The sequence below is a fragment of the Rheinheimera sp. genome (assembly GCF_030690345.1).
GTDB lineage: Bacteria > Pseudomonadota > Gammaproteobacteria > Enterobacterales > Alteromonadaceae > Alishewanella.
In genome coordinates this window covers 288,033-403,375 of sequence record NZ_JAUYGV010000001.1, presented here as the reverse complement: position 1 = coordinate 403,375, position 115,343 = coordinate 288,033, and the positions used below count along the sequence as shown (strand labels likewise).

106 protein-coding genes, 1 pseudogene and 1 riboswitch (2 of these 108 cut by a window edge) are annotated in these 115,343 nt (G+C 50.2%); of the genes and pseudogenes, 67 read left to right on the top strand and 40 right to left on the bottom strand.

Annotated features, from left to right (window positions below; genetic code table 11):
• From Q8O77_RS01850 to Q8O77_RS01820, 7 genes are all read left to right on the top strand, one after another.
• A protein-coding gene (locus Q8O77_RS01850; RefSeq protein ID WP_305551086.1) for a fumarate hydratase crosses the window boundary here: on the top strand, positions 1–722 show its 3' portion. It extends 799 nt beyond the left edge of the window; only the last 722 of its 1,521 coding nucleotides appear in the window; its start codon lies off the left edge, out of view; its stop codon occupies positions 720–722.
• A 77-nt stretch (positions 723–799) separates the two neighbouring features.
• Positions 800–2,821, top strand: coding sequence for a S9 family peptidase (locus Q8O77_RS01845; protein ID WP_305551085.1), 2,022 nt, complete (start codon positions 800–802; stop codon positions 2,819–2,821).
• A 164-nt stretch (positions 2,822–2,985) separates the two neighbouring features.
• Complete coding sequence (locus Q8O77_RS01840) at positions 2,986–3,345, top strand: MmcQ/YjbR family DNA-binding protein (protein WP_305551084.1); 360 nt, start codon at positions 2,986–2,988, stop codon at positions 3,343–3,345.
• Between the two features lie 90 nt (positions 3,346–3,435).
• Complete coding sequence (locus tag Q8O77_RS01835) at positions 3,436–3,687, top strand: antitoxin (RefSeq protein WP_068235604.1); 252 nt, start codon at positions 3,436–3,438, stop codon at positions 3,685–3,687.
• Complete coding sequence (locus Q8O77_RS01830) at positions 3,684–4,088, top strand: type II toxin-antitoxin system VapC family toxin (protein WP_305551079.1); 405 nt, start codon at positions 3,684–3,686, stop codon at positions 4,086–4,088. The genes Q8O77_RS01835 and Q8O77_RS01830 overlap by 4 nt, the downstream gene beginning before the upstream one ends.
• Positions 4,085–5,278 (top strand): beta-ketothiolase BktB, encoded by a 1,194-nt coding sequence (bktB, locus tag Q8O77_RS01825; RefSeq protein ID WP_305551077.1) that lies wholly within the window; start codon positions 4,085–4,087, stop codon positions 5,276–5,278. Before Q8O77_RS01830 ends, bktB begins: the two co-directional genes overlap by 4 nt.
• A 62-nt stretch (positions 5,279–5,340) precedes the next feature.
• Positions 5,341–5,964 carry a DUF1287 domain-containing protein gene (locus Q8O77_RS01820; protein ID WP_305551075.1) on the top strand — a complete coding sequence of 208 codons (624 nt, stop codon included), beginning with the start codon at positions 5,341–5,343 and terminating at the stop codon, positions 5,962–5,964.
• Between the two features lie 4 nt (positions 5,965–5,968).
• On the opposite strand, the gene Q8O77_RS01815 is transcribed toward Q8O77_RS01820, so the two are convergent.
• The 3 genes from Q8O77_RS01815 to Q8O77_RS01805 all read right to left on the bottom strand — a co-directional run bounded on the left by Q8O77_RS01815 (position 5,969) and on the right by Q8O77_RS01805 (position 8,182).
• The gene (locus Q8O77_RS01815; protein ID WP_305551073.1) at positions 5,969–6,613 is read right to left on the bottom strand and encodes a DsbA family oxidoreductase; all 645 of its coding nucleotides are present in this window, start codon (positions 6,611–6,613) and stop codon (positions 5,969–5,971) included.
• Complete coding sequence (locus Q8O77_RS01810; RefSeq protein ID WP_305551071.1) at positions 6,610–7,230, bottom strand: thiol:disulfide interchange protein DsbA/DsbL; 621 nt, start codon at positions 7,228–7,230, stop codon at positions 6,610–6,612. Before Q8O77_RS01810 ends, Q8O77_RS01815 begins: the two co-directional genes overlap by 4 nt.
• 82 nt (positions 7,231–7,312) lie before the next feature.
• A complete protein-coding gene (locus Q8O77_RS01805; RefSeq protein ID WP_305551069.1) occupies positions 7,313–8,182 on the bottom strand; it encodes a LysR family transcriptional regulator in 870 nt (289 codons plus the stop codon).
• Positions 8,183–8,482: 300 nt separating this feature from the next.
• Between Q8O77_RS01805 and Q8O77_RS01800 the strand changes: the two genes are divergently transcribed.
• From Q8O77_RS01800 to Q8O77_RS01790, 3 genes are all read left to right on the top strand, one after another.
• On the top strand, positions 8,483–9,595 hold the full coding sequence (locus Q8O77_RS01800; protein WP_305551692.1) for an S-(hydroxymethyl)glutathione dehydrogenase/class III alcohol dehydrogenase: 1,113 nt from the start codon (positions 8,483–8,485) through the stop codon (positions 9,593–9,595).
• 151 nt (positions 9,596–9,746) lie between these two features.
• Entirely contained in the window at positions 9,747–10,598 is an 852-nt protein-coding gene (gene fghA, locus Q8O77_RS01795) for an S-formylglutathione hydrolase (RefSeq protein WP_305551067.1), read from the top strand.
• 261 nt (positions 10,599–10,859) lie between these two features.
• Positions 10,860–11,273: an HIT family protein gene (locus Q8O77_RS01790; RefSeq protein WP_305551065.1), complete on the top strand. Its 414-nt coding sequence runs from the start codon at positions 10,860–10,862 to the stop codon at positions 11,271–11,273.
• A gap of 36 nt (positions 11,274–11,309) precedes the next feature.
• Here the strand turns inward: Q8O77_RS01790 and Q8O77_RS01785 are convergent, their stop codons facing one another.
• Positions 11,310–11,702: a VOC family protein gene (locus tag Q8O77_RS01785; RefSeq protein WP_371133430.1), complete on the bottom strand. Its 393-nt coding sequence runs from the start codon at positions 11,700–11,702 to the stop codon at positions 11,310–11,312.
• Between the two features lie 154 nt (positions 11,703–11,856).
• Here Q8O77_RS01785 and Q8O77_RS01780 point away from each other — a divergent pair, with 154 nt between their 5' ends.
• Positions 11,857–13,830: a bifunctional UDP-sugar hydrolase/5'-nucleotidase gene (locus Q8O77_RS01780; protein WP_305551063.1), complete on the top strand. Its 1,974-nt coding sequence runs from the start codon at positions 11,857–11,859 to the stop codon at positions 13,828–13,830.
• Between the two features lie 32 nt (positions 13,831–13,862).
• On the opposite strand, the gene Q8O77_RS01775 is transcribed toward Q8O77_RS01780, so the two are convergent.
• Positions 13,863–14,291, bottom strand: a complete 429-nt coding sequence (locus tag Q8O77_RS01775; RefSeq protein ID WP_305551062.1) for an Lrp/AsnC family transcriptional regulator — start codon at positions 14,289–14,291, stop codon at positions 13,863–13,865.
• A gap of 167 nt (positions 14,292–14,458) precedes the next feature.
• On the opposite strand from Q8O77_RS01775, the gene Q8O77_RS01770 reads away from it, so the two are divergent.
• The 5 genes from Q8O77_RS01770 (at position 14,459) to Q8O77_RS01750 (ending at position 19,978) form a co-directional block, all read left to right on the top strand.
• Positions 14,459–15,664 carry an aspartate aminotransferase family protein gene (locus Q8O77_RS01770; RefSeq protein ID WP_305551061.1) on the top strand — a complete coding sequence of 402 codons (1,206 nt, stop codon included), beginning with the start codon at positions 14,459–14,461 and terminating at the stop codon, positions 15,662–15,664.
• A 3-nt stretch (positions 15,665–15,667) separates the two neighbouring features.
• Positions 15,668–16,696: an arginine N-succinyltransferase gene (astA, locus tag Q8O77_RS01765; RefSeq protein WP_305551060.1), complete on the top strand. Its 1,029-nt coding sequence runs from the start codon at positions 15,668–15,670 to the stop codon at positions 16,694–16,696.
• A gap of 44 nt (positions 16,697–16,740) precedes the next feature.
• The gene (locus Q8O77_RS01760; RefSeq protein ID WP_305551058.1) at positions 16,741–17,544 is read left to right on the top strand and encodes a DUF1338 domain-containing protein; all 804 of its coding nucleotides are present in this window, start codon (positions 16,741–16,743) and stop codon (positions 17,542–17,544) included.
• Positions 17,545–17,681: 137 nt separating this feature from the next.
• Positions 17,682–18,455, top strand: coding sequence for a transporter substrate-binding domain-containing protein (locus tag Q8O77_RS01755; protein WP_305551057.1), 774 nt, complete (start codon positions 17,682–17,684; stop codon positions 18,453–18,455).
• Between the two features lie 29 nt (positions 18,456–18,484).
• On the top strand, positions 18,485–19,978 hold the full coding sequence (locus Q8O77_RS01750; RefSeq protein ID WP_305551056.1) for a VCBS repeat-containing protein: 1,494 nt from the start codon (positions 18,485–18,487) through the stop codon (positions 19,976–19,978).
• Here Q8O77_RS01750 and Q8O77_RS01745 read toward each other — a convergent pair.
• The 4 genes from Q8O77_RS01745 to Q8O77_RS01730 all read right to left on the bottom strand — a co-directional run bounded on the left by Q8O77_RS01745 (position 19,968) and on the right by Q8O77_RS01730 (position 25,500).
• Entirely contained in the window at positions 19,968–20,324 is a 357-nt protein-coding gene (locus Q8O77_RS01745; protein ID WP_305551055.1) for a P-II family nitrogen regulator, read from the bottom strand. The genes Q8O77_RS01750 and Q8O77_RS01745 overlap by 11 nt on opposite strands.
• The gene (locus Q8O77_RS01740) at positions 20,321–21,802 is read right to left on the bottom strand and encodes a DUF1538 domain-containing protein (protein WP_305551054.1); all 1,482 of its coding nucleotides are present in this window, start codon (positions 21,800–21,802) and stop codon (positions 20,321–20,323) included. Before Q8O77_RS01740 ends, Q8O77_RS01745 begins: the two co-directional genes overlap by 4 nt.
• Positions 21,803–21,939: 137 nt before the next feature.
• Entirely contained in the window at positions 21,940–22,173 is a 234-nt protein-coding gene (locus Q8O77_RS01735; RefSeq protein WP_305551053.1) for a hypothetical protein, read from the bottom strand.
• Between the two features lie 147 nt (positions 22,174–22,320).
• Complete coding sequence (locus tag Q8O77_RS01730) at positions 22,321–25,500, bottom strand: amidohydrolase family protein (protein WP_305551051.1); 3,180 nt, start codon at positions 25,498–25,500, stop codon at positions 22,321–22,323.
• Between the two features lie 137 nt (positions 25,501–25,637).
• On the opposite strand from Q8O77_RS01730, the gene Q8O77_RS01725 reads away from it, so the two are divergent.
• From Q8O77_RS01725 to Q8O77_RS01715, 3 genes are all read left to right on the top strand, one after another.
• Positions 25,638–25,877: a DUF1289 domain-containing protein gene (locus tag Q8O77_RS01725; protein WP_371133429.1), complete on the top strand. Its 240-nt coding sequence runs from the start codon at positions 25,638–25,640 to the stop codon at positions 25,875–25,877.
• A gap of 10 nt (positions 25,878–25,887) precedes the next feature.
• The gene (locus Q8O77_RS01720; protein ID WP_305551049.1) at positions 25,888–26,430 is read left to right on the top strand and encodes an MgtC/SapB family protein; all 543 of its coding nucleotides are present in this window, start codon (positions 25,888–25,890) and stop codon (positions 26,428–26,430) included.
• Positions 26,431–26,503: 73 nt separating this feature from the next.
• Positions 26,504–28,054 (top strand): cation:proton antiporter family protein, encoded by a 1,551-nt coding sequence (locus Q8O77_RS01715; protein ID WP_305551047.1) that lies wholly within the window; start codon positions 26,504–26,506, stop codon positions 28,052–28,054.
• A gap of 76 nt (positions 28,055–28,130) precedes the next feature.
• Here Q8O77_RS01715 and Q8O77_RS01710 read toward each other — a convergent pair whose 3' ends face one another.
• Together Q8O77_RS01710 and glpK are read right to left on the bottom strand one after the other, a co-directional pair.
• Positions 28,131–28,502: a DUF3718 domain-containing protein gene (locus Q8O77_RS01710; RefSeq protein ID WP_305551045.1), complete on the bottom strand. Its 372-nt coding sequence runs from the start codon at positions 28,500–28,502 to the stop codon at positions 28,131–28,133.
• A 120-nt stretch (positions 28,503–28,622) separates the two neighbouring features.
• Positions 28,623–28,715: riboswitch (cyclic di-GMP riboswitch) on the bottom strand.
• Positions 28,716–28,799: 84 nt separating this feature from the next.
• Positions 28,800–30,305, bottom strand: coding sequence for a glycerol kinase GlpK (glpK, locus tag Q8O77_RS01705; RefSeq protein ID WP_305551043.1), 1,506 nt, complete (start codon positions 30,303–30,305; stop codon positions 28,800–28,802).
• 86 nt (positions 30,306–30,391) lie between these two features.
• Here glpK and Q8O77_RS01700 point away from each other — a divergent pair, with 86 nt between their 5' ends.
• Entirely contained in the window at positions 30,392–30,718 is a 327-nt protein-coding gene (locus Q8O77_RS01700) for a DUF1840 domain-containing protein (RefSeq protein WP_305551042.1), read from the top strand.
• 4 nt (positions 30,719–30,722) lie between these two features.
• Here the strand turns inward: Q8O77_RS01700 and Q8O77_RS01695 are convergent, their stop codons facing one another.
• From Q8O77_RS01695 to Q8O77_RS01670, 6 genes are read right to left on the bottom strand one after another with little or no spacing between them, the layout of a single operon-like run.
• On the bottom strand, positions 30,723–32,006 hold the full coding sequence (locus tag Q8O77_RS01695; protein WP_305551041.1) for a PAS domain-containing sensor histidine kinase: 1,284 nt from the start codon (positions 32,004–32,006) through the stop codon (positions 30,723–30,725).
• A 22-nt stretch (positions 32,007–32,028) separates the two neighbouring features.
• Positions 32,029–33,354 (bottom strand): sigma-54 dependent transcriptional regulator, encoded by a 1,326-nt coding sequence (locus Q8O77_RS01690; protein ID WP_305551040.1) that lies wholly within the window; start codon positions 33,352–33,354, stop codon positions 32,029–32,031.
• Between the two features lie 3 nt (positions 33,355–33,357).
• On the bottom strand, positions 33,358–34,551 hold the full coding sequence (locus tag Q8O77_RS01685) for an ABC transporter permease (protein ID WP_305551039.1): 1,194 nt from the start codon (positions 34,549–34,551) through the stop codon (positions 33,358–33,360).
• A 4-nt stretch (positions 34,552–34,555) separates the two neighbouring features.
• Positions 34,556–35,854: an ABC transporter permease gene (locus Q8O77_RS01680; RefSeq protein WP_305551038.1), complete on the bottom strand. Its 1,299-nt coding sequence runs from the start codon at positions 35,852–35,854 to the stop codon at positions 34,556–34,558.
• Positions 35,855–35,863: 9 nt separating this feature from the next.
• Positions 35,864–36,562, bottom strand: a complete 699-nt coding sequence (locus Q8O77_RS01675; protein WP_305551037.1) for an ABC transporter ATP-binding protein — start codon at positions 36,560–36,562, stop codon at positions 35,864–35,866.
• Between the two features lie 17 nt (positions 36,563–36,579).
• Positions 36,580–37,848: an efflux RND transporter periplasmic adaptor subunit gene (locus Q8O77_RS01670; RefSeq protein ID WP_305551035.1), complete on the bottom strand. Its 1,269-nt coding sequence runs from the start codon at positions 37,846–37,848 to the stop codon at positions 36,580–36,582.
• A 219-nt stretch (positions 37,849–38,067) separates the two neighbouring features.
• On the opposite strand from Q8O77_RS01670, the gene Q8O77_RS01665 reads away from it, so the two are divergent.
• From Q8O77_RS01665 to Q8O77_RS01640, 6 genes are all read left to right on the top strand, one after another.
• Positions 38,068–39,006 (top strand): DUF3667 domain-containing protein, encoded by a 939-nt coding sequence (locus tag Q8O77_RS01665; protein WP_305551033.1) that lies wholly within the window; start codon positions 38,068–38,070, stop codon positions 39,004–39,006.
• 160 nt (positions 39,007–39,166) lie between these two features.
• A complete protein-coding gene (locus tag Q8O77_RS01660; protein WP_305551032.1) occupies positions 39,167–39,559 on the top strand; it encodes a hypothetical protein in 393 nt (130 codons plus the stop codon).
• A 135-nt stretch (positions 39,560–39,694) separates the two neighbouring features.
• Positions 39,695–40,465, top strand: coding sequence for an ABC transporter ATP-binding protein (locus Q8O77_RS01655; RefSeq protein ID WP_305551031.1), 771 nt, complete (start codon positions 39,695–39,697; stop codon positions 40,463–40,465).
• Positions 40,459–41,451 (top strand): iron ABC transporter permease, encoded by a 993-nt coding sequence (locus Q8O77_RS01650; RefSeq protein WP_305551030.1) that lies wholly within the window; start codon positions 40,459–40,461, stop codon positions 41,449–41,451. Before Q8O77_RS01655 ends, Q8O77_RS01650 begins: the two co-directional genes overlap by 7 nt.
• An 8-nt stretch (positions 41,452–41,459) precedes the next feature.
• Positions 41,460–42,065: a cob(I)yrinic acid a,c-diamide adenosyltransferase gene (gene cobO / locus Q8O77_RS01645; RefSeq protein ID WP_305551029.1), complete on the top strand. Its 606-nt coding sequence runs from the start codon at positions 41,460–41,462 to the stop codon at positions 42,063–42,065.
• Positions 42,066–42,070: 5 nt separating this feature from the next.
• Positions 42,071–42,886 carry a cobalamin-binding protein gene (locus tag Q8O77_RS01640; RefSeq protein ID WP_305551027.1) on the top strand — a complete coding sequence of 272 codons (816 nt, stop codon included), beginning with the start codon at positions 42,071–42,073 and terminating at the stop codon, positions 42,884–42,886.
• A 1-nt stretch (position 42,887) separates the two neighbouring features.
• On the opposite strand, the gene Q8O77_RS01635 is transcribed toward Q8O77_RS01640, so the two are convergent.
• Positions 42,888–44,900 carry a serine/threonine-protein kinase gene (locus tag Q8O77_RS01635; protein WP_305551026.1) on the bottom strand — a complete coding sequence of 671 codons (2,013 nt, stop codon included), beginning with the start codon at positions 44,898–44,900 and terminating at the stop codon, positions 42,888–42,890.
• A 246-nt stretch (positions 44,901–45,146) separates the two neighbouring features.
• Between Q8O77_RS01635 and tagH the strand changes: the two genes are divergently transcribed.
• The 24 genes and pseudogenes from tagH (at position 45,147) to Q8O77_RS01515 (ending at position 77,409) form a co-directional block, all read left to right on the top strand.
• Positions 45,147–46,442: a type VI secretion system-associated FHA domain protein TagH gene (gene tagH, locus Q8O77_RS01630; RefSeq protein WP_305551025.1), complete on the top strand. Its 1,296-nt coding sequence runs from the start codon at positions 45,147–45,149 to the stop codon at positions 46,440–46,442.
• A 46-nt stretch (positions 46,443–46,488) separates the two neighbouring features.
• Positions 46,489–46,971 carry a type VI secretion system lipoprotein TssJ gene (gene tssJ, locus Q8O77_RS01625; protein WP_305551024.1) on the top strand — a complete coding sequence of 161 codons (483 nt, stop codon included), beginning with the start codon at positions 46,489–46,491 and terminating at the stop codon, positions 46,969–46,971.
• A gap of 26 nt (positions 46,972–46,997) precedes the next feature.
• Positions 46,998–48,326, top strand: coding sequence for a type VI secretion system baseplate subunit TssK (gene tssK, locus Q8O77_RS01620; protein ID WP_305551023.1), 1,329 nt, complete (start codon positions 46,998–47,000; stop codon positions 48,324–48,326).
• A gap of 37 nt (positions 48,327–48,363) precedes the next feature.
• Complete coding sequence (gene tssL, locus Q8O77_RS01615; protein ID WP_305551022.1) at positions 48,364–49,674, top strand: type VI secretion system protein TssL, long form; 1,311 nt, start codon at positions 48,364–48,366, stop codon at positions 49,672–49,674.
• A 22-nt stretch (positions 49,675–49,696) separates the two neighbouring features.
• Positions 49,697–53,245, top strand: a complete 3,549-nt coding sequence (tssM, locus tag Q8O77_RS01610) for a type VI secretion system membrane subunit TssM (RefSeq protein WP_305551021.1) — start codon at positions 49,697–49,699, stop codon at positions 53,243–53,245.
• Between the two features lie 11 nt (positions 53,246–53,256).
• A complete protein-coding gene (gene tagF / locus Q8O77_RS01605) occupies positions 53,257–53,952 on the top strand; it encodes a type VI secretion system-associated protein TagF (protein WP_305551020.1) in 696 nt (231 codons plus the stop codon).
• Between the two features lie 2 nt (positions 53,953–53,954).
• Positions 53,955–54,725, top strand: a complete 771-nt coding sequence (locus Q8O77_RS01600; protein ID WP_305551019.1) for a PP2C family serine/threonine-protein phosphatase — start codon at positions 53,955–53,957, stop codon at positions 54,723–54,725.
• Between the two features lie 81 nt (positions 54,726–54,806).
• Positions 54,807–55,901: a type VI secretion system protein TssA gene (tssA, locus tag Q8O77_RS01595; protein ID WP_305551017.1), complete on the top strand. Its 1,095-nt coding sequence runs from the start codon at positions 54,807–54,809 to the stop codon at positions 55,899–55,901.
• Positions 55,902–55,959: 58 nt separating this feature from the next.
• A complete protein-coding gene (gene tssB / locus Q8O77_RS01590; protein ID WP_305551015.1) occupies positions 55,960–56,460 on the top strand; it encodes a type VI secretion system contractile sheath small subunit in 501 nt (166 codons plus the stop codon).
• A gap of 1 nt (position 56,461) precedes the next feature.
• On the top strand, positions 56,462–57,955 hold the full coding sequence (gene tssC / locus Q8O77_RS01585; protein ID WP_173500704.1) for a type VI secretion system contractile sheath large subunit: 1,494 nt from the start codon (positions 56,462–56,464) through the stop codon (positions 57,953–57,955).
• An 84-nt stretch (positions 57,956–58,039) separates the two neighbouring features.
• Positions 58,040–59,599 carry a type VI secretion system contractile sheath large subunit gene (tssC, locus tag Q8O77_RS01580; RefSeq protein WP_305551012.1) on the top strand — a complete coding sequence of 520 codons (1,560 nt, stop codon included), beginning with the start codon at positions 58,040–58,042 and terminating at the stop codon, positions 59,597–59,599.
• 2 nt (positions 59,600–59,601) lie between these two features.
• The gene (locus Q8O77_RS01575; protein ID WP_305551010.1) at positions 59,602–60,402 is read left to right on the top strand and encodes a type VI secretion system accessory protein TagJ; all 801 of its coding nucleotides are present in this window, start codon (positions 59,602–59,604) and stop codon (positions 60,400–60,402) included.
• 18 nt (positions 60,403–60,420) lie between these two features.
• The gene (gene tssE, locus Q8O77_RS01570) at positions 60,421–60,912 is read left to right on the top strand and encodes a type VI secretion system baseplate subunit TssE (RefSeq protein WP_305551009.1); all 492 of its coding nucleotides are present in this window, start codon (positions 60,421–60,423) and stop codon (positions 60,910–60,912) included.
• A complete protein-coding gene (tssF, locus tag Q8O77_RS01565; protein ID WP_305551007.1) occupies positions 60,909–62,741 on the top strand; it encodes a type VI secretion system baseplate subunit TssF in 1,833 nt (610 codons plus the stop codon). Before tssE ends, tssF begins: the two co-directional genes overlap by 4 nt.
• Positions 62,738–63,742 carry a type VI secretion system baseplate subunit TssG gene (gene tssG, locus Q8O77_RS01560; RefSeq protein ID WP_305551005.1) on the top strand — a complete coding sequence of 335 codons (1,005 nt, stop codon included), beginning with the start codon at positions 62,738–62,740 and terminating at the stop codon, positions 63,740–63,742. Before tssF ends, tssG begins: the two co-directional genes overlap by 4 nt.
• A gap of 20 nt (positions 63,743–63,762) precedes the next feature.
• The gene (gene tssH, locus Q8O77_RS01555) at positions 63,763–66,360 is read left to right on the top strand and encodes a type VI secretion system ATPase TssH (protein WP_305551003.1); all 2,598 of its coding nucleotides are present in this window, start codon (positions 63,763–63,765) and stop codon (positions 66,358–66,360) included.
• 290 nt (positions 66,361–66,650) lie between these two features.
• Positions 66,651–67,130, top strand: a complete 480-nt coding sequence (locus tag Q8O77_RS01550; RefSeq protein ID WP_305551001.1) for a type VI secretion system tube protein Hcp — start codon at positions 66,651–66,653, stop codon at positions 67,128–67,130.
• Positions 67,131–67,225: 95 nt separating this feature from the next.
• Positions 67,226–69,040 carry a type VI secretion system tip protein TssI/VgrG gene (tssI, locus tag Q8O77_RS01545; protein ID WP_305551000.1) on the top strand — a complete coding sequence of 605 codons (1,815 nt, stop codon included), beginning with the start codon at positions 67,226–67,228 and terminating at the stop codon, positions 69,038–69,040.
• A gap of 39 nt (positions 69,041–69,079) precedes the next feature.
• Positions 69,080–69,373 (top strand): PAAR domain-containing protein, encoded by a 294-nt coding sequence (locus Q8O77_RS01540; protein WP_173500713.1) that lies wholly within the window; start codon positions 69,080–69,082, stop codon positions 69,371–69,373.
• 5 nt (positions 69,374–69,378) lie between these two features.
• Positions 69,379–70,428, top strand: coding sequence for a hypothetical protein (locus Q8O77_RS01535; RefSeq protein ID WP_305550999.1), 1,050 nt, complete (start codon positions 69,379–69,381; stop codon positions 70,426–70,428).
• Positions 70,425–71,402 carry a hypothetical protein gene (locus tag Q8O77_RS01530; protein ID WP_305550997.1) on the top strand — a complete coding sequence of 326 codons (978 nt, stop codon included), beginning with the start codon at positions 70,425–70,427 and terminating at the stop codon, positions 71,400–71,402. The genes Q8O77_RS01535 and Q8O77_RS01530 overlap by 4 nt, the downstream gene beginning before the upstream one ends.
• Before the next feature lie 5 nt (positions 71,403–71,407).
• Positions 71,408–75,823: an RHS repeat-associated core domain-containing protein gene (locus Q8O77_RS01525; protein WP_305550996.1), complete on the top strand. Its 4,416-nt coding sequence runs from the start codon at positions 71,408–71,410 to the stop codon at positions 75,821–75,823.
• Positions 75,824–75,829: 6 nt separating this feature from the next.
• Positions 75,830–76,276, top strand: a complete 447-nt coding sequence (locus Q8O77_RS01520) for a DUF6386 family protein (RefSeq protein ID WP_305550995.1) — start codon at positions 75,830–75,832, stop codon at positions 76,274–76,276.
• Positions 76,277–76,573: 297 nt separating this feature from the next.
• Positions 76,574–77,409: pseudogene (locus Q8O77_RS01515) on the top strand (transposase).
• A gap of 57 nt (positions 77,410–77,466) precedes the next feature.
• Here the strand turns inward: Q8O77_RS01515 and Q8O77_RS01510 are convergent.
• From Q8O77_RS01510 to Q8O77_RS01480, 7 genes are all read right to left on the bottom strand, one after another.
• Complete coding sequence (locus tag Q8O77_RS01510) at positions 77,467–78,072, bottom strand: hypothetical protein (protein WP_305550994.1); 606 nt, start codon at positions 78,070–78,072, stop codon at positions 77,467–77,469.
• A gap of 126 nt (positions 78,073–78,198) precedes the next feature.
• Positions 78,199–79,503 carry an MFS transporter gene (locus Q8O77_RS01505; protein ID WP_305550993.1) on the bottom strand — a complete coding sequence of 435 codons (1,305 nt, stop codon included), beginning with the start codon at positions 79,501–79,503 and terminating at the stop codon, positions 78,199–78,201.
• 164 nt (positions 79,504–79,667) lie between these two features.
• Complete coding sequence (locus Q8O77_RS01500; RefSeq protein ID WP_305550992.1) at positions 79,668–80,063, bottom strand: MAPEG family protein; 396 nt, start codon at positions 80,061–80,063, stop codon at positions 79,668–79,670.
• Positions 80,064–80,098: 35 nt separating this feature from the next.
• Complete coding sequence (locus Q8O77_RS01495; protein WP_305550991.1) at positions 80,099–81,196, bottom strand: rhomboid family intramembrane serine protease; 1,098 nt, start codon at positions 81,194–81,196, stop codon at positions 80,099–80,101.
• Between the two features lies 1 nt (position 81,197).
• Positions 81,198–81,809, bottom strand: coding sequence for a hypothetical protein (locus Q8O77_RS01490; protein ID WP_305550989.1), 612 nt, complete (start codon positions 81,807–81,809; stop codon positions 81,198–81,200).
• Between the two features lie 122 nt (positions 81,810–81,931).
• Positions 81,932–82,975, bottom strand: coding sequence for a patatin-like phospholipase family protein (locus Q8O77_RS01485; RefSeq protein WP_305550987.1), 1,044 nt, complete (start codon positions 82,973–82,975; stop codon positions 81,932–81,934).
• Between the two features lie 26 nt (positions 82,976–83,001).
• Positions 83,002–84,303: an anti-phage deoxyguanosine triphosphatase gene (locus Q8O77_RS01480; protein WP_305550985.1), complete on the bottom strand. Its 1,302-nt coding sequence runs from the start codon at positions 84,301–84,303 to the stop codon at positions 83,002–83,004.
• Positions 84,304–84,498: 195 nt separating this feature from the next.
• Between Q8O77_RS01480 and Q8O77_RS01475 the strand changes: the two genes are divergently transcribed.
• Positions 84,499–84,807, top strand: coding sequence for a YebG family protein (locus tag Q8O77_RS01475; RefSeq protein WP_371133428.1), 309 nt, complete (start codon positions 84,499–84,501; stop codon positions 84,805–84,807).
• Here Q8O77_RS01475 and Q8O77_RS01470 read toward each other — a convergent pair.
• Complete coding sequence (locus tag Q8O77_RS01470; protein ID WP_305550983.1) at positions 84,804–86,198, bottom strand: sodium:alanine symporter family protein; 1,395 nt, start codon at positions 86,196–86,198, stop codon at positions 84,804–84,806. The two genes, Q8O77_RS01475 and Q8O77_RS01470, sit on opposite strands and share 4 nt — an antisense overlap.
• Positions 86,199–86,352: 154 nt before the next feature.
• Here Q8O77_RS01470 and Q8O77_RS01465 point away from each other — a divergent pair, with 154 nt between their 5' ends.
• A complete protein-coding gene (locus Q8O77_RS01465; protein ID WP_305550981.1) occupies positions 86,353–87,291 on the top strand; it encodes a cation diffusion facilitator family transporter in 939 nt (312 codons plus the stop codon).
• Positions 87,292–87,324: 33 nt separating this feature from the next.
• On the opposite strand, the gene Q8O77_RS01460 is transcribed toward Q8O77_RS01465, so the two are convergent.
• Positions 87,325–88,539: a pyridoxal phosphate-dependent aminotransferase gene (locus tag Q8O77_RS01460; protein WP_305550979.1), complete on the bottom strand. Its 1,215-nt coding sequence runs from the start codon at positions 88,537–88,539 to the stop codon at positions 87,325–87,327.
• Between the two features lie 246 nt (positions 88,540–88,785).
• Between Q8O77_RS01460 and Q8O77_RS01455 the strand changes: the two genes are divergently transcribed.
• Positions 88,786–89,649: a glucosaminidase domain-containing protein gene (locus tag Q8O77_RS01455; RefSeq protein WP_305550977.1), complete on the top strand. Its 864-nt coding sequence runs from the start codon at positions 88,786–88,788 to the stop codon at positions 89,647–89,649.
• 1 nt (position 89,650) lies between these two features.
• Positions 89,651–90,298, top strand: a complete 648-nt coding sequence (locus Q8O77_RS01450) for a DUF2987 domain-containing protein (protein WP_305550975.1) — start codon at positions 89,651–89,653, stop codon at positions 90,296–90,298.
• Between the two features lie 13 nt (positions 90,299–90,311).
• Here Q8O77_RS01450 and ttcA read toward each other — a convergent pair whose 3' ends face one another.
• The 11 genes from ttcA to ccoN form a co-directional block, all read right to left on the bottom strand.
• Positions 90,312–91,238: a tRNA 2-thiocytidine(32) synthetase TtcA gene (ttcA, locus tag Q8O77_RS01445; RefSeq protein WP_305550973.1), complete on the bottom strand. Its 927-nt coding sequence runs from the start codon at positions 91,236–91,238 to the stop codon at positions 90,312–90,314.
• A gap of 79 nt (positions 91,239–91,317) precedes the next feature.
• Positions 91,318–92,250 (bottom strand): universal stress protein UspE, encoded by a 933-nt coding sequence (gene uspE, locus Q8O77_RS01440; RefSeq protein WP_305550971.1) that lies wholly within the window; start codon positions 92,248–92,250, stop codon positions 91,318–91,320.
• Between the two features lie 92 nt (positions 92,251–92,342).
• A complete protein-coding gene (gene fnr, locus Q8O77_RS01435; RefSeq protein WP_305550969.1) occupies positions 92,343–93,059 on the bottom strand; it encodes a fumarate/nitrate reduction transcriptional regulator Fnr in 717 nt (238 codons plus the stop codon).
• 39 nt (positions 93,060–93,098) lie between these two features.
• Complete coding sequence (locus Q8O77_RS01430; RefSeq protein ID WP_305550967.1) at positions 93,099–93,773, bottom strand: sulfite exporter TauE/SafE family protein; 675 nt, start codon at positions 93,771–93,773, stop codon at positions 93,099–93,101.
• The gene (gene ccoS / locus Q8O77_RS01425; protein WP_305550966.1) at positions 93,770–93,949 is read right to left on the bottom strand and encodes a cbb3-type cytochrome oxidase assembly protein CcoS; all 180 of its coding nucleotides are present in this window, start codon (positions 93,947–93,949) and stop codon (positions 93,770–93,772) included. Before ccoS ends, Q8O77_RS01430 begins: the two co-directional genes overlap by 4 nt.
• Positions 93,946–96,327 (bottom strand): heavy metal translocating P-type ATPase, encoded by a 2,382-nt coding sequence (locus Q8O77_RS01420; RefSeq protein ID WP_305550965.1) that lies wholly within the window; start codon positions 96,325–96,327, stop codon positions 93,946–93,948. The genes ccoS and Q8O77_RS01420 overlap by 4 nt, the downstream gene beginning before the upstream one ends.
• A 12-nt stretch (positions 96,328–96,339) precedes the next feature.
• Positions 96,340–96,825 (bottom strand): FixH family protein, encoded by a 486-nt coding sequence (locus Q8O77_RS01415; RefSeq protein ID WP_305550964.1) that lies wholly within the window; start codon positions 96,823–96,825, stop codon positions 96,340–96,342.
• Positions 96,826–96,911: 86 nt separating this feature from the next.
• Complete coding sequence (gene ccoP, locus Q8O77_RS01410; protein WP_305550963.1) at positions 96,912–97,895, bottom strand: cytochrome-c oxidase, cbb3-type subunit III; 984 nt, start codon at positions 97,893–97,895, stop codon at positions 96,912–96,914.
• Positions 97,888–98,067, bottom strand: coding sequence for a cbb3-type cytochrome c oxidase subunit 3 (locus Q8O77_RS01405; protein WP_173500741.1), 180 nt, complete (start codon positions 98,065–98,067; stop codon positions 97,888–97,890). Before Q8O77_RS01405 ends, ccoP begins: the two co-directional genes overlap by 8 nt.
• Before the next feature lie 5 nt (positions 98,068–98,072).
• Positions 98,073–98,684 (bottom strand): cytochrome-c oxidase, cbb3-type subunit II, encoded by a 612-nt coding sequence (ccoO, locus tag Q8O77_RS01400; protein ID WP_305550961.1) that lies wholly within the window; start codon positions 98,682–98,684, stop codon positions 98,073–98,075.
• A gap of 10 nt (positions 98,685–98,694) precedes the next feature.
• Entirely contained in the window at positions 98,695–100,122 is a 1,428-nt protein-coding gene (gene ccoN / locus Q8O77_RS01395; RefSeq protein WP_305550960.1) for a cytochrome-c oxidase, cbb3-type subunit I, read from the bottom strand.
• A 362-nt stretch (positions 100,123–100,484) separates the two neighbouring features.
• Here ccoN and Q8O77_RS01390 point away from each other — a divergent pair, with 362 nt between their 5' ends.
• On the top strand, positions 100,485–100,790 hold the full coding sequence (locus Q8O77_RS01390; RefSeq protein ID WP_305550959.1) for a hypothetical protein: 306 nt from the start codon (positions 100,485–100,487) through the stop codon (positions 100,788–100,790).
• A 77-nt stretch (positions 100,791–100,867) separates the two neighbouring features.
• On the top strand, positions 100,868–101,062 hold the full coding sequence (locus tag Q8O77_RS01385; protein ID WP_305550958.1) for a hypothetical protein: 195 nt from the start codon (positions 100,868–100,870) through the stop codon (positions 101,060–101,062).
• Here Q8O77_RS01385 and Q8O77_RS01380 read toward each other — a convergent pair.
• Both Q8O77_RS01380 and gap read right to left on the bottom strand, forming a co-directional pair.
• A complete protein-coding gene (locus tag Q8O77_RS01380) occupies positions 101,059–101,901 on the bottom strand; it encodes a D-hexose-6-phosphate mutarotase (protein ID WP_305550957.1) in 843 nt (280 codons plus the stop codon). The two genes, Q8O77_RS01385 and Q8O77_RS01380, sit on opposite strands and share 4 nt — an antisense overlap.
• Before the next feature lie 212 nt (positions 101,902–102,113).
• Positions 102,114–103,124: a type I glyceraldehyde-3-phosphate dehydrogenase gene (gene gap / locus Q8O77_RS01375; RefSeq protein ID WP_305550955.1), complete on the bottom strand. Its 1,011-nt coding sequence runs from the start codon at positions 103,122–103,124 to the stop codon at positions 102,114–102,116.
• Positions 103,125–103,333: 209 nt separating this feature from the next.
• Between gap and malQ the strand changes: the two genes are divergently transcribed.
• The 11 genes from malQ to Q8O77_RS01320 all read left to right on the top strand — a co-directional run.
• A complete protein-coding gene (gene malQ / locus Q8O77_RS01370) occupies positions 103,334–105,541 on the top strand; it encodes a 4-alpha-glucanotransferase (protein ID WP_305550953.1) in 2,208 nt (735 codons plus the stop codon).
• 91 nt (positions 105,542–105,632) lie between these two features.
• Entirely contained in the window at positions 105,633–107,819 is a 2,187-nt protein-coding gene (gene glgB / locus Q8O77_RS01365; protein WP_305550952.1) for a 1,4-alpha-glucan branching protein GlgB, read from the top strand.
• A 95-nt stretch (positions 107,820–107,914) separates the two neighbouring features.
• Positions 107,915–109,975 (top strand): glycogen debranching protein GlgX, encoded by a 2,061-nt coding sequence (gene glgX, locus Q8O77_RS01360; RefSeq protein ID WP_305550950.1) that lies wholly within the window; start codon positions 107,915–107,917, stop codon positions 109,973–109,975.
• A gap of 98 nt (positions 109,976–110,073) precedes the next feature.
• Entirely contained in the window at positions 110,074–111,603 is a 1,530-nt protein-coding gene (gndA, locus tag Q8O77_RS01355) for an NADP-dependent phosphogluconate dehydrogenase (protein ID WP_305550948.1), read from the top strand.
• The gene (gene purT / locus Q8O77_RS01350) at positions 111,600–112,799 is read left to right on the top strand and encodes a formate-dependent phosphoribosylglycinamide formyltransferase (RefSeq protein WP_305550946.1); all 1,200 of its coding nucleotides are present in this window, start codon (positions 111,600–111,602) and stop codon (positions 112,797–112,799) included. Before gndA ends, purT begins: the two co-directional genes overlap by 4 nt.
• An 82-nt stretch (positions 112,800–112,881) precedes the next feature.
• Positions 112,882–113,634 (top strand): hypothetical protein, encoded by a 753-nt coding sequence (locus Q8O77_RS01345; protein ID WP_305550944.1) that lies wholly within the window; start codon positions 112,882–112,884, stop codon positions 113,632–113,634.
• Positions 113,635–113,752: 118 nt separating this feature from the next.
• A complete protein-coding gene (locus tag Q8O77_RS01340) occupies positions 113,753–114,022 on the top strand; it encodes a hypothetical protein (RefSeq protein WP_305550942.1) in 270 nt (89 codons plus the stop codon).
• Between the two features lie 3 nt (positions 114,023–114,025).
• Positions 114,026–114,361 (top strand): DUF2147 domain-containing protein, encoded by a 336-nt coding sequence (locus Q8O77_RS01335; protein ID WP_305550940.1) that lies wholly within the window; start codon positions 114,026–114,028, stop codon positions 114,359–114,361.
• A gap of 30 nt (positions 114,362–114,391) precedes the next feature.
• Positions 114,392–114,817, top strand: a complete 426-nt coding sequence (locus Q8O77_RS01330; protein WP_305550939.1) for a GNAT family N-acetyltransferase — start codon at positions 114,392–114,394, stop codon at positions 114,815–114,817.
• Between the two features lie 9 nt (positions 114,818–114,826).
• On the top strand, positions 114,827–115,231 hold the full coding sequence (gene fos / locus Q8O77_RS01325; protein WP_305550937.1) for a fosfomycin resistance glutathione transferase: 405 nt from the start codon (positions 114,827–114,829) through the stop codon (positions 115,229–115,231).
• Positions 115,232–115,286: 55 nt separating this feature from the next.
• Positions 115,287–115,343: the 5' portion of an alpha/beta fold hydrolase gene (locus Q8O77_RS01320; protein ID WP_305550935.1), read on the top strand. The gene runs 729 nt beyond the window's last position; the window shows 57 of its 786 coding nt (coding positions 1–57); its start codon is at positions 115,287–115,289; the stop codon falls past the right edge of the window.

Genomic DNA, 115,343 nt, shown 5'->3' with positions numbered 1-115,343 from the left:
CCAGTTTGCCGGTAGTGATGATCCCTAACTGTGCCGCTACGCGCCATGTGCATTTTCATTTAGATGGCACAGGCCCGGCCGATATTCAGCCGCCGAAACTGGAAGACTGGCCGCAGGTAACCTGGGAGCTGGGCGCCAATGTGCGCCGGGTAAACCTGGATACCGTGACGCCACAAGACGTATTAGAGTGGAAAGCCGGTGAAACCGTGCTGCTAAGCGGCAAAATGCTCACCGGCCGTGATGCGGCGCATAAACGCATTGCTGATATGCTAAATCGTGGCGAAGCGCTGCCCGATGGCGTCGATTTTAAAAACCGCTTTATTTACTATGTTGGCCCGGTAGATGCGGTGGGTGATGAAGTAGTAGGCCCGGCCGGCCCGACTACTGCCACGCGGATGGACAAATTTACCGATATGATGCTGTCGCAAACCGGTCTGCTTGGCATGATTGGTAAGTCAGAGCGTGGCGATAAAACCGTGGCCAGTATTAAGCAGCACAAAGCGGTGTACTTAATGGCAGTGGGCGGTGCGGCGTATCTGGTATCTAAAGCGATTAAAAAATCCCGTGTGGTGGCCTTTGCCGATTTGGGCATGGAAGCCATTTACGAGTTTGATGTGCAGGATATGCCGGTAACGGTAGCGGTAGATTCCAACGGCAATAACGTGCATCAACAAGGTCCGGCTATCTGGAAAGTAAATATTCAGCAAATGGACAAAGCATAATTGCTTTACCACTTGGGCTGTAGCATTGCTGCAGCCTAATTTTTTCAGCCTATAACAAAAAAATCCAGGGAATACGCATGAAAAAGACCTTACTCACTCTGGCACTGTTAGCAACAGGCAGTGCACTGGCCAAAGCGCCACTGACGGTAGAGCATTTAAACCAGTTTAATAAGCTGCACGATGTGGTGTTATCTAATGATGGCCGTTTTTTAGTTTATGGTCAGACTAACGGCGGTTTTAGCCCGGCTGATAGCGCCAGCGACTTGTACTTGATGGATTTATCTAACTTAAATAAAGTAACCCGCCTGACTCAAAGCGCAGGCCGGGAAAGCCAGCTACAGTGGGCAAATGATGGCCAGAGTATCTATTTTATTGCCAACCGCAGCGGTACTGAACAGGTATGGCAATTGCCGTTATACGGCGGTGAAGCGCTGCAAATCACGGATCTGCCCCTGCCGGTAGAGGGCTTTAAAGTCTCCTCTGATGGCAAACAAATTGCGCTGGCGCTGGCGGTAAAACCGGGCTGCCAGAACCTGCAATGTACGCTGGATGCCAAAGCTGCGGACGCGGCGAAAAAAGATACGGCTATGGCCTATGATCAGCTCATGGTGCGCCACTGGGACCATTGGTTAACGCCGTACCGCAACCATTTGCATATTGCAGAGCTTGGTAAGGGCGCGGTAAAAGATGCCGTTAACCTGATGAGCGAGTGGAATACCGATATCGCCGGTATCAGCCAGGTTGCCTTTACGCCGGACAATGCGCGCTTGGTGTTTAGCGCCAAGATCCCGGCGGCCGATCAGGCCTGGCATACTAATTACGATATCTTTATGGTGCCGGTAGCCGGTGGCGAGAAGCAAAATTTAACCGCGTCGAATCCTGCCTGGGATGCGCAGCCGTCGTTCTCAGCCGATGGCCGTTTTATGGCCTACAAAGCCATGAGTAAACCGCAGGCCGAAGCGGATAAGTTCAGCCTGATGTTACTGGATATGGTGACCGGGCAGCGTAAAGAGCTGGCGCCGGAATTTGATCGCTCAGTCAGCGATTATAAATTCGGCCCGGATAACCGTACTGTGTATGTCACTACTCAGGATGTCGGCCAGTACGCCATCTATGCTATTAACACCAGCTTTGGTGATGTGCGTAAAGTGTATGCTGATGGCACGGCAGGTGCGCTAAATGTGGCGGCAGATAAAATTGTCTTTACCAACCATAAACTGGATATGCCGCCGGAGGTGTTCCAGCTAAGCACCGACGGTGGCAGCTTAACGCAGCTGACTGATATTAACGCTGACTGGCGCGCTGAGGTGCAATTTGGTGACTACGAGCAATTCAGTTTTAAAGGCGCCAACGACGAGACTGTATATGGCTACTTAGTTAAGCCGTGGGATTTTGATGCGAAGAAAAAATACCCGCTGGCGTTTTTAGTACATGGCGGCCCGCAGGGCAGTTTCGGCAATATGTTTAACGAGCGCTGGAATGCGCAAATGTATGCCGCTAAAGGCTATGCGGTGGTGATGGTCGATTTTCATGGTTCTACCGGCTATGGTCAGGCCTTTACCGATTCTATCAGCCGCGACTGGGGCGGTAAGCCGCTGGAAGATTTAAAAAAGGGCTTTGAGTATATCGTTAAAGCCCAGCCATGGATTGACGGCGACCGCGCTTGTGCGCTGGGTGCATCGTACGGTGGTTATATGATGAACTGGATTGCCGGTAACTGGCCAGTCGGTTTTAAATGCCTGGTAAACCATGCCGGTTTGTATGATATGCCGTCATTTTACGGCAGCACTGAAGAGCTGTGGTTTCCGGAGTTTGATTTAGGCGGCCCGGTTTGGCAGGCTGAGTCGGATTATCAGAAATTTAACCCGGCAGCGCTGGCAGACAAATGGCAAACGCCGATGCTGGTTATTCATGGTTTAAAAGACTATCGCGTGCCTTATGCCCAGGGTTTAGGCGCCTTTACCAACCTGCAGCGCAAGGGTATCGATTCGCGTTTAGTCATTTTTCCGGATGAAAATCACTGGATCTTAAATAAAGATAACCGCGTGCGCTGGTACAACGAAGTGTTCCAGTGGCTGGATAAGTATACTAAGCCATAACACAGCGTGATGGTGAAAACCTGATAACGTAAAGAAGGCCGGCTTGTGCTAAACCAACCGTTGAAGGCATGGATGCCTGAATCGAGCCTACAGGGATGTATTCACGGCGTGTTGGTGTGTACAAGCCGGTCTTCTTTTTTACACACCTGAACGAGGAGATATTAATGGCGTTCGACTTTCAACAATGCCGTGATCACTGCCTGATGCAACTGCAAAGCATCGAGGATTTCCCGTTTGGCCCGGATATCTATGTTTATAAAGTAGGCAAAATATTCGCTATTTTAAGCGAGAAAGATGGCGTAGCCCGGGTCAACCTGAAGTGTGACCCGGCTGAAGCTTTGATGCTGCGTGATATATTTCCTGCGATTACTCCCGGTTACCATATGAATAAACAGCACTGGAACACCGTGTTGCTGGATGGCAGCGTGCCGGAGAACGAAATAAAGCGCCAGATTGAAAACTCGTATCAGCTGATTGTAAAAAGCCTGCCGAAAGCAAAAAGGCCAGCGCTACATCCAAACTAAGTCACTTGAATAGTTTGTCTTGCTCTACCTTGACAAGATTGCAGTCCACTACCAAAATACATACACATTTGTGTGTACATCGAGGTGGCTATGTCTGCGGTAAGTCGTGTGTTTATGAATGGTAACAGTCAGGCTGTGAGGATCCCGCAGGAATTTCGCCTGGATACTAACACTGTTGAAATAAGCCGTAATGAGCAGGGTGATTTGGTGATCCACCCGTTACCACCAAAACGCGGTGAGGCTTTAATGGCTGCACTGGATGGGTTCGATGCTGACTTTGTTGCAGAACTAGAAGCAGAATATCGTGCTCAGCCTTTGATGCAAGATAGGGAGGAGTTGTGATCTATTTGCTGGATACCAATATTCTTATCTATTTGCTAAAAAATAATCCGCCTTCAGTTGCTGCCCACATCGACACTTTGCCGGCAGATACACAATTAAGAATGTCATTTTTTACCTATGCCGAGCTACTTAAAGGTGCACAGAACAGTAATAGAACTGCTGAGGTTATGCGAAAGCTGGCAGTACTGATCAGGCAAATTCCGGTTCTATATCAATCTTCTGCTTCACTTTGTCTTCATTACGCTGAGCAATTTAATCGCTTAAAATCAGCTGGCACACCTATAGGGGCTAATGATTTATGGATAGCCAGCCACGCACTGGCTGAAGACGCCATACTGGTGACAAACAATACACGGGAGTTTTATCGCGTGACGGGGTTGAGGGTGGAAAACTGGGTATGAACTTAACGGACATAGTAATTTTAGCCGGCGCCCGTACGGCAATCGGCAGCTTTGGTGGTAGTTTGGCAGCATTAAGCCCTGCACAACTGGGCACTGCGGTGGCAAAAGCAGCGATCAGCCGCTCCGGTGTGGTAGCAACAGATGTCGACCATGCGGTTTTTGGCCATATTATTACCACCGGCGCAGAGGACGCCTATTTAGCCAGGCATATAGCGCTCAGCAGCGGTATGGCAGCCAGTTCTGCCGCCTTTAATGTTAACCGTTTATGTGGCTCAGCTGTGCAGTCGGTGATATCAGCCGCACAGTTAATTCAGCTGGGGCAAAGCACACTTGCCCTGGCCGGCGGCGCTGAGAGCATGAGTAACGGTGCCTATTTACTGCCCAATGTGCGCCGCGGTTTAAAAATGGGCCATGCTGCTATCACGGATTTAACCCTGGGTATTTTGACCGACCCGTTTGGCAGCGGTCATATGGGCCTGACGGCGGAAACCATCGCTGCACAATATGGTTTTAGTCGCGCTGATTTAGATGCCTTTGCTGCACAAAGCCATCAGCGTGCCGCTATGGCACAACAACAGGGGTATTTTGCTGAGCAAATTGTGCCGGTAACGGTAAAAGCCGGTCGCACAGAATACGTATTTGACCGTGATGAACATATCCGTGCTGATACCAGTGTTGAAAGCTTAGCCAAACTTAAACCTGCTTTTAAGGCTGATGGAATCGTCACGGCCGGTAATGCCTCGGGTTTAAATGATGGCGCGGCGGCCATGCTGTTAACCAGCCGGTTTGAGGCGGAAAAACGCGGTCTTAAGCCCAAAGCGCGTATACTGGGTTATGCCTTTGCCGGCGTGGAGCCCGGCGTAATGGGCTTGGGGCCGATACCGGCGGTGCAGCAGGTGTTAGCGCAAACCGGTTTAACTGTAGCCGATATTGATGTGATTGAGTTGAACGAGGCTTTTGCGGCGCAGGCGATGGCGGTAAGCCAAACGCTGGGCTTTGACAACGCTAAAGTTAACCCCAATGGCGGCGCTATCGCACTGGGCCATCCGGTGGGGGCAACCGGTTCGGTATTAATTATTAAATTATTGGCGGAACTGGAGCGTGTCGCCGGGCGTTATGGCCTGGTGACAATGTGCATCGGAGGCGGCCAGGGTATAGCCTTGTTGCTGGAATCTTTAGCGCAGCGCTAAGGAACTTTAACGCGGCTGGCGCGCCTTATGCCAGAGTTTGATGGCGTTGCAAGGAGCAATTTATGCCGGTTTTCCTGTTACCCCGCTTGTTAACATCTACCTTAGCGCTGGTGCTGTGGTTAGTGCCGCAACATAGCATTGCAGACACCTTTAGCGATAGGCTGGTGGCGGCGGCGCTGGAACGCACTCAGCACCAGGTGCGCTACGATGGCCGCTATCTGCGTATTGCTTACCCCGGTGGTGATGTACCGGCGGATATCGGTGTCTGTACTGACGTGGTGATCCGCAGTTACCGCGCGCTGGGCATTGATTTGCAGCAGTTGGTGCATGAGGATATGCAGGCTGATTTTGACTTATATCCGTCAAAACGGATTTGGGGTTTAACCAAGCCTGACAGCAATATCGATCATAGGCGCGTACCTAACCTGCAAACCTTTTTCAGCCGCCATGGCGAACGTTTGCCAATTAGCCGCTTGGGTAGTGATTACCAGCCGGGCGACCTGGTTACCTGGCTGCTACCTGGCAATTTGCCGCATATCGGTATAGTGACAGATAAACGCTCAGCTGACGACCAACGGCCGTTGATAGTGCACAATATCGGCGCTGGGCCGGTACTGGCCGATATGTTGTTTGCCTATAAAATTACCGGCCATTATCGCTTTAATCCCGGCGCTGACGCTCAGTAGCTGTTTAAGCCATTTCGTCGGCAATTTGCTGCAGGCTGGCAGCCAGTTGGGCCGGTTCCTGTGCGCCTGAGATCAGGTAGCGGTTATTAATAATAAAGGCCGGTACCGATGAAATACCGGCTTGCTGATAGTTAGCAATATCTTCTCTGACGATATCGCTGAAATCATCGCTGGCTAAAATACGCTGAGCTTCGGTTTTATCCAGCCCGGCCTGTTCAGCGCAGTTGGCTAACACTTCAGCATTGGACACATCTTTGGCCTCACCAAAATAGGCGTCAAACAACGCCAGCTTCATCGCGCTGGCTTTGTTCTGTGTGGCGGCCCATTTCACCAAGCGGTGGCCGTCAAAAGTATTGCAGGTGAAACGCTGCTGCATCTTAGTAAAATTAAGCCCTAAATCTGCAGCTATTTGCATCATATTGGCTTGTGCTGCGCGCATTTCATCTTCGCTGCGGCCATATTTGCGGCTCAGCGCCGGCAAAATAGGTTCTTGCGCCGCGTTTTTATCCGGGTTCAGCTCAAACGCGTGCCACTCCAGTTCTGTTTTCAATTCCGGTAGGGTGCTAAGTGCTTGCTGCAGCCTGGCGTAACCGATAGCACACCAGGGGCAGGCGATATCTGAAACCAAATCAATTTTCAGTGTTGTCATTCGGCTGCCGCTCCTTGCTCTAAGGTCAGTAAATAATTAACCAGCGCATTAAACTGCTGCTGGGATGATACGGCGCTGATTTTGACCAGGTATTTATCGTTAACAATAAAGCTGGGTACTGAGCGGATACCGGCATCAAGGATGGTCTGGTCGTATTGCGCAACCAGGCTGTTTACCGGCATGCTGTTAAAGTTGGTGTCAAATTGTTCGGCGTTAACCCCCAGCTGGTTAAATAATTGCTTTAACCCATTGCGGTTTTGCGGCGGTTTGCGCTGCTGATGAATTTGCGCGAACAGCGCAGTTGAAAAGTGCTCTGCCACCTTTAATGTCTCGGCCATTGCATGGGCGCGCTGTACGTCCGGCGCTAAATGCCCGCCATGAAAGGCTACCGGCACTTTTTGCAAGGTTACACCCTCGGGCAGAGCTTGCTTTAACTCCGCTACTACCGGCTCAAAGTTATAACAAAACGGGCAGTAGTAAGAAAAATACTCTACAACGCCTGGCGTATCAGATACTGCAGTATTTAATGTTTGGTAATGCTCACCGTCTTTAAAGCTGTCATTGGCGTAGCTAACACTGGCCAGCAGCAGGGTAAAAGCACAAAGCAGGTATTTCATAGTGTGTCCAAAGTTATAGTTAATGTTAAAACGCTATCACAGCATAGATTTTGTACCAAGCCACCTTGCTGTGAAAACCTGATTAATTAAGCTTAGCGGCAAGGTAATCGACCAGTACCCGCACTTTAGCCGACAAATGCCGGTTTTGCGGATAAATGGCCCAAATGCCGTCATCCGGCTGGCGTAGCTTGTTCAGCACGGCTACCAGTTCACCGCTTTGCAGTTTATCGCCGACATAGTAATCCGGCAGCTGTACCAGGCCTAAACCTTTTAGTGCGGCATCCAACAAGGCTACGCCGCTGTTGCAAACAATACGGCCCTGTGGCTTAAACTGGACCACTTTGCCCTGTTGCATAAAACGCCATTGCGCCACGGTGCCGGTTAAACACTGATGCTGCGTAAGATCTGTCAGGTTTAATGGCGTGCCGTGCTTTGCCAAATAAGCGGGGGAGGCTACTACATACTGAGTGCGGCTTGCCAGTTTACGGGCGATCAGGCTGGAGCTTTCCAGCGTGCCTAAGCGGATGGCTAAATCAAAGCCGCCCTGGACTAAATCCAGCTTGTTATTGGTTAGCTGCAAGTCGAGTTCGGTGTCGGGATATAGCTGCATAAAGTCATGCAGCAGCGGTGCAATGCGGGTTTCGCCGTAGAATACCGGCGCGGTAAGCTTAATTTGGCCGCGTGGCGTGGCTTTTAAGTTAGCCAAAGTGCGGTTGGCTTCTTCCAGGCTGGCAACCAAATGCCGGCAGTGCTGTAAATACAGTAGGCCTTCTTCGGTTAAGCTGACACTGCGCGTACTGCGATACAGCAGTTTTATCGCCAAACTGGCCTCAAGTTCGGCAATATTGCGGCTAACCTGAGCTACCGAGATACCTAATTGCTTTGCGGCTTTGGTAAAGCTTTGCAGCTCTGCTACCGCGACAAACTCACTAATGCCAATCCAATGTTTCAATAGAGTCTTCTTCTGCGTAAAAAGGCTGCTTGCGTGATGTTGCAACTCAAGGCAGCGGTTAGAACCCCGTTCTGGTTGCCACAGAGTGTCTGAGCGAGCGCGCCAGCGTGAGTGAGTTGCTGTGGCAAGCCAGGGCGGGTGTTGTAACGCAAGCTGCCGGCACTCATATTTTGCATATACGAAAAACTGATTTGCATTTTAGTGCTATTCATACTGATATGGCAAAAATAAAAATCAGGTTACACTTGCTGGTAACAGATTTTTGCCTGTGCAAACAACAAAAAGGATAAATTGATGCAAATGATCAAAACACGCGCCGCGGTTGCCTGGGGCCCGGGCCAGCCATTATCGATTGAAGAAGTGGATTTAATGCCACCACAAAAAGGCGAAGTGTTGGTAAAGATTATTGCCACCGGCGTGTGTCACACCGATGCTTTTACGCTGTCTGGTGAAGATCCTGAAGGCATTTTCCCGGCTATTTTAGGCCATGAAGGTGGCGGTATTGTTGAAGCTGTAGGCGAGGGTGTAACCTCGGTTGCAGTGGGCGATCATGTTATTCCACTGTATACCCCGGAATGCGGTAAATGTAAGTTCTGTTTATCCGGTAAAACCAACCTGTGCCAGGCTATTCGCGCTACTCAGGGCAAAGGCTTAATGCCGGATGGCACCACGCGTTTCTCCAAAGACGGCAAGCCGATTTATCACTATATGGGCACCTCAACCTTTTCGGAGTACACCGTGCTGCCGGAGATTTCGCTGGCCAAAATTAATAAAGCAGCGCCGCTGGAGAAAGTGTGCTTGCTCGGCTGTGGCGTTACCACCGGTATGGGCGCGGTAATGAATACCGCCAAGGTAAAAGAGGGCGATACGGTTGCGGTATTTGGCTTGGGTGGTATTGGTTTGTCTGCCATTATTGGTGCGGTAATGGCCAAAGCCAGCCGTATTATCGCTATTGATATTAACGAAAGTAAGTTTGATATTGCCACCAAGCTTGGCGCTACCGACGTTATTAACCCGAAAAAATTTGATAAGCCAATTCAGGACGTTATCGTTGAAATGACCGACGGCGGGGTAGACTTCTCGTTTGAGTGTATCGGTAATGTCAACGTGATGCGCTCGGCGCTGGAATGCTGCCATAAAGGCTGGGGTGAATCAGTAATTATCGGTGTAGCCGGTGCCGGCCAGGAAATTTCGACCCGGCCGTTTCAGCTGGTTACCGGTCGTGTTTGGCGCGGTACTGCTTTTGGTGGCGTAAAAGGCCGCACTGAGTTGCCGGATTATGTTGAGCGCTATTTAAACGGTGAGTTTGAGCTGGATACTTTTATTACCCATACCATGCCGCTGGAACGGATCAATGAAGCTTTTGATTTGATGCATGAGGGTAAGTCGATTCGGACGGTGATTCATTTTTAATTTTGTATCTTCCCGGGTCAGGACGGATTACAACACCCGCCCTGGCTCGCCACAGCAACTCGCCCTAATGCCTACGGCAGGGCTCAGACACTCTGTGGCGACCAGAACGGGGTTCTAATCCTCTTTGGTCGTCAGTGGCAGGAACCCAACTATGACAACTTCAGCATTAACCAAAGTTAGTGAACAACGTTGCTTTGGTGGCAAACAAATTCGTTTTACTCATGCATCCACTGTGCTTAGCTGCGATATGCAGTTCTCAGTGTTTTTACCGCCGCAAGCAGACAAACAAGCTGTGCCTGCGCTGTATTGGTTATCGGGCTTAACCTGTACTGATGAAAACTTTTCTGCCAAAGCCGGCGCGCAACGTATTGCTGCAGAGTTGGGCATAGCGCTGATTATGCCGGATACCAGCCCGCGCGGCGATGGCGTGCCGGATGATGCAGATGGCGCTTACGACTTTGGCCTGGGCGCAGGCTTCTATGTTAACGCCACGCGCGAGCCATTCGCTCAGCATTACCGCATGTACGACTATATCGTCAGTGAATTACCGCAGCTGTTGGAAGCTGAGCTGCCGGTGTCGGATAAACGGGCTATCAGCGGTCATTCTATGGGCGGCCATGGCGCTTTAGTGATTGGCCTGCGTAACCCGCAGCGCTATAGCAGTATGTCGGCGTTTTCACCGATTTGTAACCCGGTAAATTGCCCTTGGGGTATTAAAGCTTTTAGTGGTTATTTGGGCGATGATAAAAGCCAGTGGCAGCAATATGATGCATCTGTATTGTTAGCTGCAGCGCAAGATCCGCTGCCGCTATTGGTTGATCAAGGTACGGCCGACAGTTTTTATCCTGAGCAGTTGCGCACCGACAGTTTAATCGCCTCAGCAGCGCAAAGTGCTGCACAAGCTGACATCCGGCTGCAACCGGGCTATGACCACAGCTACTACTTTATCGCCAGCTTTATTGAACAGCATCTGCGTTTTCATGCACGGTATTTGTGCAGTTAAAACGCTTTGCTGCAACACCCGCCTTGGCTCGCCACAGCAACTATGTCGGGCTATCCTGCTCGACACCAGAGGCCAGCTGAAGCTGTTCAAATTCGTTCCAGACGAATTTGTCGCCAGCTGCGGCAGGGCTCAGACACTCTGTGGCGACCAAAACGGGGTTCCAGCCCGCGTTTACCAGTCCATCTGTTATATCAAAAGCTGGTTTTATGTCATCAGATGCTGGCATACTTGGTCGCATAAGCCTGCCTAAAGGAGAACTGCATGAGCTACGATAACAACAATATTTTTGCCAAAATTCTGCGCGACGAAATCCCCAGCTTTAAAGTGTATGAAGATGACTACACCCTGGCCTTTATGGATATTATGCCGCAGGCCGACGGCCATACGCTGGTGATCCCCAAATTTGCTGCTGAAACCCTGCTGGATATTCCGGCGGATGAGCTTACCCACACCATGACCACAGTGCAAAAAGTGATGTCGGCGCTTAAATCTATGCTTGGCGTTGAAGGGGTAGTGCTAATGCAGTTAAACGGCACAGCAGCAGGGCAGACTGTACCGCATTTGCATTTTCATCTGATCCCGGAGCACTTGAGTAAATTATCCGGCCATGGTGCGGCGATGGGCGATATGGAAAAAATAAAAGCCCTGGCAGAGAAAATCAGCGCAGCGCTTTAATGCTGTCAGCCGGCCAATAAACAGTCGCCGGCCTAATTAACTGCGCCGTTGCAGTAAATCCCATTTATTGCCGTATAAGTCTTCAAACACCACGACAGTAGCATAAGCTTCCTGGCGTGGTGCCTCGTGAAATATCACACCGGCCTGTTGCATCGCATTGTAATCCCGCCAAAAATCATCGGTTTGCAAAAACAGCCATACCCGGCCACCGGCCTGATCGCCCACAGCGGATTGCTGTTTTTCATTGCCGGCTTTGGCCAACAGCAAAGCCGTGCCGCTGTTATGTCTTGGCGCAACCTGCACCCAGCGTTTACCGCCACCCATAGCGGTATCTTCCAGTAAATCAAAACCGAGTTTGCCGGTGTAAAAGGCAATAGCCTCGTCGTAGTCTGCTACCAGCAGGGCCACATTAGCGATAGCCGCCATCAATAAACCTCGTCTGTTCTTGTTGCCGGCGATCCTGCCAGCCGCTGCCTAGATAAACAAGCCGCAACAGCGGTTTTCACTTGAGCTTGCTGCAGTTTGTGCTTAAGGTAGCGGCCTGTATCCGTATTTCTTGCTCCGCAACCCGGGTTTGCCGTTTATGCGATTTACCTCTTCAATGCTTGTCTGTGCACTGCTATTGGCTGGCTGCGGTTCAGTGCCGCCGGCACAACCTGGCTTAAGTTTAAGCCTTATTCACATTAACGATACCCACTCGCAGTTTGATGCCAGCCCGGCCAGCGTTAAAGATGCTGCCGGCAAGCCGCTGTACAGCTATATTGGCGGTCATCCGCGCTTGTTAACTCAGGCGCAGCAGCTGCGTGCCCAAGCGGCACAAGCAGGCGTGCCGGCGCTGTTTTTACACGGTGGTGATGCTTTTAAAGGCAGCGCTTATTTTGAGCTGTTTGAGCAGCGCATTAATATTGATGTACTTAACCGGATGAATATCGATGCGATGGCGCTGGGCAACCATGAGTTTGATATAGGTTTAGTCAAGCTGGCCGACTTTGTCGACAAGGTAAATTTCCCTGTTGTAGCCGCCAATGTTGATACGCAAGCCGAGCCGCTGCTGGCCGGCAGCCGCAATTTAAAACCTTATAGCTTATTCGCGGTGCAGGGTAATCAACTGACAGCCATTGCCGATATTAACCAAGCGGCAGGGCGTGAAGTGCTGGCGGTGTTTGGCCTGGCGCTGGAGGATATGCGCGCCATAGCACCCGATACCGGTGCCGTGGTGTTTAACAATGAAATTCAAAGCGCACAGCAAACCGTAGATGCGTTAACAGCACTGGGTGTGCAACATATTATCGCGCTGACGCATTTGGGCCACCAGCGCGATCTGGCGCTGGCCGGCGCGGTGAATGGTATCGATGCCATCGTTGGTGGCCATTCGCACAGCCTGTTGGGCGATTTTCGCCACTGGTACTTAGGCAACCAGCGGCCTTATGCCGAAATGGTGACTAACCCGGATGGCAAAGGCCAAACCTGCGTAGTGCAGGCCGGGCAGTTTGCGCAGGCCGTTGGCCAGGCTAAGCTGCAGTTTAACTCTTCCGGTGAGCTGCTAAGCTGTGCCGGGCAAAATACTTTGCTGGCAAGTACGGATTATTTCAGCTCTGCACTGCGCGATAAATCAAGCCGCATCAGCGCAGATAAGCAAACACAGACTGAGCATTATATAGCCAGCCTGCCGCGTACGGCCATTGTGGCGGAAGATAAAGCGCTGCGCAGCTTGCTGGATACAGCATACTTACCGGCCGTGCAACAGGCCTATGGCAAAGTAATAAGCACCACAGATGCAGAAATACCCCATGTACGGCTACCGGGCTCCGGTGGCAGCAACAGCCATGGCTCAGTGTTGGCAGGGTATATTGCCGACGCTCTATTGCACTACGTTAACCGCGCTGAGGTGCAAAGCCTGATGAAACGCCCGGTGCAACTGGCGCTGATTGGCGCCGGTAATATTCGTGCTGCACTGCCAGCCGGTGAAGTACGCGAGGGCAATATTCGCCTTGAAGTGCTGCCGTTTGATACACCGCTTAGCGTGCTCAGCATTAGCGGGGTAGAGCTACGCGCGCTACTGACAGATATTATCAGCCAGTCTGTAGTAACCGGCGCCCACACCGGCAAGTTTCCTTACGTTAGTGGTATACGTTATGTGGCAAAGCAAACCGGGCCCGGTACCGCAGAACTAACCAGGTTGGATATAAAACAGGAAGGAAGCTGGCAAGCGGTTGAGCCGCAACAGCGTTATAGTTTGGTTACTACCAGCTATTTGGCTGATGGCAACGACGGCTGGCAGCTGTTGCAACAATTACAGGCGGAACATAGCAACAGGTTGGATATTATTTTGCGCCGGCAACAAGTGGCGCTGTATCCGGTAAAGCGGGTAGAGGCCACACAAGACAGTAGCGGAGCCCGATCTTTCCGCGCCCGTTATCACAATGTTGCGGCATTGCCGTGTAAAAGCGACGGCGTAGATTGCAAAGTGGCCGCGCAGGCGTTTATTGAATATCTGCAAGCTACACCCGATCTATGGCAGCAACAGCGTGAGCCTGCTGTGACGCTACAACGGTGAGTTTTTTCCGGCAGCTTTCGCTGCCGTCAGATTCAGCGCTTAAACTTGGTTTCTAAAATAACCGATGAGTTAGTGCGCTCTACGCCGTCTAAATTGCCGATATCATCCAGAATATGGCTAAGTTGCTCGGTGCTTTGTGCCTGCACTATGGCGATAAGATCGTACTCGCCGCTGATGGCGTAGAGTGCGGAAACTTGCGCAATTTGCTTGAGCTCAACGTTAGTTTTGGCAGTGAGCTTTTGCCGTACTTTAATGCTGACATGTGCTGATACCAGCGAGGCCAGGTAATCCTCACCATAATCGACGGAATAGCCTTTAATCACGCCGCTTTGCTCCAGCTTAGCGATACGGGTTTGTACGGTAGAACGGGACAAATCCAGCATCCTTGCCAGGTCGGAAATACTGGCACGGGCATTGTGCTTCAGTACTGCTAACAGCTTTTCTTCTTCCATGCTTATCATTTTGACAACCTTACCCGTTAAATTGCAGCTTTGATTCGATAAATTGATGATAATGATACTGCAATGTGACGAGCCAGAGCAATATAATAAGGTTAAATTTATTCTCAGCCAGCTACCATTTATATTGATAAAGGCAGGCAGTCTCTACAGCAACAGTGAGGTAGTTTATGCAGGTTTCAAGAAGCTTATTTGATGACGTAATGGTGCCAAACTATGCACCGTCCAAAATTATTCCGGTAAAAGGCGAAGGCTCACGGGTGTGGGATCAAAACGGTACCGAGTTTATCGATTTTGCCGGCGGTATCGCGGTAAATTGCCTTGGCCATTGCCACCCGGCTTTGGTTACAGCGTTAAAAGATCAAGCCGACAAATTGTGGCATTTATCTAACGTTATGACCAATGAACCTGCGCTGCTGCTGGCAAAAGCACTGGTGGATGCTACCTTCGCCGAAAAAGTCTACTTTGCTAACTCCGGCGCCGAAGCAAACGAGGCGGCACTGAAGCTGGCGCGCCGCTATGCCAAAGATAAATACGGCGAGCAGAAAAACCAGATTATTGCTTTTAAACAAGGCTTCCATGGCCGTACTTTCTTTACGGTAACCGTAGGTGGTCAGCCGGCGTATTCAGATGGTTTTGGCCCGAAGCCGGAAGCCATAGTACACGGCGAATTTAACAACCTGGACAGCGTAAAAGCGCTGATTAACGCCAATACCTGTGCGGTAATGGTTGAGCCGGTGCAGGGCGAGGGCGGTGTAATGCCTGCCACTGCTGAGTTTATTAAAGGTGTACGCGAGCTGTGTGATGCACACAATGCGCTACTGATTTTTGATGAAGTACAAACCGGCGTAGGCCGCACCGGCGAGCTGTATGCCTATATGGGCTATGGCGTAACGCCGGATATTCTGACTACAGCCAAAGCACTGGGCGGCGGTTTTCCGATTGGCGCCATGTTAACTACCACTGACATTGCCAAACACTTGGTAGTAGGCACGCACGGCTCGACTTACGGCGGGAACCCGCTGGCCTGTGCCGTTGCTTTAGCGGCAGTTAACACAGTAAATACACCGGCAGTGCTAAATGGCGTTAAAGCTAAAGCGCAGCTGTTTAAAGATGGTCTGAACGCCATTAATGAAAAGTATCATGTGTTCAGCGAAGTGCGCGGTGCCGGTTTATTAATTGGTGCTGTGTTAAACAGCGACTATGCCGGTAAAGCGCGTGACTTTATGTTAGCGGCCGCCGATCAGGGCTTAATGGCACTGGTTGCCGGTACCAGCGTAGTGCGCTTTGCACCGTCACTGGTAATCAGTGACGCTGAGATCACCGAAGGCTTAGCGCGTTTTGAGCGTGCTGTAGCCCAAATAGTGCAGGCTTAAGCTATGTTAGTGATCCGGCCGATAACGGCAGCAGATTTCGCGGCGTTAAAACAGATCGCTATAGAATCCGGTGCCGGTTTTACTTCTTTGCCGGTTAATGATGAGCGCTTAAAGCAGAAAATTGCCCATGCCGAGCACAGCTTTGCCGCTGAAGTAGAAGGGCCCGGTGATCAAGGTTACTTATTTGTACTGGAAGATACCCAAACGGGTGAAATTGTCGGTACAACCGGTATTGAAGCTGCCGTGGGCTTAAGCACTCCGCTGTATCACTTTCAGCAAAATACCGTTATTCACCACAGCGCTGAGTTAAATGTATTTAACCAGTTAAAAACCCTGACACTGTGTAACGACTACACCGGCGCGTCGGAAATTTGTACGCTGTTTTTGCGTGAAAGCTACCGGCGTAACCATGCCGGCCGGTTTTTATCCAAAGTGCGGTTTTTGTTTATGGCAGAGTACCCACAACGTTTTAGCGACAGAGTAATAGCTGAAATGCGTGGCGCGGCCGACAGTGATGGCCAGCCGCCCTTTTGGCACTGGCTGCAACAGCTGTTTTTAACTATCGATTTCCCTACCGCCGATCACTTGATTGGTGTGGGTAAAAAAGCCTTTATTGCCGAGCTGATGCCGCGCCATCCTATCTATGTTGGTTTACTGCCACAGGCCGCGCAGGATGTAATAGGCCAGGTGCATCAAAATACCAAGCCGGCACTGAAAATGCTGGAAAGCGAAGGCTTTAATCATCGTGGTTATATTGATTTGTTTGACGCCGGGCCAACGGTAGAGGCACGGTTAAACCAAATTAAATCGGTGGCGGCCAGTAAGAAAGTAAAAATTAAAATTGCACAGGTGCAGGGCGAGCAAACTCTGGCGGTGGCCAATACCGAATTGCAGCAATTTCGCGCCAGCTTCGGTAAAAACGCAAAGTTTGATGCAGATCAGCAGCTGTTGCTGCTAAGCGCGGAATTTGCCGATACACTGCGCCTGCACGATGGCGATATGGCAAGATTTATAGTGTTAGATAAGGCCTGAGTGCCAAACAAGTATTAACCGGTAAATGTTAAGGCGGATTAAATATGCATACTGATGTAAAAGCGTTGTTTGCCAACCTGTGGCAAGACTATGTAGCGGTGACTCCTTCTGCCAAACAAGTACACCAGTTACTCGGCAGTTCGCAACAAGATGATGTAATAAATGATCATATCGCGCTGCGTACCTTTAACCTTGAAAAGGTTGGCCTGGAAAAGCTGGCTGCGCACTTTAAAGCGCTGGGCTATGAAGAGTGCGGTGAGTACCATTTTGAGGCGAAAAAACTGTACGCCAAGCATTATGAGCACCCGGATCGTACTTTACCAAAGGTATTTATCTCTGAGCTGCTGTTAGATAAGTGCTCGGCTTATCTGCGCGACACTATTACCGCGTTGGTTGAACAAATACCCTCTGAAGCGATAACCGCGGATAACTTTCTCTATAGCGGCACGCACTGGCAGGTAAGCCAGGCGACCTACGAGAAGTTGCTGACAGAAAGTGAATACGCAGCCTGGGTTTCTGCCTGGGGTTATCGTGCCAACCACTTCACTGTAAGTGTGAATGACTTGCAAAGCTTTGGCACCCTTGAGCAGGTAAACAGTGCGCTGAAAGACGCCGGCTTTTTACTTAACACCTCAGGTGGCGAAATTAAAGGCACGCCGCAGGTGTACCTGGAGCAGTCTTCTACATTAGCGGACTTGCATCCGGTGCAGTTCAGCGATGCAGTTGCCACCATCCCAAGCTGCTTTTATGAGTTTGCCCGCCGTTACCCTATGACTAACGGCTTGCTGTACACCGGTTTTGTTGCCGCTTCAGCTGACAAAATTTTTGAGAGCACTAATGCCCGGTAACTGTAATTAAGGGGTGTTAAAGCGGTAGCTCAAACCCGGGCCGGCGATTTGCCGGCCTTTTTTATGCGGCTTAGCAGCAGCTTGCTGCATAGCGGCTGCAACGCTATAGTGAAGTTAATTGTTAACAGGAGCGTAAGATGATGCGGTTTTCCGGCACAGTCAGCCTGTTACTGTTAGCTGCGTTGATGTTTAGTGCAGCAGCACATGCGCAGCATAGCCTTTGCCAACTTAGTGTTAGGCTGGAGTCAGAGCAGCAAAGCACGGCTGCAGGCTTACACAACGATACCCGCACGTCACAACAATCTTATGCCTTACTTAATGCACTGCTGGCCAAAGCCGGATGCCAGTTAAGACCCCAGGCATTTCCGGCAGGACGGGCGATCAAAATGCTGGAAGATGGCTCCTTGAGTATTATGGTGGGCATGTCAAAAACGGCAGAGCGGGCTGCGTTCAGCTATTTTGTCGGGCCGCATCATGTAGAGCGCATGGTGGTAGTGGGTCAGCGTGAGATGCAACACAATGTCAGTGATCTGTTTCAATTATTAAGCTGGCCCGGGCTGATTTCTGTAACAGAAGGCGCTTATTACGGGCCGAAATGGCAACAATTGCTGCAGCAGGAACAAGCGTTGCAACAACGCTTGTTCTATGCCTCGGGTAACCAACAGAAATTGGCGATGCTGGCGTCAAACCGGGTGGTGGCAACCTTGGAAGATGAAACTATTGTCGATGAACTACTGTTGCAACAAGAGCTGGCGCTGCGTTATGTAAAGTTGTTTGTGCTGCACGAGAACCCGGTTTATTTTGCTATCAGCCGCAAGGCAGTATCAAAAGAGCAGTATTTGCAGTTGCAACAACACTGGCTGCAAATGCAGCATAGCGGAGAAGCAGACAAGATCCGGCAAAAGTTTTAACCGGCAATGCAGCGCAATGAACCAAAAGTGTGTATGGTTCGTTAACTCTGTTCAGCGAATTTACCGGGGATGTATTTGTCGTGAAGTCAGTTGCCTGTCATTTATTATTGCTGTTAGCCAGCTTTGCCGCAGCAGCTGACAATGAGCTGAAAAAAATCAGCCTGCCGCACCCGCCCAATGGCGACATGCTGTTGCTGGCCGAGCGCAAACAACTGCTTGTGTCCGGTTACAGCCAGTTTTCCCGCTGGCTTAGTCTGATTGACCTAACCGATTACAGTAGCCGGATGTTGCCGGTGCCGGATGATGCACAGTTTTTCAGCTCTGCTATTTTAGCCGGCCAACAAGGACGGCAACTGGTGTTTCTCGGTTTGGGCGGCGTTAGCCGGTTAAGTGAAGATGGCAGCTATGCGCAGCGTATTGTTGCTTCAGATTCGTTGTATCGGGTGTTGGACCAAAACCGGTTACGTAGCGCTGAGTTTGTTATAGAGCTTGGCTCTGGTCTCAGTGATTTTTTAATTGCTGATTTTCAGCACACACATTTATATCGCCAGCAGGCGGACGGCAGTTTCAACCACTATGCGTTGCAAATTCCTGCGCTGATGCAAAGCTGGCGCAGCAGCCCCGATTATACGCCGCGTAAACACTATATTGTTGATGTTAATCTGGATACAAAGCCGGATCTGTTGTTTGTCTGGCAAGGCAAACTTCAGGTGTTTTTGCAGCAAGCTGATGGCAGCTTTGGTACTGAGCCTGTAATCATGGACTGGCCGGTAGTGCTGTCTACCGAGCAAGAGGCTGATCAGCGTAATGATGCCGGGCGCAGTTACAATGGCCAGAATATTGATACCTTGCGCGATATTACCGACATTGACGGCGATGCTGTGCCTGATCTGGTGATAAACCGCGAACAACTGGCCGATGCATTAGAGCGTAATAACAGCTTTCGTATTCATTTTGGCCGCAGCACTGAGCAGGGGATTAGCTTCAGCGCTGAGCCTGATACCTTTATTACCACCGACACTTCGCCAATAGACGTCGTAATAGATGATTTTAACAGTGACGGCCGCAAGGATTTTTACATTCCCAGCACCCATTTTGGCGTGGGTACCATAATCCGTGTGTTGTTGCGTGGCAGTGCTAACCTGGATATTGATTTTTATTTATTAAATGAAAAACGCCAATATCCGCAAAAGGCCGATTTTCGCCAGCAAGCCACTATTGATGTCAGCATAGGTAACTTTCGCTACGATATGCCGCTGTTTCAGTTAGCTGATGTACAAGGCGATGGCCATAAAACACTATTGGTAGGTGAGGGGCGCACTGAGCTCAGAAGCTATGCGCCGGACAGCAAACGTTTATTCAGCCGCCGTAGCAGCCGCACAAAAATGGATCTGCCCCGTGATGCGCGTAAGGCTCGGGTCATGGATTTAACCGGCAATGACAAAGACGACCTGGTGTTGCCATTTGATAGCCAAGAGGCTGAAAACTTACGCAATCAGCTGCATTTATTGCTTAGCTATTAGTGCTGCTGTGCATCAACCGTTGTTCAAATTGTTCCAACTGGCTTAAGTCTATGCCTTTAAGATGCTCTATCGGCAGGCTAAACGCCAAACCACGTGAGTCGCCATCTGTTACCAGCAGGTTATGCATAGCAGCTAAAACTGGTTCAGCCAGACTTTTGGCGACCACCATCAGTAATACAGACTGGCTGCCCTCGAACGTCATACCGAAAAAAGTTTTTTTAGTTTTAGCGCCAATACCGCGGCCATTTAGCAGGGTAATACCAGCGGCTCCTGCTTGTTGCGCTGCGTCTATGGCGTATTGCTCCAGTTCTTCCGGGGTAATAGCTACTACGATAGAAAATTTCATGTTTGTACACTCCTGCGTGGATTTACATATTCAACCACTATGGCATACAGCATAACGGTGATAATGGGAAATATAGAAGCAAAGGCGATAAGACCAAAGCCATCAATTAATACATTACGCCCTTCAATAGACGTTGCCAGGCCAATGCCCAACGCGGTAACCAGCGGCACGGTTACCTCTGAGGTAGTTACACCGCCAAGATCAAAAGCCAGTGCGGTGATATAACGCGGTGAGAATGCTGTCAACAGTACAACTATGGCGTACCCGGCCATAATGTAATAGTGGATAGAATCACCGCTGATAATACGGTATACGCCAACAGTTATACCGACAGCGACACCCACAGCCACAATCAGCCGGATCACCGAACCTTTTAGTTTGCCCGGCGAGGCATGTTCGGCTTGTTCACCAATGGCAATTAATGCCGGTTCGGCCATGGTAGTGGCAAAGCCAATCATAAAGGCAAACAGTAAAATCAGGCTATTGTAGTTTTTGGTAATAAGTTGCTCGGCCATCAGGCTGCCGACCGGAAACAAACCCAGTTTTAGCCCCAACACAAAAGCATAAAGCCCCAACAGCACCATACTAAATCCGACGACGACTTTTATCGGATTAGCCAGTGGCCGGCGTAACACCAAATATTGAAACACCAGCACCACCAAAATCATCGGCAGAATATCTTTAACCATCGTAGCTAAATCGATAATGGCTTTGAGTAACCAGAATATTGGCGCGACGGTGCCGGCGTTGCTGACAACAGCGGCAGCACTACTGAAGTTATATACCCAAATGCCATACAACTGCACGCTGATCATCGGCACCATTACTGCTAATGCAACCAAGCCAAAACCGTCGGTCAGCGCATTACGGCCTTTAATTGAACTGGCAAGGCCCAGTCCCAGTGCTGCAATCAGTGGCACGGTAACGATATTGGTAGTAACGCCGCCGGAGTCATAAGCCAGGCCAACAATTTCTGCAGGAGCAAAAAAAGTAACAGCCAGTACCAGCACATAGCCGCCAATCATCAGCCAGTGAATAGGCCAACCCAGTATAATGCGCAGCACACCCAGCGACATTACGGCACCAACCGAACAGGCTACAATCAGCCGCAGTGTTAAGCCATCAACCCGGCCTTCACTGATCAGTTGTGCTTGCTGCGCTACCGCTATTAATGCCGGCTCAGCCACCACAGCGGCAAAGCCAATAGCAAAACCAAACAGCAGTAACAACGGCAAAGAGCCTTTGCGGGCAAATTGGTTGGCCAGGTTTTTACCCACCGGAAAAATACTCAGTTCAAGTCCAAGCAGAAACAGTGCTATACCAACAGCAACAATCAGCAAGCCAATAACAATAGTGAAAGGCTCAGGTGGCAGGGTTTGAAAAATAGCCAGTTGAAAAAACAGTACCACTGTCACAATGGGCAGCAGATTTTTCAGTGCATGCAGAAACTGATAAAAAAATTGCTGCAGTAACAGCACCGTAACTCCATAACATTTTATCAAACGATATAGTCAGTATACCCAATTTATGTTGTTATGCTTTGATATAACTCATAAAAAAGCCCATCAATAAATGGGCCAGGTAAAGTAGAGCTATCTGTTGCAGTTAAAGCTTATTAAGTGCCTGACACTTTACGACAAGTGCGTACTTTTTTATTAGAACCGACAGCTTTTTCATTGCGACATATCAGTTTCTCGTTTGATGCTTCGCCTTGCTTTACTTCTTGCTCTGCTGTTTGTGTTGTCGAAAGTTTAGCTTCAGATGAAGGGGCAGGATCTGCTGAACTAACTTCTGTTGATGCGCATCCCATCAACATAGAAAATATAAAAATAACACTTAAATAACGCACATTAACTCCTTGTTTTTTTTAATTGCTAAATATGGACGATAAAGTAAAGTGCTTTTTGTTTCAATAGCAGAGAAATTAATTTTTATTGTTCCGAAACTAAATATAAGCCCGCCGATGGGGCGGGCTTAAGTTTTGCTCTGCACCTGCTTACCGGGGTTCAAACTCAAATGGCGCGCGTTTACGTTCACGCAGGCCAATTTCATTCATACTGTCGGCATCAAATAAGCGGCCGTTTACCATTGTATGAGTAACACGATCACTGACACGGATATCCTGCAGCGGGTTGCCGTCTATCACAATCAGGTCGGCCAGTTTACCGGCTTCAAGTGAGCCCAGCTGATGGTCCATACCAAAGGTTTTAGCCGGGTTAATGGTGGCCGTTTTCAGTGCTTCCAGCGGGCTCATGCCGCCCTGAGCAAACATCCACATTTCCCAGTGTGCACCTAAACCTTCACGTTGGCCGTGGGCACCGATATTGGCCACAACGCCGGTATCGCTCAGCTCTTTGGCGGTTTTAACTACATTAAAATGATTGTAATGATTATCCGGTGCGGTAGGGCGGCGCATACTGCGGGGTGCCAACTCATCCATTGGTACATAGGTACGCATTTTCGGGTGTTTCCACACTTCGGTTTTGTCGTACCAATAGTTTTCACCCCAGATACCGCCATAAGCTACCACCAGTGTTGGTGTGTAAGCCGTTTCACTGGCTTGCCACAGTTGCTTTATGTCGTCATACACTTTGGCGGCCGGCAGCGCGTGTTCGATGGTGGTATGGCCATCGACTATCATCGTCAGATTATGCTGCATTAACGAGCCGCCTTCGGGTACTACCATCATATTCAACTCGCGCGCAGCCTGAATCACCTGCTGGCGTTGGTTACGTCGCGGTTGGTTGTAGCTTTTTACGCTAAAGGCGCCGGCTTTTTGTAAGCGTTGCAGATGAAATTTGGCATCCTCCAGGCTGTCGATATGTGAAGTGTAACCCGCACCTTCTGCGCCGTATAAAATGGTACCGGTTGAGAAAATACGCGGCCCGGCGATACGGCCGGCCTGCTGCATTTCGCTGGCGGCAAACACTTCCCGCGTATCATTAGACGGGTCGTGGATGGCCGTTACGCCAAACGCCAGTGACGCATAGTTTTGCCAGTTCTGCTGCGGAATAATCTGGCTACTGCCCTGGCTGCCGTGGGCGTGCGCATCAAACAGGCCAGGCATAATGGTTTTGCCACTGATATCAAACACCTTCGCATTGGCGGGTACTGCAACGTCGCCACGTTTGCCTACAGCTTTAATTTTGTTGTTTTCAACCAAAACCACACCGTCCTGAATCACTTCATCGCCGTTCATGGTAATAACCTGACCGCCAACAAAGGCCACACTGCCGCGCGGTATATCAGCCGGAGTACTAAAGCCGAGGTTAACGCCGTTTTTGGCTGCAAAATCGGTTTTTTCGCTAAAGTCGAACAGGCCATCAATGCCGGCATGATAAAGCTCCGGGCCTAAACTCCAGTACAGATGCCGGCTGTCGCCGCTCCAGCTGATGTATTCACCGGCGCGCACAGATAGCTGCTTCACCGGAAATTGCTTGTCAGTGCCGCTGATATCTATCGCACTGCCGCGCTCGGTAAAAGGTGTCACAAACACTTTAAAGCGATCGGCAAAGGCGAGATATTTGCCATCCGGTGACAATTTAAACTCGGTGCCAAATTTGGCGGTATACAGTGTTTGTTGGGTGTGCTTGGTTAAATCAATACGGATAAGGGTAGGGGCTTTGGCATAATCCATCGCATATACCGCATTGTTGCCGGCGCCAAACATCGGTGCGCGGCCGTTACGGCTGATAAGCTCCGGGTTACCGCCTTTACTGCTGATCTTATACAAGCCGGTGTTAAGCGACCATTGGCGTGGCAGTAAACTGCCTCCCGCGGCTTTGCGGTACACCACCGTTTTGCCATCCGGGCTGAATACCGGCTCAACATATTTTCCCGGCTCACTGGTTAGCTTGTTAATGCGGCCATTACGCAGGTTAAGGATATTTACCGCGCCCTGGCTATTATCATTCCAACTGACATACACCAATTCTTTACCATCACGTGAAAACTGTGGGTAGTATTCAAAATCCGTGCTTTGTTTGGTTAAGCGTCGCGGTTTAGGATTGGCGACATCGGTAATATACAAATGGCCTAAGGCGCTAAATACCGCTTGTTTACCATCAGGTGATACATGGACAAAGCGCAGCATTTTAGTATCAAACTGCTCTTTATCGATATCCTGTTTTACCCGCACTGCCGTTTGAATTTGCTTATTGGTGTCGACACTAAACGGCACTGTAGCAATGGCTTTATCTGCCACAGTGAGTTTTTTAATCTCGCCGCCAGCCCAAAACAGCAGAGCTTTATTATCCGGTGTCCAGGCCAGAGTGGGGTAAACACCGTGAATAGCCCAGGTTTCCTGCATATCGCGGTCTAAGCCGTGATATAGCTTGATATGTTCGCCGCTGTGTAAATCATACAAAAATAATGTGCTTTGAAAGTCGACGCGGCGGATATAGGCCAGATATTTACCGTCCGGTGATGGTGTAGGGCGGATAGCACCACCGGCGCCGTCCAGCACTATGTCCCATTTGCCGGTTTCGCGCTCAAAACGTTTTATTTTATAGATGCCACTTTCAGAGTCTTTGCTGTAGTGAAAGGTCTTACCCGGCGTATCATCCTGGGAGAAATAAATGTATTTACCGTCCGGCGAAAATGCCGGCTCGCCTAAATCTTTCTGATCATTTGGCCTTTCGGTCAGCATAATGCCGTTGCCGCCGGTTTTATGATATTGCCAGATTTCACCGGCACCCAATGAGCGACTGGCGGTAAAATGCTTACGGGCGACGATAAACTCGCCATCCGGGCTCCAGGCCGGGCTGTTCAGCAGGCGAAAAGTCTCGTTGGTTACTGCGCGCGGCTCAGTGCCGTCGGCATGCATAATCCAGATATTATCGCCACCGCCTTCATCGCTGGTGTAGGCAATGTATTTGCCATCCGGGCTGAAAGTGGGCTGCATTTGCCAGCCAATGTCCGTTGTCAGTTGAGTGGCTGTGCCGCCGTTCACGGGCATAGTATAAATATCGCCGAGTAAATCAAAGGCAAGGGTTTTGCCGTCCGGGCTTAGCGCCACGTTCATCCAGCTGCCTTGTGATACCTTGATATTCACCGTTTCAAACTGGCCTTGTGGTGCGTTAACGTCCCAGTCGGGGGCTTTTTCAGTAGTGTTGTCCGCCTGCAGGCTAAAACTACCGATGGCCAGTGCAATAAGGCTTGGTTTTAGTAACTTCATCTGATGTTTCCTGTATTTTCTTATGATAGTTGTTATTAGTCAGTGTCAGATTGGCATAAACTGACCGCAGAGTTAAGCTGTTCGCCGCCGGATTGCGTTAAAATTGCGACTTAAACCGATAAAATCAGGAGTTACAGGTGATTGAATCGCCCTGTGTGGCAGCGTGCCGTTTAAATACCGATAAGGTATGCGTGGGCTGTTATCGTCATATAACTGAAATAGTTGACTGGAATCTGCGAAATGATGCAGAAAATGCCGCTATATTACAGAAGGTCGCTCTGCGAAAACAAAATGCAGCAACTGAGCAGGAAGGGCCGACCAGTCCGATAACACAAGCGGAATGGCAAGCGGCAAAAATAGCAGCGCGTTTAGGTTGAAGGATCATTTATGTTGGATTGGCAGTTACTACTGAATATTGAGCCTTTTGCCTGGGCCGAGCTTGGCACTGCGGTGCTGTGTGGTTTTATTATCGGCCTGGAGCGGCAACTGCGTGGCAAGCCGGCTGGCATTCGGACCTCCATTTTAATTGTAATGGGTACTTATGTGTTTATTGCGGCATCTATGTCGGTAAACAGCAGTATGACGGACCCATCGCGTATTATCGGCCAGGTGATAACCGGCGTGGGTTTTCTCGGTGCCGGGGTAATGTTAGCGCGCGATGGTATGGTGCTGGGAGTAACCTCAGCCGCAACTATTTGGGTGCTGGCAGCCGTCGGCGTATGCATCGGTATTGGTGAAGACCTGGTAGCGATCAAACTCTCGGTGCTGGTGGTGTTTGTGCTGGTAGGCATAGATATACTGGAAAACTCATCCTCTGCTATGCGCCGTGGTGTGCACCGTACCTATAATGAATGGCTTACCCGTAGCAACGGCAGTTTGTTTAGCAGGCGTAAAGAAGATAAAGTACAGGATATTGATGATCCACATTAATTACAGTGCGCAAAATAGTGAATAAACTCATAACTCAACACTAACAACTAAACACTAACATTGGGATTTGTGGATGCTTGAAGCTGTCTGGATTGGTTTTGCATTTTCTTTAGGTTTACTGGTTCGTGCCATAGGCTTACCGCCGTTAGTAGGGTATTTGTTGGCGGGCTTTGTTATTTCGGCTACTGCTTCAGACCTTAACTTGCCGGCAGAAGGGCCATCGATAATTCATCATGTTGCCCATTTGGGCGTGTTACTGCTGTTGTTTACAGTTGGCTTGAAGTTAAATGTACGTAGTCTGGCCAAGCCTGAAGTATTGGGCGGCAGTACTTTGCATTTTGCCTTGTCGATTATTCTTACCTTACCTGCGTTATTGTTTATTTTTGACGTTAGTTGGTATCAGGCATTGATGCTGGCAGTGGCGCTGGCGTTTTCCAGCACGGTGTTGGCGGCTAAAGTACTTGAAGGCAAACGCGAGATCCGCGCCTTTCATGGCCGGGTCGCCATAGGTATTCTGATTGTGCAGGACTTATTAGCACTGCTGGTAATGAGCCTGGCCAATGGCACTACGCCATCACCCTGGGCACTGCTGGTGTTTGGTTTGCCATTGTTACGGCCCTTGTTATACAAATTGCTTGATGCCAGCGGCCATGAAGACTTACTGATTTTGTTTGGTTTAATGCTGGCATTGGTAATAGGCGGCCAGGGCTTTGAGCTGGTGGGGCTAAGTTCTGAGTTAGGTGCATTGGTGTTTGGTGCCTTATTAGCTAAACATGCCAGGGCCGGCGAGCTGTCTAAATCGTTGTGGAGTATTAAAGAGTTTTTTCTGGTTGGTTTTTTTCTGCAAATTGGTATAGATGGCCTGCCAGATGCTAATGCCTGGTTGTTTGCCGGTGTAATGTCGTTGTTGTTACCGGTAAAAGCAATATTGTTTTTCTTGTTATTAATCCTGTTTAAACTGCGGGCGCGCAGTGCTTTCTTAACCAGTATCAGCCTGACTAACTACAGCGAATTTGGTCTGATTGTTGCCAGTGTAGTATTGCCTGAGTGGCTTATTCCGTTGGCATTAACGGTGGCAATTTCCTTTGTTATTTCTGCACCGCTGAACCGGCTGGCACATCCGCTGTATGACAAACTGTGTAACAGGTTGCTTAAATTTGAGCGCAATATCCATCACCCGGATGAACAGCCGGTATCATTGGGTGAAGCAGAAGTGTTGATTATGGGTATGGGCCGCACCGGCAGCGCCGCTTACAATTATCTGAAAAACAGCCGTAATATCATTGCCATGGATTCAGATCCGGCTAAAGTGGCAGAGCATCAGAAAAAAGGTATTAATATTTTCTATGCTGATGCCGAAGATCAGGTGTTTTGGCAAGGCCTGGACTTTGGCAAGGTTGAAGCGGTGATCCTCAGTATGAATGACGTGGAAGCCAAGATGATAGCGGCGAAAAAGCTGCGCAATGCCGGTTTTAGCGGCTTTATTGTGTCGCACAGTATGCATGATGATGAAGCGCGCGACATTATTGCGGCCGGTGCCGATCAAACCTACTTAACCATGTCTGAGGCCGGTGTGGGTATTGCCGAGCACGTTAAACAACATTGCTTTGCGATAAAAGTATAAAACCGGCGGTAAGCTGTAGCGGGCGACAGCATCAAAAAAGGCGCCACAAAGGCGCCTTTTTCACAGAATAAGGTAATTAGCTGGCGCTACGCTCTTTGATTGCAGCGATGATTGGCGAAGCAGCAAAACCGTTGCTGGTAGCCCATTCGATGTCGCCTGAAGCGGCAACCTGGCTGCCCGGTAACTGGCTGATGATAAAGCCGGCGGCATCTGCAGCATTGTGTTTGATCGCGTGGCGAACCAGTGGTAAACCGTCACATACAATACCGTCATATACGTTACGCAGACGTAAGCGGTTGTCAGACAGGGTTTTACGCAGGTTGTTTTTGCTGTCGGCTGCTACATATGAACAAATAGACAAGGCTAATTGATCATTAGCGGCAACAGGAGCGCTGATAAATGAAGTGGCGGCAATAACAGTAGCTAAAGTGATTAATTTTGCTTTCATATTCGAGCTCCAAAATGTGAGTTAAGTAACAATCATTAATGCAACAGTAGTTGCAGAACACGAAAGGACATAAGGCATGTCGTTTAACTCTGACAGAGCAGAATAAACATCGCACTTAGCGACGGCAGCCCAGCTATCGTAGATGCCTTGCGGCAACCCTTAGACCTGAAGCTTTGCGTGTACACCCTTTCGGGAGACTTGCCTTTCGAGCGAGCGCATTCTAATTAACGCTCGTTTTTTATGCAAGCTTAATTTACGCTGAATTGAAACTTTTTTTAAATCTTATGCTTAGGCCAGTCACTGTTGTTGCACTATGTCCATATCCAACGCCATTAACGCAGCGGTTGCACGTTGCCAGCGTTGATATAGTGCATCGGCCAGCGGCGGTGCCAGCTCCGGTTGCAACTGCCAATCACTGCGCCAAATATTATTAATCTCTGCCAGGCTGCTGACATAACCCAATTGTAATGCCACTAAAAAAGCCGCACCCAGCGCAGTGGCATCGGTAGTGTGGCAGCGTGCTATTGGTATTTGGCACAAATCGGCCAGTGCTTGTAAAAACCAGCGGTTGGCTGTCATGCCGCCGTCGACCCGCAAACAGCTGACATTAATGCCATCCTGTCGCATGCCGCTGAGTAAATCACGGCTTTGATACGCTACACTGCGCAGCGCGGCGGCGGCTATTTGCGCACGGCCGCTGTCGCGGGTCATGCCAAACAGCGCGGCTTTTACCTGTGGCTGCCAATGTGGTGTACCAAGCCCGGTAAAGGCGGGGATCAACAACTCGGTTTGCTGATAATCAATACCGGCTGCCAGGGCCTCGGTATCGCTGGCCTGACGGATAATACCCAGCTTATCGCGCAGCCATTGCACTGTTGCGCCAGCCATAAAAATGCTGCCTTCGAGCGCATAAGTAGTATTGCCGTTTAAGCGCCATGCCACTGTGCTAAGCAGTTTATGTTTGCTGTGCAGCACCTTACTGCCGGTATTGACCACGGCAAAACAGCCGGTGCCATAAGTACTTTTACTCATGCCGGGGTTAATACAGGCCTGGCCTAATAACGCTGCCTGTTGATCGCCTATCATGCTTAGCAGCGGCACCGCCGCGCCAAACACCGCTTTGTCAGTCAAACCAAACTCTGTTGCGTTATCCAGCACGTGCGGCAGCACAGCGGCGGGAATATTGAACATTTGCAGCAGTTCTTCATCCCACTGTTGGCGATGAATATTAAACAGCATGGTGCGGCTGGCATTGCTGGCATCGGTGGCATGCACTTTGCCGCCGCTCAGTTGCCACAACAGATAACAATCAATGGTACCAAAACACAGCTCGCCGGCGTTGGCGTCCTGTCTTGCACCTGCCACGTTGTCGAGTAACCAGCACAGCTTAGTGACAGAAAAATACGGATCGGCCACTAAACCGGTTTTTTGTTGCAACATGGGCTCCAGACCCGACTCTTTCAGCTGCTGACATTGCGCTGCTGTGCGTCTGTCCTGCCATACAATCGCCGGATACAGCACTTTGCCTGTGGTTTTATGCCATAGCAGTGTGGTTTCACGTTGGTTCGTAATACCGATACCGGCGATATCTGCCGGTTTCAGTTTGGCTTGCTGTAATGCGCGGCTGATACTGGCAGTAACACTCTGCCAAATCTGTGCCGCGTTTTGCTCTACCCAGCCGGATTGCGGGTAGCTCAGTGGCAGTTCCTGTTGGGCGCAAGCAACGGCCTGCAGGACCGGATTATAGATAATGGCGCGGCTTGAGGTAGTACCTTGATCAATAGCGAGTATATATTTTGACATGGCATGAGCTTTTAGCGTTATGCTTAAGTTATTGTTTAGCCTGGCAGCAAACGCTGGCAGTGTCTACGCCCAATAGTGGAGTCTGTATGATAGTTACCTTCAAATCCAAAGCCAGCGGTGATTTAATTTACTTTAAAGATGCCGCGCTGAAATTACTGCAATTGATGGGGCGGGACGACAAAGTGCCCTCAGCACTTTACGCTGACGATGTTGGCGCAGCCCTGGCGCAATTGCAGCAAGGTTTAGCCGCTATTGCTGAAACCGAACGGGCTAAAGCTGAGCAAACAGAAGCAGAAATTGCTGATAAACCAAATGGCGGTAAAGGTCATGTTAGTTTGAATGTGCGTGCTGTGCCGTTGATTGAAATGCTGCAAAAAGCACAAAAGAAACACAGCCCGGTGCAGTGGGAATAAGTAATCAGATGTTGGTGCTGTGTGCGGGCAATATCAGCATGACCTGCAGCCCGGGTGGTTGATTACGCAAACTGATACTGCCGCCATGCGCTTCAATAATATCGCGGCACAAGCTGAGCCCTATACCCGAGCCGCCGGCTTTACTGGTGTAAAACGGTACCAATGCATGCTGCAATTGCTCGTTACTCATCCCGCCGCCGCCATCTTGTAACGTGATCGTCAATTGTTGCGGGCTTTCACAAAACTGTAAAGTAATAAGCTCTGCTGCAGAGCCCGACTCATGGGCATTTTTCAGCAGATTGAGCAGCAACTGCTGCAGTTGTTGGCTGTCGGCCTGCCAGGGTAATTGTGGCAATGCACCGTTAAGTTCAAACCTGTACAGATCCTCTAACTGATTAATCAGCCTCGGCCAGTTAACTGTGCTCAGGCTGGGACGTGGCAATTTGGCAAACTGAATATAGGCCTGCACAAACTGGTTAAGCTCCCGGCTGCGCTCGCTCAGCGTACTGAACAGGCCGGCCAGTTCACTTTGTTGCAGTTGCAGGGCGCGTTGCTCGCCGGAAAATGCCAGTGATGACAGTGGCGCCAGGGTATTATTTAATTCATGGCCAATCACCCGCAACAGCTTTTTCCAGGCTGTCAGCTCTTCACGCTGAATTTCACGCGTCATCGGTTTTAATAAATACAGCCGGTGCTGTTTTTGGTTTAACTGAAACCGGCTTAGTGACAAGTGCCAGATACTGCTATCCGGCAGATGGAGTAAGCCTTGCTGTTGTGCAGCAATGGCCTGTGCCAGCGTGGGTAAGGCAGTGACTATGCTTTGCAGTTTGCTGCCGTCAAAAGCCTTGCCGTGGTTCAATAGTTGCCGTGCTACCGGGTTACTCATCAGTATGGTGTCGTTGTCGTCGGTTAGCAGCAGGGCGGTGGGGCTGCTTTGCAGTACGGTGTCCAGTAGCAGCTCGCGCTGATATAAGCTGGCGCGTTCGCTGCGCAGTTGTGCTGACATACTGTTTAAACTATCAGCCAACGCTTTGAGCTCATTCACTTTTAACTGATTAGCGCTGGTATTAAAACTGCCGTCCTGCAAATTTTGTGCATGCAGATTCAGCGCCTGTATTTCTGTTGTCAGCGGTTTGAGCGCCCACTGCAATAACATGGCAAGCACAATGCCGGCGCAGCAGATGGCCAAAGTCAGCAGATTACCGGGGCTTGCCACAATAAGTTGTACTGTCAGGGCAATCAGCGTCAGCAGCAGGCACAGCAGGTTTAACCGACTTTGACTGCTCATTTTGCCTAACGTAAAGCGGCTGTCAGGGCGCATCAATGCCGTAATACTCCATGCGCCGGTACAGAGCCTGGCGGCTGATACCTAATTGTTTTGCCGCCCTGGATATTACGCCACCGGCCTGCAGCAAGGCTTGTTGTAACTGCTCGCGGTCGATATCATCCAACACCCGTTTGCCGCTGATCACGGTATCGGGCAGGCCCAGATCTGCGCTTTGTATTTCACTGTTACTGCTTAGCAGCAGTGCGCGCTGACACACATTTTGCAACTCGCGCACATTACCCGGCCAGCGGTAATTGGCTAACAACTGTTCTGCTGCTGCACTGAGGGCTTTTTTACCGGCAAGAAAATAGCGCGCCAGTGGCAGAATATCATCCGGCCGCTGCGCCAAAGCCGGCAGTGCCAACTGCACCACATTGATGCGGTAGTACAGATCCTGGCGAAAATCGCCGCGGTGTATTGCTGCAGTTAAGTCACTGTTGGTGGCGCTTATCAGCCGTACATCGACTTTGCGCGTAGTGCTTGAACCCAGGCGTTCAAATTCGCCGGTTTGCAGCACGCGCAGCAGCTTGGCCTGGCCGGCCAGCGACAAATTACCGATTTCATCTAAAAACACACTGCCGCCGTCAGCCGCTTCAAAGCGGCCAATGCGGGTTTTGCCGGCACCACTGTAAGCGCCGGCTTCGGCGCCAAACAATTCAGCTTCCATTAAATCGGCCGGCAGGGCGCCCATGTTTACTTTAATAAAGGGTTTATTTTTACGCGGCGAGTTGGCATGCAGCACATTGGCAATGCCTTCTTTACCGGCGCCATTGGGGCCGGTGATTAATACCGCCGCCGCGGATGGTGCCAATTGCAGCGTCATCTGTAGCAGCTGCTGCATTTGGCTGCTGGCAAATACCAGGTTACACAAGTCTTTGCCGGCAAACGCCGCATTACGTTCTTGTTCTGCACGCTGCTGCTGTTCACTCAGTTGCTTAAGCTTTAATGCATTAGCCACGGTGAGCAGCAAGCGCTGGTCGTCCCAGGGTTTGGCAATGTAGTCTGTAGCGCCGGCTTTTACCAGCTCTACCACCATCTCAAGTTGGGTCCAGGCTGTCATCAGTACAATGGGGATCGCGGGGTATTGCCCTCGCACCCGGTAAAACAGGGTTTGGCCCTGAGAGCCCTGCATTTGTCCGGCACTGAAATTCATATCCTGCAATATCAAATCAATATTATGCTGGCTTAGCAACTGCCACGCCTGCTCAGGCGAGTTGGCGCACAACACCTGATAACCCTGCAACGCAAACAGCGTTTGCAGGGCCTGACAGATTGGCTGGTTGTCATCAATTACCAATAATTTCAGCATAGTTTATAAGGTTTTAGTAGCGGTAGCCGGCGACACCCGGGTGGCAATAGCCGCAGGATACCATGTTGCTACCGTGACACAAAGCAGCAAAATTGCGCAGGCAGCCAGCGGTAACCACCAGCTCAGCGCCGGTATACTGATCACTTGCGACAGCAGCTTATTCAGCAGCAAGGCGCAGCCAACACCGGCCATGGCACCCAGCACAGTGGTTAACCAGTTTTCGCTTAGCAGCTCATTAAAAATGCGGCTTTTGCTGGCACCCAGCGCGCGTTTGATACCAATTTCCTGCTGGTGTTTCAGCGTGTGGAAATAGGCGCTGCTGTAGCTGGAGATCATACTGACCAGCAGCATCAGTGCACTGAGTAAACTCAGCAGGCTGGCTAAGCCGAACTCATTGCTGTACAGGCGTTGTTGCTGCTCGGCCAACGTGCGGATGTAGAAGATCTCAATATTACTGTCTACCTGTTGCAGTACCTGAGGCAAAGCCTGACGAACCTTTCCGGTACTATCCGGTGTAGTGCGTAGCAGCAGGCTGTAGCCCCAGTCAACGCCATACAGCGGGGCTACCTGAATAGAGTTATAGTTGACGGTACCGGCACTGCGCTGGCCATAAAAGTCTGCTACGACGGCCGCAACCGGGCCACGGTTAACCGTTCTGCCTGCCGCCGGTGTGCCATCAAATACCTTATCCGCCAGACTTTTGGTAATAACCACCGGTGAGGGCGCTGAACCGTCTACTGCAATTTCGCTTTGTGGCAGTTCACCGGCCAGCAACGGCAGTTGCAGGACAGAGAAAAAATCGGCGGATACGGTGTATAACGGCACGCCATTGGCCTTGCTAAGCTCTTCGCGATCGGGGTCATGCACATTGCCATTATTGCCGCCTTGCAGCAAGGGGCCCTGATTACTGTATGCTACCGCTTCAACGCCAGGTATAGCGCGCACTGCTGCCATCTGACGCATCAGTAAATCGCCCAGTGCCGGGTATTGCCGTAAGGCGTTTGTCGTCGGTTTAAGTTGTACCTGCAGCGTTTGCTGTAGCGGCAGGCCGGTAGGTTGTTGCAGCTGATGCCGGGTTTGCTGGGCCAGCAGTATGCTGTTAAGCAGCAGCGCAAATGTCATGGCAAGTTGTATCAGCAACAGCGCTGTGACGACTTTGCGTCTTTGCAGTGATTTAAACAGTAAATGTAGCGGCATCAGCTTACTCCTTAAGTTGTTTATTCAGTGAGCCAAAAGAGGCGCGTAATGACGGGTACAGGGTAACCAGATAACTGCAGATTAAGGTTAACGCCGCCAGCACCAGCATCAGCTGCAGATCCCAGCTGGCAAACAAGCGGTTGGATGGCCACAGATAGTTCATCAGATTGATACTGCCATAAGCGATAACTGCCGCGCCGCCCAGCGTAAAAGCGCTCATCATGCTCATATCTACCAACAACTGCAGCTGGAGCTGGCTGCGTTTGGCGCCAAGGGCACGGCGCAGGCTGAATTCATACTGATTACTCAGATAGCGGTTTAACGATAAGTGACTGGCATTGAAGATACATACCAGCAAGAACAACAAGGTTACGATGGCAAAGGCTTTGATATCGCCGGACTCACCACCAAAATAGCGGATAATGTCGCGCATCATCACCAGTTGGTTAGCCTCTGCGCTGGGGTGGCGTCCTGCTGCTTTTTCATCGGCAACCAGGTTTGCCATAAACTGACGGTAGGCTTGCTGCTGTGCCGGCGTATCCAGTTGCACCCAGTACTGCAGCTGATGTATCGCTTTGGTCCGGCCATCGGTGGCTAACTTACGGTAGTCAGCATCATCGAAGGTGGATGAGTTGCGGTTAGATAAATAGTTGTAGTCATAACCGCTTTCCAGTGGCAGATAAATATCTTCAGCGGCGTTTAGGTAGTTGCGGCCAAAAGCATCATAGAGTTTTGGCAGCATTTGCCACTCGTCCAGCACGCCAATTACGGTAAACAGGCGGTCATCCAACAATAATTGCTGCCCGGTTACGTCGCTGCGACCGAATATTTTCTCTGCGCTGGCTTTGCTGAGCAGCAGCTCGTCCCGCGCCTGATCATCCGCCCAGACACTGCCGTGCAGCAGCGGTACGTCAAACATAGTGAAAAAGTCGCGTTGGGTAATGCGGATATTCACCGGCGTCGGCGGTTGCGTTGCATGCTGGCGCAGGTAGCCATCGGCGCTGTACATGGCTGCTTTGGCTGACGGAATATCGCTGGCAGCCAGCTTGGCAACATTGCTATAGCTCAGTACAGACGGCGGCTTGCAATCACTGCACTGATAAGGCACCAGCATCATCATGGGAAAGAACAATTTATCGCTTTTATCCGGTAACGGGTCACTGTTCATCCGGTAATAGAAGGTAGCATTGCTGAAAAACACGCCCAGTCCCAGACTTAAGATCAGCACTGTCAGCATATAAGGCAGTGGCGCACGTTTAACGCTGAACCAGCTCACTTTAAGGTAGTAAAATAACTGTTCCATGGGGCTTCCTTACGCAGTTTGCCGGGTCAGTGGGTCGTACAGGGTTGAGTCGTGTAACTGACCATCGATGATCTGAATATGCCGCCCGGCGCGGCGCGCCTGATCGGGGTCATGCGTTACCATTAAAATGGTGCAGCCTTGCTGGTTTATCTGCTCCAACAGCTCCATCACCTGGCGTGCCATTAACGAGTCAAGGTTGCCGGTAGGTTCATCGGCCAGCAAAATGCGCGGCTGGCCGGCAATGGCGCGGGCAATAGCGACCCGTTGTTGCTGGCCGCCGGATAATTGCCCCGGCAAGTAATCGCGCCGTGCATGCAGACCTACCAGCTCCAAAGCGTGCTCAATACGTTGTTTACGCTCGCTGGCCTTTAAACCGCGATAGCGCAGTGGCAGTTCGATATTGTCATAGATGCTGAAGTCTTTGATTAAGTTAAAGCTCTGAAAAATAAAACCTATCTTTTCATTGCGTAATTTCGACAGGGCCGCATCAGACAAACCTTTTACCGATATGCCATCGAGCAGATAGTCGCCGGCGTCAAAGTTTTCCAGGGTACCGAGAATATTCAGCAGCGTTGATTTACCTGAGCCGGATGGCCCGGTAAGGGCAGCAAATTCGCCTTCATTTACCTGCAGGTTAATGTCGCGCAGCGCATGGGTTTCAATTAACTCGGTGCGAAAAATTTTGCTTAAATTAGTTAGCGTTATCATAAAGGTATCCTTGCTTATTAGTTCAGGTTAACCCGGCTTTGCTCTTCAAAGTCGGCTAAATTTGAAATAACCCATTGCTCGCCCTCGGTGGCACCGCTGAGTATTTCTACCCATTGCACCGACAGGGCGCCCAACTCGATATTTTTGCGCAGCGCCTTATTGTCCAACACCTGATAAGCCTGACGGCCACCGCCGGAGCTGACAAAATCACCACGGGCAATTTTCAGCACATTTTCTTTGTGCTCCAGAATAACGCGGGCAGTTAAACGTTGGCTTTGCCGTAATTGCGTGCTGTCAACCTGGCTAAAACGTACCCGGGCACTAACCTGGTTGTTGCGCACTTCCGGTGCGATATAACTGATAGCACCGCTTAACAGCTGATTACCGAGGTTGATATCGACCTGCTGGCCCGGCAGTAAATCGCGGGCATAGCTTTCCGGCACCGCCAGCTCTGCTTCGTATTGGCTTAAATCAATAACGGTCAGTAATGCCTGGCCGGGTAATACATGGCTTTGTTGCTCCACCAGCCATGTACCTAATTGCCCGGTTACCGGCGCAGTGATATTCAGTGCCGTGACTTTGCGCTGCAGTTCATCTACCACCAGTTGCTGGCGGTGAATATCTTGCGCTCGTGAGCTTTGTTCAAAGCTAAGCTTATCTTTGGCCAGCTCTACCTTACGTTTGGCATGATCAAATTCCAGTTCGGCTTTGGTCAGGTTGTCTGTGGCGATATCAAAATCCAGTTTACGGATCACGCCAAGTTCAATCGACTGAGTAGCGCGCTGCAACTCGCGCCGCGCAGCCAGTAAGTTAACCTGAGCAGCGTTCATTACCTGCTCCATATCCAATTGTTGCTCACGGGCGTTCAGGGCGGCGCGTTCAGCTTCACTTTGCATGCCGGCCAGCACGGCCTGTTGCTGTTGTAAATCATTTTGCAAGGTTGGGCTGGTGATGGTGGCCAGCAAGTCGCCCAGGGTTACCGCTTCGCCCGGTTGTTTAAATAACTGCACCTGGCCGGTTTCCTGGCTGTACAAAGTAGGGGCATTAGCCGCGACTATCCTGCCTTGTACCGCGATATCGCGTACCAGATCACCGCGCTGTACGGTGGCAAACTGCATTTGATTGCGCGGCAGCACTAAGCTGGCACTTTCACCGACGGACTGAAAAAACGCCACTGCCAACAGTACTATGCCGGCGCTGATAACGGCGGCGGGCAAAAAACGCCGTAGCTGCGTTTTCGCCGGTCGCTGAATAATATTGTCCTGTTGCGTTGTACCCTGGATCATTGTTCTGCTTGTCCTTATCTGTTTTCAATGCTGTGATAAAGCAGCTTTGGTGCCAACTTTTAAGTTATTGATTTTACGCTTCTTTATGTTTATTTGGCTACTTTTGGCACTGTCCGCGGACAGTTACAGTGTCCGCCGGCACTTAGCGGACAACAGTTGCTAAAACAATTGCTTAACGTAGAATCAGCATGGAGAAAAACAATAAAGTGTGAGATGTAGATGGATACTGCAGTGCAGCAATATTGCGACAATTGCCACACCAGCTTACAGGGTGATTTTTGTCATCAGTGTGGTCAGGAAAAGAAGAGCTATATCCGTAATGTCAGCGGGGTGGTGAGTGAGTTTTTCGGCGAATTCAGTAATTGGGATGCCAGAGTTTGGCGTACGTTGTTACCGCTTTGGTTCCGGCCGGGTTATTTAAGCAGCCGCTATGTGCAGGGCCATCGTGTCCCTTATGTGCCGCCACTGCGGTTGTATTTATTTACCTCGATTATCGCCTTTCTGATCTTTGCCAAACTATTGCCTGACACCCCGGTGAATATAACATCGCCGGAGCGCACAGCGCTGCAGCAGACAGAAGACATTGAGCAGGGGCGAAAAATCTTGTCAGAGGTAATGGCAGAGGTGAAGCACGATCTGCAGCAAGATCAGCAGCAAACGCCGTTCGACAGCAGAATATCCTTTTTGTCTGACGATGCTCAGCAGCAGTTTGACACCAAACTAGCCGCTATCATTGCCAACCCGAAGCTGGCGATAAATAAGTTTTTCAGCCTGGCGCCGCAAATGATGTTTCTGCTGCTGCCGCTGTTTGCGCTGTTGCTTAAGCTGTTGTATATCCGCTCAGAGCGTTACTTTATGGAACACTTAATTGTAGCGTTGCACAGCCACAGCTTTATTCTGCAAATGTCGGTGTTTTATCTGGCGTTGTCGTTACTGCCGGCTCATATCAGCTGGCCCTGGTTGGCAACAGCAGTCAGCCATTTGGCGGAGCTGGCGTTTATATGGATGCCGCTGTATTTATTATTATGCCAAAAGTTTTACTACCGCCAAAGCTGGGGCAAAACCCTGGTTAAATTTTGGCTAACCAGCTCGTTGTATATGGTATTGGCGATGTCTGCTGTGATGGGCTTAATTGTGCTTAGTATATTGTGGGCCTGAACGGCTTTTTGTTGCCATGCATAGTATGGCGTACAGAAAACCAGCAGGCAGATAACATAATGATGTAGTAAGGCCGGTTATTTTGGCCTGTTAACATTGCAAAACCAGTGCTTTCTGGTTAGATTGATTAACAACGCAAGTGAACCAACAGGAAGTCACAATGAAAAAATGGGCAAGTGCAGTGATCGCTGCAGCAGTGTTTTCAACCTCCGCTGCTGCCGATACACAAGATTATAAATTGGTAACCGTGGCCGGTTATCTTAACTTTTATTTACTCAATCTTAATGCCTGCGAAGATTTTCATCCGACAGTTCGTGCTGCAGCTTATGATGCTGAAAAAACCTTGTATCCGTATCTGGATAAGTTACACAGCAAGATGGGCGGTGTTGATGGCGCCAACCAAAAAATGGTAGCGGACATTGTGATGAAACGCCGCAATATGCTCAATAGCCAAATTGCTGAAGGCGATTTCACTATTGAACACTGCCAGGCTATTGTGAAGATCCTGAAAGAAGACGGGCTGGATAAAACCTTAGTCAGTGCCTTAGATTAATAGTGCGGTTTTAGCAGCGAAAATGCCGGCTTAATGCCGGCGTTTTTCATTTTGCGGCGCGAAATCTTTTTCTGTTACACTAAGTCCGCTTTGGTGCGGGTGCATACCCGCTGCTGCTTTGGTCAGGAGTGGGTTTTGCTGAAACTTTCAGCTGTGTCATTACAGCTTGGTACACAAGCTGTACTGCACAACATTAATTTTTCCCAACAGCAGGGTGAGTTTATTGGCATTATCGGCCCTAATGGTGCCGGTAAGAGTTCGCTATTGCGCCTGATCCAACGTGAGTTGACAGCTGACAGTGGCGATATACTGCTGCGCCAGCGGCCGTTGCCACTCTATAGCAACCGCGAACTGGCCAAAACCCTGGCCGTGGTCAGCCAAACTACACCGCCATTGTTTGCATTAACGGTAGAGCAAGTTGCTACCATGGGGCTGTTGCCACATAAAAGCTGGTTTGAGCTGAGCAACAGCCATGACAAACACCAGGTGCAGTTAGCGCTGCAAAAAGTGGGGTTAACCGACAAAGCACAGCAGTTGACTGACACCTTATCCGGTGGTGAATTGCAACGGCTGTATATCGCCCGCGCCCTGGTGCAGCAGCCGGCGTTATTGTTGCTGGACGAGCCGACCAATCATTTAGATGTACAGTATCAACACCAGGTATTACAACTGGCCCGCAGTTTAGCCATTCCGGTACTGGCTTGTTTACACGATTTAAATCTGGCCGCGCTGTATTGCGACAAAATTTTGCTGTTACATCAAGGCCGGCAATGTGCTTTTGGCAGCCCGGCGCAGGTATTGCAACCGGCATTGTTGCAAGCGGTGTTTGGTTTGCCCTGTGAAGTCAGTATGCAAAGCCGTTTGCAGAAGTTACAGGTGACTTTTATGCCGGAGCCGGTATGTTAAAGCGGCATTACACCCTGGCAATGTCATTGACCGTGTTGTTACTGCTTATCAGTATGTTGCTGAGCCTGAGCTTTGGCAGCGCCGCAATAAGCATCAGCGACATCATAAAGGTGTTGAGTGGGCAGGTGCCGCAGTCTGCACTGGCAGAGACCATTATCTGGCAAATCCGCCTGCCACGCCTGCTCTGTGGCGTCTTGGTTGGCGCCGGGCTGGCCATCAGCGGCGCTATTTTGCAAAATGCCAGCCGTAATCCGCTGGCCGATCCTTACCTATTTGGTTTGATGGCCGGGGCCGGGCTGGGTGCAACCTTAGTCAGCGTGATCTTGCCGCCACAGCTGGTGAGTGTGGCGCTGGGGGCATTTTGCGGTTCTTTATTTGCGGTCGCTTTGGTGTTTGCTGTCTGTGCCGGGCAAAACTGGCGCAAGATAGAAATTACCCTGTTGGCTGGGGTGGCCGTGTCTTTTATGCTCAGTGCCATCAGCAGCTTTATCTTGTATTTTGCTGAGCCTTTCGCCGCGAACCGGGTAATTTTCTGGTTAATGGGCAGTTTAAGCCCAAGCAATTGGCACAGCGTTATGTTGCTGGCGCCGGTTACGCTGTTAGTGTTGCTGCTGGCATTGGCATTGCGCAGGCAGTTGGATGCGTTATTGCTCAGTGATGACAGCGCCCGCACCTTAGGCGTAAATACACGGCGTTTGCGCCTGGTGTTATTGCTGGCAACAGCTTTGTTAACGGCTTGCATTGTATCGCAATGCGGCGGCATTGCTTTTGTTGGTTTAATGATCCCGCATATAGTGCGGCATTTTTTCGGCGTAACCTCGGTGCGGTTGTTATTGGGATCTGCAGTGGTCGGGGCGCTATTTTTAATCTGGGTAGATAACCTGGCCCGTACAGTATTGCCACAACAGGAAATACCGCTGGGGGTGATTACGTCACTGGCCGGCAGTGTGTTTTTTCTTCTCATTATGCGCCGGCAACGGCTATAGCGGTAGTTATGACAACAGATGAACTAAAGCAACAACGCCACAAGGAGCGCCAACAACGCTTAAAAGCTCAGGTGGATTCGGCAGTAGCCGGCGCGGTGGATGAAAAAGGCTTGTTGCTGGTGATCACCGGCAACGGTAAAGGTAAATCTACCTCGGGTTTTGGCACGGTAGCCAGAGCAACAGGCCACGGTTATACGGCGGCAGTGGTGCAGTTTATCAAAGGCAGTTGGGATTGCGGCGAACGAAACTTGCTGCAGCAGCATGGTGTGCAGTTTGCTGTTATGGCGACCGGCTTTACCTGGGATACCCAGGATAAGGCCGCAGATATCGCAGCGGCAGAGCAGGTATGGCTGCAGGCCGAGCAGTTTTTAGCTGATCCCTCGATTGATCTGGTGTTGCTGGACGAGCTGACCTATATGCTCAGCTATCATTATCTGCCGCTGGCGCGCATCGAGCAGGCATTGCTGCAACGGCCGCCGGCGCAGCATGTGGTGATCACCGGCCGCGCCTGCCACCGCCGGCTGATTGAACTGGCAGATACCGTTAGCGAAGTTCAAAATGTTAAACATGCATTTGATAATGGTATTAAAGCTCAGCGGGGAATTGATTGGTGAAATACATGCCACTGAAATATGCCTTGTGCTTAGTGCTGCTGTTATCTGCCGGCCTGCAGGCAGCGCCACAGCGTATTATTGCGCTGTCGCCACATATCACCGAAATGTTGTTTGCCATTGGTGCCGGCGACAGGGTCGTTGGCGTTAGCGACTACAGCGATTATCCGGCAGCGGCGGCAGGCTTACCCAGCGTAGCCAGCTATGCGGCGATTAATCTGGAGGCAGTATTAGCGTTAAAACCGGACCTGGTGATAGCCTGGCGCAGCGGTAACCCTGCGGCAGATATCAGCCGTTTGCAGCAGTTTGGTATTACCGTGGCATTTTCTGATCCACTGCTACTGGAAGATATTGCCACAGAGCTGCGCCTGTTGGGGCAACTAACCGGGTTAGAAGCAGAGGCAAATGCTCTGGCTGCTGATTTTTCGCAGCAACTGCAGCAACTCAGAGCAGCGTATCAGCATAAGCGCCCGCTGCCGGTATTTTTTGCTATGGGTACCATGCCGCTAAGTACTGTAGCTAACAGCGCCTGGCCACAGCAAATGTTGACGCTGTGCGCAGCGCAAAACCCTTTTGCCGGCGCTAAGGGCGATTATCCGCAAGTGGGGATAGAGCAGGTTATTGCGGCTGCGCCGCAAGTCATTATTCAACCGGTACGGACAAATTTTGTCGCCGATTTCAGTTACTGGCAGCGCTTTGACGCTTTGCCGGCCGTGCGCAAGCAACAGTATTTAACGGTTAATGCTGATCATCTGTATCGCACTACACCCCGCACCTTGCTCGGTATTAAGCAGCTGTGCGAGGGCATAGACAGCTATCGTTAAATCAGCTGTTGATACTGTTCATCAATTCATTAGCGCGGCGCATTAAACGCTCTGCCGTGCGGACCTGATTGGTTTTTAACAATTCGCCGGATATGCTCAGGTACTTGTCTGCCAGCTTACGGCGCATAGCAGTATGTAAGACAAAATCTGCCGGCACCAGGTCGTTATAGTGCTGCAGCTTGTCGTATACGATGTCGACGCCTGCTACGTCGGTGCTGTTGGCCAGCTCCTGCTCCAGCAGGTCAAAGCTGTGCTGGTAAAATACCTCAGCGGCCTGATACGGAAACGTGGCCTGCCCGTCTGCAGCCACTGCTGCGCTGTAGTCTGTCATTTCATCTACCGCAGAAGCTAATTGCCGGCCATGAGCGACCAGCTCAGCAGTGTCACTGTGGTTGGCGAAAATAAGTTGGCCTACGTTAATAAGTTGCTGCAGCTGTGGCGCATTGTTTTGTGCTACGGCTTGTTCAAATGCGGCAACAAAAGCTGCAGTCTCTGCCGCTTCCGGCCGCGCAACATACTGCGCATCTATGCGCTGCAGCTCGGCCACGATTTTATACGGGTCCAGCGTATCGTCTGGTTGCTTTTGATATTGCTGGCTCAGCAACAGCTGGTTTAGTCTTGAGCGTAATACTTCTATCGCGGCTTGTTTGCTGCGCAGCATATTACTGCGTATCTCAGCCAGGTAATGTGAGTCAGGATACAGAGTGCCCGCGCTGGCCAGCAGCTGCTCAATTTGCGGATAGTTCGGGTAATTAAAACTGCGATCGCTGATGATCTGATCAATTTGGCGCTCAAAATGCTGCAGAACACTGTCCTGGCGCAAGCGCAATAAGGCTTCGCGTTGCAACGAGTTTTGCTCATGCTGTGCCAAAGCGTTCAGTAAGTCGGCAGGGGGCGCTTCAGCTAACTGTTGATACTGTTGTTGTTGCTCTGTAATAGCTTCCGCTTTTAGCTGCAATGTCAGTAACTCTGTTTGCTGCTGCTGCTGATAATGCCAGCCCCCCCAAGCCACAGCAATCACTGCCGCTGCGGCAGCTGCCAACTGCCATACCGGTTGATTAAACTGCTTAATTACGGCACTGATACTGGTTTTACGTAAGTTGCTGTCAAACTGCAACGCTTGCTGCAGTGCATGCCATTGCAACAGGTTTAAATGCGCCGGCTTAGCGGCTTGTTTCTTTTGCTGCGCAGCTTTGTCCGCCGGTAAGCGATCAAACGGATGTTTGCTGGTAAGCAGCTCATAGCTCAGGCAGGCAAAAGAAAACACATCGTCAGCAACGCAGGGCGTATCACCGGCCAACAATTGCGGACTGGCGTAAGCAGGGGTATAGCCGCTTAGCGGCGCTGTTTGGCTGTGTGTTTCAGCGGCGTAAATATCGTGGTTTAACTGCAGCTTTTGCGATACGCCAAAGTCGAGTACTTTAACTTCACCGGCACGGTTTACCATAATATTAGCCGGCTTAAGATCGGCATGTACTATACCAGTGCGGTGAGCAAAGTTCAGCGCGTCAGCAATTTGCTGCAGCAACTTTAACGCGGATTTCAGTGGCAAGCCTTTGGGCTTATAACGTTTGATCACTTGCTCCAAACTTTCGCCGTCGAGAAATTCCATCACGATAAAGTAATGCTGTTGATCAACGTCGACGTCAAATACCCGAACGATATTCGGGTGCGACAGCAACTGGGTTTTATGCGCTTCTTGCAGCAACAGCTGCAGTGCTTCGGGCTGGCTGACAAATTGCTGCTGCAGTACTTTAATCGCGACAGTGTTGTTAGCCACGCCGGCATCGCGCAGGAATATATCAGTGGCGCGGTATATATCGCTCATACCGCCGGAGCCTATTTTGCTCTCCAGCAAATAGCGCTCCTTTATCAGCATACCTTCCTGTATCGCGGGCACCGCCGCCGTATTAACTGCCTGAACGGGGGATTTAACGGCATAACGCGTTTTATCTGCATCCGTTGCAGCATCGTTGGTTAAACCGTCAATGCCGGTGCTGTCCTGAACCGCCATAATGCACTCCTTGTTAAGTCAGGTACTGATTGTCGCCACACTGATAATTACACAATCTTAGAACGGCTGAATGTTAAATTAACGCGATTATTCCATATAATTGTGCTGTAGTCATCACTGTATTTTGCTTGATTGTTAATTTATGCGCTATTGACGCAACAATAAATTTAACTTAATCTTTTGCGTCGATTTACGGTAAACAAATTGTGTTTTTAGTGTCAGGAACGGGAAGCGGGACTAAGGGATATGCTACTTGAGTTGTCAGTACTGAGTTATCACAGGTTATCACCGCGACAGGTTGCCGTAAAACGCTTCGACAGCAGTGGCGGCACCTTAGGCCGCTCAGAGCAGGCCGATTGGTACTTGCCGGACCCTGAGCGGGTAGTGTCATCAGAGCATGCCGTTATCAGCCATCAGAACGGCGCTTTTACCATCACAGATAAATCCACCAACGGACTTTTTGTTAACCGCGCGGTAGACGCCCTGGGGCAGGGCAACAGTTACACACTGAAACACGGTGATCTGCTGTGTATGGGCGATTATGAGATCCAGGTCGCGCTGATAGATGAATTACAAACGGTAGCAGATTTACAGTCAAAACCTGCAACGATACAACCCGCTACGATACAGCCAGCCAGGGTGCAGGCTGTGCAGAATGACGCATTATCACAGCGCAATGCAGTCGCCCCTGCGGGCAATGGCATGCTGGTATCTGATGTGTCAGGCAGCAGTTTTGGCAGAAGCACTGCTGATACGGCATTACCGGAGCATCGCGCCGGGGCAGAACTGGTAATGGACGACCACTTTTTGGCACCGGCAGCGCTGATACCGGATGACTGGGCCTCAGCCTGGCAAACTAACGATAACAGCGTTGCTGCAGCTGTTACTCCGGCAGCATTGCAAACCGGTATTAAACAGCCTGCTGTCGACAAACCGTTAAAACAAACATCCGCCACTGATGGGCACGCGCACTTGCAAGCCTTTCTTAAAGGTTTAGGCGTGTCTGAAGCTAACCTGCAGGCTGCTGATTCTGCTGCCTGGTGGGAACAACTGGGGCAAGCGTTACAGCAATCTTTGCAGGGCGTTATCACGGTGATGCATGCACGCTCTGAAGTGAAAAACAGTTTTCGGGTGAATCAAACCACCTTTCAGCAGCGGGAAAATAACCCGCTTAAGTTTTCTGCCAACATTGATGATGCTTTTCATAACTTATTTAACCGTCAGGGCTCCAGTTTTATGCCACCACGTCAGGCAATAGCAGAGGCTTTTGCTGATATCAGCCGGCATGAATCGGCCATTATTGCCGGTGCCGGTGGGGCAATGATAGGTTTGTTATCACAATTGGCACCGCAGCGAATTGAAGCCGGCGACTTCGGCGGCAGCTTTGTCGATAAATTAAACCCGGCACAGCGCCAGGCACGGTTGTGGGCGCGCTACAAAGCCCTGCATGCTGAATTGGCGACAGAGCTGAATAACAAAGATAAACAGGGCGTAAATGATGACTTTATCAGCGCCTATGAAGCTTTTTTGCGTAAAAAGTAAGCGGTTTGCGAAGGCCGGATTAACGATACCTTAAGGAGTGGTAGAGATGAAAACAATAAAGGCGCTGGTAGTGCTGTGGTTAAGCCTTAGCGTGTTAGCAGGTTGTCAGGCGGTGTATGCAACGTTTCCGCCCTCGACCAAGCTGCATTTTCGTGTAGCTCAGGATATTAACCCGGATCTCGACGGTCGTCCGTCACCGGTTATTATCAAGGTGTACGAGCTGGCGTCAAAAACCGTGTTTGAGAACCAGGACTTTTTTGCTCTGTACGATAACCCGGAAGTTATTTTGCGCACCGATCTGTTGAAGAAAGATGAGTTGGTTTTTGAACCGGGCCAGCGGACTGAATACCGTATGACTCTGCAACCAGCTACCCGCGCTGTGGCGGTAGTGGCAGCTTATCGCGATATTGAAGGCGCCAGATGGCGCGCTGTGGTTGATGTTAAGCCCACCGGCTACGACGATTTTTATGTCTATGTTGATAAACTGGCGGTGTATATCCGTGAGCATGATTTAGAACGTAAGCGTTAAACTGATCTGCTTCGGAGAATACCAGCATGAGTGATTACAGTCGTATCGCCTGGTCTGAGGGGTTGTTTCTCAGGCCGCAGCATTTTCAGCAGCAAGAACGGTATTTCGATTACTGCAGACAGCAGCAGCTGAATATGCAAACACCCTATGGTTGGGGTGTACGCCGTTGCGTTATTGACCCGCAAAGCCTGAAGTTCGGCCAGTTTGCGTTGTCAGAATTAGAAGCCATCTTACCCGATGGCACCGTACTGCAGTTACCTGCCGTTGAATCTTTACCGGCGGCGATCCAAATTGGCAAAAGTTGTCGCGATCAGCTGGTTTATCTGTGCCTAGCCATGGACAAAAGCAGCAGCCAAAATATCAGCAGCCATGATAGTTCACATATCAGCCGCTACGGTTATGCCGAACACAGCGTAGCAGATAACAGCCTGGCAGAAGAGGCGACAGAGCTGTTGCAACTGGCTAAGCTCAAACTGATATTCAAGCTTGAATCAGAAGACCGCGGTGGCTTTATTTGTATGCCGGTGGCGCGCATTCGCGAAGTGTCAGAACAAGGCGAAGTGAAGTTGTTAAAAAAATTCATTCCGCCGCTGGTGGATGTGCAGCAGGATGGCGAACTGTCGGCCTTTATTACCGAGGCGTTGGGCATGCTATGTCAGCGGGCAGACGCACTGGCCGATCGTTTGGGTAAAGGTCAGGGCACGGCAAACTCTATTGCCGATTTTCTGATGTTGCAGGTATTAAACCGTTACGAGCCGCTGTTACGCCATTTAAAAACCGGTGTGCTGGAACATCCGCACAGCTTGTATCGCTTAATGATTTCTATGTTGGGCGAATTAGCTACGTTTACGTCCAGACACAAGCGTCCGCCGCAATTTCCGCCGTATCAGCATGATGATTTAACGGCGGTGTTTGGCAACCTCAGCGTAATTATGAACCAAACGTTAAGCGTAGTGCTGGAGCAAACGGCTCAGGCATTGCCGTTAGAGCAAGCCAAGTTTGGCATTTTGGTATCACCGCTTACCGACAAAACCTTGCTTGAATATGCGCAGTTTGTGCTGGCGGTGGCCGCAGATCTGCCGGCGGACGACATTCGCAAACATTTACCGGCGCGGTTAAAAATAGGCCCGGTAGAGCATATTCGTGAATTGGTAAATAACCAGTTACCCGGTATAGCGGTAACCGGCTTGCCGGTTGCACCACGCCAGGTGCCTTACCATGCCGGTTATCATTATTTCCAACTGGATAAGGGCAGCATTTATTGGGAGCGGCTGGCAAACAGCGGCGGATTAGCCTTGCATTTATCCGGCAACTATCCGGGCTTAAAAATTGAACTTTGGGCAATAAAGGCATAGCCGCCTAACGGCGACTGATAAACAGGGACGGCAAGCAATGTCTGATAAAACAGTGATGAAACCCAGGCCCGGTGGCAGGGCTCCTGTCAAAAGCGCGGCTGCAGCGGTTGTTGCAGACAACACCGGTGACAATGATAAAACACGGATGTCTGCCAATGTGCGGGCGCCCGAAACTGCGCAAAAGCTGCAGGTATTGTCGATCAGTGACAATATCCTGATTGACGAGGCCGGGGCGTTATTTTCGTTGGTCGCTCCCATTCGCAGCACTGTACAGCATGCGGATGTGCCGGGTTTAAAAACGCGTTGTGTACAACTGATTAATCAGTATGAGCAACAGCTGCGTTATAAGGGCATCAGCAGTGAGCTGATAGAAAAAGCACGTTATTGTATGTGCTCCTTTATTGATGAAACGGTACTTAACACCGGCTGGGGCGGCAACAGCGACTGGGCTACCGAGAGTTTGCTATCGACCTTTCACAATGAGACCTTCGGTGGTGAGTATTTCTTCACGCTGCTTGATAGCGCCATCGCCGCGCCAAAAGAGCATCTGTTGCTGTTAGAGCTGCAATACTTGTGCTTGTCATTCGGCTTTGTCGGCAAGATGCGGGTAGAGGAACGCGGCTTTGAAAAACTGGAAGGTTTTCGCGAGCGCGCCTATAAGGCTATCCGCAGTCAGCGTGGCGAGCCGCCGCGTGAGTTATCACCGGGCTGGCGCAGCCAGGTGGTCGCGGCGAATCAGTTGCAGGCAGAATTTCCGCTATGGGTATTGTGTTCGGTGGTAGGCGCAGCCTTATTGGGTTGTTATATGTATCTGAATTATCAAATAAACAGTTATTCGGATCAGGTTCACCGTCAATTAAATACCTTGGTCAGTTGGCAGCAGGACGCTCCGCAACCGGCCTCCGCCAAGGCCCGGCAGGATGCTATCCGCCTGCAGCAACTGCTACAAACCGAAATCCGCCGTGAATTGTTGGAAGTGATTGAGTTACCGGACCGCGTGCGTATTCGTGTCGGCCTGGATCAGCTATTTAGCCCGGGCAGTACCGGCATTAATGAAGGTTTTGCGCCGGTGGCAGCAAAAATTGCCCGTGCCCTGGAAGGCACTCAAGGGCGCATTCTGGTCAGTGGTTACACCGACAACCTACCGATTTTCACCAGCAAGTATCCGTCTAACTGGCACCTGTCGCTGGCCCGTGCTAATGCCATGGCAGATGCTTTGGCCGTCGGTGCAGACTTACGCGGTCGCTTATGGCCGGAAGGACACGGCGATGCTAACCCGATAGCTGAGAACGACAGTGCAGCTAACCGCGCGCTGAACCGGCGGGTCGAAATAGATTTGTTACAGTAAGGCCTTAAACAAGGGAAGTGTTATGAAAGTTAAATCAGCGCTGCAATCGATCGTCAGATTGTTGAAATCCAGCGTTTTTATTACTGTGCTGGGTCTGTTGGCACTAGCCTTACTTATCTGGTTTGGCGGCCCCTTACTGGCTATTGCCGGCTACGAGCCATTGGCCAGTGCCAGCGCCAGGCTGGTTACCTTGCTGGTTATCGCCTTGTTATGGGGCGGAACCCATTACATTAAAGGCTTGCGTGAAACCCGCTCTCATAAGCAGGCGGTAGATACGCTGCTGAACGGCGATGAGTTTCAACAACAGGACGAGTTGGCCAAACGAGATATCGACGTATTGCGTGAGCGTATGCAAAAGGCGTTGGATATTTTAAAGCATGCCCGGTTTGGCAAGGCGCGCGATATTTACCAATTGCCGTGGTATATGCTGATAGGCCCGCCAGGGTCCGGTAAAACCACCGCATTGCACAATTCCGGTTTGGAATTTCCGTTAAAAGAGCATATGGGTGCAGATGCTATTGAAGGTATCGGCGGCACGCGCCAGTGCGACTGGTGGTTTACTAATCAGGCGGTACTGATTGATACTGCCGGCCGTTATACCACTCAGGATAGCCATGCAGCACAGGATTCTACTGCCTGGCAGGGCTTTTTGGGATTGTTACGCAAGCACAGGCCGCGCCGGCCTATTAATGGTGTTATCGTATTTGTCAGCCTGGCGGATCTGCTGAACCAAACCCGTACTGAACGTAATTTGCACGCCAGGGCTATTAAGCAACGGGTACAGGAGTTGCAAAATCAGTTGGGCATGAGCTTTCCGGTGTATGTCATGTTTACCAAGGCCGATCTTATTGCCGGCTTCACCGAGTTTTTTGACAACCTGACGGAAGAAGAGCGTGAGCAGGTATGGGGCATGACCTTTGATGCCGCGCAGGACGACAGTGAAAAAGGCGTAGTGGCGCAGTTTAATAAAGAGTTCCATGCCATTATAAATCGTCTGACCCAACGTTTGTTCAGCCGTTTGCAGTTTGAACATGACAGCGAAAACCGCGCGGCTATTTATGAGTTCCCGCGCCAGCTCAGATTGTTGCAAAGCGCCGCTGATGATTTTCTGAAAGAAATTTTTGCGCCGAATCCGTTTGAAAAAGCCACCATGCTGCGTGGGGTGTACATTGCCAGCGCCACCCAGGAAGGCGTGCCGATAGATCGCATCATGTCGCAGCTGGGCAGTAATTTTGGTCTGGCTGAGCCACCGCTGCGGCGCCAAACCGGCGAGGGCAAAGGCTACTTTATTAAGCGTTTCTTTGAAGAGATTGTTATTCCCGAACGCGAACTGGCATCGGTTAACCTGCAGCACAAAGCTCGGCATCGTCTGATGCGCCGCGGTGTGCTGGCTGCCACTGCAGTGTCTGCAGTCTGGTTAGTGGTCGCCTGGGCCGGCAGTTATAACTGGAATACAGAGTTGGTAGATGACGTCAGCAGCTCCATTAGCGACTATCAGCAACTGACAGCAAAGGGTAGCGGCACCGACGATGTGGTGGCGCTGAATGAGCAACTGAACTTGCTACGTGATTTACCGGCCGGTTATGCCGGTGTATTGCCGACGGACGGGCCGAAAAACCTCGGGCTTTATCAGGGCGATAAACTGGGCCAGGCGGCAAAAACCGCGTATCAAAGTGGCCTGTATCACAGCTTTGTACCATTTTTACTTGATAGCCTGACGGCAGAAATGCAGCTTAATGCCCAGCATCGCGACTACTTGTACGAAACGCTGAAAACTTACCTGATGGTGTTTAAGCCGCAGTACTTTGATGCTGAACAAGTCAACTCCTGGTTTGCGCTGTACACAGAGCGTCGCTTTGCCGGCGACGTAAACCTGCCGCTGCGGTTATCGCTGCAAAATCATCTGCAGGCGTTGTTAGAAAATGGCATTAAAGGCGCATCTTACAACGACGATGTGGTAATCGCTGCCCGTGAACTGCTGCTTACAGTACCGTTGGCCGAACGGGCGTATCAGCGGATCCGCACTGAACTGGTAAAAAGTCATATTCCGGATTTTCGTCTTGTAGATGTATTGGGTACAGATGGTGTAAAAGTGGTGCAGCGTAAAAGTGGTGCGCCGTTGCAGCAAGGCATTTCCGGCTTGTATACCTATCAGGGCTTCCATGGTCTGTTTAATGTTGAAAAACGCCGGATTATCCGCAGCCTGATGGAAGACAGCTGGGTGTATGGTGATCAAAGCGGCGGCGAAGACGGCCAGGCAGATACCAGCTTGTCCGAGCAAGTTACCGAAAAATACCTGCGTGATTACGCTTACCTGTGGCAGGAATTGCTGGATGACATCACCATCAGCTCTGTTAACGATGTTGAGCAAGGCGTTTTTGTCACTAAGGTATTATCCGGACCAGAGCAGCCTATCCAGAACATTATTAAAGCGGTACAGCAAAATGTGCGCTTAACCAGTTTGCCGGATTCAGCAGAGGCGAATATGGCAAAAGATGTTGCCGGCAAAGTGGCCGATACGCAGTTTTCCAGCCAAAAGTCGCGTTTAAACCGTCTATTACCTGACGATATGTCGGCACTGACACAAAAATTACCCGGCAAGGAAGTTGAACTGGCCTTTAGCCAGCTGCTGAATATCGGTGAGGTGCAGCTGGAGCAAATTGGCCAAACCAGCCGCATGTATAACGAATATCTGGAACGGTTGTACATTCCCGGCGGCATGGCTCGCCAAGCCTATGCTAACCAGTTAAATGCAGAGGGCGGTAATGAGCTGAGCGTGGCATTGCGGCGCTTAAAAAGCGATATTCCGGCGCCGTTTTCCGATTGGCTGGGTGAGTTGTCGGCCGATACCGGCAAGTTGTTCGCCAAAGGCAGTCGTCAGCATATTAACGAGGCGTGGCAAGGAACTGTGCTGGCTGAGTACAAACGGGCTATAGCCGGGCGTTACCCACTGAACCGGCGCAGTAAAGATGATATCAAGTTGCGTGATTTCGAACGCTTCTTCGGCTACGGCGGTACTTTAGACAGCTTCTTTAAAGATTATTTGCAGCCATTTGTGAACACCAGCCGTTCTAACTGGACCTTCAAGAAAGATATTGGCCTTGATCACAGTGTGCTGAAGACCTTTCAGGCCGCACAGCAAATCCGTGCTGCGTTCTTTGATGGTGGCAGTCAGAAGCTGAAAGTGGGCTTTAGCTTGCGGCCACTGTATCTGGATCGGCATATCACCCATTTGCTGTTGGAGCTGGACGGCCAGGAGTTATCTTATCGTCACGGTCCGACTCGGTCACGGCAGTTTTTCTGGCCCGGCGATCGCAATAAATTGCAAACGCGGCTGGTGTTTACCCCGGCTAACTCCGGCTTGCCGTCTAATATCAGCCAGGAAGGTGAATGGTCATGGTTCCGCTTCCTCGATGAGTTAACACAAAACCGGCCACAAACCCGCACCGATAAAGTTCTGCATTTAGCGGTTCAGGGTAACAGGGCCAGGGTAGAGCTGGTACCGGATACCGTGAATAATCCTTTTTGGAGCAGTGCATTGGAGACCTTCAGTTGTCCGGCAAGTTTATAAATGATGTAGGTATGTGCGGCAAAATCCCGGGCCGGGGAGATTTTCTGGCTCAGGGACTGGCGCCGGATTTTGTCGACAGCTGGAACGAGTGGCTGCAGGCGGTATTGGCGGTTAGCCGTGAGCAGTTGGGCGGGGCCTGGCTTAATACCTATTTAACCAGCCCGGTTTGGCACTTTGCCTTATCTGCCGGTGTGTGTGGTAAAGAGCCGATGATGGGCTGCCTGATGCCAAGTGTTGACCAGGTTGGCCGGCATTATCCGCTAACGTTGGCCAGAGCGATGCCGTGTACTCCTGTGCATGCCCGTGGCAACAGCGGTTGGTCTGATGTGCTGGAGCAACAAGCCTTACAGACATTGGAAGATGATTTTGCTTTTGACAGCTGGCAGGCGGCAATGGCTAAGGCGGAGTTTAACTGGCCGCAACCACAGCAGATCAACACAGGCCAAATGGCACCGGCACAAGGACGGCCGGCGTGGGTGCTACAGGCAAATTGCCCGCTCGATGCCAGCTTGTTGTTACACCACAGTTACCGGCAACAGTTTGGCCGCTATTGCTTGTGGTGGACCGCTGGCTCTGAACACGTATCACCTTGTACTTTAGTCACCAATGGCTTACCGCAGGTCAGCCAGTATGCGGCGATGTTGGCCGGTGATTGGCAACGCTGGCACTGGCAGAGTGCAGATATTAACTGTAGTGGAACGGTATAACGATGAAACAGGTTGTATCCCATGCTCAAACACATAAGGGCCTGGTACGTAAATTAAATGAAGACGCCTGTTTGGATTTGGCTGACAGCGGGGTTTGGGTTGTGGCTGACGGCATGGGTGGACATGCCGCCGGTGACGTTGCCAGCCAGTTAGTCGTTGATACTATCAGAGTGGCAGTACAGCGCAGCAGTCAGCCGTCGGTACAATTACTTACTGAGGCACTGCAGCAGGCAAACAGCGAGTTGTGCCGTTACAGCGAGCAGCATTTACAGGGCAATACGGCCGGCTCTACCGTGGTGGTATTGCTGATCGATAAGTTTTACTACCACTTATTGTGGGCCGGTGACAGCCGTGGCTATTTGTTGCGTAACAATCATTTACGCCAGGTAACACGGGATCACAGCCAGGTCAATGAAATGGTAGAGCAGGGCTTGCTGAACCAAAATGAAGCGGAACAACATGAGTTGGCCAATGTGATTACCCGCGCCGTAGGGGTTGATACATCGGTAACTATTGATGTTGTCAGTGGGGCATGGCAACCGGGAGATCTGTTCTTACTCTGCAGCGATGGCTTGAATAAAGAACTGACAGATCAAGAGATTTGTCAGTATTTAGCTCACAACAACATTGCTGAAGCAAGCCGGGCCTTATTACATTCCACCCTGGTTGCCGGTGCCCGCGACAATGTAACCTGTATTCTGGTTAAAGTAGATAATCAAGCTGACAATGTTAATGAAAAGGATAAAACTATACCTGTTTATACCAGGCTGTAGAAAATTTTAGTTAATTGTTGTCATCATTAGAACAATAAAGTAACATTATTCGCTGGATAACGTCTCATTTTGGTTGTTGTGATGGAATACAGTGAATTAATTGATTTTGAATTGTTAATTGAAGCGGTTGACTCTGCCAATCCGGCCGGGGTAGATCCGCGCACTGATATCTCGCCTACGTCGCAGTATTACCAGTTTAAAGATAGCCGCGGTCAGGCGCGGGCAAATGAACGTGCCTTACTGGCCGAGGAAGAGGATTTCCTCGCGCTGGCCTCTGACTGGCGGCCTTTAGCGGAAAAACTACCCAAGGTATTGTGCTCTGACGTCAAAGATCTGGAATATTCTGCCTGGTTGATTGAAGCCTTGTGCCGTACTCATGGATTTGCCGGGCTGGCCGTTGGCTTTAAAACAACCCGGTTACTAATCGAGAATTTTTGGCAACATCTGTATCCGCTGCCCGATGAAGATGGCATGGAAGTGCGTATTGCTCCGCTGATTGGTCTGAATGGTTATGAGGGCGACGGTGCGCTGATCACACCGATCCTCAGTATTCCACTGACAGATGTTACCTCTTATGGTCAGTTTGCCTGTTGGCAGTTTGAACGCGCATCGGATATCTCACGCAAAGATGAAAAACGGCAAAAGCTGAAAGCTGATGCCGGCATTGCCAGCCTGGAACAAATTAAAGATGCCGTTGCGGAATCATCACCTGCGTTTTATCAGCAATTAAAGCAGCAAATTGAGTTGGCAATAGCTGAATTTTCGCTGTTGTCGCAAGCGATGGATGCCGCTATGGCAGGTGAGCCTCAACCCACCAGTGCTATTAGCAAAACCCTGCAGAAATGTCTTGATGCCGTAACCTATCTGGCTGCGGACAAACTGGCACAGTTTGCCAGCGCAGCAACCCCGCAAGCGCAGGTATCTGGGGATGGGCAACCGCTAAACGTTGACCCGATACAACAGCAGGTGCAAAGCCGCGATCAGGTATTAAACAGCTTGAAACAGGCAGCGGAGTTTTTCCGTAAAACTGAACCTCATTCACCTATTTCATATGCGTTGGAGCAGGTAGTGCACTGGAGCGGGCTCACCTTACCCGAATTGCTGCAAGAGCTTATCGACGATAACAACAGCCGTAACCATTACTTCCGGCTGGCGGGGATCCCGCAACAGAAGTAGTACCCGCCGTAGGGGTATGAACTGCAACAAATAACAGCTGAGTAACAGGAGAGAGTCAATGGAAAGTATTCACAGTAAATTATCCCGGGTGCGTAAGCCCCGTGTGCATATTACTTATGACGTTGAGACAGAAGGAGCTGCGGTTAAAAAAGAGCTGCCTTTTGTTGTAGGCGTAATGGGTGATTTTGCCGGTCAAAACACCGAAGCGTTAAAACCACTGAAAGATCGCCGTTTTGTGCAAATTGACCGCGACAACTTCGACGAAGTATTAAAGCGGATGAACCCGAAACTAAGCTTTAAAGTGGATAACAAGTTGTCTGGCGATGGCAGCGAATTCAGTGTCGATCTGGAATTTAAATCTATGCAGGATTTTGAACCTGCCGCCATTGTAAAACAGGTTGAACCCTTAGATAAGCTGATGGCAACGCGGAATAAACTGCGCGACCTGATGACTAAAATTGACCGCTCTGAAGAGCTGGAAAATATTTTGGAACGGGTACTGAACAACAATGAAGATCTGCAGAAGTTGGCGCAGGATCTGAGCATCGAGGAAAAATAACATGAGTACGGAAGCTTTAGTAGAACAGCATGATAATGCTCAGGCGTCGGCCTCGTCTTTACTGGAACAGGCTATCGGCGCGACCAAACAAACCGATGCCTCCCGTGCAGAAGAGTTATTGCGCACCCTGACAGAAGAAGCCTTAAGCGGTACTGTCAGCTGGAACAAGAACTTAACGGTCACTTTTAATGAAGCAATTAACCGGCTGGATACGCTGATTTCAGATCAGTTAGCCGCCATTATGCATACGCCGGCGTTTCAAAAGCTGGAAGGCAGCTGGCGCGGTTTGAACCATTTGGTAATGAACTCAGAAACCAGCGCTTCGCTGAAAATCCGCATGATCAGCATGAGCAAGAAAGAGCTGTATAAAGATTTGAGCAAAGCGGTGGAGTTTGACCAGAGCCAAACCTTTAAGAAGGTATATGAATCTGAGTTTGGTACCCCTGGTGGTGAACCTTACGGTGCTATTATCGGTGATTACGAGTTTACTAATCATCCGGAAGATATCGAAACGCTGACTTATATGTCGAATGTTTCTGCTGCCGGTTTTTGCCCGTTTCTGTCTGCAGCTTCGCCGGCATTGTTCGGTTTTGATGAATGGACAGAGCTGTCTAAGCCGCGCGATCTGGAAAAAATCTTTGAATCTTTGGAATACACCAAGTGGCGCTCGTTCCGCGACAGCGACGACTCGCGTTTTGTTACCTTAACGATGCCGCGCGTATTGGCACGGTTACCCTATGGTAGCGCGACTTGTCCGATTGAAGAGTTTGGCTTTGAAGAGTTTGAACTTGACGGGCAAAAAGGCGTGGCAAAAACCACTGAGCATTCTGAATATTGCTGGATGAATGCCGCTTACGTAATGGGCGCTAAACTGACTAATGCTTTTGCACAGTACGGCTTCTGTACGGCTATCCGCGGCGCAGAAGGCGGCGGTAAAGTAGAAGGTTTACCCAGCCATATCTTTATGAGTGATGATGGTGACCCGGATCTGAAGTGTCCTACCGAGATTGGTATTACCGACCGGCGCGAAGCTGAGTTAGGTAAAATGGGCTTTTTGCCGTTATGTCACTATAAAAACACCGACTATGCGGTATTTTTCGGCGCGCAAACTGCGCAAAAACCGAAAAAATATGACACTCCGGAAGCTACTGCGAATGCTGCCATTTCAGCACGCTTGCCTTACTTAATGGCAACTTCACGCTTTGCCCATTACTTAAAAGTATTGGCCCGTGACAAAATCGGCAGCTTTATGGAAGCAGAAGATGTAGAGGTGTGGTTAAACCGCTGGATCTTAAGTTATGTCAACGCCTCAGAAGGCAGTGGCCAGGAAGTACGCGCGCGTTATCCACTGGCTGACGCTAAAGTTCAGGTTCGCGAAATCCCGGGCCGTCCTGGCTCTTACAATGCAGTAGCGTGGTTACGGCCATGGTTGCAACTGGAAGAACTGTCTACTTCGCTGCGTTTGGTAGCAAAAATCCCTGAAATGGGTGGTTAATTGCGCTATGTCGCCGGTTGGGATTATCCCCCTCAGCCGGCGGCATGGCAGCATTAACCAACGCAGTTAGTGGAAGAGAATGTCATGGCAGACGCAGTAAAATTTGTCTCACAGGATGTGTTTGAACAAGCCGCTGTTAACGGGGCCCAGGCTGATGGTTTTAATCAGCCTGCTTATACCCGGCTGGAGCGCAGCGGCGTGTTGGCGCGTTTTTTACGTGAGAGTGATCCGCTGGCTGCCATTTTGTATTGGCTAGAGCATGTTGCCGGTAGCAAAGTACGCAGCAGCAACGTGGTCTGCGCCATGCTATGTCGTGCTATTGCCGATATAGATCGGCTGATTAACCTGCAATTAAATGACATTTTGCACCATACATTATTTCAGCAACTCGAAGCCAGTTGGCGTGGTGTGTTGTACCTGACAGAGCAAACCGAGCGGCACGATCGTGGCCAAAAAGTTAAGGTTAAGCTGTTGTCATTATCCTGGCCGGAGCTGAGTAAAGATATCAGCCGCGCTATCGACTTCGATCAAAGTGATTTTTTTAAACTGATTTACGACAACGAATTTGATATGCCGGGCGGTGAGCCCTTCGGTGTACTGATCGGAGATTATCAAATCAGCCATAAGATCCGTCCGGGTCAGCTGCACCATGATTTAGATACTTTAAAAGAAGTGGCACGCACCGCGGCGGCGGCCTTTGCGCCTTTTATATGCGCCGCACATCCGTCGCTGTTTGGCGTGGACCATTTCTCTGAGCTGGGTTTGGTGTCGGATATCGGCAGCCAGTTTAAGCAACCGGAATATGTAAAATGGCGCGCTTTGCGGGCCATGGAAGATGCCCGCTTTTTAGGCGTGGTGTTGCCGCAGGTGTTGATGCGCAGTCCCTATAAAGATGATGGCTCGCGCACCGAAAGCTTTGTGTTTCGTGAAGCGCTGGCAAGGCCGGAGCGTGACTATTTATGGGGTAATGCCGCCTATGCTTTTGCTGCCGTGCTGGTGCGGGCTTACAGTGATTCGGGCTGGTTTGCGCAAATTCGCGGCATGAAAGCCGGTCAGCATAATTTTGGCCTGGTCAGTAATTTGCCGGTCAGCCGCTATGAGACCGAGAAATACCAGGCCAGCAATAAACCCTCGGTTAACCTGTTGGTTGGCCACAGATTTGAATCAGAGCTTTCCGATAACGGTTTTATTCCGTTGTCGGTAGTGCCGTACAGTGACTACTTTGCTTTTTACAACAATGCGTCGGTACAACAAGCAAAAGTGTATGACGATAAATTGTCCAGTGTAAACGCCAGACTGTCGGCGATGCTGCAATACATTTTGTGCGTGGCACGCTTTGCTCATTACATCAAAGTTATCGGCCGCGATAAGGTTGGCGGTTATCACTCGGCCGAGCAATGCGAGCAAGAGTTACAGCGCTGGCTGCACAACTACACCACCGCATCAACCGACGCCTCCAATGATGTGCGGGCACGGCATCCGCTGCGTGAAGCGCGTATTCAGGTGCGGGAAAAACGCGGTGAACCCGGTCGTTATTATTCAATTATTCAGCTGCAACCACATTTTCAGTTAGATCAAATGATTACCACTGTAAAGCTGGTTGCTGAACTGTCACCTAAACAAGCAGCTACTGCGAGAGGTTAAACGTGAAATCATTACAGGCATTAATAAAACAAGGCGAACTGATTGCAGCCACAGAGCGTGCTGTACAGTTATTGCGCGATGACCCGGCCAATGCAGATGTGCGCGCCGCCTATATTGAATTGCTGTGTATTCAGGGCGCGTTGGAAAAGGCCGATCAACAGCTGGATATGATGGTGCGCCAGCATCCGGATTATCTGGTTGGTGCGGTTAATCTGCGCCAATTGATCCGTGCGGCTTCTGCCAGGCAGGACTTTTATCAGGGCGGCGTAACGGCGACGTTATTCGGCCAGGCCGATGCCATGTTTGAAGCGCAGTTGTCGCTGCGGCTGGCGTTAAAAGAGCAGGATACCGCTGCAGCCGTTAAGGCCGCTGCCGTGTTAGAGAGTTTACGTGGTGAGAATGCGGTTGAAATCAATGGTGAGGTTTGTAACGACATCCGCGATTTGGATGATAGCCTGGCCGGTTATCTTGAGCTATTTGGTACCGACGGTCACTACTATCTGGCCAAGTTCAGCGAGATTGACAGCCTGAGCCTGAAAAAGCCGGAGTCACTGCTTGATACCGTGTGGCGCCGTGCTGAAATCGTGATTAAAGACGGCCCCCAGGGCGAAGTATTTGTGCCGATGACCTATGTCGATAGCGTCCGTATTTCCGAGCGGATGGGCCGTGATACCGATTGGCAGCAACATGATGAACAGCTGGTCACCGGCGTCGGACAAAAAATGTTGCTGGCCGGCGAGCATGCACTGACGTTGTCTGAGCTTAAGTCGCTGCGCCCGGCAGACGTTGCTGTAACACACTGATAATTCGGAGTGGCGGCGGTGAAATTGCAGCAAAAACAAGCTTTGCAACAGTCTTTACTGGACCGGTTAATCGACGATAACCCGGGGCAAAAAGACAGTGGCCGCAGCCGTCGTAGCTTCGATTTAAAAGCATTGCGTCAAAGTGTACGACGTGATTTAGAAAATTTGCTTAACAGCCGCGTGCAGTGGCACACCTGGCCGGACAGTTACACCGAGTTGCCGCAGAGTTTGTTGAATTACGGCCTGCCGGATTTTTCGGTGATGGTGGTCGATTCCGACGAAGGGCGGCAACAGTTATGCCGGGCGGTAGAGCAAACCATACGCCGCTTTGAGCCGCGCTTTGTTGATGTAGAAGTTACAGTGCCGGAACAGGAGCATGATATGGAGCGGGTGCTACGGCTGCGTATCCAGGCCTTGCTGTACGCAGACCCGGAGCCGGAACATATTATGTTTGATTCAGAAGTGGAGCCGGTACATTTGGGATTGACCATCAGAGATTATCAGGCATGAATGACGAGTTATTGAAGTATTACAATCGTGAACTGACTTATATCCGTCGGATGGGCGCGGAGTTTGCCGAACAATACCCGAAAATCGCCGGCCGGCTGCGGATCAGTGAAGAAAATGTCGAAGATCCACATGTGTCCCGGCTGATCGAAGGTTTTGCGTTGTTAACCGCGCAGATCCGGCAAAAGCTGGACGACAGCTTCCCCGAGCTGACCGACGCCTTGCTGGGGCAGCTGTATCCGGATTATCAGGCACCGATCCCGTCAACTTCAGTGTTAAAACTGACCAGTCAGAATCTGTCTAACTCCGGTATTACCATAAAGCGCGGCACTGAGTTTGAAACACGCACCGATGGTTTAAAACCCTGTACTTTTCAGGCCTGCTACGACACCGATATTCTGCCGTTGGAAGTGGTCGCGGCTGAGTTTAAAAATGCGCCTTTTCATGCGCCTAAACCACCGGTGCAGCAAAGTGCCAAAGCGTTGTTAAAGCTAGATTTGGCCTGCGAATTTGAAAAAACCGCGATGCATGAACTGGATGTGGGTAAGTTGCGTTTTTATCTCAACGGCCAGCGTCATCATGTGTACCGCTTGTATGAGTTGTTGCTGAGCAAATTGATTGCGGTAGGGATAGCGCCTGCCGGTAAGCCGGAAGCGATCCGGTTTTTGCCGGCCAACCAGTTACAGGCGATAGGTTTTGCTGACGAGCATCAGGTAGTGCCCTACAGCCAGCGCAGCTTTGCCGGTTACCGTTTGTTAATTGAGCAGTTTTTATGTCCGGAAAAGTTTTTATTTGTCGAATTGCAGCAACTCGACCCGGCTTGGCCACAGATAGCAGATAAATTTCAGCTGTATTTTTATCTGGCCGAAGGCGCCGATGAGCTGGAGCGGCATATCACCGCCGACAGCTTGCTGCTGGGCTGCACACCGGTAATTAATTTATTCAGCCAGAAGCTGGAGCCGGTGAATCTGGACGCCTCGCAATATGAATACCGGCTGGTGCCACGCTACCTGGATGCGGACGTCTGCGAAGTGATCCGTATTGAGCAGGTACAGGCGTTTGATCCTTTCGGTAACGAAGTGACACTCAATCCGTATTACAGCCAGGGCCACCCGGACTACCTGCAACAACAGGATATGTTTTGGCACAGCCGGCGTGAATTTGCCGATTGGGCCGGCGGTTATTCTGAAACCGGCACCGAAATGTATTTGTCGGTGGTAGACCGTAAGTTTCAGGGCGTAAATGCCGGCGATACGCCTAAAGACTGGGTTATCCAGGTGCAGGCGCTGTGTAGTAACCGCAACTTACCGGCGTACCTGCCGTTTGGTGGCGGAGAGCCGCGTTTTAATATCAGCAAGCATGCCGATGTGATTAAAGAAGTGCGTTGCCTGTTAGCGCCAACAGCCAGTGTGCGTCCGGCCTTACAGGAAGCCAGCCGTTGGCAGCTGGTAAATCATTTAACACTGAATCATTTTACCGGCGATGATGCGCTGATCCGGTTAAAAGAAACCCTGCAGCTATACGATTTTCGCTGCACGCCGGAGTCCAAAGCCTTAATTGATGGCATCTGTAGCTTAAAGATCACTTCCGGCAGCGCCAGAGTAAGTAATCAGGGCCGCGTTGCGGTATGCAGCGGCAGCGAAATTTTGCTGGAGTTTACCCAGTCATCTTATGCCGGCAGCGGCATTTACTTCTTTGCCAATATTCTCGATGTGTTCTTTGCCCAATACGCCACCGTAAACAGCTATACGCGGTTAACGGTAAAGTTAAAAGATCATGAGCAATTGTATCACCGCTGGCCGGCGCGCTCCGGTACTAAGGTGCTGCTGTGAAGCTGGAACTCCTAAAACAAAACCCGTCAGAGTTTGATTTTTATCAGGCGGTCTATTCGCTGGAACGCCAGTTTGGTAGTGAGCATAAACGCTGGCAAGGGGTAGGCCGTGATGGTTTTCCGAAAAAAGAGTTAGTTCGCTTTAAAAGTGTGCAACATCTGGGATTCCCGGGCCAGCCGGTAACACGGGTAGAGAGCCGCGACGCACAGATGGACAATGCGCAGCACGATGCTGTGGCAATGCATGTCAGCTTTCTCGGCTTAACCGGGCCCAGCGGCGTGATGCCACAGCACTACACGGAAATGGTGCTGCAACGCCTGAAGCAGCGCGACAAAACCATGCGCGATTTTTTCGATCTGTTTAATCACCGTCTGATTTCATTGTATTACCGCGCCTGGGAAAAATACCGCTTCGCCTGCCAGTACGAAATTTCAGCGCCGGAGCAAGACAGTTTCAGCACGGTGCTAAAAACCCTGTCCGGTGCGCGCCAAGCGTTAAGTTTGTATTACGCCGGCGCTTTTAGTCAGCATAACCGCAGCGCACAGCAACTGACACAAATTCTTACTGAGCTGCTGAAAACCAAAGTGGAGCTACAGCCTTTGCAGGGCCGTTGGCTAACCTTGGGCAAAGACGAACAAAGCCGGCTGGCGATGCGGTTATTGCCGCAGGGGCAACTTGCCGGGCTGGGCATGTCGGCGATGCTGGGCAGCAGGGTGTGGGATATCAGCTCGGCAATTGAACTGGTGATCACGGTGCCCGCCGGGCGCGGCGCTCAGTTGCTGCCCGGTAGCTATCAGCATGCGTTGATCAGTACGGTACTGGCAGATTTTCTGCCGGCAGCACTTAGAGTGCGCATCACGCTGGTTGGCCAACATCAGGACTTTCCCGCCGCACAGTTAGGTAAACGCCGGCTTAGCCTTGGCCAAAGCGGCAGCCTGGCGGTCAGAACAGCAATACAACATCAGCTTACCCGGCTCAGTTATCAATTGGCCCGGCCTTAGTTCATGCATAGGAAGCATATATGTCTACTACAACGTTAAAAAGTCTGGTTGAAAAACTAAACCCGGCCAGCCGTCAATCTCTGGAAGCGGCCACGGCGCGCTGCCAATCACGCAGCCACTACACTGTTGAAATTGAGCATTGGCTGGATGCCATGTTGGAGCAGGCCGACGGGGATATGCAGTTGTTGCTGCGCAGCTTTGCCATTTCCGGCGATACAGTAAAGCAACAGTTGCAACAAGCACTGGAGCAGATGAAAACCGGTAACAATGCCTTACCCGGTATTTCTGTACAGCTGATTAATTTGCTGCGTACCAGTTGGTTAAGTACCACTATTGAATTTGCGGATCAGCAAATCCGTTCTGCGTATGTTATCTATACCTTGCTCAAAGACGACAGCATGGCGGCATTGCTAAGCCGGCGCGTACCCGCGCTGGATAAGATAGATACGGCAGAGTTACTACGCGTATGGCCACAGCTGGCTCAGCAAAGCGCCGAGCAACAGGGCAGTGTGGCGGCGACAGCCAAAACAGCCGGCGGTAAAACACCGTCGCTGGATCAGTTCACCACGGATCTGACTGCTCAGGCGCGGTTGGGAAAGATTGATCCCATTGTTGGCCGGGATGATGAAATTCGCCAGATGATCGATATTTTGACGCGCCGCCGGCAGAACAACCCGATCCTGACCGGTGAAGCCGGTGTGGGTAAAACGGCGGTAGTAGAAGGCCTGGCACTGAAAATTGTCGCCGGCGAAGTACCGGACAAATTGAAAAATATCAGCTTACGGGTGCTGGATCTTGCGCTGTTACAAGCCGGTGCCGGTATGAAAGGCGAGTTTGAAAACCGCTTGAAAAACGTTATTAAAGAAGTAAACAACAGTGCCACACCGGTGATCCTGTTTATTGACGAAGCCCATACCATGATCGGCAGCGGTGGTCAGGCTGGCCAAAACGATGCCGCTAACTTGCTGAAACCGGCTCTGGCGCGCGGCGAGCTGCGTACTATAGCGGCAACAACCTGGGCAGAGTACAAAAAGTACTTTGAAAAAGATGCGGCGTTAGCGCGGCGTTTTCAGGTGGTGAAAGTGGAAGAGCCGAGCCCGGAGTTGGCGGTGGTTATGATGCGTGGTTTGTTGCCGGTGATGGAGCAGCACCATGGTGTATCTATCACCGAGCTTGCGCTACGTGCGGCCGTGAATTTGTCGCACCGTTATATTAATGGTCGTCAGCTGCCGGATAAGGCTGTGGGCTTGCTCGATACAGCTTGTGCCCGTGTTGCCATGAGCCAGGACGCTGTGCCGGGCCCGGTAGAAGATCAGCAGCGCAAGGTAGCGCAGCTACAGCAGGAAATGGATATTTTGCAGCGCGAGCAGCGTCTTGGTGTTAACCATCACGAAGTGTTACAAGCTTTGCAGCAAAAACACATTCAGGCCACGCAGTTGCTGGATACCTTGCAACAGCAATGGCAACAGCAAAAGGCATTGGTGGCAGAAGCCCGCGAGTTGGCGCAGCAATTGACGGCGGAAGAACAAGTAGCCGATTCTCCGCTGCTGGCACGTTTACAGCAAATAAAAGCAGATTTTTCCGCCATCACTGAGCCTATGGTGCACTGGCAGGTAAGCGAAGAGCTGGTAGCTGAGGTCATCTCAGATTGGACCGGTATTCCACTGGGTAAAATGCAAGCCGATGAAATTAACACGGTACTGGCATTAAATACCTTCTTACAGCAACGGGTTATTGGCCAGGACCATGCACTGGAGCTGATTGCCCGCACTGTGCAAACCTCGCGCGCGCAACTGGCCGATGAGAGCAAGCCTAACGGTATCTTCCTGTTAACCGGCCCCAGCGGGGTAGGTAAAACCGAAACTGCATTAGCGCTGGCAGAGCAGGTATACGGCAGTGAAGAGCAACTGACTATTATTAATATGTCAGAGTTTAAAGAAGAGCATAAAGTATCATTGTTGTTGGGCTCGCCTCCGGGCTACGTTGGTTACGGCGAAGGTGGCGTGTTAACTGAAGCTGTGCGGCGCAAACCTTACAGCGTGATTTTGCTTGATGAAATGGAAAAAGCTCACCCTGGCGTGCAGGATATTTTCTATCAGGTATTTGATAAAGGTACTATTAAAGATGGTGAAGGTCGTGATATCGATTTCAAAAACACCATCATTATCATGACGTCAAACGTCGGTACTGACACCACAATGCGCTTGTTTGAAGACCCGGAAACGGCACCCTCTACTGCTGGCCTGGCAAAAGCCCTGAAAGATGATTTGTTAGCAGTATTTAAACCGGCCTTTCTTGGCAGGTTAAACCTGATCCCCTATTTACCACTGGATAACGACAAGTTGGCCATCATCACCGGCTTGCAACTGGGCCGGATTGAAAAGCGTTTGAGTCGCAATTACCGCGCCGGTTTCAGTTACAGCCCTCAGGTAACAGAGCTGATTGTAAGCCAATGTCTTGATGCCGGCTCGGGTGCACGAACTATCCACAATATTTTGCAAAACCAGCTGTTGCCCGAACTTTCGGTGCGTATTCTACAGCGTGTCGCACAACAATTGCCGGTGAGCGCTATTGCCTTAGATGCACAGGATGGCGCTTTCAGTTATGACGTGCAGTGATGAATTTTTAGCCAGCTGGATAAAGTAAGTGCTTGGCAAGAAAGAAAAGTTAAAAATTAGCGAATTAAATAGTTAATAATGTGTTGTCAATGTTTTGTTTGGCGATATAATTTGTAAAGTTTAAAAACTAACTGAGTGTTTATGTTTATATAGTAAGTCAGCATTAAATATATTGCTTTTATTATGTATGCATGGTGGTTTTTAACGTTTTGTCCTGGTTAACTAGTGACCCGGGCTAACCTTGATGTCCAATATCGGGCACCTGTTTAAATATGCAAAAGGAGCATAGCATGCAAGCAAATACCTACCTGAAATACGGCGCGATCAAAGGCGAAACGACCGCTGAAGAGTTCAAGGACATGATCACTGTGTTATCAATGGACTGGGGCACTCAGCGTGAACTGAGCTCATTCACTGGTACCGCCATGGACCGTGAAGCCAGCGCAACCCGTTTAAACGATATCGTTATCACTAAACTGCAGGACAAAGCGTCTCCGGATCTGTTCAAAGAAGCCACTATCGGTAAAGGTCAGAAAGCGGTATTCCACATCACCAAGCAAGGCGATAAAGTGGAAGAGATCATGAAAATCGAATTAACTGATGCGATGATCAGCAGCTATCAGATGTCTGTATCGGGCGATCGTCCGGTAGAAACTATCGTTATCAGCTATACCGAGCTGATGATGACTGTTACACCAACAGATGACAAAAACAACGTTACTGCACCGTTGGTATACGGCTACAGCGGCGTTAAAGGTTCTAAGCTGTAAGCTAAACCGGCTAACTGGTGTGGCCTGCCACACCAGTTTTCTTTTTTATTACTTTTTTACCGATCATCTTACCAGTAATCAGTTGAGGCGAATGGATGCAACAGGCAACCCAGGACAATAACAGCATCAAAATCGACACGCCGCTTGGCAAAGATGCGTTGATTTTAACCCGGTTTGTATTCAGGGAAGGGCTGTCACAGCTGTTCAGCGTAAACGCTGAAGTTTATGGCAATGGCCGCGAAATAAAACCCTCTGAGCTGATCGGTAAAGAAGTAACTATCACGCTGGAACTCGGCGGCAAAAAACAGCGCTATATTCATGCTGTGGTCGCCGATGTTACTGCATTGGGTGCCAGGGTCAGCAAAGAAGCTGCAGAAGCAGAGTACCGTGACTACAGCTTACAGCTGGTCGCAGCCGCCTGGTACATGCAGCACAAAGTTAACAGCCGTATTTTCCGCAAAAAAAATGTGTTGAAAATAGTTGAACAAATTGCCGGTGAGCATGGTGTTAAAATTGATGTCGCGGCAAAAGTGCAGGGCAGCTACCCCGACTATGACTTTAAAGTGCAGTACGAAGAAAACGATCTGGATTTTGTTCAGCGACTGCTACAGCAAGAAGGCATTTTCTATTACTTCGAACACAGCAAAGGCGCACACAAACTGATACTGGCTGATAAAGCTACCGCGTATGAGCCTTGCACTGAAGCTAAGGTTAAGTTTAACAGCGGCAGCCTGGCCGAAGCACATATTCATCATTGGCAAAAAGCGCTGGTAATGGCGCCCGGCAAGTATGTACAACGTGGCTTTGATTTAAAAAAGCCCACTGCGTTACCTACAGGCGAAGCTAATAAAGGCCAGTTAGTCAGCGGCCATGCTGATTACGAAGTGTTTCACTATGATGCTGAGTCTGAATTTCACCCGCGCAGTAAACATATTGCCGATATCCGGCTTGAAGCCTTACAACGTGATATTGACAGACGCCAGGGCTCCGGTAACTGCAGAAGCTTCAGTATTGGTAAAACCTTTACCCTAACCGAGCATGAAGATACAGCCGAGGCCGGCAAGCAATATGTATTAACGGAAGTTGTGTTAACTGCTGCTATTGCCAGTCAAACCGGAGCGGCGAAAACTGCGCAGCAGCAAATCAGCAATACCTTTTACTGCGTGCCTAAAGACGTTGCTTACCGGCCGCATCTTAGCGTGGCCAAACCACTGATTAATGGCGTACAAAGCGCCACGGTAACCTGCAAAGGCGGCGAAGAAATTTCGGTCGATGAACTGGGCCGTGTCACCGTAAAGTTTCACTGGGATCGCAGCGACGTTAAAGATCACGAGAGCTCTTGTCCAATCCGGGTAAGCCAGAACTGGGCCGGTAAAAACTGGGGGGCGTTTTTCTTTCCGCGACGTGACCAGGAGGTGCTGGTTGAATTTTTAAACGGCGATCCGGATCAGCCGATAATTATCGGTGCGGTGTACAACTCTGATCATATGCCGCCATACAGTTTACCGGATGAAAAAACGCAAAGTGGTATTAAAACCCGCTCCAGCAAAGGCGGCGCTGCGGCAAACTTTAATGAATTGCGTTTTGAAGATAAGAAAGGCGAAGAGCTGCTGTATCTGCATGCCGAGAAAGATTTTGAGCTGCAGGTTGAGAACAACCAGACCGATATGGTGGGCAATGACCGCCTGACTACAGTTAAAGGCAATGATACCGAAACAGTGAATAAAGACCGGAAAAACACTGTTGACGGTAATGACAGCCTGAAGGTGGGCAAGAAACTGGTGATTGATGCCGGTGATGCTATCACCATTAAAACCGGTGCAGCGTCGATATCAATGAAGAGCGATGGCTCGATTGACATTAAAGGCGTTAACATCACCATTAAAGGCAGCAAAGTCAGTATTAACTAAGCGCTGTAAGTTCGCTTCAGGCAGACAGGACAAGTCAAAATGGCAAAACCCGCAGCGGTAATAGGTTGTATGCACGTTTGCCCTAAGGTTGACCCGGGACCAAAGCCCCATGTTGGCGGGCCGGTAATACAGGGCTCGCCCAATGTAGCGATTTGTGGCATTCCGGCAGCACGTAAAGGCGATAAGTTGGTGTGTATCGGCCCACCGGATACCATAAGCGGTGGTTCTGCCACTGTATTCATTAATGGCAAAAATGCTGCCAGATTGGGTGACGATACGGCTCATGGCGGCAAAATAGTTGTTGGTGTACCTACAGTATTTATTGGTGGTTAAACGTTATGTTGTTGGTTGAGAATGTACAGCAACAATTGCAGCTGTTGCTGCAGCAGCGGCAAACATTAACGCAGAATCGCTATACTGGCTTCACGCAGTTGCGCCAGCATGATAACCGGCTGGCCGATTGTGTACAGCTTGCTGCCGATTGCGGTAGCGACAACAACACGCCGGATTGGCTGCTCTGGTTACTGGACGCTGATCATTCTGCAAGCCTCACGTTAACTCAGTTAGCCGGTTTTACGCGGCCATCCGAAGTCTGGTTATTGTTACATGAGCTGAAAAGCCGGCGCAGCCCGTTGCAAAAGCAAATCGTGGCAACGCAGTTGCAACAAATCAATGATGACAATGCCGGTTTGAACTGGGCGTTAGCAACACGATTGCAATTAACGCTGAACCCGTTTACTACGCCAACAGCCGGAACAGCTGAAGCCCTGTGGTATCTGCTTTACAGTGCACAAACGGCATTATTGCCGGCATTAACGGGCTATGTAAAGCAACTGCCGCCGCACAGCCCGTTGTTGCCAATGTGTCATTTGGTGGCCTATTTGTTTGGTGATAAAACAGATGAAAGCGCGCTGGTAGCGGCATTGGCAGCGGTGGGGCAGCTTACAGAGCCGGCTTTAATGCTACTGCTGGCAGGGGCCTCAGACACTGTACAAAGCCGTATTGTTAATCAGCTGAGCAATGACAGTAACACCGCGCATCAGGCCATAGCGGCCATGGGTTACAGTGGCCAGTTAAAGTTTGTGCCGTTATTGCTTGAGCTGGCACAGGCAGAAGACAGCCGTGAGGCGGCGACAGGCAGCCTGACAATATTGCTGGGCATCGCTGAAGCTGACAGCCTGCTATCTGCAGCCTCAGCGACAGCCGATTTTCATTTGGCGCAGGGGCATGCACGCCAACTAAGCGGTGGCCATATTAACAGCGTGCAGCTTGATAATGTGTGGTTAAGCGGGAATCAGCAGCAGCGTCAACTGGTGGCGTGTTATCGTAGCCTCGCCACGGCCGGCACGCCGTTGTTAAACGCCAATGCATTGAGCTGTCGCTTATGACTGTTGCACTGCCGGTGGGGCTACAAATCGCCAAGGTTGCCATGACGTTGGGAGCGGCTCCCACAACTCTGCAGGCAATGGCACTGGATGTAGTTGCGCCGGCTCCGGCACTGATGAACTGGCAAGACAGCACCATTGAGGTTGCTTTTGTCAGGCCCTTCGCTGCGCAGGAGAGCCGCAATGAACGTCTGTTGGCATTGTTGCAACATTTGCTGGAACAGCCCGGCAGCCCGCAACAAAACGAAACCGTATATCTGCTGTTACCGGAGTACGCCGGTACCGATAACAACGAGCTGAATACATTATTGCAGATGATTATGCGGCGTTTTCCGCAGCTGCTGCAATCGGCAGACTGCCGGGTGTTTCCTTATGGCAGTGCCGGTGCACTGATGGCATTGGCCGCTGCGGCCAGCCAATTACAGCAGGGCACGCAAACGGCGGTTTGGTTGTTGGCGGTCGATAGTTTAGCCAGCGCAGCAATATTGTCGCATTATGCCGCGTCAGACAGCTGTAACGGTGTGCCGTCTGAAGGCGCTATGGCATTGTGTTTAACGGCAGGAGCAGATGGCAGCAGGTTGGTTTTCAGCGCCAGTGATGCTTCACCTGCGGCAACGATGGCGGATGACCCGGCCATGGCAGCATTATTTATGCAGGTTACCACTAAGGTAGCACAGCCTTTGCAGCAGTTGTATTTGCCCGACAGTGGGGATGATGATGCCAGTGCACGTTGGCTTGGGCAATATCATCACTTACATGGTGCAGTAACAGAGGCAACCGGTTTTGTCTTTCCGTCCTACAGCAGCGGAGAGCTGGGTACCTGCGGCGGTTTATACCGGCTGTGGCATTTAATGCAGGCACAGCAAAAAGGCCGCCTTGGCGGTTTAACTTTACAGTGTGAACTGTCTACCCGCTTATACCGTGCTGTTGCGGTATTAAGCCCGGCGACAGCGTTATCTGACAACAAGGAAGTGTAAGCAGGATGGCCAGCTTAGAAATTAAAAACACCTTTGGTACTGTGGTGTGTTTCAGCCAAACCGCGGCAGAGGCCAAGGGGACGGTGCAAACTTTTGTCTCTGCTGTGCAGGCGGAAGAGTTTTTGCGTAGCAATTTTCCGGCGTTTAATAGTTCTTTCGGCAATTTAGCTCAAGTGCACGCCTTGCATAGTGGTAAAACTCAGCATAGCAATGCAAAGTCAGCCAAAGATCAGGTATACCGGGCCCTGGCGGAAGCTATAGCAAAAGGGGAACTGCTGCTAAGCATGAAGCAAGCCAGGCAGGTTGAGGTGGTTAGCGCTGGCAGCGCCAGCCAGGCAGCGCGTTCTGACACTAAAGCCGCCAAACGGGGGGGGGGAAGCGAGCAGCCGGCGACAGATGAAATCCAGACGGCTGCCGCCAATAATAGTGCCGGTAGCAATGGCGCTGACAAAATAGTACCGCCTAACAGCGATGTAGCCTTTGAAGGCGACCCGGTGGCAATGTGCAGTGGTGAAGAGGTGCTGGAATTAACCGATTTCAGTTTGCCCGGGCCCTTGCCGTTGCAATTCAAGCGCACTTACCGCTCCGGTCAAAGCCATGAAAATATTGGCTTCGGCTTTGGTTGGCGCAGTAATTTCCATTTGCAGATTGTCGCTGAGCAAAACGCCGAAGGTGTGCTGCAGTTAGTGCTGCACAATGAAGAGGGCCGGCGGTTAAACTTCAGCCCGGTTGCCAGCGGCCACACCAGTTATCAACTGAGCGAAAGCCTGGCGCTGCGTCACGAAGAAAACGGCAGTCAGGTGCTGCTGCGACCGGACAATACTCATTGGGTGTTTGTACCGGTAAAGGTAGATGCTAAACAGCCGCAGCGCTGGGCGCTACATCAGATTTTTGACAGCCTGGGTAACTATCTGCAGCTGTATTACGACCGTTTCAGCCGGCTTAGCCGCATTGATTACACCCGTAAGCGCGGCATAGAGCTGCACTACAACGCCGCCGGTTTACTCAGCCGGATTGATGCAGTGGAGCAAACCACAGACGGCCTTAAAGCGCTTGACGTGATATTGGCGCAATATCAATACGATGATCAACGCGATCTGACCGCGGCAACAAACCACGCCGGCCAGACAGAGCATTACGCTTATCAGGGCCATTTGTTGACACAGCGCCAGCGTGCCAGCGGTTTTAAACATTATTTCAGTTGGCAAGGCGAGGGGCCTGCAGCCCGCTGCAGCCGAAACTGGGGTGATGACGGCTATTACGATTACAAGTTTGACTACGATGACAGCCAGCGCTTGGCTATCAGCACCGACAGCCGCGGCCAGCGCTGGCAGTATTTTCACAACGAGCGTAACCAGCTGATTAAAAAAGTGGCGCCGGATGGCGCCACCTGGCTCTACAGCTGGAACGCGCAGGGTAAAAAAAGTGCAGAAACGGCACCTGACGGAAGTGTAGCCCGCTATTACTTTAATGATGTAGGGCAGCTGATCACGGTTGAGCAGGCAGACGGAGCCATCAGCCACTTTCAATACAATGAACTGGGCCAACGCACCGGCTTTACTGACGCCGAAGGCCATCACTGGCTGCGCGAGTATAGTGCTGGCGGTTTATTAAAAAGCGAGACCCGGCCTGATGGCAGCATCAGCCGTTATCAGTACAACCAGGATGGCCAGCTTACTCAGTTACAGCATGCGGATGGGCGCACAGAGCACTACTTATGGAATGATGAAGGCCAGTTGCTCGCCCGTAAGCAAGGGGAAGCAGTAAGCCGTTTCAGCTACGATAAACTGGGCCGCTTAAATGGCGTGGTAGACGCAGCCGGTTTGGTAACAGAATACCAGCGCGACAGCAGCGGTAATATTACCTCGCAGCGCAGTTATGCCAGCGGCGAGCCGGAGCAGGCTGTAACGGAGCAATTCAGTTATGACGCAGCCGGGCGTTTAACCGGCCGGCAGAATGCGCTGGCGCAGCGTACACAGTGGCAGTATGAAGGCTTAAGCCAGCCGGTTAAGCAATTACAGGCCGATGGCAGCGCGCTGAATTATCAGTATGATAAAGAGCGTAATCTTACCGCTATTATGCGCAGCGACGGCGCCCGTTATCAGCTGGATTACGACGGCCAGGAGCGACCGGTAAAGTTGCAGGGTTTTGATGGCCGCGTACAGCAGTACCAGTATGATATTAACGGCAAGGTTAGCGCGCTCAGCGATGGCAGCAAACGTCAGCTGCGGTTAAAACGCGACAGCCGTGGCCGCATTATTGAACAAACAGCACTGTTTGGTCAGCAACTGGCCAGCAACCATTTTCACTATGACAAATTGGGCCGGCCACTGCGCGCCAGCAATGCGCAGCGTAAATTGCGCTTTAGTTATCATGCCAATGGCCAACTGAGTGAGCAGTGGCAGGATGACTGGCGTACCTTACATCATTATGATGCTGCCGGCCGGCGCCAATGCACTGTGTTGCCTGATGGCAGTACACTGGATTATCGTTACAACGACCAGGGCTTGCTATCGCAGTTAGCTTTAAACCAGCAGCCGCTACTGTGGCGCAGCTTCGATGCTGCCGGGCGTGAAACCGCGCGCGAATACAGCAGTGGTTTACAGCTTAAGCAGCAGTTTGATGCCTTTAATCGTTTAACCGCTCAGCAGTGGCAGCATAATACCGACGACAGTACTGCACAGCAGCAACGACAGTATCATTACAGTGGCTTGCATCAGTTATTAAAAGTAACGGATAACCAAAAAGGCGACACTGAGTATCAGTACAACAACCTTGATCAACTGATCAGCAAAAGCCACAGCAGCGACAACGGCCAAAGCGAGCAACTGCAGTGGGACAGCTTTGGCAACCCGGCCGGCGACGCGGTGGAGGTAAAGCAAGACCGTCTGCTGCGCTATCATGATAATCAGTATCAATATGATGACAGCGGCAATCAGTTCAGCGCGACAGCACCGGGCAAACGCCAGCAACGCGAGTTTAACGGCTTTAACCAGTTAACGGCATTAAGTTGTGGCAAGGCAAACAGCGGCAATAGTGTAACGCGTTACGAATATGACGCCTTTGGCCGGCGCAGCGCGAAGATAACCGGTGATGGCCGTACCGACTTTTTATGGGATGGCAACAGCCTTATTGGTGAATACTGCCAGGGCGAGTTCAGCTGGTATATCTATGAGCCAAACAGCAACAAACCGCTGGCACTGGTTAAACAAGGCCGGGTGTATTTTTACCAGTTCGACCAACTGGGCACACCGCTTAGCTTAACCGACAGCGAAAACAATATCGTCTGGCAGGCGCATTACAGTGTGTTTGGCAAAGCCACGGTGACGGTTAATAAAATAGACAACCCAATCCGTTTCCAGGGCCAGTATTTTGACAATGAAAGCGGGTTACACTACAACCATTTCAGGTACTATGACCCACAAACCGGCCGCTTTATCAGCCAGGATCCGATAGGGCTGCTCGGTGGTATAAACCACTACCAATACGCGCCGAATCATATTAACTGGATAGATCCGCTGGGGTTGTGTGCTAAAGAAGAAGGTTCAGTTGGTTTATTAGATGGTATCGTTGGAACAGCAGACCTGGTCGTTACAGGGCTGGTCAATACCGGCGTAGATATCGTGGCCGGTGGTGCAGGTTTAGTCACTTTGGCGATATCCGGCGGCAATGTTGATGCAGCTGCTCATACCATCGAAAGTGTGCAAGAGAAGCAGATAGGGCTGTTGTCACAAGCCGGCGAAAAAGTAGCAGGTGTAGTTGCCCCGGCTGTAGATAAATACTACGAGCAAAATATGGCCGCGCTGGGTGATGCGACCTTGGAAGCCACCGGCTCTCCTATGCTTGCTACAGCTGCACATAAGTCAGTAGAATTAGTCGGCACCGTGCTGGGGGCGGGTGTTGTCGGGAAATCGCTTAAAAATGGTGCTAAGGTTGATGGGGTTGGAGTACGATCTGAAGTTCCAAACAAAGTTGATGATGTTGGTTCGACTTTGCAAGGAGCGGTGATTAAGCCTAAAGAGCCAAAAATATTAAGTGATTCAAGTCTTAGTGTTGATGAATTGAAGTTTTTACAGCGTGAGTTTTTAATCAAGAAACGAGCGATTGAGAGAGCTGCAAATCGAGGCGAGCTTGTTTGGTCGCCTAATACAGCTGATACGCGAATTTCGAGTCTACAACAAGCATATCGAGACGCTGTAAAAGAACGCTATATACGCAGATTTGGGGTTGAACCTGATCTTAGTAAGCTAAACGCTGATCACCCAGTAGATTTGGTAATAGGTGGCAGTGCTACCCAGAGATTAAAGCTTCTTAATGAATCGATTAATAAGAGTGTCGGTTCTTCTCTACTTCAGGCAGGCCGAAAAGCGAACCTTAATCCTGGTGATGTAATTAAATACGTTGAGTTTCAAAAGAGATGATGAACGATGGATATTTTTAATTTCAAGTTTGTGACTGATACGTCAACATTATGTGTTTTTGATTTGGAATGCTTAAAGCACCGGTTAGACGATGATGTGGATTGGTGGTCTATACCTAATGAAGAACTTTCAGAAGTAAATAACGGAAATGTAGCCTTTTTTGGCTTAGGTGGTGATGGTGAATTTATTGTTAAATTGGTAGATAACATAGGTAACCCCAAGGTCAGGACAAATTTAAAGATTACATCTGGAAAGGTTTTTGTCGGAGCTGGTGAGGAAGTAACAGCGGATGAGCTTGAACCGGAGTGTGTTAGGGGGGGGGCTTTCATTGATTTGAAAGCTGGAAGCTACGTTTTATCAGCGAAATGCGAAAATGGAGTTATAGAATTAGCATTTGAACCAGGCACAAAAGAGGAAAATGATTTTAAGGATGTTTTGCGTTTGGTTGAGTAGTTCCAAACACGACGGACGACGTATCGCGGCTAAACATCTCCGACAATATTAGGAATAAAAATATTGGAGATGAAATCCCTTGGCCAGAATTAAAGCCGAAAGATGCAACTTGGAACCCTCTTCCAATAGATGGGGTGAGAAAAGTTGTTCGTGTTGCGGATGGCATCCAGTTAGAAATGGTTCCTACTAGTGGTTTGAGAAAAAGATTTCAGGCTTTAGGGCCAAGTCTGGCCTTTTTCCTTTTCTGTATGGTGCCCTAAAGTTTAGTGATACAAAATGCCAGACGGAATGAATAATATGGCAAGGCCATTAAGACTGGAATTTGCAGGCACGCTTTACCATGTCACCAGCAGAGGCAATGAACGCAAAGCCATCTATTTTGACGATACCGATTTTAAGCTGTTTTTGGCTCTGCTTGGCAAGGTATGTGAGCAGTGTAACTGGGTGGTTCATGCGTATTGCCTGATGACCAACCATTACCATTTGCTGGTGGAAACACCGGATGCCAATCTGGCAAGGGTATGCGCCAACTTAACGGTAATTTTACCCAGGCGATTAACAGAAAACATAAACGGGTAGGGCATTTATTTCAAGGTAGATATAAAGCCATCCTGGTAGATAAGGATGCCTATTTACTGGAGTTAAGTCGTTATATTGTGCTAAACCCTATCCGGGCAAATATGGTGCAGTCGGTTGATAACTGGCCATGGAGCAACTGGCATTCGGAAATGGGGCTAACCGCTTCACCATCCTAGCTGGCGACAGATATTTTACTGGGAATGTTTGCCAAAAACCGTAAAACAGCCAGAGAAAAATATGCAGCTTTCGTGCAGCAGGGTAAAGGCGTGCCCGTTTGGGATAGGCTCAGCAACCAGATATTTTTGGGTAAAGATGACTTCGTGTAAACCCATTTAGCGCTGCTAAACGAACATGATGAGTTATCCGACATTCCTAAAAAGCAGAGGCGCGGAGCTACCCAATCACTCGCAGAATATGAGCAGGCAGCTGACACGCGCAATCAGGCTATCATTGCAGCATATCGCTCTGGCGGTTATACCCTTAAAGAGATTGGCAGTCATTTTGGCTTGCATTACTCGCGGGTGAGCAGGCTGATGGCAAAAGGCAAGACCTGACCCTATAACTCATTGCTATAACTCAGTTTTTAATATAATAAAAAAGCTGAATAGTCCCTAATCGTTTACTTTGATTTTTGAAATCACATATTTACTGAAAGATGGTAGTTCTATATCTAAATGATTAATTTCATTTTGAGAGCAGGGAGCAACAAATCGATATTCATTTTCCCAGCAAAATAATTTTGGTTTTATGAAAAATCCAGAGTAATGATTAAAGTTATGAAAAAAATCATCTTTGTAATCTACAAATCCAATTAGAGAATTATCTACGTCACCTCTAATGTGAGAAATATGAAGTGACAAATCTTTCAGAAGACTAGGCGCGTCGAACTGCAAACAGAGGTCATATTTACAGCCAACCCTCTGATGCCATTCACGGTGGGAAGACACCGAGTAATCACTAGAAAAACAGAGGATATGTGCGTTAGCGTATGCAGTTAAGATACCGAGAGCATAACGACTAGGAGACAAGTCTGGATCTTCTAGCAGGATATTACTGACACCATCATCAGGATCATTATAACCTTTAGGCGTTCCAGCTTCGTAACTAGACCTGTAAAACTCAATAGTATTAAGCCTAAATTTACCATTGCGAATGTAATTATTATAAATATGACTTGTAGTGTACTTGTACAAAAAAACTGGATGAGCTGAACGCATATATGGCATATTTCCTCACAAGTATTAATTAAAACTATTTACTACTTTTAATACATTCATTACAACGACGGCTGAATTAAAAAAGTTTTGCGCGGTAAATGAAAGCTACTTCGAAAAAAGATTTTCTTAATTATCATTTTCCCCTGCGGGCTTGTTCGCATCTGCTTCGCGGCCTGATTCCTCCGGATAATCCGGTTTATGCGCCTCTACCCATTGCTCGTCCTGGCGTGGGTCCAGTTGCGCTAATGATGCGCCTGAGGCTGCAGGAACCGCAACAAACACACTTAATTGCTCATTGGCTATGCGCTCTGCGCTTAAGGCGTAGCCACCCAATAACAGTGCGGCTAGTGCTAGAACGATGAAGAACAGGCCGCCTGATATACCTAACACTACGCCCAATATTAAAGGGGCTAAAAACGAGCCAATGCCATAGGCAAATAGCAAACTACGGCTAATTTCAACCAAATCTTTACCGTGATCTAATCTGTCATTGGCGCGGGCCACGCTAAGCGGATAAATACTAAACAGGCTGGTGCCAAGCAGAAAACCGAGTAAATAGAATAACCAGATCTGAGTTGCCAGCACAGCGAGTAGCAGACAAATGACGGCACTAAATAAGCCGGCCCACGCCAGTAACTTACGCCGGCCATAGCGATCAGATAAGGTGCCAACCGGCCATTGCGCCACTAAACCACCAAGTATCGAAATTGCCATAAATGACGCCACAACTGATTGTTGCTGGTATAAATTCAGCACCAATACCGGCATCATGGTGTAAAATGCGCCGACAAAAAAGCCGCCAATTATACTGCCTGTCAGCGCGAGCGGTGCGATATGTAATACCTTGGGTAAGCTGTAGCGCTCAAAAGGTTGCAACACCGGTTGACTGATGCGGGTAATAGCCACTAAAAACAGCGACGCCAGCACCAGCACTGAACCCAGCACAAACACCAGATGTGATGTCACGTTCAGGCTTAAAATCAGCTGGCCCAAGGCGGTAGCCATAAAAAACACGACTGTGTACACCGCTAAAACCCGGCCCCTGTCATCCTGGCTGCTTTTTTCATTGAGCCAGCTTTCCAACACTATCAGCAGCGCGTAAAAGGCGAAACCAGACAGTAAACGTAATATGGCCCAAAGCCAGGGGGCATAATGTAAAGTATGGCCAAGGAAAGCCATTACCATTACCGCAGAAAAGGCCGAAAAACTGCGGGCATGTCCCACTGTCACTATCAGCTTCTGGCTAAAAACTGCTGCCAGCAGGGCGCCGAGAAAAAATGCCGAGTTAATTATACCTATAGCCATTTCCGTCAGGCCTGCTTGCTTTAAATACAGCCCGATATAGGTCATCAGCATGCCGTAGCCAGTGGCCAGAAAGGCAATTGAGATAAACAATGATGAAATGGGTAACAACGCCTGTCTGAAAAACACGGGAGAGCTCATGTTAAATAAATCAATAACTTAAATGTAGTTCTTCGTGGCATGTCAGGCAAGCTGACTCATGGCAGGAAAGCAACGTGCAGGCCGCTGGTTTACTGCCTGACCGGCAAAGTAACAGGTCATATTTTGCTAAGCCCGTTGTTTACCCTCCGCTTTTAGCCGGCCAACACCGCGCGTCCTGCAATACTAAACGCTGCCAGCATACCGACAAGCCACATTAGTGAGCGGGTGGTGGCGTAGTCCAGCCAATAGCAGACCAGGTAAGCCACGCGACTGGCGATAAACAGCCAACCTAAGGTTACTGTAGTTTCATCTACGGCATTTAACCCTGCTGCACTAAACACGGCACAGGCATAAATTAATAAAGCCTCAAAGCTGTTGTAGTGTGCGGCGTTGGCGCGCTGGCCAAAGCCTTGCAGTGCCGCTTGCTGTGCTCTGGGGTTATGGTTGTCATAACCGCCGGATTTTTGCATCGCAAAGGCCAAAGGAGCTTTGGCTAAAAAGGGCAGTAACATAGCGATGAACAGTGTAAGTAGCAAAGAGGTTGTCATAATTCGCTCCGTTACAGGCCCGGCCTGAAATATTGTTAACGCAGTATTTTTGCTTGCGGTTGTTGCAACAACTGCAGCAACGGGTTTTGCGCCATTATTTTGTCTTTCAGTAGTACACCAACAACTAAACCTGCCGCCAAACCACCTAAGTGCGCCCAATACGCTACGCTTAAATCTTCTGACAGTAAACCAAAGATATTAAGCGCAGCCCAGATAGCGAAGTACCAGGCCGGGTTCAGTTTTTTCTGCCACACCACAAACATAAACGTCAGGCTGGCATGGCGGAACCAAAGCAAATACATGCCGAATAAACCGGCAACCGCACCACTGGCACCTACCATGAGTAAATCCCGGTCTACCAGGTAACACATCAGCATTTCTACCAGCGCTGCGGCAACACCGCAGAGTAAGTAAACCGCAAGAAACTTCCATGGCCCCAGCGCATCTTCCAGGTTGTCACCAATGATCCAGAGAAAATACATATTGCCGGCCAAATGCAACATACCGCCGTGTAAAAACTGATAGCTAAGCAGGCTCCACCATTGTTGGCCATCCAGTATCGAAACAGAGTCGAGCGCAAAATGGGCGAATACCCATTGGGTAGCGTTATCGTCAAACCCGTACAACAGGTAGATCAGAATATTCAGTGCCAGCAATGTCCAGGTGATAACCGGAGTGCGGTGCGGCTTAATATTGTATTCTTTCGGCATCTGGGTAAAAAACTGAAACAGCCAGCTTTTAGCACAGACTTTTTTATTCAGCTCTGCTAACGCTGCCTGTAGCTTAGGCGCGGCCAGCACTTGCTCTGCTTCGTTGCCATCTACCCAAATGCCATCGCAGCGGCTGCATTTATCCAGGGTTACCTGGTAGTCTTTTAACAGGTGAAACTGCTGCATCTGCTTATTACAGCGATGGCAATGGTACTGATGTTGCTCCAGTTCTTCGCCAAAGGCTTGTTTTACACAATACGCATCGGTTAACTCAGTGCTGTGGGCTATGGCGTCGCTCAGCTCTTTATCGTCAAACCACAGGCCGTTACACTTTTGGCAGCGGTCCAGCTGCTGACCATGCAAATCGACCGTTTGTAATGACTGATCCTGACAACAAGGGCAATATAACTGTACTGTGCTCACCTTAATCTACCTCTACATCCTGATCCGCCAGCGCTTGCTTCAGCTGACTGGTGTCTGCTTCAAACATCGGCAGTACCACGGTTGTCATATGTTCTACCTGAGCTAATAACAGCTTGGTTCCGTGATGGGTGCTGTAAAAGCTGCTTTGAATTTTATTATGGATATCATTAACTTCGCGATAGAACTTACGGCTTTCACTTAGCAATGCTGAGGGCGTTTCCAGTGTGGCGGGGGAGAATTTCATACTCTCCCAAACAAAGGTGTCCAGCACCAGGGCATGGCGTTTAATATTGTGCGCGCCAACACCTTTAATTTGTTCGGTGAAGTCTTTAATCAGCTGCAGGTTGTCACTGAGCTCATGCTGTAATGACTTACGCAGGTAGTAGTTACTTTTGTCGCTTTGAAGTTGTTCAAACACCACGGCCTGGCGCAAACCTTGTTGCGCGGCCAGATACACACCTAATACAGTGGCAATGATCATTGACACTTGGCTAATCCAGAAACTCAGGTTGGATACTTCGCCTTGTTGCAGTGGTATGGCTTTGCTGAGTTTGCGCCTTTGGTTAGACTCAACCATTTGTACAGTATTGGTTAGCGGATCGCGGCTTGGCATAGCTGTGCCTTGTTGCGGTGAATTAAAAGTGACGCAAGTGTAGCCTGAAAGCGCCAGGCAGTTACAGCTGTTAAGCTATCAGGTACTGTTGACTGCGCTTTTTTTATACAAATCTCAAGCTGCTACAGGGCTTCCAAGGCAAAATTACCGTGCTTTAATGCATCGGCCAGTTCATGCGAGCGTGCTATCACCTGTTGCCAGTAATCGATCCTTATGTTGTCCGGCAGTTTAAAGTCGTTACGATCAGGAATTTTGCCAAACGGCAGTGATTTAACCCAGCTGTCTGTCGGGCACAGCAGCAGCACATTATGCAAATGCGCCGGGTTGGTCTTACGCCATTTTAGCGCTTTATCAAACCAGCCTGGTGTCAGGCGCGGATAAAAGTGCGGATACAGCACCAGGCCGCTATCACTGAAGGGCAGGTCGAAATGGTAGTCGGTTACGCCGCCGTCATAGTATAAGCCAGGGCCTGCTCCGGCGATATTTTCCACCGCGTTTAACACCATAGGAATAGTACCACTGGCCAATACGGCCTGGCGCAGGTTGTCAGGGCTTAGGGCAACATGCTGAGTAGGCAATACACCGGCATAATGAAACGGCGAGCTCTCGCCGGCCACATGAAATAACACGCGCTGAAAAAAGTACTGTAAATGTTTACGGCTAACCAGGTTAGCTCCGGCGGCCAGAGTCAGGCCGCCGGCTTGCAGCAATTTACTGCGTGCGGCGGATAAACGCCGTGCTTTGGCCACCACCAGGTTAAGTTTGATTATCGGGTTATCCAGTACCTGCTGTAGATGCTGCTCTGTCGGAAATACGTCATTAATAATACCGGCGGAGATTTGCGTAATCAGTTGCGTATCGGCGCCTTTGGGATAAGTAATATGCGAGTAGGCCTGGCAAAAACGCTGTGATGCCGCCAACGGATCGGCCTGGGCAAAACAAGCAAAGCGCCAGGCTCCGGCCGAGCTGCCCAGAATATGCAGCGGCTTATCGCGACCGGCAAAAAATTCACCGAACAAATACTGATCCAGACCAAACAGGCAGAACCACTTCGGGCCGCCACTGGCACCTACCATCACATTAATATCAGCCTGTTGCAGGCCGTGTTGTTTAATATGCGCCAGAGCCGTTGGTCCGGCCAGTACCCGTAATGCAGTTTGTGTCAAAAGCTGAAATACCTGTCAGTTAAATTTTAAACAGTGGCATAAAGCCGGCGATACATATGTTCGGCGTAATCATCGGTCATGCCGGAGATATAGTCACAAATTACGCGGATTTTCAGCTCATCTTCTGCCTGCTGCCAGCGCTGTTGTGTATTGGCCGGCAACAGCCGCGCCGGGTCTGAACTAAAGGCATCAAACAGCGCCATCAGCATATTTTGACAGCGAAAACGCGATTGCTGAATATCCGGCTTTAAGATCACGCAGCGGTACACTACCTGCTTTAAACATTGCAAAATAGCCAGCGGTGCTGCCGCCAGGGTTGCGTTATAGCGCACCAACGGCTCTTCGGCTTGTGGCAGTACTTCTGACAGTGTTACGGCACTGATCAGTAAGTTCACCAGCGAGCCGATAGCATCTTTGCGCAGGTGATGCTGGTTGCTGAACAGGGCCTCGCTTATTTGCTGCATCAAGGGTTGCAGCTGTTGCGGCAGGGCAGCCCATTCATCGGCGGTATGCTGCTGCCACTGAGCCTGGCTGATATTACCCAGCACTATGGCGTCTTCCAAATCATGCACACCGTAAGCAATATCGTCGGCCAGCTCCATAATGGAGGCATCCAGCGATTTATAGCGTGATTTAATATACGGCGACTTATCCAACTGCTCTGTGCTTTGAAACAGAGCACGGTCTGCTGCGCTAAGCGGTGCTAAGATCCATTGCAGAATATCGGCATCGGCAGCAAAAATGGCTTTGGCCGGCTGCCACGGCGTTAAATTCAGCGGGTTCGTATCGGGTAGGCTTTGCTGGCGCAAATCCGGCTGCAACACCGGGTACTTTAATAAACCTAATAAGGTACGCCGCGATAAATCCATACCGTGCTGCAGGGTATAGGGTTCTAACTTGGCGACAATACGTAATGTCTGGCCGTTGCCCTCAAAACCACCGGCGTGCAGCATTTTAAAGTTAAGTGCTGTTTCGCCGCCGTGACCAAAGGGTGGGTGGCCAATATCATGCGCTAAACACAACGCCTCCATCAGGCTGTCATCGGGTAAATAGCTTAACTCTATGTTACTGACCTCTGTGCTACTGACTTTAGCGCGCAATTGGCTGACTAAACCGGTACCAATTTGTGCCGCTTCTAACGAATGGGTTAACCGCGTGCGGTAAAAATCGTTCTGGCCAATGCCGAGTATTTGCGTTTTTGCTTGCAGGCGGCGAAATGCGGCCGAGTGCAAAATACGGGCGCGGTCGCGTTGCCAGGGGCTGCGCTGATCGCCGGGCCTGCTGCTACCGGTGCCGGAGCGCCGTTCCGACCAAAGAGGGTGTGGCATAGTATTCCTTGTCAATTCAAACAGCTAAACCATAAAGCGCGATGGCGTACTCATATGCGCTATAGTACGCCAACTGTGGTTAAACTTCGAGTCCGACTATAGTGGCAAAAGTGATAAAGGCTGTTTAAAAAAGCGTTCGACAAGCCGGTTTTTATACTGTATAAAATAACAGTAAATTAATCAGGGGGAAACGCCATGGCTGTTATTATTAAGTACGTAGTAGAAAGAAACGGAGCAGAAAAGATGACTTTTACTTCTAAAGCGGAAGCCGATGCTTATGACAAAATGCTTGATACCGCTGATGAACTGACGCACTTTTTAGCTGCCAGCACACTGATCGCCGACGAGCAGTTAACAGAAGCGCTGGCGCTGTATATGGCGCAACAAAAAGACAATTTGCTGGTAGCTTTGGGTGCCAAAAAGCCGGCCGTTAAAGCCGACAAAGTGGATAAAACAGAAAAGGCAGCGAAAACTAAAATTGCTGCAGTAGAGCAGGCCGCTTAACGCGCCTGCTGTTTTTGCCAATAGGCCTTCAGATCTGCTTTTACTTCAGGTAACAGCAGATATAGCGCCAGAATATTCGGTACCGCCATTAAGAAAATCATTGAATCGATAAAGTCGAACACTGCCATTACATTGGGTACTGCGCCCATCGACACAATGAAACAAAACAGCACTTTATACAGCTGCGTTAAGCGTTTGTCCTGGCCTACCAGGTAGCGCCAGCCGGTCATGCCATAATACGACCAACTAATTACAGTAGAAAAACCAAACAGCAACAACGCCACCATTAACACCCACGGAAACCAACTGAACACCGATGCAAAAGCGCCGGAAGTAATTTGCACGCCATCCAGGCCCGGGGTTTGATAAGCGCCGGTTAAAATAATAACCAGGGCTGTAATGGTACAAATAACGACGGTATCAATAAAAGGCTCCAGCAGGCCGACAAAGCCCTGGCTTACCGGGTCTTTGGTTTGTGCTGCAGCATGGGCAATAGGTGAGGAGCCAATACCGGCTTCATTAGAGTAGGCCGCGCGGCGAAAGCCTTGAATAAGCACACCAATAAAACCGCCGTAGCCGGCTTCAGGCGTAAAAGCGCCTTGCACTATCAGCCATAATGCTGCCGGAATTGCGCTGGCATGGGTTAGCATCACAATTAACGAGGCCAGCAGATAAATACCACACATCAGCGGCACTAATTTGCTGGTAACCCGGGCAATACTTTTTAAACCGCCGATAATAACAGCGCCAACTAACAACGCATAGACAGCACCAAACAACCAGGCATTATCAAAACCGGTTACGGTTTTTACCTGGACAAAACCCTGATTAACATGCACAAAACCGGCAGAGCCGAAAATAACGAACACCGAAAAAGCCATCGCCAGTACAGTACCGGCAAGTGGCAGGTTAAATTTATCCAGCGCGGCTTTGATATAATACATCGGGCCGCCGGACACGCTGCCGTCAGCATTTATTTGCCGGTATTTTACCGCCAGCGTACATTCAACAAACTTGGTGGACATACCCAATAAACCGGCGACAATCATCCAAAAGGTCGCCCCCGGGCCACCCAGGCTGATAGCAACCGCCACACCGGCAATATTTCCGGTACCCACAGTACCGGACAGAGCGGTGCTCAGTGCCTGAAATGGCGTAATTTCCCCTGTTTCGCTACTGCGTTTATTGTTTTTCAGCAAACGGATAGCATGGGCAAAGCCGCGCACGTTAATAAAACCCAGATAGCAGGTAAATACCAGGGCACCGCTGATGAGCCAAATCAGTACCATAGGAATAGCTACACCATTAATGTCAAAGGCGTAAAACACTACAGCAGCAAGCTTTGACGTCAGGCTTTCAAAAGCGTGTTGAAACGAAAAATCGGTAGTCATGCGTTAACTTCAGCGGTATGGACGGCCATTAAATGCTGCAAGACTACTGTGTAATGGCAACAGAAACAAGAAATTATAGTAAAGCCGCTGCTGCCGATTGTATCAACGCGACTTTGCTCTTATGCTGGCGCAAGCATAACTCCGGGCATTTACTATGACAGCACCGCAACAACACAAGCATTCGCACAGCGGTCACTCGCATGGCCACAGCCAGCATGGTCACCATCATTCGCACCACAGTGAAAGCAGTAATATCGCGCTGGCATTTTGGCTTAACTTCGGCTTTGCCTTAATTGAGATTGTCGGCGGGATCTTAACCAATAGTGTGGCGATTATTGCCGATGCTATTCATGACTTGGGCGACAGCCTGGCCATAGGCTTTGCCTGGATTGCCAGCAAAGTAGCGGCGAAGCAGCCCACTCAGCGTTATAGCTATGGTTACCGGCGCTGGTCGCTGCTTAGTGCGCTAATCAGCGGTCTTATTTTGTTGTCAGGCTCGGCCTGGGTACTGTCTGAGGCCATACCACGTTTATGGCAGCCGCAACTGCCGCATGTGGGCGGCATGTTTGCGCTGGCGATTTTGGGTGTTGCCGTTAATGGTGTTGCGGTGCTGCGTTTGCGTGGTGGTAAAACCCAAAACGAAAAGGTGCTCAGCTGGCATTTGCTGGAGGATGTATTAGGTTGGGTTGCCGTGCTGTTGGGCTCTGTACTGATGTACTTTACCGGTTGGGCCTGGCTTGACCCTGCACTGTGTATCGGTTTTACGCTGTTTATCTTGCTCAATGTACTGAAAAGCCTGCGCCAAACGCTGGCGTTGTTTTTACAGGTAACACCGGACCCTGCCTTGCAGCAGCAGATCAGCGTACAGTTGGCTGAGCTGGACTTTGTAAAATCAATTCACCATTTGCATCTGTGGTCACTCGATGGTGAACAGCATGTACTGACCATGCATGTTGAAATAGCCACGCCAACAGAGCTTGAGCGGCAATTAGCCTACAAACAGCAGATAGCTGAAGTACTGGCACCCTATCAACTGAGCCATACCACGGTAGAATTTGAAATCAGCGGTGAGACCTGTCGCGACGCGAAATAAAAAGGCAGCCAGGCTGCCTTGTACGTAAAGAGATTATTGGCTGTAGCCGGGTAAGAACTGCGCCAGCTTGCCGATAGCGGCTTCCAGTTGCTCTTTATGTGGCAGGAACACGATACGAAAGTGATCCGGCTCCGGCCAGTTAAACGCGCGGCCATGCACCAGCAGTACTTTGTGTTGGCGCAGAAAATCCAATACAAACAGCTCGTCGTCTTTAATGCGGAACTTCTTGCGGTCAATTTTCGGGAATAAATACATGGCGCCTTTGGGCCGCATGCAGCTTATGCCGTCAATCTGTGTCACCAGCCTGTGGGCTAAATCCATTTGCTCATATAAACGCCCGCCCGGCACCACCAGCTCGTTAATGCTTTGATAGCCGCCCAGTGCAGTTTGCACTGCGTGTTGGCACGGCACATTGGCACACAGCCGCATTGATGCCAGTACGTTCAGGCCTTCGATATAATTGCGCGCCAGATTTTTTGCACCGGAGATAAATAACCAGCCAACACGAAAGCCGGCAATACGGTAATTTTTTGATAAGCCGCCAAAGGTCAGCATAATCAAGTCATCGGCCAGCGAGGCGGTACTGACGTGCTCAGTGCCGTCGTATAAGACTTTGTCGTAAATCTCATCGCTTAGCACCACCAAACGGTGCTCGCGGGCAATTTTCAGCAGTTCAAGCAAAAAGGCTTTGTCGTACACCGCCCCGGTGGGGTTGTTCGGGTTAATCAGCACTATAGCTTTGGTTCTTTTGCTGATTTTTTCTTTAATATCGCCAAGATCCGGGTACCAGTCCTGTTGCTCGTCACAGCGGTAATGCAGCGCTTTGCCACCAGCCAGGTTCACCGCTGCGGTCCACAGCGGATAGTCAGGTGAGGGCACCAGTACTTCATCACCGTTGTTCAGCAATGCCTGCAGCGACATTAAAATTAACTCAGACACACCATTGCCGATATACACATCATCGGCGTCTGCACCCAAAATACCACGCTGCTGATAATACTGCGCCACGGCCACCCGCGCCGGGTAAATGCCTTGCGAGTCGGAGTAGCCCTGGGCAGTGGGCAGGTTATGGATCACATGTTTAAGAATTTCGTCCGGTGCTTCAAAACCAAAGGGCGCCGGGTTGCCGATATTTAATTTGAGGATGCGGTGGCCTTCCTCTTCCATGCGTTTGGCTTCCTGGGCTACAGGACCACGGATGTCATAACAGACACCGTCTAATTTTGTTGAGCGCTCAATGGGTTTCATAACAACGACCTTAATGTCTCCGTTTTTTATCCGTCCGGACAGCTATATAGCTGTAGCTATCTGTTTTCACATAACTGCCGCCGCTTTGCAATGGATGGCGCTGCGTTTTTGCAAAAAAACTAACCAAAATCAGTTTTTGGTCGTATAAATAGCCGGGCACAGGTAAAATGCCGCGCTCTGTTATAACAAACAGGTTACCGCTACAGCAAAACGGCTGTAGCAAGAAGAGTAACTCACAGGTGATGGATGTTATTGAAAAAAATCATTATTACAGCTTTTTGGTTCGTCGTGGTGCTGGCGTTTATCAGCCCTTTTACCGAGCTTGAGCCGGTGCAGCAGTTAGACTCGCTGGAGGATTGGCAAAAACCGTCACGGATCACTGCGCTAAATGATGCTGATAAGAAAAAGGTATTGCAGCGGCTGGCTTATACTTCTGCCGCACCGCCGTTTGTTGCTTTACCGGATTTTAACCAGTACAGCGATACCACCGCCAAAAAACGGGCGTTCTTTAATTACTTACGGCCTTATGTAAAACGCGAAAACGCACGGTTACGCTCATTACGTCGGCAATTAATTGAAATACAACAGAAAAAAGAAAAGCGTATGCGTATTTCGTTGGAAGAATATGCGTTTTTATACAGCTTGTACGATGAATTTCGCATGGAAGTGGCGGAAACTGACCAAAGCATGTTGCAGGAATTACTGAAGCGGGTGGATATTGTTCCCGATACCCTGGTGTTAATGCAGGCGGCGAATGAATCAGCCTGGGGCACCAGCCGTTTTGCGGTAGAGGGCTATAACTTTTTCGGCCAGTGGTGTTTTCGCGAAGGCTGTGGCTTGGTACCGCAGGAGCGTGTTGAGGGTAGCTATCATGAGGTGGCAAAATTTGCCAACCCTGCTGCCAGTATAAAAAGCTACTTTTACAACTTAAATACCTTTCATACTTACGAGTCATTGCGGGTAATACGCGCCCGTTTGCGCGCTGAAGGTAAACCGGTAAGTGGTGTGGCGTTGGCGGCGGGGCTTGGCTCGTACTCTGAACGCGGTGAAGATTATATCGCTGAAATAAGCGGCATGATCCGCTTTAACCGCAAATTACTGGAAGAATAATATGCGTTATGTTGCCGCTCTGATGCTGCTGTTGCCGGCATCAGTGTCTGCCGATTTACTGCTGAACTACAACAGTTTTTACCAGCGAATGAAAAAACTGCAGCAGCCTGAGTACAGTGATATTACGCTGGCGTTTGCGCTGATTGGCGAGCGCAGTGGCCAGCCCTGTAAATACTATGGCTTGGGCCTGAAAAGTGACCGGCATGATATAAAGCTGGATATTGCCGGTAACGGCGAAATCAGTTTGCCGTACGATGAGGCGTTAAAAGACAGTAATGCCATTTTGCAGGTGCTGCTGGCCGATAATGCTGAGCCATGCCAGGTGCAATTTCGCCTGCGCTCGCGTATGCGGCTGGCAACGGAGCTAACGCTGCAGGATATACAGCACTATCGCAGCCAATTTGACATATTGCTGGATGATATGGCCGGTATTAGCAAACGCTGGTTGCCGGATGTCAGCGGGGTAATTGTCGAGTTTGCCGATGTGGTAACACCGCCACAGATGTCGGCAGGGGCGGCAGAGGCAACACAGTGCAGTGACAAGCGCTGTTATATTCGTCTTAGCAGCAGTTTAGCTGCAGACAGCCGTTGGCAATTCAGCCAGCGGCCGGTGTATTTGCTGCCGTTAATTGACAGCGCAACGCAGTAAGCTGCGCTGTATTTTAACTTAACGCGATAATCTGCGCCGGATTATCCGGCAGCGCGGCCACGTCTTCATCGCCTGCCAGGCCAACAGGGATGGCAGGTACTGCCACTTTGTCAAAGGCAGTATCGCGTTCGCTAAGCTCTGTGTCCTTTGTCAGGCCGGCAAAATTAAACAGCGTTTTATCAATCATGTGCGACGGCACTATATTCTGCATGGCCTGAAACATGGTTTCTATGCGGCCCGGAAAGCGTTTATCCCAGTCTTGCAGCATTTCTTTTACTACCTGGCGTTGCAAACCATCCTGCGAGCCGCACAGATTACACGGAATAATCGGAAATTCGCGGGCGATAGCATATTTTTCAATGTCTTTCTCTTTGCAGTACGCCAGCGGCCGGATCACAATATGCTCACCGTTATCACTGACCAGCTTAGGTGGCATTGACTTCATCTTGCCGCCGTAAAACATGTTTAAAAACAGTGTTTCCAGCATATCATCACGATGGTGGCCCAGCGCAATTTTGGTGGCGCCCAGCTCTTTGGCAGTACGGTACAAAATACCGCGGCGCAAGCGCGAGCACAGTGAGCAGGTGGTTTTGCCCTCGGGAATCTTGTCTTTGACGATACTGTAGGTATCTTCGTTGACAATGGTAAAGTCGACACCAATAGCACTCAGGTAAGCGGGCAGCACATCAGCCGGAAAGCCCGGCTGTTTCTGATCTAAGTTAACCGCTACGATAGCAAAGTTGATTGGTGCAGACTGCTGTAAATTAAGCAGAATATCCAACAAGGTGTAAGAGTCCTTACCGCCGGACAAACACACCATAATTTTATCGCCTTCTTCAATCATATTGAAATCGGCAATAGCCTGTCCCACGCCGCGGCGCAGGCGTTTATGAAGTTTATTCAGATTATATTGAGCTTTAGCTTGCGCTGCGTGAGTCATAACTACTGCTACCGGAAACAAAAATGGCGCACATTATAGCTAAGCGCGCGCCATAACCAAAGCGGTGCAGCAGTAAAACTCAGTCTTTCTGTAACGGGCAAACAAAATCGGCCGGCTTAACCGCCAGCACATCACAATCCAGCCGGTCAATGACATGCTCTGCAGTGTTACCGATAATAGCCGCAGACAACCCGGTGCGGCCTATGGTGCCTATTACGACCATTTCGGCATCCAGCTCGCTGGCTATCGCAGGTAACACATCTTCGGGCATACCTTCCTGCACATGGCAACGGCTGCTGTCGATATCAAATTGTTTTGCAAGTTTTGTTACTGCATCAATATGGTGGTGTTTCATTGTGCTGTTATATTCCTGCGGGTTGAACTCAGGAATTTCGATAGCAATATTAACCGGAGTGCCGGGGTAGGCATTTACCAAATGGGTATGGGCGCTGAGCATGGCCGCCATTTGGCCGGCTTTTGTTATTACCCGCTGATTTAACGATAAGTGATGTGCCTGCTCACTGCCGGCGTTAACGGCAGCAATAATATTACCGCCCTGCGGCCAGTCATGGTCTTTCACCAGTAATACAGGGCAGGGACATTTACGCAGAATATGCCAATCGGTTGGGGTGAATATCATCGATTTCAATACATCATGGTCGTGGGTGCCCTTAATAACCAGGTCGTAGTTATCTTCCAGCACCGCATGCACTACTGCTTCAAACGGCCGGTTATGCCATACCACCTTAATATCGATATTAATGCCACCGGCCCGGGGGGCTGCCAAAAAGTCACTGATCCACAGCTCACGGTCTTTAATTACCGCCTGGCGCATCGATTCGCGCTCTTCGCCGGATAACATGGTGGTCATCTCGTAGGAGAAATCATAGACCGATAAAAAAGCCGTTAATTTACAGCTTTGCAGCCGGGCTAACTGCACAGCGCGGTTTAAGGCTTTTTGTTGATCTACGGTAGGGTCAAGCACCACCAGCACATTGTTATAAGCAGACATATCAGGCTCCACAGTAAAAAACTTTACTTAAGTGTAGCCAAATTAGCCTGCTTTGCCGGGCTAAACCTTGCGCCAGGTCAAAGCCGGTGGCATTAACAGTGCGCGGTAAGCGAGCCCAGTTTGCTCAGTGCAGCTTGATCTTTTAAGGTGATAAGTTTGCCATCTACCTGAATAAGCTGTTCTTTATCCAGTTTGCTCAGCAAGCGGCTGATGGTTTCTACCGTTAAGCCGAGGTAGTTGCCGATGTCGCTGCGGGTCATGGTCAGGCGAAACTCCGTAGCGGAAAAACCACGGCTGGCAAAACGTTGCGCCAGTTGCGATAAAAAGGTCGCCAGTTTTTGTTCGGCAGTTTTACGGTTCAGCAATAGCATCATTTGCTGATCGGCCTGAATATCCTGGCTCATCAGTCGCATCATTTGTTGGCGCAGCCGTGGTAACTGGTCAAGCAACATGTCCAGGTTCGGCATCGGAATTTCGCATACCATGGCGGTTTCCAACGCTTCGGCATAGCTGGGGTGTAACTGATTATGCAGGCCATCAAAACCAACAATATCGCCCGGCAGATGAAAGCCGGTAATTTGCTGCTCGCCCTGGTCGGTCAGAGTAAAGGTTTTAAATGAGCCGGTGCGAATAGCAAACAACGATTTTTGCGTATTGCCGGCTTCAAACAACATGTCGCCCTTATGCAGCGGTCGCTTGCGCTGAATAATGTCATCCAGCTTCGTCATTTCTGCGTCGTTTAAGGAAAAGGGCAAACACAGCTGGCTAAAGCCGCAGTCCTGACAATTTATTGCAGAGCGTTGCATCATGGTGTTTTTACCTTTTACGGGAATTCCAACATAGCCAGCTTAAAAAACCAGCCGGCGGATAGCAAGCCAAATCGTATAACCGGCATAAATGGCTAACATAAGTGCTGCGCTGTAGCGTAGCCACAAGGTGTTTTTCAGTTTACTCAGAATACCGGCGGCACTGCCGGTAACTAAGATTGCCGGCAGGGTACCAACACCAAAGCTCAGCATCAGTAAGCCGCCCTGTACAGCGCTGCCACTGGCCAGACTCCAGCCCAAGGTACTGTACACCAGGCCGCAGGGCAAGGCGCCCCAGCACAGCCCGTAACTGTAAGCCTTAGCCGCGCTGTTAAGCGGCAACAGTTTGGTGGCAACCGGCTGCACATGGCGCCATAGTTTTTGTCCCAATTGCTCTAAACGGATTAAACCAAACCACAACCGGCTGATATATAATGCCATCATCAGCAACAGTAAACCTGCTAACAGCCGCAGCCATAACAGTGACGCGCCGGCCAGTTGCATAGCGCCGGCGCCAAAATAACCCACCAAAGCGCCGAATAATGCATAGGTGGTCAGCCGGCCCGCACTTAACAATATCTGTAATTGTAGTTTACGGCCCGGGCTTTGCGCCGGCATCGACAACTGCAGAGCACCGGCAATACCGCCGCACATCACTAAGCAATGGCTGCTGCCGATAAAACCAATCAACAATGCCGCCAGCAAATCAGCATTCATGGCTGTGGCTTGTCGTTATTCTCAGGCGGGGCATTTTTTTCTGCATCAAACAGGATGCTGAAACCTTCTTTGTCCAGATCGTCAAACTGTTTACTACGCACCGCCCAGAAAAACACAGTTAGCCCAATCAGTACAAATAAAATAGCGATGGGGATCAGCACATAAATAACACTCATTTTTTCAGCAGCCTTAATGAATTAGACACCACCAGCAATGAACTGAACGACATACCCAGCACTGCGATATAAGGCGAAACAAAACCGGCTACCGCCAGCGGAATAATCAGCAGGTTATAGCCCACCGACCAGCGCAGGTTCTGCTTAACGATACGCTGCGCCTGATTGCTGCCACTGAGCAGCTCTGCCAATAAGCCGATACTGGGCTGTAACAATACCACATCGGCCTGATTTTTAGACAAATCGCTGCCGCTTTGCAGTGTCACCGAGACATGAGCGGCATGAAAGCCCGGGTTATCATTAATACCATCACCCAGCATCAGCACTTTATGGCCGGCTTGTACCAGTTTATTAATTTCTGCTACTTTTTGCTCCGGGCTGCAGCCTTTTACCATCAACTCAAACTGCAGTTGTTGTTGTAACTCATCAGCCTGTGCTGAGTTATCACCGGTCAGCATGATAAGCTGATATCTTTGCCGGCGCAGTGCGCCCAGTAAGTCTGGTACTTCAGGGCGCAGTGCATCCTGCAAGCTGATAGCAGCTATATCCTTGCCGTCGACGCTGAGGTAAACCATAGCATTTTGCTGATGCTTTACATTACAAAACGCCGCACTGCCTACTTTAACCTGCCGGCCATCATAAGTAGCGCTGATGCCGCCGCCCACCTGAATATGCACATCTTGCAGTGATAATTCAGCGCTAAGATGGCCGCTAAACGCGCGGCCGATAGGGTGCTCTGAGTAGGCTTCTAAATTAGCTATCAGGTTTAGCGCTTCAGTTTCGCTGTACTGTTGACTCAACATTTCAACGCTGCTGAGCGAAAAACGGCCTTCGGTTAAGGTTCCGGTTTTATCAAACACTATATGGCTTAGCTGCGGCAATACATCCAGTACGGCGGAATTTTTGATCAGCACGCCGCGCCGGTTTAAGCTGGCCAGGGCGCAGGTTACCGCAGTGGGGGCGGCCAGGCTTAGCGCGCAAGGGCAGGTGGCAACCAATACTGACAGCGTTACCCAAAACGCGCGGTCTGCATCCAGCCAGACATACCACAGTACAAAGGTCGCGGTTGCAATAAGCAGCAACCGTTCAACAAAATAGCGTGCCAGGGTATCGGTTTTATGCAGCACGGCTGGTTTTTGACTCAGTGTGCGCTGCTGCAGATTAATAATTTGCCCTAAACGTGACGCACCCAGTGCTGTTGTTACCTTGATTTCTAATAAACCATCATGATTAATACTGCCGGCCAGCACTTTGTCGCCAATAGTTTTGGCTACCGGCCGGTATTCACCGGTTAACATTGATTCATCGGCAGAGCTTTGGCCGCTGATCACATCGCCGTCGGCAGCAATGGTTTCACCGGGCTTTAATAAAATAGTATCGCCTGGTTGTAAGCGTCTGGCCGACACAACCTGTTGCTGTCCGTTTACCAATAAGCTGGCACTTACCGGCATAATCTTCAGCAGGTTACCGGTGGCTTCGCGTGCGCGGGCGCGGGCACGGTATTCAAAAAACTTACCCAACTGCAGTAAGAAGGTAAACATACAAACCGATTCAAAATACACTTCGCCGGTGTTAAACACGGTGGCATAGGCCGAAGCAAAAAACGTATAGTAAATGGCCAGGCTTACCGGCACGTCCATATTAAGCTGGCGTGCTTTAATGCCGCGCCAGGCGCTGTTAACAAAGGGCAGGGCGGCATACAACACCACCGGCAAGCTTAAAAACAGGCTGATCCAGCGCAGATAGCCCTGATGAGAGGCCTCAATACCGCTGTAATCGCCGAAATACAGTGCCACCGCCAGCATCATCACCTGCATCGACATAATGCCGGATACGGCCAGCCGCTTTAAAAACCGGCTAAGCTCGGCTTTAAACTGTTGCTCTTCTTTGTCAGCAATAAAAGGGCTGGCCTGATAGCCAATTTTAGTCAGGCTGGCAAGCACTTCGCTAAGTGGCGTTTGCTCTGAGTGCCAGACCAGGTGGCAGCGCTGGGTGGTGGAGTTAACATTAACCTGGTGTACTGCCGGCAATTGGCGCAATTGTTTTTCTATTAACCAGGCGCAGGCGGCGCAGCTGATACCGCTTAATGACAATTCAATTTCAGTCAACTCACCTTGTTTGCGGCTTACGTCGGCCAATACATCCGGCGCATCAAAGTTAGCCAGCTCTGCGCGCAGGCTATCCGGCATGGCATTAGCTTTAGCCGCCGGTTCCGTACGAAAGCGGTAATAGTCTGCCAGATTGCTGCTGATAATGGTGTCGGCCACGGCTAAGCAACCGGCACAACAAAATAATCGCGTGCTGCCGTCGAACTCACGGCTGAAGTGAAAGCCGGCAGGAACCGGCTCATTACAATGAAAACAACGCTTGGTACTCATTTAGCCGCCTTGTCAGTAGCCAAGCTTAATTTCAGTGGTTGCCGGCAGTTGCAGCGTAGCCCGCAATTTCCAGTCTTTTGACGCATCAGACACTACCAATCGCCATTTACCGCTTGGGGTTAGCGGCAGGGTTGCTACGTATAGCAGCTCACCACTGCGCTCTGCATCCAGTGCGAAATCGCGATCGGCCAGGGTGGGGTGATAAAAGTCCAGGTGCAAAGTACCGTCGAGCACCGTGTTTTCTGCAAAGCGTACTACTGCCCGATTACCGGCTACCAGCACATGCGCTTCTAAGTTGCGCAGCTGTGCTTCGCGGTATTTAGCTAACTGCATATTAATAGCGCGGCCTGCTTTGTAGTAATCGTCAACCACCAAATCCGGTGAGTGCTGTTGCATTACTACTATCGTATGCACTGCTTTAAGCGCGGTAATTACCGGAATAGCAATTAAAATCCATGGCCACAGCTGCTTGTACCAGGGTTTTGTATCTTGCTGCATTACCACCTCACAAAACAACATAGCGTTACACAAACGCATAGAAAGAAGCCCCGAAACGGGGCTTATAAATTACCACTCAAGCCGGATTATTGCGCTGCAGCGCTTTGCTCCGGATGGGCCAGGCGGTAAACGTAGGCAGTAAGGATATGTACTTTATCCTCGCCTAAGGTTTGTTTAAACGCCGGCATTACACCGTAACGGCCTTTAGTCAGCGTTTCTTCCACTGCACCGGCAGAACCACCGTATAACCAAATATTATCGGTCAGGTTAGGCGCGCCAAACGGCAAGTTATGTGCCAGGCTGCCTTTGCCATCTGCACCGTGACAGGCCGCACAGAGGGCAAATTTAGCTTTACCGGCTTCTGCTTCGCGATCATTTACAGCGCGGCCGGACAGGCTTAACACATAGGCCGTCATTTCTTTAATGCCTTGCTCGCCTAACGCATCAAACCAAGCCGGCATTGCCGCTTTGCGGCCGTATAGCAAGGTTTCTTTGATTTTGTCCGGTGTGCCGCCGTATAACCAGTCATTATCCGTCAGGTTAGGGAAGCCCTGCTGACCGCGGGCGTCTGAACCATGGCACAGCGCACAGTTTTGCAGGAACAAACGCTGGCCGATTTTAATTGCATCATCGTCATACGCCAGGTCTAACACGTCGCGCTTGGCAAATTGCTGGAATACCGGCCCATAAATCTCATTAGCCCGCACCATTTCACGGTCCAGCTCTACGTTACGGCCTTCTTCCACGGCTTTTACTACCGCTAAACGTGACTCTTCCAGCGACTTAATACCCTGGTTAGAGCTGGTCCAGCCTAAAAAGCCTTTAAAGTTGCCTAAACCCGGGTACGCCGCCAGATAAAATACTGACCACACCAGCGTTAGTACGAACATATAAGTCCACCAACGCGGCAACGGGTTGTTAATTTCAGAGATACCGTCTACTTCGTGGCCGGTAGTTTGATCTTCAGGCACACCCACATAATTCTTCAGGTTCCAGGTCAGCAGTATTGCACAGCCGATCAACACCGGAAGGGTTAACACTATGATCCAAGCACTCCAAAAGCTACTCATGATCGGACTCCTGTTTGGTTTTCTGTTGCGCTTTTTGTTCGTCGTCAAACACTAAGTTTGCTGCCTGGTCAAAATCGGTTTTGCGCTTTTTGCTGTATGCCCAGATCACGAAGGCAATAAAACCGACAAACAAAATCACGGTAAAAATACTGTGTATCGTTGCGTATTCCATGGGCATTACTTCAGGTGTGTGCCAAGCGATTGCAAATAAGCAATCAGGGCCTGCATTTCAGTTTTACCCTGAACTGCACTTGCTGCGCCGGCGATATCTTCATCGCTGTAAGGCACACCGTAGCTTTGTAATACTTCCATTTTGCGTGCAGTGTGTTTACCGTCGAGCAGGTTTTTATCCAACCACGGGAAACCCGGCATATTAGACTGCGGCACCACAGAGCGTGGATCCATCAGGTGCGCATAGTGCCAGTCGTCACTGTAACGCTCACCAACGCGGGCCAGATCCGGACCGGTACGTTTGGAGCCCCACAGGAAAGGGTGATCCCATACGCTTTCACCGGCAACAGAATAGTGGCCATAACGTTCAACTTCTGCACGAAACGGCCGCACCATTTGGCTGTGACAGCCAACACAGCCTTCACGGACGTAGATGTCCCGGCCTTCTAACTGCAAAGCAGTATAAGGCACCATGCCATCTACCGGCTGAGTGGTTTCGTCCATAAAAAACAGTGGTGTAATCAGTACCAGAGTACCAAAGCTGATGGCCACGATACTGAGTATTGCCAGCAGACCAACGCTTCTTTCAATTTTGTCATGATGATTCTTGTTTGACATGATTTACCTCTTACGCTGCTGCTGGCACAGGTTGTAGTGATTCATCTTTAGCGCGCACTGTTTTGTAAACGTTGTACGCCATCAGCAACATACCTGCCACCACAAAAACACCACCGATAAAACGCATCAGGTAGAACGGCATTGACGCTTCCAGGCTTTGCACAAAGCTGTAGGTTAAGGTGCCGTCGGTATTCACTGCGCGCCACATCATGCCCTGAGTAATACCGGAGATCCACATTGCCACGATATACAGCACTACGCCGATAGTATGCAGCCAGAAGTGAGTGTTAATCAGTGAAATACTGTACATCCGGCCCTGGTTATACAGCACAGGGATTAAGTGGTAAATCGCACCGATAGAGATCATCGCTACCCAACCTAAAGCACCTGAATGCACGTGACCGATAGTCCAATCTGTGTAATGTGACAGCGCATTTACTGATTTAATCGCCATCATCGGGCCTTCGAAGGTCGACATACCGTAGAACGACAGCGACACAATTAAGAAACGCAGAATAGGGTCGGTTTTCAGCTTATGCCAGGCACCTGACAGCGTCATAATACCGTTGATCATGCCACCCCAGCTTGGCACAAACAGCACGACCGACATTACCATACCTAATGACTGCGTCCAGTCCGGCAGGGCGGTGTAGTGCAAATGGTGTGGGCCGGCCCAAATATACAGCGCTATCAGTGCCCAGAAGTGCACTATAGATAAGCGGTATGAATACACCGGACGACCGGCTTGCTTAGGAACAAAGTAGTACATCATGCCAAGGAAACCGGCAGTTAACAGGAAGCCTACCGCATTATGGCCGTACCACCACTGGATCATTGCATCCACAGCACCGGCGTAAATAGAATAAGATTTAAAGGCACTAACCGGAATCGCCATGCTGTTAACAATGTGCAGTGCTGCTACCGTCAAAATAAAGCTGCCCAAAAACCAGTTCGCCACATAAATATGGCTGGTTTTGCGTTTCACCAAAGTACCGAAAAATACGATGGCGTAAGATACCCACACCAGCGTAATCAGAATATCGATTGGCCACTCCAGTTCAGCATACTCTTTACTGCTGCTGTAGCCCATGGGCAAGGTGATCACGGCGGCAACAATTACAGCCTGCCAGCCCCAGAAGGTGAACATGGCCAGCTTTTCTGCAAACAACCGCACCTGACAAGTGCGTTGCACTATGTAATAGCTGGTGGCGAACAGGGCGCTGGTACCAAACGCGAAGATTACCGCATTGGTGTGTAAAGGACGAAGACGACTATAGGTCAACCAGGGCGTATCGAAGTTTAATGCCGGCCAATATAATTGGGCCGCGATTAACACGCCCACCGCCATGCCGATAATCCCCCACAAAATGGTGGTTAAGGCAAAGAGGCGGACAACGCGATAGTTGTAGTCAACATTTAACGATTTGGTCTGGCTCATGTTGAGTTCCGCTGCAGTTAGTGCTGGTTACTGATACAGGCTGTTTGCGCAGCCATTCTTGTTATAGGCAGGATAATACACCCAATGTTTGCAATGTTTTCCCTGCCAATTTGGGGCTGCATATTAAGGGTTTTACCCCTGAAAAGATAGGTAAAACAGCCCGTTTTATGATTTAGAACAAAGTCATTGCTCACTAAACAACCAAGTGTAGCCGCAGTTTGAAGCTTTTCATTAAAACCGCGTACAATACGGTAATATTCTGCGTTCACTGGTTGGTTATGCGGCTATTTTACCCGTTTCTGTTGGTGTTTATCTGCCTTGGTGGCTGTCAGCCAACGGATAAAGCACCCGTTTTATCTCTTATGTTGCTAAAAGACGCTGAGTTGCAATTGCAGCTTACGCCAGGCAATGCACCGGTAGAAACACCACTGCAATTGCAGTTAACAGCAAATAATGTAGTGGCTGTTAATGCCAATCTGACGGGTGTGTCGATGTATATGGGGCAAATACCGCTTCGGTTCAGTCAGCAGGGAGAGCTGTGGCAGGCAGAGTTTTTACTGGGGGCTTGCAGCGACCCGGACATGCTGTGGCAACTTGAGTTAGAACTGATTTTTGCCGATGGAGAAAAACGCACACTAAAACAACAGTTTCAGTCAAGTTGGCGTTAAAAAGCGAAATTACTGCTTGAGCTTTGCTTAAAAAATCGCCACTATCAGGCGGCAAAAAATAAGTTGGAGTTAAGCAAATGACCAGCGAGTTTGTACGCAATATCCACCTGGCAACCGCGCAGCACCTTAAGGATCAAGGTGCCGATGTATATGGCATTATCGAGCACTTTGAAAATGTGTTTATGCCAATGGATGAAGTTCCCGACCTGCTGGGGCAATTGGGTTACCCGCAGCAGGATCTGAAACAATTCTTAAAAGGCGTTGATTTTTAAAGCGCTTTAATTTGCTGGGTCAGCGCCAGCGTAGATGCGGCGCTGGACAGTCTTGCTGTTTCAACACAAATAAACTGCCGGTAACTGTCTGCTGTAAGATCTGCTATAGCAGCGCTTTTATCTTGCCACGGGTTCCACACTACTGTTGCATCATGACCTGTTTGTGTCAGTGCCAGTTGACTGCTGTCACTGTCTACTCTCAATTGTGCAGCACTGTCCGGATAAATGCGGTCGGTTTCGCTGGTTATCCGCACTACCTTGCTACCGTTTTGCTGCATGCTGTCGCTGACTTTATCATAGTAACTGTCCGGCAACGGCCGTACGGCAGCGCTCGCTATATTATCCAGTGCAAAATAACTATGTAAAGCAGCCTGTTGCGGCATCCGGCTATTGCAGCTTAACGCTATGCTCAGGCTGTCAGTTAAGGTCAAACAAAGTTGCAACTTAACGCTACCACTATGGTACGGCAGATTATCAAGCTCTGTCATCAGGGTTAGGCTGGCTGCAGTTGCACCGCTATGTTGCTGTATAAGTTGCCACAGCCGGTTACGCACCAAACCATGATTTGGCAAGGCGTCTTGCGCGGGGTTAAACGCTGCGCCTGCCGGGCCAAACCAGGGCCAGCATACCGGTACGCCACCGCGGATAGCGCCCTGGTTATGCCACTGCGCCTTGGGCGATAGCCACAGCAGTTCTTTACCGGGCTCTGGTTGATACGACAACACCTGAGCACCGTACAACGAAACGACAGCACTGGCGGTACCGTGTTGCAGTTTTATGCAGGGCAGGTCGGTTAAATGCGCAAAGCCGGTTTGCTTGCTAATAGCTGTCTCTAACATGCTGTTCTCCTGGCAGATAAAACTAAGCTCAAAGGCTGTGGAGCAGGTGTTCTTTCGTAACAGCGGCATGGACGCCGCGCAGGCTGAGACAGCACAGGGATGTGCTGTTGAAGGCGGTGAAGAAAGAATTTCCTGCTCTGCAGCTGTCACACCTGAACCTGTCATTAAACAAAACAGCCAGCATAAAGCTGGCTGTGTCAGGCTGCAACGTTTTAAGCGTGTTTCATAAACTCAACGGTGTTATCCAGCATACGGTTGCTGAAACCCCATTCGTTATCGTACCAGCTCATTACCTTAACCAAGCGGCCGTTTACACGGGTTTCAGTGGCATCGAAAATCGACGATTTCGGGTTGTGGTTAAAATCAACCGACACCAGCGGTAAATCGTTTACCGCCAGCACTTCTGCCATTACACCAGTTGATGCCGCTTTACGGATAATGTCATTTACTTCATCAATGGAGGTATTGCGACCGGCGATAAAGGTTAAATCGACCAGTGACACATTCAATGTTGGCACGCGCACCGCTAAGCCATCAAACTTACCCATCAGCTCAGGTACTACCAAACCTACAGCAGCAGCGGCGCCGGTTTTGGTAGGGATCATCGACATGGCCGCAGCACGGGCACGGCGCACGTCGGTGTGATATACATCGCTTAAGCGCTGATCGTTAGTGTAAGCATGAATAGTCGTCATCAGGCCGGATTCAATACCCAATACATCATTTAACGGCTTGGCAATCGGTGCTAAACAGTTAGTGGTGCAGGAGGCATTAGAGATAATGTTCATTTGCGGCGTTAAGATTTGCTGGTTTACGCCATAAACAATAGTGGCATCGACATCTTTGGCCGGCGCCGAGATAATCACTTTTTTCGCCCCGGCTTCTAAATGCGCGCCGGCAGACTTACGGTCAGTAAACAGGCCGGTACATTCCAGCACCACATCTACATTCAGTTGTTGCCACGGTAAGTTAGCCGGATTGCGCTCGCTTAGCGTAATAATTTCATCCTGGTTAACGTAAATGGCTTTGTCATTGTGCTCAACGTTGGCGGCGAAAATGCCATGCGCTGTGTCATACTTCAGCAGGTGTGCATTTATAGCAGCGTCACCCAGGTCGTTGATCGCTACCACTTTAATATCGTAATTTTTGCTGCTTTCATACAAAGCACGCAACACATTGCGGCCAATGCGGCCAAAGCCGTTAATCGCGACACGAATAGTCATATTAACCCCGTTAAATAGATGTTCTGAAAGTTTGCGAGATAAGTTGTGTAGTAAAATTACATTATTAACCGACTTTTTCAAGTTTAAAACGCTATAAAACCGTTATTTATGTAATTAAATGACATAAATGAACAATGACTTTAGCGCCAAGGCGGCCTAAAATGAGCCTTAGCGCACTGACAATCCTCTGACAATAAAAAGGAATTCCCATGGACGCCACCTTACTGGCTGAATTGATCGCATTTTGTGGCATTGAAACTGAATTTAATGATGCCTGGGGTAATCCGACCACCGTAAGTCAGCAAAACCAACTGGCATTACTGCAAGCGCAGGGCTTTGACACTGAAGATGACGACATAGCGGCACTGCAACTACTGCAGCGGCAATTGGATTTTTGGCAACAACCGTTGCAGGCGGTATCGGTGCAGCGCGAGGGCGAGCCGTTACAGTTGTTGCTGCAGGTAAACTTGGAGCAAGCCAACAGCGAGCTTTCACTTATCTTAACCAGCGAATGCGGCGACGAGCAGCACTTTAACCTGACGCCGGTAGAAGGCGAGCTGGTGCAGGTGGTGGTGCTGGATGAGGTGGAATATCATCAGTACCAACATTCGCTGAGCGCAACCCTGGCCGCCGGATATCACCAACTGCATTTAGCTGGCAGTGCCGTTACGCAAAAGCTGATAATTACCCCTGGCCGTTGTTATCAGCCGGAGGCGTTTGCAGATAAAAAACAGTGGGGCATAGCACTGCAACTGTATGCGCTGCGCTCAGAGCGCAACTGGGGTATAGGTGATTTTACCGATCTGGCTACTACTATAAAATATCTGGCTGCAGTTGGTGCTGACTTTATCGGGTTAAACCCGATCCATGCCTTGTATCCGGCGATGCCGGAAAGTGCCAGCCCTTACAGCCCCTCATCCAGACGTTGGCTGAATATCAGTTATATTGATGTCACGGCGATGCCGGGTTTTACCGCTTGTGCCCGTAGCCAAAGCCTGGTGAGCGCACCGGCTTTTCGCGCAGAGCTAAGCGCACAGCGCAGCAAAGACTATGTCGATTACAGCGGCGTAATGCAGTTAAAGCTGCCGGTAATGAAAAGCCTGTATCAGTGGTTTACTGAACAGAGCAAAACCGATAGTAAAAACGGCAGTAAAGCACTGGCAAAAGCTTTTAAGCAATTTAAGCTCGACGGCGGCGACAGCCTGCAACAACTGGCGTTGTATGATGCATTGCATGCGCATTTATACCAACAGGACAGCATGTATTGGGGCTGGCCGAACTGGCCTGAGCAATATCGTGAGCTGCAATCGGCAGCAGTGCAACAGTTTGCCAAACAGCACAAAGCTGAGCTGGATTTTTACTGCTACCTGCAGTTTATCGCGCAGCAGCAACTGGCGCAGGCGCAGCAAGTGGCCAAAGACGCCGGTATGTTGTTGGGGCTGTACCGCGATTTAGCCGTCGGTGTCAGCGAAGCCTCTACCGAAATTTGGGCTAACCCGCAACTGTACTGTCGTGATGCCAGTGTGGGTGCACCACCGGATCCGTTAGGCCCGGCCGGGCAAAACTGGGGCCTGCCACCTATGTACCCGTACCAGTTATATAAGCAGGGCTACCAGCCAATCATCGATTTACTGCGCGCCAATATGCAGCACGCCGGAGCTTTGCGTATCGACCATGTTATGGCACTGCTGCGGTTGTGGTGGGTGCCGAAAACGGCAGAAAACGCCGGCGGTGGCGCCTATGTGTATTACCCGCTGATGGACTTACTCGGCATTTTGGCACTGGAAAGCCAGCGCCATCAGGCGGTGATTATCGGTGAGGACTTAGGCACGGTGCCCGATGGTATTCGTGAGCTGTTAGCAGAGTACGGTGTGTATTCTTACCGCGTGTTTTTCTTTGAAACCGCCGCCGATGGCGGCTACATCTCACCGGCGCATTATCCGCAACAGGCAATGGCCACCTTAACTACCCACGATTTACCCACGCTGATTGGTTTTTGGCACTGCGAAGACTTGCGTTTGGGTAAAGAGCTGGGCCTGTATACCGACGAAGCGCAATTGCAGGGCTTGTATGCACAGCGCCATGCTAATAAACAGCGTATTCTGGACTCGTTGCACGGCCATGCTTTTCAGGGTGAAAGCATATTGCCGTTACATTATGAGCGCAGTGTCGACCATCTGGGCATGGACACCACACTTAACTATGCCATGCAGCGCCATTTAGCGGCCACATCAAGCCAGTTGCTATGCTTACAGCTCGAAGATGCGCTGCAAATGACGCAGCCGGTCAATATTCCCGGCACCAGTAGCGAATACCCGAACTGGCGGCGTAAGTTAAGCCAACCGATAGAGCAGTGGAGCCAAAACAGCGATATTTTACAGCTGTTTACTGACATTAGCGCACGTCGTAACGGTTAAGCCGGCACTTTGGCGTAAAAGGCCATCGCTATTGCGGCGCTGGCTGTTAAGGTAACAGCAAAAGCAACAGAAATAATAAAAGGGAGCCGTTATGAGTTTAGCGCTATTGCAACAGGTACAGTGTGCAGAACCGTTTTCGCTGCTGGGTTGGCAGCCACTTAAGGCCGATAGCCAGGTGGGGTTATGCCTGCGGGTGTATCTGCCACAGGCTACTGCCGTTAGCGCTGTCTCTGCCAAAAGCGGTAAAGTGTTAGGCGAGCTGAGCGCCCGTGCCGATCACGCCGGGGTGTTTGAGCTGGTGTTAGCCAAAAAACGCAAAGCTGAGCCTTATATTCTGCAGGTACACAGCGGCGGCTATCAATATCAGTTGTACGACCCGTACCAGTTTACCGACGAAGCCTTTTATGCCGTGCATTATGTCGCTAACCAGCCGGAAAACCTGTACCGCCAGTTGGGTGCACAGCTTATTACGCTGGATGTGGGTGGCAAACGCGTTACCGCCACTCGGTTTGCGGTGTATGCGCCAAACGCAGCTAATGTCAGCTTAATTGGCGATATGAACAGCTGGGATGGCCGTATTCACCCGATGCAGCGCACCCACTGTGGCCACTGGGTGCTGGTAGTACCGGAAGTGGCCGCCGGTGTGCGCTATAAGTTTGAAATAAAAGACAGCCAGGGTTTGCTGTTGCCGCACAAAGCCGACCCGATGGCGTTTTACGCCGAGCAATACCCATCGCATGCGTCTTTGGTGTACGACCATAACCACTATCAATGGCAAGATAAAGACTGGCGCGAGCGCAAAGCGGTTAATCCACTTAACAGCCCGATCAGCATATATGAGCTGCAGGCCGGCAGTTGGCGGCGTGGGGCAGATAACCTGCCGCTGAGTTACCGCGAGCTTGCCGCTGAACTTATTCCCTATGTACTGGATATGGGCTACAGCCATATTGAACTGATGCCGGTAATGGAGCATCCGTTTGACGGCTCCTGGGGTTATCAGCCGCTGGGTTTATTTGCGCCGACATCACGTTTTGGTACACCGGACGATTTTAAATACTTTGTCGATGCCTGCCACCAGGCCGGCATTGGCGTAATTCTGGATTGGGTTCCTGCGCACTTCCCGGAAGACGGCCACGGCCTGGCGCGTTTTGATGGCAGCCATTTATATGAGTACGAAGATCCGCGCCGCGGCTGGCACCCGGATTGGAACTCCTGCATTTATGATTACGGCAAAGATTATGTGCGCCAGTTTCTGATAGCCAGTGCGCTGTACTGGTTAGAGCATTTTCATATCGACGGCCTGCGCGTCGACGCGGTAGCGTCAATGCTGTACTGGGACTATTCGCGTAACGAAGGTGAGTGGATCCCCAATATCGACGGCGGCAATCATAATTACGAAGCCATCAGCTTGTTCCGTTGGTTTAACACTGAGGTGTACAGCAAGTTTCCGCAGGCGATGACTATCGCCGAGGAGTCAACTTCGTTCCCTATGGTATCGCGGCCGGTGGATATGGGCGGGTTGGGCTTTGGTTTTAAATGGAATATGGGCTGGATGAACGACAGTCTGCGCTATATCAGCAAAGACCCGGCCTACCGGCGCTACCACCATAACGATCTGACGTTTTCCATGGTGTACGCCTATAACGAAAACTTTATTTTGCCGCTGTCGCACGACGAAGTGGTGCACGGCAAGGGCAGTTTGTTAAATAAAATGCCGGGCGATGAATGGCAGCAAGCAGCCAACTTACGCGCTTATTACGCCTTTATGTTTGCGCACCCGGGCAAAAAGCTGAATTTTATGGGTAATGAGTTTGCCCAGGGCCGCGAGTGGAGCCACACGCAAAGTCTGGACTGGCATTTACTGGATTACGACAAACACCGTGGTATGCAGCAGCTGCTACGTGACTTAAACCATACCTATCGTCGCTGTGCGCCGCTGTATGAACTGGACTATAGCCACGATGGTTTTCGCTGGCTGGATCACCAGGATGCCGATAACAGCACCTTAAGTTTTCTGCGCCGTGACAGCCAGGGCAATGCAGTGTATGTGGTGTGCAATTTTACGCCGCTGCCACGCAACAACTTTTTACTCGGGGTAGAGCAGACCGGTGATTATGAGGTGATCCTCAATACTGACAGCGAATATTACTGGGGCAGCAATTACGCGGTTGGCACTGCGCTTAGCAGTGTGGCTGCAGAGTATCATGGCATGGCGCAGCATATTTGCCTGCAGTTACCGCCACTGGCGACACTGTACTTACGCAAAAAACTAACGTAAAACTTAGCAAAGCCCTTAGTTAGGCTGTTGGCAGAGCAGGTAGCAAAGCAGTTAGAAAAACCTGAGCGTAATCAATAACAGAGAAGCGGTAGGCTATGAGTAACCATATTCCGGTATTAAAGTTAGCTGTGGGTAAAGCATCGCCGTTGGGTGCACAGAGCAGCCAGGCGCCGGATGGCAGCACAGTATGGAATTTTGCCGTGTTCGCCCCGGATGCAACGGCCCTGATGCTGTGTTTATATCAGCCCGACACTGAAGAGCTGTTGGGTGAGCTGAGCTTTAATGCCCGCACCGGGGATATCTGGCATTTACAGGTCAGCGGCATTGCAAATGGCAGCCTGTATGCGTTAAAAGCCGACGGGCCGCAAAACCCGGATACCGGACTGGTGTTCGACGCCGGGCGCATTCTGCTTGACCCTTACGTAAAACAACTTAACCGCAGCTTAAGTTTTAACGAGCGTTTATACGCCGCTAAAAGCCACTATATGTTGGCCAAAGGCGTGCTGTCAGCACACAGTTTTGACTGGCAAGGCAGCATTAAACCGGCCATAGCACGGGAAAAAACCGTCATTTACGAAGCCCATGTTAAGGGCATGACCATGTTGCACCCCGACGTACCGCCAGAGTTGCGCGGTACCTATTTGGGCCTGTGCCATCCGGCGGTAATTAAACACCTGCAGCAACTGGGCATTACTACCTTGCAACTGTTGCCGGTAGCGGCGTTTTTAAGCGAGCCCAGGCTGAACAAGCTGCAGCTGAGCAATTACTGGGGTTATAATCCGGTAAGTTTTTTTGCCCCCGAGCCACGCTATCAGTACCGTGATGCGGTTACCGAGTTTAAAACCCTGGTGCGCAGTTATCATCAGGCCGGTATTGAAGTTATTTTAGATGTGGTGTTTAACCACACGGCAGAAGCGGGCGAGGATGGCCCGGTGCTGAGCTTACGCGGCTTGGCCAATAAGCATTACTACCTGTTTGAAAGCCATGCCGATATCACTGATTTTAGCCAGCACAGCAATTACACCGGCTGTGGCAATACCTTAAATGTGGCGCATCCGGCCGGGCAAAAGCTGGTAATGGATGCACTGCGTTACTGGGTAACCGAGATGCAGGTGGATGGCTTTCGCTTTGACTTAGCCACCACCCTGGCGCGCGAGCATAAACGCTTTAACCCCTATGCGGCTTTTTTTCAAATTATTGCCCAGGACCCGGTGCTGTCGCAGGTAAAACTGATTGCCGAGCCGTGGGATGTCGGCCCTATGGGCTATCAGCTGGGTCAGTTCCCGGCGCAGTGGTCAGAGTTAAACGACAAATGCCGCGACACCTTCCGCGCTTTTTGGCGCGGCGATAAAGGCGTGCTGCCGGAATTTACCACCCGGCTGCTTGGCTCGCGCGATATTTTCCAGAAACACCATAAACCCGCCTGCTGCAGCGTAAACTACTTAACCTACCATGACGGTTTTACCCTGCATGACCTGGTAAGTTACAAAGATAAACACAACTGGCTGAACGGCGAAGAAAACCGCGATGGCCACAGCCACAATCTAAGCTGTAACCATGGCGTGGAAGGCCAAAGCAAAGACGCTACTGTGCTGGCTAACCGCTATTTGCACAAGCGTAATCTGGTGGCCAGCCTGTTGCTAAGCCAGGGTATGATCCACTGGCTAGGCGGAGATGAGCTGAGCCACAGCCAGCGCGGCAATAATAATGCATATTGTCAGGATAACGATATCAGCTGGCTGGACTGGCACCTGGATAGCAATGAAGAAGACTTCCTGAACTTTGTCCGGCAAATGCTGGCTTTCAGGCGCAAATACAGCTGCCTGCAGCAATTATCGCTGCTTGATGACAGCTATCAGCTGCACGGCGATAAACACCAGATCCAGTGGTATCTGCCTGATGGCACAGAGAAACAACAACACGACTGGCACGACCCGGAGCGCTTTGGTTGTATGTTCCAAATCAGTAATAAGGCTGCCAAAGCCAGCTTGCTGTTTGTGTTTAATGCGTCGGCCAAAACCGTGGCGTTAACTCTGCCGCAGCGGCCCTGGCAATTATTGTTCGACACCAGCGTAGACAAAGGCCTGGCGCAAAGCCGCACGGTGAAATTACAACAGTATCAGCAGAATGCACACAGTATCTCGGTGTGGCAGTAGGTTTATCCGGCCCTTTTCAGTATAATGCGCGCCGTTCAGACGCTACTGCCCGGCTGTTTGGCGGCGCGTAACAGTGAAAAATAATGAAGGAATGTCAGATGACAGACACAGCTGCACTTTGTGATATCGGTTTTGTCGGCGCCGGTGTAATGGGTAAAAACCTGATCCTGAACCTGGCAGACAATGGTTACCGCGTTGCCGCCTTTGATCTGGACCACCAGAAACTGGAAGCCGTGCTGGCGCAGGATAAAGCCGAGCGTGGCGACAAACCGGCCCGTGTTATCGCCTGCAGCTCGTACACTGAATTACTGGCCCGGTTATCGGCACCGCACCTGGTGGTGTTATCTGTGCCGGCCGGCAAACCGGTGGATGATGTTTGTCATAAATTAATCGACGCCGGCATTCAGGCCGACGACATTATTGTCGATACCGGCAACAGCCTGTGGACCGATACGGTAGCGCGGGAAAAAGACTTCGAAGGCAAGTTTATCTTCTTCTCTACTGCCGTATCCGGCGGTGAAGTCGGTGCCCGGTTTGGCCCGTCACTGATGCCAAGCGGCGATCCGTACGCCTGGACGCGGATTAAACCGCTGTGGGAAGCCATTGCGGCTAAAGTTGATCCCGCCACCGGCAAACCAATAGAACGCTTTGAACCGGGTAACCCGGTTACCGAAGGCGAGCCTTGCGCCACCTACATTGGCCCAAGCGGCTCCGGCCACTATGTCAAAATGGTGCACAACGGCATTGAATACGCCGATATGCAGCTGATTTGTGAAGCCTACCAGGTGATGCGCGACATTCTTGGCATGCCGGCTGCTGAAATTGCCAGGGTATTTAAAGGCTGGAATGAAGGCAAGTTGCACAGCTATTTAATTGGCATCAGTGCCGATGTACTGGCCACCAAAGACTCGGAAACCGGCCTGCCGCTGGTCGATGTGATCATGGATAAAGCCGGCCAGAAGGGCACAGGGCTTTGGACAGCGGTCAGCAGCCTGCAGCTTGGCAGCCCGTCGCCGACTATTGCTGAAGCCGTGTATGCGAGGTCATTATCGGCACTGAAACACGAGCGGGTCAAAGCCGCTACGGTATTGGCCGGCCCGGCGCAAAACTTGATTTCGCCACAGCAAAAAGACGAGATTATTCAGGCCCTGCACGATGCACTGTACTGCGCCAAAATCTGTGTCTATGCCCAGGGCTTCCATTTAATGAAAACGGCGGCCGACGAGCATGGCTGGCAGCTTAACTTTGCTGAAATTGCCAAAATCTGGCGCGCCGGTTGTATTATCCGTGCGGTGTTTTTGCAATCTATTACCGAAGCGTACGAGCGTAACGACGAGCTGGAAAACCTGTTGCTGGATCCATTCTTTGCCAAACAAATTTCTGTTTATCAGCAAAACTGGCGTAAAGCCGTGGCCAACGCCACCCTGGCCGGTATTCCGGTGGCGGCGCTCAGCTCGGCACTGAGTTACTACGACTCGTACCGCACTGCGGTATTGCCGGCGAATTTACTGCAGGGCCAGCGTGACTATTTTGGTGCCCACACCTTTGAGCGTACCGACAAAGCTAAAGGCAAGATGTTCCATGTTGATTGGAGCAACCCGCAACGGCCAATGGTGAAAATAAAATGACCACACAGAACATCCAACATATAGGTACCCCTGGCACAGCAAGCAGCACTAAGGTGCTGTTATTAGGTGCCGGCGAGTTGGGCAAAGAGCTGTGCATTGAATTGAAACGCTACGGCTGTGAAGTTATCGCTGTAGACCGTTACCCCAATGCACCGGCAATGCAGGTGGCCGACAAAGCCGTAGTGATGTCGATGCTGGATAACGCAGCACTGCGCCAGTTAGTGATCAGCGAAAAGCCGGCCTTAATAGTACCGGAGCTGGAAGCCATAGCCACCTCGGTACTGATTGAGCTGGAAGACTGTGGTTTTAACGTGGTACCCAGCGCCAAAGCGGTAAACCTGACGATGAACCGCGAAGGCATTCGCCGTTTGGCCGCCGACGAGTTAAAACTGGCCACCTCGCCGTTTCAATTCGCCGGTGACAAAGACAGCTTTATCGCTGCCGTTAATGCTATCGGTTACCCTTGTGTGGTTAAACCGATAATGTCATCCAGCGGCAAAGGCCAAAGCGTACTGCGCTCTGCTGCTGAGCTGGATGCTGCCTGGCTGTACGCCCAGGAAGGCGGCCGTGCCGGTAAGGGCAGGGTTATCGTCGAAGGCTTTATCGACTTTGACTATGAAATCACCTTACTTACGGTAAATTCGCTGTCCGGCATTCAATACTGCGCCCCTATTGGCCATCGCCAGGAAAAAGGCGACTACCGCGAAAGCTGGCAGCCACAAGCGATGAGCGACAAAGCGTTGGCTACGGCAAAAGATTATGCCAAAGCGGTAGTGGAGGCCTTAGGCGGGCGTGGCTTATTTGGTGTTGAGCTGTTTATCAAAGGCGATGCGGTGTATTTCTCTGAAGTATCACCCAGGCCGCACGATACCGGGATGGTAACGCTGATATCGCAGCAGCTGAGCGAATTTGCACTGCACGCCCGCGCTATTTTGGGTTTGCCGATACCACAGATTAAACAATACGGCCCGGCTGCTTCGGCTGTGTTATTGGTGCCTGGTAACAGTGCCGACATTCAGTATCATGGTTTAGCAGAGGCTTTAGCTGAGCCGGATACCGAACTGCGTATTTTCGCCAAGCCGGAAGTACAGGGCGAGCGGCGTATGGGTGTCGCGCTGGCGTTAAGTGACAACGTTGAGCTCGCCACGCAAAAAGCGCTGAGCGTAATCAGCAAGCTTAAAGTGACACTGAAATAAAGTTGTTGGCTCATTTAGAAAAACCACCTGCGGGTGGTTTTTTTATACATTCTTACGCAGACAAATTAATACAGAGGGTGCTATGCAAAACTGCTTTATTCAATTTTCAACCAAGTGGTATTGCCGTCTGTTTATTGCTTTAGCGCAGTTTGTGGCGTTTGCAGCCCACGCCGAAATTTCTTATGAGCAGGAAGTAGCTGACTGCCGGAAGATTAGCAGTTTTGCTGCTGCCGGTGATAAATACTACAAACTAAATGAATATGCCAAAGCCAGAGCGCAATACGAACAGCAAGCTGCCTGGTCTGAAAGCTGTCAGTTAAGTGAGCAGAAAATCACAACGGCATATAACAATGTTGCGTTAACTTATATCCATGAAAAAAACTACCTGAAGGCCAGAGCATGGCTTGGTATAGCCGCGAACGACAAAAAGTCAGTGTTTAATCTGAATAAAATTAACAGCCAGATTGAAGCTGCAATAACACAGCAGTCTGGCACCGTAGAAGGCCAATATTGGCAATATGCCGGAAAGTCCTTGTGGAATATCTTCAGCATTAAGCAGAAAGAACAGCAATATGAGTTCAGTTTTGACGGCTACTACGCAGGTTTAATGGCCATGTACTACGGTCCTAATATGGGCTCTTTTTCTGCGCTGTTGCCTGTAAATAACGCAACTGCCCGCTATAACATGGCTGAAGCAAGCGATGGTGACTTTGACTGCATTTACCATTTTACTATCACAGACGCTGAGTTAATTGTAGAGCGCGAAGCCGGAACCTCATGTGGTTTTGGCCACAATGTCTCGGCTGAAGGCACGTATTTGAAAGTTGAGTTCTAGTCGGTCGCTTGATGAGCGCAAGTGTGTATGTTGCTGGCTATAAACAAGTTGTTCACTTTGCAAATGAAATCCATTAGCATCAAAGCCTGTTCGCAATAATCAAAACAGGCAAAGCGGTATGCAACAACAAAAGCAACAGCGCGTAAAAGACATAGATAAGCAGATCATAAAAATCAGCCTTATCGAAACCCCCGGCAGTATTTTGTTTGGCGTAGGGCTTTACAGTAAGTTTGTTGGCACTGATGCACCAATACTACCGTTTTTGCGGGATCAGGCAGTCGTTAACTCTATCATCGTTATCGGCGCCGCCATTATGCTGTGGGGCACTTATAAAATATTAATGCTCAAGCTGGAGAAATCCCGCCTGCAAAAAGCGTCGGAGGTTTAACCATTGGCGCATATTCTAAAGCTTCTCGCGCTGGTTTTCGTTTTCAGCACCATGGCCGCTGATATTTCCGGCGTCTGGAAACATGCCGATAAACCGGCATGGCTAAACGTAAATATGCAAACCGGTGTTGTTACTGTGCAGCGACATGATAATGCACCAGGCGCAGTAGGCCTGACGGTCATCAAAGATCTCAGCGCATCACCGCCAATCTGGAGCGGCAAAATGTACGCAGCAGAGCAGGGTGACTATGTAGCGGTGTCGCTGGAGCTAAAAGATGACCAGACATTGATAGTCGTTGATGCCGATGCTGTTGAAATACTCAGATTAACAAGGCCGTAAGTCCAATGATTGTCATGACAGGGAGAGCAGATGCAGCAAATAACTATCAGCGATGATAAATCACGGCTGGATATTGGCAAAATTCATCATTTTCTCAGTACGCAAAGCACTTGGGCCAAAGGCATTTCGCTGGATATTGTACGGCGCAGCATTGCGCATTCGGTGTGTTTGGGGGCTTATATCACAAACCAGCAAGTAGGTTTTTGCCGCATTATTACTGATCAGGCGACCTTCGCAAATCTGGTGGATGTTATTGTTTGGCCGGAGTATCGCGCTCAGGGTATAGCAGCAAAGTTGATGACAGCGGTACTGCAACACCCCGGCGTAGCGGATGTGCGCCGTTTTACCCTGGCTACGTCGAATGCGCACGGTTTATACGCCAAATTTGGTTTTACTGCACTCAACAAGCCGGAGAGTTTTATGGAAATTTACCGGCCGGATGTTTATGTAACTTAGGGAATTTAAATGCTTCAGGGACTAAACCATATCACCATTGCTGTTAGTGACTTAGAGCGCTCGATGGCGTTTTACACTGAGCTGCTTGGTATGAAAGCTCATGTGCGCTGGGATGCCGGTGCCTATCTCAGCCTTGGTGATGTCTGGTTTTGTTTATCTTCTGATAACCCTATGCCCGGCCTTGATTATTCCCATATTGCTTTAGATGTCGCAGAGCAGGACTTCACCGAATTTACGGCAAAACTGCGCCAGGCAGCGGTACCGGAGTGGCAGCAAAACAGCAGTGAAGGGCAATCGGTTTACTTTCTCGACCCGGACGGCCATAAGCTGGAAGCTCATTGCGGTAGTTTGCAAACACGGTTAGATGCATTAAAACAAAAGCCATATTCCGGCTTGGTATGGTTGTCAGAGTAAATATTCGGAGAGTAGATTGATTTCTAGATTAAGGTTCTACGCGCTTTGCTGCTTTATGCTTTCAGCTTTTGTATCGGCGCAAGACACCAGACTTGTCACTGTCGATAACATC

What these genes read in the sequence shown, in the direction of transcription:
- Q8O77_RS01720 (WP_305551049.1), top strand. Translation starts at nt 25,888, where the DNA reads ATGTTGGATTGGCAGTTACTACTGAATATTGAGCCTTTTGCCTGGGCC.
- Q8O77_RS01635 (WP_305551026.1), bottom strand. Translation starts at nt 44,900, where the DNA reads ATGGCGGTTCAGGACAGCACCGGCATTGACGGTTTAACCAACGATGCT.
- Q8O77_RS01520 (WP_305550995.1), top strand. Translation starts at nt 75,830, where the DNA reads ATGGATATTTTTAATTTCAAGTTTGTGACTGATACGTCAACATTATGT.
- Q8O77_RS01670 (WP_305551035.1), bottom strand. Translation starts at nt 37,848, where the DNA reads ATGATCCAGGGTACAACGCAACAGGACAATATTATTCAGCGACCGGCG.
- bktB (WP_305551077.1), top strand. Translation starts at nt 4,085, where the DNA reads ATGAACTTAACGGACATAGTAATTTTAGCCGGCGCCCGTACGGCAATC.
- tssA (WP_305551017.1), top strand. Translation starts at nt 54,807, where the DNA reads ATGGAATACAGTGAATTAATTGATTTTGAATTGTTAATTGAAGCGGTT.
- Q8O77_RS01700 (WP_305551042.1), top strand. Translation starts at nt 30,392, where the DNA reads ATGATAGTTACCTTCAAATCCAAAGCCAGCGGTGATTTAATTTACTTT.
- Q8O77_RS01780 (WP_305551063.1), top strand. Translation starts at nt 11,857, where the DNA reads ATGCGATTTACCTCTTCAATGCTTGTCTGTGCACTGCTATTGGCTGGC.
- Q8O77_RS01680 (WP_305551038.1), bottom strand. Translation starts at nt 35,854, where the DNA reads ATGGAACAGTTATTTTACTACCTTAAAGTGAGCTGGTTCAGCGTTAAA.
- Q8O77_RS01525 (WP_305550996.1), top strand. Translation starts at nt 71,408, where the DNA reads ATGGCCAGCTTAGAAATTAAAAACACCTTTGGTACTGTGGTGTGTTTC.
- tssH (WP_305551003.1), top strand. Translation starts at nt 63,763, where the DNA reads ATGTCTACTACAACGTTAAAAAGTCTGGTTGAAAAACTAAACCCGGCC.
- cobO (WP_305551029.1), top strand. Translation starts at nt 41,460, where the DNA reads ATGACAACAGATGAACTAAAGCAACAACGCCACAAGGAGCGCCAACAA.
- Q8O77_RS01470 (WP_305550983.1), bottom strand. Translation starts at nt 86,198, where the DNA reads ATGACTACCGATTTTTCGTTTCAACACGCTTTTGAAAGCCTGACGTCA.
- Q8O77_RS01385 (WP_305550958.1), top strand. Translation starts at nt 100,868, where the DNA reads ATGACCAGCGAGTTTGTACGCAATATCCACCTGGCAACCGCGCAGCAC.
- gndA (WP_305550948.1), top strand. Translation starts at nt 110,074, where the DNA reads ATGACAGACACAGCTGCACTTTGTGATATCGGTTTTGTCGGCGCCGGT.
- Q8O77_RS01800 (WP_305551692.1), top strand. Translation starts at nt 8,483, where the DNA reads ATGATCAAAACACGCGCCGCGGTTGCCTGGGGCCCGGGCCAGCCATTA.
- Q8O77_RS01490 (WP_305550989.1), bottom strand. Translation starts at nt 81,809, where the DNA reads ATGCCAAGCCGCGATCCGCTAACCAATACTGTACAAATGGTTGAGTCT.
- Q8O77_RS01770 (WP_305551061.1), top strand. Translation starts at nt 14,459, where the DNA reads ATGCAGGTTTCAAGAAGCTTATTTGATGACGTAATGGTGCCAAACTAT.
- Q8O77_RS01340 (WP_305550942.1), top strand. Translation starts at nt 113,753, where the DNA reads ATGCAACAACAAAAGCAACAGCGCGTAAAAGACATAGATAAGCAGATC.
- glpK (WP_305551043.1), bottom strand. Translation starts at nt 30,305, where the DNA reads ATGTCAAAATATATACTCGCTATTGATCAAGGTACTACCTCAAGCCGC.
- Q8O77_RS01430 (WP_305550967.1), bottom strand. Translation starts at nt 93,773, where the DNA reads ATGAATGCTGATTTGCTGGCGGCATTGTTGATTGGTTTTATCGGCAGC.
- Q8O77_RS01790 (WP_305551065.1), top strand. Translation starts at nt 10,860, where the DNA reads ATGAGCTACGATAACAACAATATTTTTGCCAAAATTCTGCGCGACGAA.
- Q8O77_RS01330 (WP_305550939.1), top strand. Translation starts at nt 114,392, where the DNA reads ATGCAGCAAATAACTATCAGCGATGATAAATCACGGCTGGATATTGGC.
- ttcA (WP_305550973.1), bottom strand. Translation starts at nt 91,238, where the DNA reads ATGACTCACGCAGCGCAAGCTAAAGCTCAATATAATCTGAATAAACTT.
- Q8O77_RS01845 (WP_305551085.1), top strand. Translation starts at nt 800, where the DNA reads ATGAAAAAGACCTTACTCACTCTGGCACTGTTAGCAACAGGCAGTGCA.
- tssL (WP_305551022.1), top strand. Translation starts at nt 48,364, where the DNA reads ATGTCTGATAAAACAGTGATGAAACCCAGGCCCGGTGGCAGGGCTCCT.
- Q8O77_RS01600 (WP_305551019.1), top strand. Translation starts at nt 53,955, where the DNA reads ATGAAACAGGTTGTATCCCATGCTCAAACACATAAGGGCCTGGTACGT.
- Q8O77_RS01775 (WP_305551062.1), bottom strand. Translation starts at nt 14,291, where the DNA reads ATGATAAGCATGGAAGAAGAAAAGCTGTTAGCAGTACTGAAGCACAAT.
- Q8O77_RS01650 (WP_305551030.1), top strand. Translation starts at nt 40,459, where the DNA reads ATGTTAAAGCGGCATTACACCCTGGCAATGTCATTGACCGTGTTGTTA.
- Q8O77_RS01390 (WP_305550959.1), top strand. Translation starts at nt 100,485, where the DNA reads ATGTTGCTAAAAGACGCTGAGTTGCAATTGCAGCTTACGCCAGGCAAT.
- Q8O77_RS01760 (WP_305551058.1), top strand. Translation starts at nt 16,741, where the DNA reads ATGCATACTGATGTAAAAGCGTTGTTTGCCAACCTGTGGCAAGACTAT.
- Q8O77_RS01715 (WP_305551047.1), top strand. Translation starts at nt 26,504, where the DNA reads ATGCTTGAAGCTGTCTGGATTGGTTTTGCATTTTCTTTAGGTTTACTG.
- Q8O77_RS01840 (WP_305551084.1), top strand. Translation starts at nt 2,986, where the DNA reads ATGGCGTTCGACTTTCAACAATGCCGTGATCACTGCCTGATGCAACTG.
- Q8O77_RS01810 (WP_305551071.1), bottom strand. Translation starts at nt 7,230, where the DNA reads ATGAAATACCTGCTTTGTGCTTTTACCCTGCTGCTGGCCAGTGTTAGC.
- Q8O77_RS01345 (WP_305550944.1), top strand. Translation starts at nt 112,882, where the DNA reads ATGCAAAACTGCTTTATTCAATTTTCAACCAAGTGGTATTGCCGTCTG.
- Q8O77_RS01500 (WP_305550992.1), bottom strand. Translation starts at nt 80,063, where the DNA reads ATGACAACCTCTTTGCTACTTACACTGTTCATCGCTATGTTACTGCCC.
- Q8O77_RS01405 (WP_173500741.1), bottom strand. Translation starts at nt 98,067, where the DNA reads ATGGAATACGCAACGATACACAGTATTTTTACCGTGATTTTGTTTGTC.
- Q8O77_RS01695 (WP_305551041.1), bottom strand. Translation starts at nt 32,006, where the DNA reads ATGAGCAGTCAAAGTCGGTTAAACCTGCTGTGCCTGCTGCTGACGCTG.
- tssC (WP_173500704.1), top strand. Translation starts at nt 56,462, where the DNA reads ATGAGTACGGAAGCTTTAGTAGAACAGCATGATAATGCTCAGGCGTCG.
- tssC (WP_305551012.1), top strand. Translation starts at nt 58,040, where the DNA reads ATGGCAGACGCAGTAAAATTTGTCTCACAGGATGTGTTTGAACAAGCC.
- tssJ (WP_305551024.1), top strand. Translation starts at nt 46,489, where the DNA reads ATGAAAACAATAAAGGCGCTGGTAGTGCTGTGGTTAAGCCTTAGCGTG.
- ccoN (WP_305550960.1), bottom strand. Translation starts at nt 100,122, where the DNA reads ATGAGCCAGACCAAATCGTTAAATGTTGACTACAACTATCGCGTTGTC.
- Q8O77_RS01835 (WP_068235604.1), top strand. Translation starts at nt 3,436, where the DNA reads ATGTCTGCGGTAAGTCGTGTGTTTATGAATGGTAACAGTCAGGCTGTG.
- ccoP (WP_305550963.1), bottom strand. Translation starts at nt 97,895, where the DNA reads ATGAGTAGCTTTTGGAGTGCTTGGATCATAGTGTTAACCCTTCCGGTG.
- astA (WP_305551060.1), top strand. Translation starts at nt 15,668, where the DNA reads ATGTTAGTGATCCGGCCGATAACGGCAGCAGATTTCGCGGCGTTAAAA.
- Q8O77_RS01550 (WP_305551001.1), top strand. Translation starts at nt 66,651, where the DNA reads ATGCAAGCAAATACCTACCTGAAATACGGCGCGATCAAAGGCGAAACG.
- tagH (WP_305551025.1), top strand. Translation starts at nt 45,147, where the DNA reads ATGCTACTTGAGTTGTCAGTACTGAGTTATCACAGGTTATCACCGCGA.
- Q8O77_RS01460 (WP_305550979.1), bottom strand. Translation starts at nt 88,539, where the DNA reads ATGAAACCCATTGAGCGCTCAACAAAATTAGACGGTGTCTGTTATGAC.
- glgB (WP_305550952.1), top strand. Translation starts at nt 105,633, where the DNA reads ATGAGTTTAGCGCTATTGCAACAGGTACAGTGTGCAGAACCGTTTTCG.
- Q8O77_RS01540 (WP_173500713.1), top strand. Translation starts at nt 69,080, where the DNA reads ATGGCAAAACCCGCAGCGGTAATAGGTTGTATGCACGTTTGCCCTAAG.
- ccoO (WP_305550961.1), bottom strand. Translation starts at nt 98,684, where the DNA reads ATGTCAAACAAGAATCATCATGACAAAATTGAAAGAAGCGTTGGTCTG.
- fnr (WP_305550969.1), bottom strand. Translation starts at nt 93,059, where the DNA reads ATGATGCAACGCTCTGCAATAAATTGTCAGGACTGCGGCTTTAGCCAG.
- Q8O77_RS01640 (WP_305551027.1), top strand. Translation starts at nt 42,071, where the DNA reads ATGCCACTGAAATATGCCTTGTGCTTAGTGCTGCTGTTATCTGCCGGC.
- Q8O77_RS01675 (WP_305551037.1), bottom strand. Translation starts at nt 36,562, where the DNA reads ATGATAACGCTAACTAATTTAAGCAAAATTTTTCGCACCGAGTTAATT.
- gap (WP_305550955.1), bottom strand. Translation starts at nt 103,124, where the DNA reads ATGACTATTCGTGTCGCGATTAACGGCTTTGGCCGCATTGGCCGCAAT.
- Q8O77_RS01450 (WP_305550975.1), top strand. Translation starts at nt 89,651, where the DNA reads ATGCGTTATGTTGCCGCTCTGATGCTGCTGTTGCCGGCATCAGTGTCT.
- tssK (WP_305551023.1), top strand. Translation starts at nt 46,998, where the DNA reads ATGAGTGATTACAGTCGTATCGCCTGGTCTGAGGGGTTGTTTCTCAGG.
- Q8O77_RS01510 (WP_305550994.1), bottom strand. Translation starts at nt 78,072, where the DNA reads ATGCGTTCAGCTCATCCAGTTTTTTTGTACAAGTACACTACAAGTCAT.
- Q8O77_RS01455 (WP_305550977.1), top strand. Translation starts at nt 88,786, where the DNA reads ATGTTATTGAAAAAAATCATTATTACAGCTTTTTGGTTCGTCGTGGTG.
- Q8O77_RS01755 (WP_305551057.1), top strand. Translation starts at nt 17,682, where the DNA reads ATGATGCGGTTTTCCGGCACAGTCAGCCTGTTACTGTTAGCTGCGTTG.
- fghA (WP_305551067.1), top strand. Translation starts at nt 9,747, where the DNA reads ATGACAACTTCAGCATTAACCAAAGTTAGTGAACAACGTTGCTTTGGT.
- tssF (WP_305551007.1), top strand. Translation starts at nt 60,909, where the DNA reads ATGAATGACGAGTTATTGAAGTATTACAATCGTGAACTGACTTATATC.
- fos (WP_305550937.1), top strand. Translation starts at nt 114,827, where the DNA reads ATGCTTCAGGGACTAAACCATATCACCATTGCTGTTAGTGACTTAGAG.
- tssB (WP_305551015.1), top strand. Translation starts at nt 55,960, where the DNA reads ATGGAAAGTATTCACAGTAAATTATCCCGGGTGCGTAAGCCCCGTGTG.
- Q8O77_RS01660 (WP_305551032.1), top strand. Translation starts at nt 39,167, where the DNA reads ATGAAAAAATGGGCAAGTGCAGTGATCGCTGCAGCAGTGTTTTCAACC.
- Q8O77_RS01730 (WP_305551051.1), bottom strand. Translation starts at nt 25,500, where the DNA reads ATGAAGTTACTAAAACCAAGCCTTATTGCACTGGCCATCGGTAGTTTT.
- Q8O77_RS01535 (WP_305550999.1), top strand. Translation starts at nt 69,379, where the DNA reads ATGTTGTTGGTTGAGAATGTACAGCAACAATTGCAGCTGTTGCTGCAG.
- Q8O77_RS01820 (WP_305551075.1), top strand. Translation starts at nt 5,341, where the DNA reads ATGCCGGTTTTCCTGTTACCCCGCTTGTTAACATCTACCTTAGCGCTG.
- Q8O77_RS01710 (WP_305551045.1), bottom strand. Translation starts at nt 28,502, where the DNA reads ATGAAAGCAAAATTAATCACTTTAGCTACTGTTATTGCCGCCACTTCA.
- Q8O77_RS01475 (WP_371133428.1), top strand. Translation starts at nt 84,499, where the DNA reads ATGGCTGTTATTATTAAGTACGTAGTAGAAAGAAACGGAGCAGAAAAG.
- purT (WP_305550946.1), top strand. Translation starts at nt 111,600, where the DNA reads ATGACCACACAGAACATCCAACATATAGGTACCCCTGGCACAGCAAGC.
- Q8O77_RS01465 (WP_305550981.1), top strand. Translation starts at nt 86,353, where the DNA reads ATGACAGCACCGCAACAACACAAGCATTCGCACAGCGGTCACTCGCAT.
- Q8O77_RS01420 (WP_305550965.1), bottom strand. Translation starts at nt 96,327, where the DNA reads ATGAGTACCAAGCGTTGTTTTCATTGTAATGAGCCGGTTCCTGCCGGC.
- malQ (WP_305550953.1), top strand. Translation starts at nt 103,334, where the DNA reads ATGGACGCCACCTTACTGGCTGAATTGATCGCATTTTGTGGCATTGAA.
- tagF (WP_305551020.1), top strand. Translation starts at nt 53,257, where the DNA reads ATGTGCGGCAAAATCCCGGGCCGGGGAGATTTTCTGGCTCAGGGACTG.
- Q8O77_RS01665 (WP_305551033.1), top strand. Translation starts at nt 38,068, where the DNA reads ATGGATACTGCAGTGCAGCAATATTGCGACAATTGCCACACCAGCTTA.
- Q8O77_RS01380 (WP_305550957.1), bottom strand. Translation starts at nt 101,901, where the DNA reads ATGTTAGAGACAGCTATTAGCAAGCAAACCGGCTTTGCGCATTTAACC.
- Q8O77_RS01745 (WP_305551055.1), bottom strand. Translation starts at nt 20,324, where the DNA reads ATGAAATTTTCTATCGTAGTAGCTATTACCCCGGAAGAACTGGAGCAA.
- Q8O77_RS01690 (WP_305551040.1), bottom strand. Translation starts at nt 33,354, where the DNA reads ATGCTGAAATTATTGGTAATTGATGACAACCAGCCAATCTGTCAGGCC.
- Q8O77_RS01530 (WP_305550997.1), top strand. Translation starts at nt 70,425, where the DNA reads ATGACTGTTGCACTGCCGGTGGGGCTACAAATCGCCAAGGTTGCCATG.
- Q8O77_RS01415 (WP_305550964.1), bottom strand. Translation starts at nt 96,825, where the DNA reads ATGCAGCAAGATACAAAACCCTGGTACAAGCAGCTGTGGCCATGGATT.
- tssI (WP_305551000.1), top strand. Translation starts at nt 67,226, where the DNA reads ATGCAACAGGCAACCCAGGACAATAACAGCATCAAAATCGACACGCCG.
- Q8O77_RS01815 (WP_305551073.1), bottom strand. Translation starts at nt 6,613, where the DNA reads ATGACAACACTGAAAATTGATTTGGTTTCAGATATCGCCTGCCCCTGG.
- uspE (WP_305550971.1), bottom strand. Translation starts at nt 92,250, where the DNA reads ATGTCTGCTTATAACAATGTGCTGGTGGTGCTTGACCCTACCGTAGAT.
- ccoS (WP_305550966.1), bottom strand. Translation starts at nt 93,949, where the DNA reads ATGAGTGTTATTTATGTGCTGATCCCCATCGCTATTTTATTTGTACTG.
- tssM (WP_305551021.1), top strand. Translation starts at nt 49,697, where the DNA reads ATGAAAGTTAAATCAGCGCTGCAATCGATCGTCAGATTGTTGAAATCC.
- Q8O77_RS01480 (WP_305550985.1), bottom strand. Translation starts at nt 84,303, where the DNA reads ATGCCACACCCTCTTTGGTCGGAACGGCGCTCCGGCACCGGTAGCAGC.
- glgX (WP_305550950.1), top strand. Translation starts at nt 107,915, where the DNA reads ATGAGTAACCATATTCCGGTATTAAAGTTAGCTGTGGGTAAAGCATCG.
- Q8O77_RS01685 (WP_305551039.1), bottom strand. Translation starts at nt 34,551, where the DNA reads ATGCCGCTACATTTACTGTTTAAATCACTGCAAAGACGCAAAGTCGTC.